This is a genomic window from Siminovitchia fortis, from assembly GCF_003605365.2.
Taxonomy (GTDB): Bacteria; Bacillota; Bacilli; order Bacillales; family Bacillaceae_C; genus Siminovitchia; species Siminovitchia fortis.
This window is the reverse complement of record NZ_QYTU02000003.1, coordinates 1-115,343: the sequence shown is the minus strand read 5'-3', so window position 1 is coordinate 115,343 and position 115,343 is coordinate 1. Positions and strand designations below refer to the sequence as shown.

The following is a 115,343-nucleotide window of genomic DNA, read 5'->3' as shown; positions in this document are numbered from 1 at the left end:
CACCGACGCGATGGGCTCGTAAACTCATGTATAACACCTCACATTACAGCCACTCAAAATGGGTTGCCCCGATTCGTTCCCATTCAGGGAACGAATCCAGGAATTCAATTGCCGCTTCCAGTTCACGTTCAGCTCTTTTCCTCGCTGATGCAACAGTGGCGATGGCGATGCCTGCACGCTGCCAAATGTCCTGATGCCCAACCTCGGCAATGGAGACATTATATTTTTGCTTTGTCCTTGTCAGGATCCGCTTTACTACTGAGCGTTTATCTTTTAGAGATCGGGCATTATATATCCGGAATTCACATTCAGCAAAACCGATCAAGCACGCTCAACCTCTTGCATCAAGAAGGCTTCGATGACGTCCCCTTCCTTTACGTCATTGAAATTTTTGATCGTGATGCCGCATTCGTATCCCTGGCTCACTTCTTTAACGTCATCCTTGAACCGTTTTAAATCGTCGATTTCACCCTCATAGATGACAATCCCATCTCTGATCAGGCGAACGCCACTGTCACGGGTAATTTTTCCATCCGTTACATAAGAACCGGCAATCGTTCCAATTCTGGATACCTTGAAGGTTTGCCGGACTTCAGCCTGGCCGATGACTTTTTCTTCGTATTCAGGATCCAGCATGCCTTTCATAGCCGCTTCGATCTCTTCGATCGCCTTGTAAATGATGCGGTGAAGCCGGATATCCACACCTTCCGAATCCGCAGCCCGTTTGGCGTTCACATCAGGACGGACATTAAAGCCGATGACAATCGCATTGGAAGCTGCCGCCAGCGTGATATCCGATTCATTGATGGCTCCGACGCCTGCGTGGATAATCTTGATGTTGACGCCATCCACATCGATTTTCCTCAATGATGCGGCAAGTGCCTCCGCAGAACCTTGGACATCCGCTTTAATGATTACATTGAGCTCTTTCATTTCACCCTGTTTCATCTGCTCAAAAAGCGTATCCAGGCTTACACGGGAGCTTTCGTTTCTTTGGGCTTGCAGCGCCTGTTGGGCACGTGATTCCCCGACTTGGCGGGCCGTCTTTTCATCTTGGAATACGACAAAACGGTCCCCTGCCTGAGGCACATCGCTCAGGCCTGTAATTTCAACCGGGGTTGAAGGCGCCGCTTCTTTGACACGCCGTCCGATATCATTCACCATGGCACGGACACGGCCGAATGTGTTGCCGGCAACGATCGGATCTCCCACATTCAAGGTGCCGTCCTGGACAAGCAATGTTGCGACCGGACCGCGTCCTTTATCAAGCTGGGCTTCAATGACCGTTCCCAATGCAGTCCTTTTCGGATTTGCTTTGAGTTCTTCCACTTCACTTACAAGAAGGACCATTTCGAGCAAGCTGTCTATGCCTTCCCCTTGAAGAGCGGAAATTGGCACAAAAATAGTGTCCCCGCCCCAGTCTTCCGGGACAAGTCCGTGTTCTGTCAATTCCTGCATCACACGATCAGGGTTCGCTGTCGGCTTATCGATCTTGTTGACAGCCACGATGATTGGCACTTCAGCTGCTTTTGCATGGTTGATCGCCTCTATTGTTTGCGGCATGACCCCGTCGTCGGCTGCTACGACCAAAATCGTAATATCCGTTACTTTGGCTCCCCTTGCCCGCATTGTTGTAAACGCGGCGTGTCCCGGAGTATCCAGGAATGTAATTTTTTTACCGTTTGCTTCAATCTGATAAGCCCCGATATGCTGCGTGATTCCGCCGGCTTCTCCCGCTGTGACCTTTGTGTTTCTCAATGAATCAAGGAGTGTCGTTTTACCATGGTCAACATGTCCCATAATTGTAACAACAGCTGGTCTTTCCACCAGATCCGCCCCATTGTTCCCCTCTTCGAAATACACTTCAAGGTCGGTCTTATCGATTTGAATCTCTTCTTCAACCTCTACACCATATTCAGCACAGATAAGCTCAATGGCATCCTTATCCAATTCCTGGTTGATCGTTGCAATAACACCAAGCATAAAGAGCTTTTTAATGATTTCGGAAGGTTCCCTGTGAATCTTCTTGGCAAGTTCAGCTACAGTCAAAGATTCGGTAAAAGTGATTTTTTTCGGCAATTCTTTTTGCTTTGGCGGTGCAGGCTGGTGCTGCTGCTGTTTCTGGCGCTGACGGTTTTGATTCTGCTTGCGGTTGCGGCCCGGCCCCTTATTTCCTCCCCGCTGATTTCCTTTCGAATTGGGCTTATGATGCCCGCCGTCGTTTTTTTTATGATTGCGGCCGTTCCTTTGGCCCTGATCTCCCTGTTGCCTGTTTTGCTGCTGTTCCGATCCGCTCTTGCGCCGGTCGCCCCGCTGTTCTCCACTCTGTCCCGCTCTGGATTGCGGACGTCCCTGCTGTTCTCCGCTTTGTCCCGCTCTGGACTGCGGACGTCCCTGCTGCCCTCCGCTCTGTCCCGCTCTGGGCTGTGGCCGTCCCTGCTGTCCGCTTTGTCTTTGCTGCACTCTTCTCTGGGAGCCTCCTTTTCCACCGCTGTTTCTGTTAAAAACAGAATCCAGTTTTCCGATTGCCTGGCCGTCAATAGCCGACATATGGTTAGTAACTTCTATATTCATGCTTTTCAGCTTTTCTATCACTTCCTTGCTGGAAGTATTATGTTTTTTTGCATATTCATATACTCTCATTTTACTCATATGTTCACCCCCGGGTTTAATCATAAAACAATGTTGCCAACTTTTTCGCAAATCCGGCCTCAACAACAGCAACCGCAACTCTTGCATCTTTGCCGATTGCCTGGCCGAGCATTTCCCTCGTCTCCGCAAAGACGACAGGAACATCATAATACCGGCATTTATCCTGAACTTTTTTGGATGTATTATTGGAGGCATCTTTGGCCAGTATCACCAGCTTTGCCCTGCCGCTTCTGATTTCTTTGATGACCAATTCCTCGCCGGAAACCGCCTTGCGCGCCCGGTTGGCCAAGCCAAGCAATGACATCCACTTTTCATTTTTCATTTATTGTCACCATCAACCAGGGATAGCAGCTCATCATATATTTCATCTTTTATTTCTGCCTGCAGATGGCTGGCAAGCACTTTTTTACTTTTGGCCGTCAAAATGACGTCTTTATCTTTGGAAAGATAAGCACCCCGTCCGGATTTTTTGCCGGTCAAATCTACGGAAACCTCCCCTTCCTTGGAGCGGACAATCCGGATCATCTCTTTTTTTGGCTTCATCTCTCCAGTAGCAACACATTTTCTCATAGGTATTTTTCTTTGCTTTGCCATCTTCCTCACCCCTATTCGATTTCTTCGTCCACCAAATCGAATGATTCGTCCAATTCTTCTTCCTCAAAATCAAGGACTTCTTCTCTTGGATAAATTCCGGATTCACGGGCGTCCGTTTCACTCTTGATGTCTATTTTCCATCCTGTCAATTTCGCGGCAAGGCGGGCGTTTTGTCCGCGTTTTCCGATAGCAAGCGAAAGCTGATAATCCGGAACAATCACTGTCGTCGCTTTGTCCTCATCGTCCACAATGACATCCAGCACCTTTGAGGGGCTTAATGCATTTGCCACAAATTCGACTGGATCCGAAGACCATTCAACAATGTCAATCTTTTCACCTTTCAATTCATCAACAATGGCCTGGACCCTCGATCCTTTAGGGCCGACACATGCGCCTACAGGATCAATATCATCATAGTCTGTCGCCACGGAGATCTTTGAACGGTCCCCCGCTTCCCTTGCAACCGACTTTATTTCAACAGTCCCATCGTATATTTCCGGCACTTCGATTTCAAACAGGCGCTTGAGCAGTCCCGGATGCGTCCTTGAAACAAAGATCTGCGGGCCTTTCGTTGTCTTTTCCACTTTTGTCAAATAGACTTTGATCCGGTCGTGAGGCTTATACGTTTCATTGGACATTTGCTCGCTTTGCGGAAGCAGCGCTTCGATTTTTCCAAGGCTTACATATATGAAACGGGGATCCTGGCGCTGAACAATACCTGTCATGATATCATCCTCGCGATCCACAAATTCGGAATAGATAATCCCCCGTTCCGCTTCCCGCACGCGCTGTGTGACAACCTGTTTGGCTGTCTGGGCTGCAATTCTGCCAAATTCCTTCGGTGTCACTTCAAGCTCCACCATATCGCCCGGCTCATAAGATGGATTAATGCTTCTGGCTTCATCCAGAGAGATTTCAAGCCTGGAATCAAATACTTCATCGACCACTTCTTTTCTGGCAAAAACCCTCATTGTACCTGTTTCCAAGTTCATGTCGACGCGTACATTCTGCGCCTGGTTAAAGTTTCTTTTATAAGCGGAAACCAAGGCAGCTTCGATGGCCTCAATCAGGACTTCCCGGGAAATTCCTTTTTCTTTTTCCAAAACAACTAGAGCATCCATTAGTTCTGAGCTCATGAACATGTTCTCCCCTTTTCACTTTTGTTCGGCTGTTTAAAAAACGACGGCTAAACGGGCTTTTGCCACTTTTTCAAATGGAATTTCGTATGTTTTCGTCCGGGTTTTTATGTTGACGTCGATCTTTAAAGCTTCGCCATTAAATTCAGTCAGTTTGCCTTCAAATTCTTTTTCTCCATCAATTGGTTCATATGTTTTAACATTCACCTGTTTTCCAACAGCTTTCATAAAATCTTCCGCCTTTTTCAAAGGCCTTTCTGCCCCTGGAGACGATACTTCCAGGAAGTAATTGTGAGGTATGGGATCCAATTCATCGAGCTTTTCGCCAAGCTTTTCGCTGACAAGGCCGCATTCCTCTATGTCCACACCGTTCTCCTTATCAATGAAGAGGCGGAGAAACCAATTTTTCCCTTCTTTGACATATTCGATATCAACCAGTTCAAGCTGCATTTCTTCCAGAATCGGAGCCGCCAGTTCCTCAACCATGTCTGTTACTTTACTCATAAAAACCTCCATAATATAGAGTTTCTATTTGTTTTTGCGTATATTTATCTGCAAATAAGAAAAGTGCAAGGCGCCTGTTCATCGGCGAAAAGCACAAGGCGAATTGCGAGGAGGCAGTTCCACAGCCACCACAGCAATTTGACTTGTGTCCTCGAGCCGATGGCGCCTGAAGCTAGACTAAACACTTACCAATTTAAGTGAAAACATAGTCTAATTTTAATTTCTTTTCTTACAATACGAAAGAGTGGGGGGCACCCACTCTTTTTGCGCAGAGTCTATTCATAGTATTTCCAATAAAAATATACCATAATCATGTATTGTTTGCAAATAATCGGCTGAAACCAGGCAGTCCTTGCAAAAAATCTTAAAAGAGGGACAGCTGATTTTGTTCAGGAAGTGATTCCAGACAACCTTGCTGGTCCAAGTATTCAATAATTGTCTTGGATACTTTTCCCCGTTTCTGAAGGTCTTCCTTCGAAAGGAATTCACCTTCTTCGCGCGCTTTTACGATATTGATTGCAGCATTTGTACCCAGTCCGGGAATTGCATTGAATGGCGGAATCAGCGTATCCCCGTCAATGATGAATTCCGAGGCGCTTGACCGATAAAGATCGACCCGCTGGAATTTGAATTTTCGTTCGCACATTTCGAGGGCAATTTCCAAAACCGTCAGCAGGCTCTTTTCTTTCGCTGTGGCCTCAAGCCCTTTGGCATTGATCTCTTCTATTTTGGACCTGATTGCCTGCGAACCGCGCACCATTGCTTCAAGGTCAAAATCTTCCGCTCTCACAGTAAAATATGCTGCATAATAAAGAAGCGGATGATGGACTTTGAAATAGGCGATTCTCACTGCCATCAACACATACGCTGTAGCATGGGCTTTCGGGAACATATATTTGATTTTTTTACATGAATCAATATACCATTCCGGCACATTGCATTTCCGCATTTCTTCTTCCCACTCAGGTGTCAGCCCTTTCCCTTTCCTGACCGACTCCATGATTTTAAAAGCAAGTGACGGCTCGAGGCCTTGGTAAATAAGGTATACCATAATATCATCCCGGCACCCGATCACTTCGGAAAGGGTACATGTACCGGATCGGATGAGCTCCTGTGCGTTTCCGAGCCATACGTCTGTGCCGTGTGAAAGTCCTGAAATCTGAACAAGCTCGGAAAAAGTGGTCGGCATCGTATCTTCAAGCATTTGCCTGACAAAGCGAGTGCCAAATTCCGGTATTCCCAGCGTTCCTGTTTTACACATGATCTGCTCTTCAGTCACGCCCAGAGACTCCGTGCCACTGAAAATCTTCATTACTTCCGGGTCATCTATCGGAATGGTCTTGGGGTCTATGCCGCTGAGCTCTTGGAGCAGACGGATCACCGTGGGATCATCGTGACCGAGAATATCCAATTTTAATAGATTGCTGTCAATGGAGTGGAAATCAAAATGTGTCGTTCTCCAATTGGACCCGGTATCATCAGCCGGGTACTGGATCGGGCAGAAATCGAATATTTCCATATCCGACGGTACAACGATGATTCCTCCCGGGTGCTGCCCCGTTGTTCTTTTTACACCGGTACACCCTTGGACGAGCCTTTCGACTTCCGCATTCCGCAGCATTAAGTTATTATCCTGCTCATAGCCCCTTACATAGCCGTAAGCTGTTTTTTCTGCCACTGTTCCGATTGTACCCGCACGATATACATAGTCTTCCCCGAACAGTTCCTTTGTATAATTATGGGCATGCGGCTGATAATCGCCGGAGAAGTTCAAATCGATATCCGGTACCTTGTCCCCTTTAAACCCAAGGAACGTTTCAAACGGTATGTCGTGTCCGTCTTTTTTATATTTTGCTCCGCATTTTTCGCAAGATTTATCCGGAAGGTCAAATCCGGAACCGACCGATCCGTCATCAAAGAATTCCGAGTGCTTACATTCCGGGCAGACGTAATGCGGCGGAAGCGGATTGACTTCCGTAATTTCTGTCATGGTGGCCACCAGGGATGAACCGACAGATCCCCTTGAGCCTACCAAATAACCGTCCACCAATGATTTTTTTACAAGTTTATGAGAAATGAGATAGATAACGGCAAATCCATGGCCGATGATGCTTGCCAGTTCCTTTTCAAGCCTTGCCTCCACAATTTCCGGAAGCTCTTCGCCATAAATCGACCTGGCCATTTCATAACTCATCGACCTGATTTCCTCATCCGCGCCGTCAATTTTCGGCGTATACAGGTCATCTTTGATCGGTTTGACATCTTCGATTTTGTCCGCAATCAAGTTCGAATTGGTTACGACGACTTCATACGCCTTTTCTTCGCCCAGAAAAGAAAATTCAGCAAGCATTTCATCCGTCGTCCGGAAATGCACCTCCGGCAGGTTATACCTGTTCATCGGATTTGCCCCGCCTTGGGACCTGACCAATATTTCCCTGTAGACCTTGTCCTCTTTGTTCAGATAGTGGACATTTCCGGTCGCGACAACAGGCAGGTTGAGCGCTTCTCCCATACTTACAATATTTTTGATTATATCTTCGAGATCTCTATCATCCCTTACAAGCTCCATTTCGATAAGCGGTGCGTAGACTGGTTTCGGATGGATTTCAAGGTAATCGTAAAAGCCTGCCGCCTTCTCCGCTTCTGCGCGTCCTTTTTGCATCATGGCTTCGAAAACTTCCCCTTTATCGCAGCCGGAGCCGACAAGGATGCCTTCCCTGTATTTTTCCAATAAGGAGCGCGGGATGCGCGGAACTCTATAAAAGTAGTTTAAATGGGAATATGAAACAAGCTTATAAAGATTTTTCAATCCGGCATCATTTTGTGCAAGCAACGTACAATGGGAAGGCCTTGACCGCTTATATGAATCTCCCTGTCCCATATTATCATTCAGCTGATCGTGGTAAAGAATATCTTTTTGCCTGGCGTCAGCCAGCAGCTTCAAAAATATCTTACCGGTTGCCTCTGCGTCATATATGGCCCTGTGATGCTGGACGAGCTCGATATCGAACCTTTTGGCCAATGTATTCAGGCGGTGATTTTTGAATTCAGGGTACAGGAACCTGGCAAGTTCCAATGTATCGATAACGGGATTTTCCACCTTCGGTAACCCTGCCCGCTGATTGCCGGCATTTAAAAAGCCTATATCGAATGAAGCATTGTGAGCAACGAGGATTCCATCCTCCGCCCATTTATGAAAATCATGGAGGACCTCCTCGATTTCCGGCGCATTTTCGACCATGTCATCCGTTATGCCTGTCAATTCAATCGTTGTGGCAGACAGAGGGTGATGCGGGTTTGCGAATCTTTCGAAACGGCCGACCTCTTCTCCCCCCCGTATTTTTACAGCAGCCAATTCTATGATTTTATCATAGATTGCCGAAAGGCCTGTCGTTTCTACGTCAAACACAATATATGTATCATCTTCCAAAAGCCGGTGTGCACTGTTATAGGCAATCGGAACACCGTCGTCAACCAGATTGGCCTCCAGGCCATACAGGATTTTTATATCATTCTTCTTTCCTGCACTGTATGCTTCGGGAAATGATTGCACAACTGCATGATCCGTAAGTGCAACGGCAGTATGCCCCCATTTTTTTGCTTGGGAAACAAAACGGCTTATGGAAGTGACAGCATCCATCTGGCTCATCGGAGAATGCAAATGAAGCTCAACCCGCTTTTTGCCTTCGGCAAGGTCTTTTCTTTCCTTTGCCTTCACTTCATTGATATCCTGGGCCATGATCACAAGTTCCCTGGCAAATGTATCATTTTGTACGCTGCCGCGCACTCTTGCCCACATGCCTTTTTTCAGCTTATTCATCAGGGCAGCGTCATCATGATCTTTTGAGAACATTTTAACGGAGATAGAATCGGTATAATCTGTCATTTTAAAAGTCAACAGTGTCCGGCCGCTGCGAAGTTCCCTTGTTTCGGCTGAAAAAATATATCCTTCGACTGTAATTCTGCGTTCTTCATCATGGATTTCTTCAAGCTTTTTGATCTCTTCATCGTTTTTTATCGCATATCCGATCATCAAGGGGCCGCTCACTTCACCCCCGCTGCTATTCTCTTTCTCCGCTTCCATCCGTTTCATTTCCGCCAGTGCCTGGCGTGCCCGCTCTTCGTCCTCTTTCCGCTTTTCTTCCATAAATTTCTCATACTCTTCATTGGATTGTCCCTCATCATCGATTTCAGCCAACAGCATCAAAGAAGGAAAGCCGAATTTCAAATATATATCGGAAACGGTCTTTCCGTATTTCTCCTGAAGCGTCCTTGCCTCCATGTCATTTCTGACTTTGACAATAATCTTATTCCCATGGACATCGGGAAGCTGTCCGTCCAAAAGGCCAAAAAGCATCGGGGACATCCCCTCGATCTCTTTCAGACAGTCGCGCCAATAATCGATGACCAGCTCTTTGCTGAAAGTATGATCATTGTAAGATACAGTAAAATCTACATGGGCAATCTGGCTAAAAGCTTGTTGAAGTTTTTGGGAAAATATTGTATAAACGCGGCACGGGAGCAGGCGCTCCAATGAAAAATAAAAATGCCACCTTTTATTTGTTTTATCTACAACGAGTTTTTCAATCCGTCCGGATTCGAAATACTGTATATATTGGTCATCCGTCAAACCGATCTGCTGGAGCAACAGCAGAAAACGCTCTTTATTTTCGGCGGGATTATGCGTCTTGGACGTCATTTGTTCCTCTCCCCCAATTCATTTGCGCTCATGATTAAGAAAAGCGCAAGGCGCCCGTCTATCGGCGCAAAGCTAGACTACGCTTGCGAAGGCGTAGTTTGCCTTCAGCAGCGATTGGCTTAATCCTTGCGCCGATGGCGCCTGAAGCTGGACATTACGTTAATCTTGTTTGAAGAGAAAATTCGGTAAAATGCTTTCTTTAGCTTTTAAAGGAAGGCACCTTTTTATAAAGGTACCCTTTGCTCTACATTACAATTCTTTGAAAATATCCGTAAGGACATCAAGCAGCTCCTCTGCTTTTACTTCCTGCATTTCGCCGGATTTCCGGATTTTGATTTCCACAATGCCTTCGGCCGCTTTTTTTCCGACTGTCACCCGGACAGGCATGCCAATTAAATCAGAGTCTTTGAATTTGACTCCCGGCCGCTCATTACGGTCATCGAACAATACACTGTATCGATGTTCCCTCAGCTCGGTATACAATTTTTCGGCAAGATCTGCCTGCTCCGCATCCTTCATGTTAACCGGAATCAAATGAATATCATACGGTGCAATACTGGCCGGCCAGATCAACCCGTTCTCGTCATTAAACTGTTCGGCAACAGCAGAAAGCGTTCGGGAGACGCCTATCCCGTAACATCCCATGATATAAGGATGGGGTTTTCCGTTTTCATCCAAATACGTTGCTGACATCGCTTCACTGTATGTAGTTCCCAGTTTGAAGATATGTCCGACTTCAATTCCCCGTGCAAACCGGATGATTCCTTTTCCGTCAGGTGATGGGTCACCTTCCTGAATGAATCTTAGATCCGCATACTTTTCAACTGTAAAATCCCTGCCCGGCACGACATTAATGTAGTGGAAATCTTCTTCATTGGCTCCGCATACAGCATTGACCATTGCTTCCACAGCTTTGTCCGCAACAATTTTCATTGTTCCAGGAAGGTTGACCGGCCCAATCGAGCCGAATGAACAGTTCAGCAGCTCCTTAGTCCGTTCTTCGTCTGCAAATTCGACGGATCCGGCATTCAGCGCGTTTTTCACTTTAATGTCATTGATTTCATGATCTCCCCTGACCAGGACCATTACCGGCTCCTCATCCACAATCAGAACAAGCGATTTAATGATATTGGATGATTGTACATTTAAAAATCCAGAAACTTCGGCAATTGTTTTTTGGCCGGGCGTTTCAACTTTTGACAGCTCTTTTTCCGGCTCATCCGGTCTTTCATACACTTGATGAACTTCCGCCATCTCGATGTTTGCTGCGTAAGTTGAGCCATCCGAGTAGGCGATCGTATCCTCGCCGATTTCGGATAAGACCATGAACTCCTGTGTATCCTTTCCGCCTATCGCCCCGGAATCAGCCAAAACAGCCCTAAAATCCAAACCGCATCGCGTAAAAATGTTTGTGTAGGCCTGATACATCTTTTGATAGGCTTCATCCAGGCTTTCCGCCGATGTATGGAATGAATATGCATCTTTCATGATGAATTCCCGCCCGCGTAACAGGCCAAAGCGTGGACGCTTCTCATCCCTGAATTTCGTCTGGATTTGGTACAGTATAATCGGAAGGCGTTTATATGACGGGATGCCGTCACTTACGATACTTGTAATCACTTCCTCATGTGTAGGGCCTAATGCAAAGCTGCGGTCATGGCGGTCTTGCATTCTCATCAATTCATCACCGTATGTATACCAGCGCCCCGAAGACTGCCATAATTCGGCGGGCTGGAGGGCCGGCAGGAGCAGTTCTGCCGCTCCCGCGTTTTCCATTTCTTCCCTTATAATCTGTTCAATATGATCAAGCGCTCTTTTGGCCAGCGGCAAGTATGAATATACACCGCTTGCGATTTGCTTAATAAAACCCGCCCGGAGCAACAGCTGATGGCTTTTGATTTCAGCATCAGACGGCAGCTCGCGGAGCGTTGGGATCAATGTCATGCTTTGCCTCATCACTTGCACCTCTATCTGCATTATTTAATGATAAAAAAACGTTGAATGTCATTCCACGTAACAACAATCATCAAGACCATCAAAAGGGCAAATCCGATAAAATGGACCATTCCTTCTTTTTGGCGGTCAATCGGTTTTCCACGCAATGCCTCCACACCAAAGAACAGGAGTCGTCCGCCGTCAAGCGCCGGTACCGGGAGCAAGTTCATGATTCCCAGGTTGATGCTTAGAAGTGCAGCCCATTTCATTAACAGTAGAACTCCGGATTTCGCCACAGTCTCCGTTGTTTTATAAATTCCGACAGGACCAGCAAGCATATCAATGGAGAACTGCCCTGTAACAAGCTTTCCAAGCAGCCGGAATATCTCAACTGTCCAATGGTACGTTTCGGTGAAACCGTTGACCGCTACGCTTGTAAATGATTTATCGACGGGCGCCTGTACTCCGATCAGGCCAAACTCCTTGCCCTCCGCCACTTCCCTTTTGGGCGTTACCGGAATATCAAGCGTCTTGTCCCCGCGTTCAACTGTAAAAACGAGCTCTTCCCCAGGATGGCTGCGAACAATCTCGGTTATATCTTCAAAGTTCGAAATTTCGGCTCCGTCGATACTTAAAACAACGTCACCTTCCTTAAAGCCCGCTTCGTTTGCCGATCCGTCCGGAAGCAATTTGCCGATAAGCGGATCGTTCACCTGTACACCCTGGATGAATCCCAATGCCGTGAAAATGACAATGGCAAGAACAAAGTTCATCATAGGGCCGGCAAAAATGGTCATCGCCCTCGCACTCAGTTTCTTCGAACCAAACTGGCGGTCCCATGGAGCGATTTGTGTTTCCGTTTGATCCTCGACAATTTTAGCTTTATGCGATAGACGGAATGTTTTTAATGTTTCATCTTCCCCATCTTCGTAACCTTTTATAATTAACTCATGCTCAAGGTCGGCCGATTCCACTTCCACAGCCCGCGCATTGGAAAAACGGTCCTTTCCCTGCAGTATAACTTTCTCAACCAAATCATCATCATTCAAAATGAGAGCTACCCGGTGTCCCGGCTTGATCTCCATCATTTCGGGGTCCTCGCCGGCCATTCTCACGTAGCCGCCAAGGGGAAGTAGACGAATGGTATATAACGTTTCTTTCGTTTTATGGGAAAACACTTTCGGTCCCATCCCGATCGCAAACTCTCTGACCAGTATTCCTGCACGCTTCGCAAAGACAAAGTGTCCGAGTTCATGGAAGAATACCAAAGCGCCAAAAATAATGATAAAAGCGATGACTGTATTCAAAAAAATAACCACCTTTTAAAGGAGTGTATGAACATACCGTCTTGTCTCCCCATCAACTTCCCGAATGGCGGAAAGATCAGGATTATCAATTACATGATGTCTTTCCAACGCTTTTTCAATCAGTTCCTCAATCCGGATAAATGGTATTTTCTGCTCAAGGAAAGCATTCACAGCTGCCTCGTTTGCTGCATTTAATACTGTAGGCATTGTACCTCCACGGCGCCCCGCTTCATATGCGAGATATAGGCACCGATAACGGTCCATGTCCATTTTTTCAAAGTGAAGCTCTCCGATTTCCACAAGGTTCAGCCTTTTTGCCGATTGAAGCGGGAGACGCTCCGGATAGGTAAGAGCGTATTGAATGGGAACTCTCATGTCAGGGGTGCCGAGCTGCGCAATTACACTGCTGTCATGAAATTCGACAAGCGAGTGGATGATGCTTTCCCGGTGCAAAATGACATCTATCTTATCATAAGGCAAGTCAAACAGCCAATGGGCTTCTATTACTTCCAGGCCTTTGTTCATCATTGTAGCAGAGTCAATCGTAATTTTGGAGCCCATTGACCAATTTGGATGATTCAAAGCCTGTTCCAGTGTCACAAACTCCAATTCTTCCCGGGTTAAGTCCCGGAAACTTCCGCCCGATGCGGTGATCAGCAGCCTGGATAAATCCTTCATTTCCTCGCCTTGCAGGCACTGGAATATGGCCGAGTGCTCGCTGTCAACCGGAAGGATATCCACATTTTTCTTCCTTGCCGCTGCCATGACGAGATGTCCGGCTGTCACCAATGTTTCTTTATTGGCAATAGCGATTTTTTTACCGGCTTCTATCGCCTGTAATGTCGGAAAGAGTCCGACACTTCCGATGACTGCGTTCAGAACGATATCTGCCTGGCCGAACACAGCCGCTTCCACCAAACCCTCTTCCCCGTATACAAATTTTATGCCGGACGAAAATTCCCCCCGGAGTGCCTCGCAGTCCTCTTTCGTCTGCACCGAAACGAGCTGCGGTTGAAACTCCGAAATGATTTTTCTGACAAGTTCTATGTTTTTGCCGGCCGTTAGGGCAGCCAGCTGAAATTGTTCAGGATGTTCCCTGATCAATTCAAGGGTTTGGGTGCCAATTGAACCTGTGGCCCCCAATAAACTAATATATTTCAAACTCTTCACTCCCGATAACTACTATTCATGCCTTATTAAATAATCTGCAGCACATGGACAAGCGGCAGTACAAACAGCCAACTGTCGCACCTGTCCAATACTCCCCCGTGCCCCGGCATAATATTGCCGGAATCCTTCACCCCATAATGACGTTTGAAGGCTGATTGGGCCAAGTCTCCTATTTGTCCAAAAACTGAAAGAATAACAGTAACAGTAAGCAGCTTAACCAGCGGTATGTCTATTGTGGTAAAAGCAAAAAAGGCCAGGGCAATGAGCAAAGCAATTAAAATACCCCCTACAGAACCTCCGATCGTTTTGTTCGGACTGATTTCCGGCCACAGCTTACGTTTACCCAGGGACCTTCCGACAAAATATGCACCGGAATCTGTTCCCCATACGACAAACAGAACATAGAACAAATAAACGATTCCTGCCTCACGCGTTTCCATCAGAAAATGGAAACCGATTCCGACATATAATACCGACAGTATGACAAAACCCGCATCATCAAAATCAAATTTATTTTTACTTATAACAGTATATGATAAAAAAAGGAGGACAGCCAAGATTGCGGCTTTTATTTTAATATCCGCCCCGTGCCCTGATTCAAACGCCTGTCCGGGTAAAAGGATAATCCAAAGGAGTGCCAAAGACAAGGCCCCCTGCACAGAAATAAGCGGCTGCTTCCGCATTTTCAATAATTCATACAACCCAATCGTTGCCATGGCATACACCAAAAGAAAGAATGGGATTCCGCCTATGTAAAGAAGCGGTAAAAATATGGCTATTGCCACTATCGCTGAAATGATTCTTACCTTCATTTATTGTATCTCCTCGCCAAGTAATCCGCCGTATCTTCTGGACCGCCTTTGAAATGATTCAATCGCTTCAAGCAAGTTTTCTTCAGAAAAGTCCGGCCAGAGGATATCCATAAAATACAGTTCGGTATATGCAAGCTGCCAGAGCATGAAATTGCTCAAGCGGACCTCTCCGCTTGTCCTGATGAGCAAATCAGGATCTTTCAGGCTCTCTGTCATCAAATAATTTGAAAAGCAGTCATCGTCAATATCCTCTTCATTTATGATGCCTTTTTTTACATCCGAAGAAAGATGTTTTATGGCATCGATTATTTCCGAGCGGCTTCCATAGTTTAGTGCAAAATTTAAAATCAGGCCGTCATTGTTCTTTGTTTTTTCTTTGGCTTGATCAACAGCCTTCCTTGTACTTGCCGGAAGGCGATCCATATCTCCCATTGTTGAGACTTTAACGTTTTCCTCTATCAATTCCGGCAAAAAACTGCCCAAAAACTGTTCTGGAAGCTTCATTAAATAATCGACCTCTGTTTTGGGGCGCTTCCAGTTTTCAGTTGAAAAAGCATATAATGTAAGGATCTTTATTCCAAGTTTACTGGCTGCCTTTGTTATCTTTTTTACAGTTTTCATACCCTCGTGGTGTCCGGCAATCCGGGGAAGTGCCCTTTTTTTCGCCCACCGTCCGTTTCCGTCCATAATGATGGCGACATGCTCCGGAATGGGATGGGCAAGTATTTGACTGATTCGGTCATCCTGCAAATCTTGCTCTTTTGAAGTTTTCCAAAACTTCGTTTTATTGAACATAATGAGTCCTCCGTCAGAAATGCATTGTTCTGTGCGTCAAACATATTTTAGCATATCCATATGAGGATGCGATATGATTCTCCGACGATTTATTTCATCCATTAAAGAAAAGCGCAAGGCGCCCGCCTATCGGCGACAAGCACAAGCCGATGGCGCCTGGAGCTGGACATTACATAACCTTGTTTGAAGAAAAAATTCGGTAAAATTTTATATTTTCTTTAGCTTTAAAAGGAAAAACCCTCCAAAAGGAGGGATCTATGAATAATAATTAAGGAAGTTTTCTAGTTTTCCCGCGCCGGGCAATTTCGCTTTTGTTTTAAACGGCCAATACTTCCTCTTCTTTCTCTTTTGTCAGTTCATCGATTTTCCTGATATGTTCATCGGTCAGCTTTTGAATGTCATCTGCAAAGCCGCGCAGGTCATCTTCGGAGATTTCCCCGTTTTTCTCAAGCTTTTTCAATTCTTCGTTTCCGTCCCGGCGGATATTTCTAATGACGACTTTGGCATCCTCTGCCTCTTTTCTAACTTGCCTTACAAGATCCTTGCGCCTTTCTTCCGTAAGCTGCGGGATGGATATCCGAATAAGGGATCCATCGTTTGTAGGCGTTAGACCTAGGTCTGATTTCAAAATGGCTTTTTCAATATCGCCCAAAACAGTTTTATCATACGGCTGGATCATAAGGAGACGGGCTTCAGGTACTGAAATGTTTGCCATTTGGTTAACTGGTGTCGGAACACCGTAATAATCAACAGTAATTTTGTCCAAAAGGGCGGCATTTGCACGTCCGGCACGAATGCCTGCCAATTCGCGGCTGTATACCTGAATAGCTTTTCCCATTTTGTCTTTCGCATTTGAAATTATTTTGTTCGGCATTATTCCTTTCCCCTCACTATCGTTCCAATTTGTTTGCCCATGACGGCACGCTTGATATTCCCTTTTTCGGTAAAAGAGAACACGATCAGCGGAATATCGTTATCCATGCAAAGCGATGAGGCGGTTGAGTCCATGACAGCAAGACCCTCTTTCAGAACGTCGAGGTAAGACAGCTGTTCATATTTGACTGCATCCTTATCAAGCTTCGGATCTGCGTTGTATACACCGTCCACATTGTTTTTGGCCATTAAAATGACATCTGCTTCTATTTCTGCCGCTCTTAATGCCGCGGTTGTGTCTGTTGAGAAGTATGGATTGCCGGTGCCTGCCGCAAAGATGACGACACGCTTCTTTTCCAAATGCCTGATGGCACGGCGTCTAATGTATGGTTCAGCAACTTGAAGCATATCGATAGACGTTTGGACACGGGTTTCAATCCCGAGCTGCTCAAGGCTGTCCTGCAAAGCAAGGGAGTTCATCACTGTTGCCAGCATTCCCATATAATCGGCCGTTGCACGGTCCATCCCCATTTCGCTGCCGACCTTTCCGCGCCAAATGTTTCCGCCGCCAACGACGACAGCAATCTCAACGTCAAGTACTGCCACTTCCCTGATTTGCTCTGCAATGGATTTGATCACGGCCGGGTTGATGCCGAATCCTTCATTTCCGGCCAGTGCCTCACCACTTAATTTAAGTACGACTCTTTTGTATTTTGGGGTATCCATCTAAACCTCCAATGATCCCTTAAATGATATGTATTGACGAATGTTGACTTTTTAAAATGGGGAACACGATGTGTTCCCCATTAATTTTGATGCTAAACGACGCTTTCGCTTTTCTTATTGTCCAGCTGCAGTGCCTATCGACTAGCAGACTTCGCGCCTTCTTCTACGATAAGTCAACATCGCTTCGCTGCGCGTGTTGTCCGGCTACGAGTGCCATCGGCTCGAGGTCATAAGCCAATCGCTGCTGAAGGCAAACTACGCCTTCTTCAGCGCTCGTCTTATGCTTGTCGCCGATAAGCAGGCACTCTCGCCTTTGCTTATCCTTTATCTCGTCGAAGGCACTCCAGTCTGTACGTCGATGAACAGGCACCTCCGCTTTTCTTAATTACTTTTTCGTTTGGCTCATTACTTCTTCAGCAAAGTTTTCCTGGCGTTTTTCCATACCCTCGCCCACTTCATAACGGACAAAGCCGACAACTTCAGCGCCTTTGGATTTTACAAATTTCCCAACCTTTTCGTCAGGGTTTTTGACAAATGGCTGGTCCAGAAGGCAGATTTGCTCAAAGAATTTACCAAGGCGGCCTTCTACCATTTTTTCAACGATTTTTTCAGGCTTGCCTTCGTTTAATGCCTGTTGGGTAAGCACTTGGCGTTCACGCTCGATTTCCTCTTCAGAAACCTGGTCGCGCGTGATATATTTAGGGTTGATGGCAGCAATATGCATGGCAACATCTTTTGCCATTTCTTCATCAGTTGTGCCTTCAAGAACTGTCAAAACTCCGATGCGTCCGCCCATGTGCAGATATTCGCCGAATACGCCGTTGTCGGATTTCGTTTTAACTTCAAAACGACGGAGTGTGATTTTCTCACCGATTTTGGCAATGGCGCTGTTAATATAGTCAGTAACAGTTTCGCCGCTGCTCATTTTTTGTTCCAAAGCTTCTTCAAGAGATGCCGGTTTGTTCGCAAGAAGATGCTCAGCCAACTCTTTAACAAGCTGTTGGAAATTTTCGTTTTTGGCAACGAAGTCGGTTTCAGCATTCACTTCCAAAATAACCGCTGTATTGCCTTCGCTTAAAATGTAAGTTGTACCTTCGGCTGCAATTCTGTCAGCTTTTTTGGCAGCGGAAGCCATTCCTTTCTTTCTGAGGAAATCGATCGCTTCCTCCATGTTGCCGTTTGTTTCTGTCAAAGCTTTTTTGCAGTCAAGCATGCCGGCACCTGTTTTGGCACGCAGTTCTTTAACCATTTGAGCAGTAATTGCCATTTTTTCGTTTCCTCCTTGTGTAGGTAAAAGGGTGTCAATAAGGACATGATCGTGTGAAAAAAGGTGACAAAGTGTCATCACTCTTATCACCTTTCAAACCGCCTGAATTCAGGCTGATATCATATGACGATTATGCATTGGCAGCCTCTGAAGATGCTTCCTCTTCTTCTACAGGTTCTTCGCTGTATTTAGCTTCCAATAAAGCATCAGCCATTTTTGAAGTAAGCAATTTTACTGCGCGGATTGCATCATCGTTTGCTGGAATGACATAATCTATTTCATCCGGATCACAGTTTGTATCAACGATACCGACGATTGGAATATTCAACTTGCGCGCTTCTGCAACAGCAATGCGTTCTTTTCTAGGATCGATGATGAACATTGCATCCGGAAGAGTTTTCATATCTTTAATACCGCCCAAGAACTTGACTAGACGGTCGCGCTCTCTGTTGAGCATAACTACTTCTTTCTTCGGAAGGACTTCGAAAGTGCCGTCTTCTTCCATCTTTTCAATCGCTTTTAAGCGCTCGATTCTCTTTTGGATCGTTTCGAAGTTAGTCAAAGTTCCGCCAAGCCAGCGATGGTTCACATAAAATTGGCCCGCACGTTCAGCTTCGTCTTTTACAGATTCCTGAGCTTGTTTTTTAGTTCCGACAAAAAGGACTTTACCATTGTTCTCGGCAAGCTCTCTCATAAAGTTGTAAGCTTCTTCAACCTTTTTGACCGTTTTTTGCAAGTCGATGATGTAGATGCCGTTTCTTTCCGTAAAGATGTATTTTTTCATCTTAGGATTCCAGCGGCGTGTTTGGTGCCCAAAGTGTACACCTGCTTCGAGCAATTGCTTCATAGAAATGATAGACATAAATTTTTCCTCCTTGGTTTTTTCCTCCGCTTCACTCATCTTCCGCAAAAGACTGTTTAATCGAAAAAACAGCACCCTATCGCGAAAATCATGAAACGTGTGTATTAATACCAACAAATAATATAGCATACCCAAAAGTGTTAATCAAGCATGAAATGCGGAAGCGATGTCACTTAAATTTCATAAGGAGTTCTATTTCAGTTTTTCCTTTATTCAGCTTCCTGGCAATGTCCGTCACTGTCAGTCCTTGTTCAGCCAGTAATTCCACCTGTTCCCTCAAAGGCATTGGATCATCGGCTTCGCCGGAAGCGCTGCTTTGAACTGAAGCAGGCTCTGCTGTCGGTTCCAAGGACCCTTCTGCCTCTTGAACAACCTGGTGCTCCTCTGCCGCCGGAACGGAGTCCTTTTTTTCCATTATAATATCTGCAGCCATAGCATCCGCCATTTTATCCTCTGTCTCCCTGCTCTCCTTAATCCTGGTTATAAGTCTTTCATTTTCCTCTTTGATCTCTTCAAGGAGGGCAGCCATCACCTGTTCAGCTTCCTCCAGCGCGAGCTTCTGCCTCTTTTCTATTTCGACCAGCTTGTTTTGGCGCATGTAAAGGATCAGCAAAGCAAAGGCAAGGAGGATGTTCATTAAAAATAAGATAAATATGAGCGTCCCTGTCACTTTTCATCCCCGCCTGTCATTTTGTCCGTTTTCAATAACTGCCGCCTTAATTTGAAGAGGGCTTTGGAATGGATTTGGGATATTCTCGATGTTGACAGCTGCATAATATGGCCGATTTCGGTCAATGTCAATTCCTCTTCATAAAAGAGGCTTAAGACAAGCTGTTCGTTTTCTGTAAGGGTTGTGATCACTTTCGCCATTTCTTCAAGCCATTCTTTTTTTATGACCTGCTCTTCCGGCGTCGGGGTGTGATCGTCTTTGATCGTATACGAATGATTTTCATCATCCTCTTCCCCCGCCATGTATTCATTTACTGAAAACACCTGGGCAAAAAAATACTCATTCATTGTTTTGACTACTTCAGTATCCGACACACCCATTTTTTCGGCAATTTCCTCCGGCGTTACATGGCGCATGAGCTCCTGTTCCAGGGAATTTTGTACACTCTCTATTTCTTTGGCCTTATCGCGGGTGGTTCTTGGCAGCCAATCTTCTTTTCTTAGGCCGTCTATGATGGCCCCTCTGATTCTAAAAGAAGCGTAGGTATCGAATTTGAGCTTCCTGGTAAGATCGAACTTGTTCAATGCATCAAGCAACCCCATGATTCCCAGGCTTTTTAATTCTTCCCTGCTCACATTTTGCGGCAAATTGACCGAAATTCTTTGGACATGGTAAGTGACAAGCGGCATGTATTTTTTCACTAAATGGTTGCCTGACTCCGTGTCCCGCTCCTTTCTCCAGCGTTCCCAATGTTTTTGTTCCTCAAGGGGCAGTGTTAGCGACATATGTATCCCCTCCTCACAAAATTAGAATGCTTCGGAAAACATTATCTGCTGTAAAACAACTGTTGCAGCCTTGTCATAAATGACTCCTTCATATGAACGGGCTTTTCCTGTGAACTTCCATTGATCAGGGACAGGGCCATTTTTTTCAGGCCCACCGAAACAGGAGCCCTTGGAAATTCCATATATACCGGCCGGTTAGCAAGAACCGCTTTTCTCATATGTTTATCTTCCGGCAGCACACCCAATAAATGGATTTCCTTTTGAAGGAAGGTTTCCATAGCCTTCTTGAGACGTTCGAACGTCTCCTTCCCCTGCTTGTCGCTGTCCGAACGATTGCATATAATAAGCAGGCTGGCATCAGCCCGAACCCGGTGAATCAGCTTCATCATGGAATAGGCATCCATGATGGATGTAGCTTCAGGCGTCGTAATGACAATGACTTCATCAGCCGCCAGCGACAGCCGGAGCATCCACGGCCCGGCGCCGGCTCCCATATCAAAAATAATAATATCGTAGATTTCCTGCATCCGTTTAAAGCCGTAAAAAAGCCGGTCAACCGTAGTCTCGTCAAGTTCAACCGCTTCCTGAAAACCGTTTCCTCCCGCAATGAATGAAACACCGCCGGGACCCAATTCCACAATTTCGGAAAGCGGTTCTTGATTATAAAGAAAGTCCCCCATCGTTTTCGTTGCCGATCCGCCCAACAGCAAATTTACATTCCCCATGCCGATGTCCAGATCGACTACAAGCACGTTAAAACCGTGCTCGGCAAGAATTATTGCCATATTGCTTGAAATATTGGATTTGCCCACTCCGCCTTTTCCGCTGACAACGGCAAGGGTTCTCGCTTTTTTTCGGGGCTGCCTGTTGATTTTCCTGCGTAAATTTTCTGCCTGATCCTTCCTCATTCACTTCCATCTCCAAAAATATAATCAGCAAACAATTCCGGCGAAGTTTGGATGATGTCGTCCGGGACGTCCTGGCCGGTCGTGACATATGCCGCTGCCATTTTGTACTTCAGCATGATATTCACCATCGGTCCATAGACTTTTGTTTCATCCGCTTTTGTAAAGATCAACCTGTCAATGGACATTTGCTGGAAGTTGTCCATGATCGGATCAATGTCTCTCTCCTTCATTCCCACAGTCAGGACAAGAAAAGTCTCAAGATCGTTTTCCCGGGACAATATGTTGTTCAATGCATGAACGAATTCTGCTTCCCGATAGTTTCTGCCTGCGGTATCGATGAATACTCGGTCATAATCTGCAAAGTTTTCTGCGGCTTTTGCAAAATCCTGGGGCTCATAGACTACTTCAACGGGAATGTTAAGCAAGCCGGCATATGTCTTTAGCTGTTCAATAGCTGCGATTCGGTACGTATCCAAGGTGATGAAAGCCACTTTTTTCTTCTCTTCCAAAGCAGAATGTGCAGCCAATTTTGCCAAAGTAGTCGTCTTGCCTACCCCCGTCGGTCCCACAAGTGCAACAAATTTTTTATTGCTTGATGCAGAGAAGTTGAATTGATCTATTTTTTCAGCAAGGATTTTTTTCGCCTCTTGCATAGTTTCATTTTCTGAAGGCTCCTTATTTGCCTGCCGCCAGTTTTCAAGCAATCGTTCAGAGATTTTCTTTACATGGCTTTCGTCCAGTTCCTGATCCAACAGCTTTCCAGCCACCGTTTGAATCGGATCAGGATAAACAGACAAATCGGGATGGACCGTTTTCCGGCCGGCTGCAACCATTTCTTTCAGCTCGGCCAGTTCGGACAGTAGGGATTTTTCATACTCGTTCGGCTTCATCCCGGTATTTTCCGAAATCGCCTTTAAGGTCGGAGCCGGAACGTTTTCCGGTATTTGATCGTCATTATCCATGACAGCAATGACTTCGAACTGTTTTTTCTTGAAAAAACCAAGAATTCCTCCTGTCCATACAACTCTGGAGCTTAAAATGACCGCTTCTTCCCCAACCTCTACTTTTACCCTTTGAAAGGCTTCCGGCATTGAAGGCGCCGTGATTTTTTTAATACCCATTAAACGCTCACCACCCCGATACTTTGGACTTCCACATCAGCTTCCAGTTCATTGTATGAAAGGATGGGCACCTGAGGAAAATACCTTTCAGTCAACTGGCGCAAATACATTCTTACAGCCGGGGAACATAAAAAGATCGGTGTTTGCTGGATTTGCGACAGCTCTTCGATTTGGGCAGCGGCTGCCTCCAGAATTTTTTGGGAATCCCCGGGATCCATGGCCAGATAATTTCCGTTTTCCGTCTGCTGGACACTGTCTGCAATCATTTTTTCAACCTTCCCGGAAATCGTGACTACCTTTAATACCGGCTCATCATCTGCATATTGTTTCGTAATCTGCCTTGCCAAAGCCTGTCTTACATATTCGGCAAGTATATCCGTATCAAGCGTGACTTTTCCATAGTCTGCAAGGGTTTCAAAGATCATTGGCAAATTCCTGATTGAAACATTCTCTTTCAACAACTTCGCCAGCACCTTCTGCACCTCTCCGACTGTCAGAGGATTGGGCGTAACTTCTTCGACAAGAATCGGATAGGACTCCTGCAGATGGTCGATGAGATCTTTCGTTTCCTGTCTCCCAATCAGCAAATGCGCATTTGACTTTAGAACTTCCGTTAAATGTGTCGATACGACAGACGGTGGATCGACGACAGTGTAGCCTTCGATTTCAGCCTGTTCCTTTACCTCTTCCGAAATCCATTTCGCCGGAAGCCCAAATGACGGCTCAATCGTATCAATGCCTTGAATTGTATCTTCCGCTCCCGGGCTCATCGCCAAATAATGATCTAAAAGGAGCGTCCCTCTTGCCACTTCGTCACCCTTAATTTTGATCAGGTATTCATTCGGCTCCAATTGGATGTTATCCCGGATCCTGACAACAGGAATGACAACGCCCAGTTCCAAAGCAAGCTGCCTGCGGATCATGACGACACGGTCCAATAGGTCCCCTCCCTGGTTTACATCCGCCAATGGGATAAGCCCGTAGCCAAATTCAAACTCAATCGGATCCATCTGCAATAGATCAAGTACACTTTCAGGTGATTTCATTTCATCCGCTTCGGCTTCTTCCGCTGTCAGAGCCAGAGGGTCTTCAGTACTTTCAGGGATACGGCCGAGTGAATATCCCCCCGCCGCCAATGCTCCGGCAATCGGAATTGTAATCATATTGCTTATGGGAGTTGTCAATCCAAGCAAGAAGATTGTTGCACTTGCAATATATAGAATCTTTGGATAGGCAAAAAGCTGGCCTGCAATGTCGGAACCAAGATTGCCTTCCGAAGCTGCGCGCGTTACGACTATACCTGTCGCAGTTGAAATCAAAAGAGCTGGAATCTGGCTGACAATGCCATCTCCGACAGTCAGCATTGAATATTTTGTTGCCGCTTCAGCAATGGGAAGGCCCTGCTGGACCATTCCGATCAATATTCCAAATAGCAGGTTGATAATGACAATGACGATACCTGCAATAGCATCTCCCTTTACGAATTTGCTGGCACCATCCATTGCCCCGTAAAAATCCGACTCACGGGAAACCTTTTCCCTGCGGTCCCTTGCTTCATGTTCCGAAATGATCCCCGCATTCAAATCCGCATCAATGCTCATCTGCTTTCCCGGCATCGCATCAAGTGTAAATCTTGCAGCCACTTCCGAAACACGCTCAGCACCTTTCGTAATCACGATGAACTGAATCACGATCAGGATAAAAAACACAACGAGACCGACAAGTATATTGCCTCCGACTACAAACGTTCCAAATGTTTCAACAACACCGCCGGCATCTCCCTTTGAAAGGATGGATCTTGTGGTAGACACGTTCAGCCCCAGCCTGAATAAAGTAAGAAGCAATAATAATGAAGGAAATATTGAAAACTGCAGCGGCTCATTCACATTCATCGTCGTTAAAAGCACCAAAAGCGCCAGTGATATATTCGTTATGATCAAAAAGCTAAGCAACCACGGCGGAAATGGAATGACCAGCATGGCAACTATTAAAATAACACTCAGCAGTACAGCAATATCCTTTGTCTTCATCATGCCTGGCCCCTCCTTCCATGTGCTGAATTTCATATTTTATGCTTGATCCGGTATACATAAGCCAGAATCTCGGCAACTGCCTTGAAAAACTCGTCCGGGATGGCATCCCCTATGTTTGTCTGTTTATAAAGCGCCTGTGCAAGCGGACGGTTTTCTACAAGCACAACCTGATGTTCTTTTGCCACCCGCTTTATTTTCTGTGCCATGAAGTCAATTCCTTTGGCCACAACAACCGGGGCATCCGCTTTTTCTTCGTCATACTTGAGGGCAATGGCATAATGGGTCGGGTTTGTTATGACAACATCGGCCTTTGGAACCTCCTCCATCATCCTGGCCATCGCCATTTCTCTTTGTTTCTGTTTGATTTTTGATTTAATCAGCGGATCGCCTTCCATATTTTTAAATTCATCTTTCACATCTTGTTTGGACATCCGGATATTTTTTTCGAAATCATACCGCTGATATAAGTAATCGAATAATGACAGGAATAATAATGCGATAGATGCGCTGATTCCCATTTGCAAAGTCAGGCTGCCGATCGTTTTTAAAGCCGATGGAACTGACTTATGCGACAAGATCAAAACCTCATCTATCCGGAGCCACAATACAAGGAATGTAATAAAGCCGACGAATCCGATTTTCAAGATCGATTTTAAAAGCTCAACAATCGCCCTGATGGAAAAGATCCGTTTGAATCCTTTGATTGGATCGATCTTTTCAAGCTTCGGTTTCATTGGTTCCGCAGTAAAAAGAAAACCCACTTGCAACAGGTTTGCGCCAAGGCCCGCCACCAGCGCCACCAGCATGATGGGGCCCAGCAGCACAGCAACCCCCAGGATCAGGTCCAAACCGATTTGGTGCAAGTTTTCCGCTGTCAGGTCCATGAGCATATATTGACCGAATGTCTTGTGGAAGATGTCTATTACCACTTGGCCGATATTGGAAGAAAAGAACATGAGAAAACCGAAGACAGACAATAAGCTGATAGCAGTGTTGACATCCTGGCTTTTCGCCGTCTGCCCTTTTTTTCTCGTATCCTGCCTTTTTTTAGGCGTTGCTTTTTCTGTTTTTTCACCGGCAAAAAACTGCAGATCCAGTTGTAGCAGCTTCATTTAATACCACCGAACATTTCCATTACATCCCTCATCGTATGGGCGACTGTTTGAAACAGGTTTTGCACGATGCCCAAAATTACACCAATGACAATAAAGATAACGATAAAACTGACTGCGATTTTGATCGGAAAACCGACAACAAATACATTCATCTGCGGAACAGTCCTTGCAATAATGCCAAGCGCCACATCCACCAGAAACAGTACAGCCACAACAGGGACAGCCATTTGAAAAGCGATGACAAACATCATGGCAAATGCTTTGATCACGTATTCCACCAGTCCAACGTTGCCAAAGCCTAAGCTTATCTTGTCAATCGGAATGAACTGATAGCTGTAAAATATTCCGTCCAGCAGCATATGGTGGCCGTCAACGGCAAGGAGCAGCAGCAGTGAAAATATATATAGATACTGCCCGATCAAAGGGGATTGGGCGCCTGTCTGCGGATCGATGACATTGGCGATTGCAAATCCCATCTGAAAGTCTATGAAACTTCCGGCTGCCTGGACTGCGGACAAGATCATATAGCCCATGAACCCGATGAACAGCCCGACAAGCACTTCTTTTATAATCAATAAAAAATATTCCAGATTGATCGTAAGCGGCGGGGCATCCACCGTATAGTACATGAGCAGCGAAATAAAGAAAGCAAACCCGATCCGGAACATGGCCGGAAGCGTCCGGTAGGAAAAAAGCGGCATCGTTACAAAAAAAGCCGACACCCGCATGAAAATCAGGAGAAACACTGAAAAGGCCGGTACAATGTCTATCATTCTTTCAACCTACAAACCGGGTCAAATTTTGAAAAATGTCTGTTGTATACGAAAGCATCCTGCTCAGCATCCACGGACCAAAAAAGACAATGCCCACAAGGACTGCAATGATTTTCGGTATGAAAGCCAATGTCTGTTCCTGGATTTGCGTTGTAGCCTGAAAGATGCTCACAATCAATCCAACCGCCAATGCAAGCAGCAGCAGCGGCCCGGCTACGATCAATATTGTAAATACTCCTTTTCCAGCCAGAGAAATGACTGATTCGGCGCTCATAACATCACCTTCCTTGAGATTGTATTCCAACGGGAATGTTCACTAAAAGCTTTGCAGCAATGATTTGACGACCAAATACCACCCATCAACCAATACGAACAGCAGTATCTTAAACGGCAGTGAAATCATCACCGGCGGCAGCATCATCATTCCCATTGACATCAATACGCTTGCTACCACCATATCAATCACAAGGAACGGGATGAAAATCATGAATCCGATTTGAAATGCCGTTTTCAATTCACTTAGGGCAAATGCAGGGACAAGTGCCGTGAGCGGTATATCTTCAATCGTACTGGGACGTTCCGCCCCCGAATAATTCAAAAATAATTCCAGGTCTTTCTGTCTTGTATATGAGCTCATAAATTCTTTGAACGGAACGGCAGCCCGTTCATACGATTCTTCCAGTGTAATTTCATCATTGAACAACGGTGCCAGTGCTTCTTTGTTCACTTCGTTCAAGGTGGGCGCCATCACGAAAAAAGTCAGGAACAGCGCCAATCCGACGATGACCTGATTAGGAGGCATCTGCTGGGTGGCAAGCGATGTCCGTACAAAAGAAAGAACAATCACAATCCTTGTAAATGAAGTCATGATAATCAGGATGCCGGGTGCGATGGACAGAACAGTCAGCAGCAGAAAGAGTTTCACTGATGTTGACACGGTTTCAGGTGAACTGTTGAAAAACTCCACTACTTCATTCACTTTTCATCTTGCCCCTTTCCCTGAAACTCTTTTAAAATACTTTGCCGCTGCTTCTTGATTGCATCCATTTCATGTTTAAAATGTTTCTGGAATGTATCATGATTGTTCTCCTCTTTGTTCAACATGCCTTTGATTGTTCCTGCAAGTTTAGTAACTGCATCTGCAGGCTGGATGCTTCCCTCAAGCTGTTCATTGTATTGATTTAAAATTTCCTGCAGTTCCTGTTCATCGGTAATTTCTTTCAGAAGGCGGACGTCTTCGCCGACACCCAATACGAGGAGGCGTTTTCCTGCTTTTACAATCTGAATCGACCGGTTTCCGCCAAGCGCGGTCCCGCCCAAGTTTTGAACTAGGCGGTTTTGCTGATACGATTGGCTTTTTTTATTAATGAATTTCAATAAGAAATACAACAGTGCAATGACAAACGCCAATGCGGCAATCATTTTGACAACGTCAAAAAAGCTGATGGAAAAGGACTCATTTCCGTTGTTTTCCATGCTTGGTTTATTTGGGTTTTCCGGTTTCTCGCACTTATCGGGATTTTTTATGCATTCCTCCACGGATCCTTTCGGGCTCGCATGGACAAGATACGGTTTGGCATTTGTGAGAACGATCAAAAGCAATAATAGAACCATCCATTTATTTTTCATCATGCATACCTGAATTCATCCTTAATTTATCTTTTTTTCTGCCCGCTTGTTGTACCCAAAGGGCGGCAATGCGGTTTTTTAACATGATCGTTCCCTCACAGTCCAATTCAAAAAACTTATTTCAAATGCTGCAGGCGATTTTTCCTGCTCAGAATATCCGTCACTCTTACCCCAAAACTTTCATCGATGACTACGACTTCCCCTTTGGCGATCAATCGGTTGTTGATCAGGATGTCCACAGGCTCACCGGCCAGTTTGTCCAGTTCGATAATCGATCCAGACCCCATTTCCAATATATCTTTCACCGATTTATGCGTTCTGCCCAGTTCAACCGTTACCTGGAGCGGAATGTCGAGCAGGACATCAAGGTTTTTGGTATCCGTTTGTTCTTCAATGCTATCATCGAACTGGGCAAAGCTTGCACGTTGGACGTTTACGTCCTTGTTTTCAGCACGGGATTCCTCGCCTAAAGGTGAGTGCCCCGGCGAAGGCGCCGTTTCTTCCATGTGTTTTGTCTGTTCCAAGGCGATATCAATGGCTGATGCGGTTTCTGCCTCCGTTTCCGCTGAATTCTCTGGAGTTGATTTGGGTTCGCTTTTTTCTTCTGCCTGTGACCACAATTCTTTTACCAGGCTTCTTGCAAAATTGACTGGTATGAACATCGTCAGTTTTGAATCTATGATGTCTCCCACTTTCAAGTCGAAAGACACTTGCGCAAAAGGGGATTGATCAGAAAGCTCCTGCAGCACTTCACCCAATGTTTCATTGGATACATGAAATGTCGGCGTGGATATATCCACCCTTTTTCCAAAAAAAGAGGACATCGAAGTGGCGGAAGAGCCGATCATCTGATTCATGGCCTCTTGCACGGCACTTTGCTGGATTTCATTCATTTCTTCGGATGGGTCGGTTCCATCACCGCCCATCAAAACATCCGCAATGACTGAGACATCCCTCTTTTTCAGAAATAACACATTGACCCCTGAAAATCCCGAAGTATAGGTAACCTGGACAGCCATACCCGGATCTTTTGATGCCGACAAAGTCTGCCAGTCAATGATCGATACGGTCGGCGTTGTGATTTCTACTTTTTGGTTCATCATGGTGGAAAGGGCTGTCGCGGCATTTCCGAAAGAAATATTCCCTACTTCTCCCAGGGCATCTTTTTCAATATCGCTTAGCTCATCCGTTTCATTCGTTGATTCATCTTCGGATTGGTCCATTTCCGCGAATAACATCTCAATCTCTTCTTGGGAGAGCTTCTCACCATTCATCGTCTTCATCTCCCTCATTTATCATATTTAAAATTTGAACAGCCAGATGGTTGTGTTTCATGCCGGGCTGCCCCGTAAATTTGGGAACTCCCGCAATTTTCACCGTAAGCGGCTCGTCAATCCGTTTACGGAGCTGGAACACATCCCCTTCGTTTAATGCAAGGAAGTCCCTTATCGTCAGGTAAGTCTTCCCCAGTTCGACATCCACCTCGACATCGGTTTCCTTGATGCTCTGCTTCAGCGCATCGAGTGCTTCCGGTTTTTTTTCCTTCGAGCCGGATTCCATCCAGTATTGGGCGGTCAGCTTTGAAATGATCGGTTCCAGGACGACATGCGGAATCATGATATTGATTGTTCCGTTTGTATCGCCGATCACCGCATGCATGGATACAACGACAACCGTTTCATTCGGAGAGACAACCTGCAAAAACTGCGGATTGACTTCGATTTCAGACAGCTCCGGTTCAATGTGGGAAATGCTGGCCCACGCCTCCCGTAACGGATCCATTGTCTTATTGAACAATTTCGTCAGCAGTTTCATTTCAATGTCAGTCAACAGGGAAATTTTATTCATGCCGGTCCCTTTCCCGCCCAAAATACGGTCCATCATTGCGTAGGCGATATCCGGCTGGACTTCCATGATCATTCTTCCTTTGAGCTGGGGTATTTCGATGACATTCAAAAATGTCATGCTGTCGATCGAACGGATGTATTCCCCGTATGGGACCTGCCCGGAAGAAACGACAGAAACGTGGGCATATGTCCTTAAGTGCGCAGAAAACAAAGTAGTCAGAAGGCGCGCAAAATTTTCATATATTCTTGTCAAGCTGCGAATCTGGTCTTTTGAAAAACGGAGTGCTCTTTTAAAGTCATAGACTTTGACGATTTTTTCAAGTTCATTTGGAACCGGATCCTTTTTCCGTTCATTCTGATCATCACCGGCTGCCAAAGAAGAAATAAGATCGTCAATTTCGGTTTGTGATAAAACCCCTTGGGATAAGACATCGTCTGGCATTGCCGTCACCTCCTAACGTTGCGCTTGCGTAACCTATGAAATGATGTAAGAGGTAATGTAAACTTTGACTACTTCGCCTTCTTGCATTATTTCATTGACTCTTTTCTTTACTGCCTCTTCAAATGCCTGCTTGCCTTCCTTCCCTTCCAATTCAGGGGCCTTCATGTCCGACAGTTCTGTGATGATAATATTCTGGACTTGGAACTTCCGCTTCTCCAACTCTTCCTTTGCATCCTTGCTGTCGGCTTCTATCATGAAAGAGATTTTTACATACCTGTTATCCAGCAGGTTTGTCGCGATCTCTCCCATGTCCACTGTAACCTTTAATACATCGTCTATCGACTGTTCCTCACCGGCCGCTTCCTTTTTCCCAAAGCCCAGTCTGTCATAGGCGAGCAGTGCGGCAGCCCCAATAAGTAAAATGACAGTAATAATAATGAGTACTTTATTTTTTTTCATCAGAATCCTCCTGCTGCCCGCGTCCCAACAATTGAATAGATTGATAGAACGTAAGAATCTTCTCATTGACCAGCTGCTCAGACTCAGCCACCACATATTTGCGGCCATTCATCAAAGTGATCGTCGTATCGGGAAAAGACTCGACTGTTTCAATGTATAATGCATTCAAATGAAAAGTCTTTCCATTCAATTTCGTGATATGTATCAATGAACCACCCAGGACCGGAAAAAAACCGGCCCTGTCCCTCCCTTACCTATCGTTTTAAATTGACAAGCTCCTGCAAAATCTCATCGGAAGTCGTAATGATCCTCGTATTCGCCTGAAACCCGCGCTGCGCGACAATCATTTCGGTGAACTCCTCGGAAAGATCGACATTGGACATTTCGAGCGTTCCTGATACGAGTTTTCCTGCACCGCTTGTACCTGGCGTCAACATTTCTGCTTCACCCGATGCTTCTGTTTCAATATAAAGGTTTTCACCTATTTTTTCCAATCCACCATTATTGTTAAAACGTGCTATCCCAATATATTTGGGCTCTCCCTCTATCATTTTCCCATCTTGACCTTTTGTTAGATAAGTTATTTTCCCACTTTCATCAATACTCAAATTTGTAATTGAATTTGGATCTCCTATATTTATTGGGGCTTTATTAATATCATAAACAAGATGTCCCGACGCGGTTATTAGATTACCTGCGTTGTCGAAGTATAAATTGCCGGCCCTTGTATAACTTGGAACACCATTACTTTCAACCATCAAGTATCCGTCCCCCTGGATTCCGATATCAAGAACGCGACCAGTTGTCTGCAGGCTTCCCTGCGTATCAACCGTATCAATAGATGCAAGCTGCGAACCGAGTCCCACCTGTTTTGGATTAACTCCACCGCGAGTTGCATCCCCGGCACTCGCACCCGAGATGGTTTGGCTTACCATATCTTTAAATGTCACCCGGCCCTTTTTGAATCCGTATGTATTGACGTTGGCGATGTTGTTGCCGATGACATCCAGTTTGGTCTGGAAGTTTTTCATTCCGCTTATTCCTGAGTACATTGAACGTAGCATGTTCCCATTTCCCCTTTCGTATTAGCCGCGTCTGTCAGTCGGCGGCTGTTAGCTTCCTTTTCAGGTCCAGCTATGTTATTTTTTAGTCGACTATGATTGTTCCATCGATATTGTTAAAGATCTGACCATTTGCTTCATTTCTGGGCATCATTGTGATGACCGTGTTGTTTTTGGCGCTCACGACCAAGGCGGCGTTTTTCAACAGAACGAGCGGTTCTTTGACCCCTTTGGCCTTCGCCTCGGTTATTTTCTCTTCAATCTGCTGCCATTTCGCCGGGCTGATCTCAATATTTCTTTGCTCCATCCTTGTCCTTGCGTGCTTGCTTATTTTCAAATGCCCTGACTTATCAATCGCCTGCTTCAGTTCATTCGAAAAAGAATTCCCTTCAACTTGTTTCTTGGAGAGCTGACTTCTTGCGGCATTCACATGAAACTGTGTATTAAGAGGATGGATATAATTTTTCAAGCATGACCATCTCCCTTATTCAATTTTCGTAAGCTTTTTGGATTCAACTACTGACCCATCATCCAGTATTACCGAAATAATGCCGCCCTTTGTTGTCACCGACTTGACCGTTCCTGACTTTTCCTGCTCGCCATCCATCCACAAAACCTTTTTCCCGATCAAATGGCTTGCTTTGACAAGCGGGCTTTCGCCATTGCCATGATGGATTTCCGATATGTTCGCAGGCGCCAGTTCCTTTCCGTCTTCAAGTGTGATTTTCACCGAATCGCCCAAAAACTGCACCGAACTGACGACACCTTTTCCTTCAATTATTTCAGGATCTTTCAGAGGGTCATCACTTTCGATCATTTCATGCCACGTCACTTCTTTTCCGACGAATTCACTGAAGGCGATCAGATTCGCCTGCGATGCACTTTCCACAAATTTCTCCAGTGTCTGGTTCATGTTCGTCAATTGCTCCAAGGATGAAAAAGTGGCCATCTGTCCGATAAACTCCTTGTCGTCCATCGGGCTGAGAGGATCCTGGTTTTGAAGCTGGGCAAACAGGATTTTTAAAAAAGCATCTTTCCCCAATGAATCGTTACTAGTCGTCTGCCTTTTCACCGTTTCAGTCGGCAGAAAATAATCACTGCCAATCGTGTTTGGCATACTTCATCACCTACACTTCCATCTCAAATAAAATATTTTGCAAAAAACTGGAGAACTCTTCCTCATCCTTTTCCCCGTTAAAAGCTTCTTTGTCCGAACGCTGATCCGGTCCGGCCTGCTCCTGGTCACCGTTTCTTTGATCTTGGCTGCTGTACTTATCGAGGCCTTCCTGATAGGAGATATCCACCTTGTCCACCTGGATATTCTGCTGTACGAAAGCCTGCCTTAGCTGATGGATCTGAGAGTCAAGCAAATCCTTGGCCATGCTTGTCGAAGCCAAAATCCTCGCAATCATGGCGCCGTTACGCTGCGTCAGCTCTATCCTGAGTGAACCGAGATGTTCGGGATACAGGCGGATCGTCATGCTTTTCGTCTGAAGCCCCTGGTTGAAATGGGATTTTTGCAGGACATTTGAAAATTGTCTGATCAGCTCCCTTGCTTTCCTCTCATTGGGGGCTGTTTCGGCAATCTTTACAATAACCTCTTCCGTTTCGTTTCTGTTCACGCTTGATGCCTGAATGGAATTTGCATCAGCCTTGGATTGGCTATTCCCTGTCCCGGCACCTCTTTTTTCAGTGGCCTCCGTCAATGATGCCGTTCCGGCAGAATCCTCTTTTGTATTTGCAGTCTCCAAACGGATAGAGATTTGCTTTGCCTCTTCTGTCTCTGTATTTTCATGGTAGCTGATAAATTTTCCTGCTTGGTTGCCACCGTTATCAGGCTTCAAGTCAGAACGGATCGGCATATTATGTTTTCCAGGCATTTGCCCGGCTGCAAGAAAAAGGAGTTCTCCACTCTTTTGAAAAGTGGATGAAATAGATTCATACTGTTCCAGCATTTCTGTTAACACCTTCAATGCTGCCTCAAGTTTTTCAGAATCCATTTCAGCATCGGAATTAAGCTGCAGCTGTTCAGCAGCCAAAACGAATTTTTCCAAAACCGGCTCCAAAACTGCTGCCATATTCGGAGGTCCAATATCCTCAATGCTTTCCAGCAAATCAACCGTCTCCTGAAAAAGTTCCTGTTCACCTTCATCCAATGCAAATCCCACTTTTTCCTGCAATTCTTCCATTACACCCAAAACATTTGCCAACAACTGCATCAGGCCTGTATTTTCTTTGCCCGTTTCAACTGTATCTGTTTCGGGTTCAGCCCGGAAGCTTTGCAGTTTCATATTCAGAATTTCCCCGAATAAGAGATTGCCTTCTCCAATCTTTTTTTCCGGCACGTTCGCCATTGCAAAATTAACAGGGGCTTCAAGTAGCGATAACTTCACTTAGTTCACCTCCCCTCAGTTGTTCTAACAGCCAGCATCTGGGTATATGCCGCGGCTTTTTCAGGCGGCATCTTTTCCATGATTCTCGCAAGCGGCTCGGGCCCCAGGTTGGATAAGATGTTGACAGCTTCTTCATCTTTCATTTCCACAATGATGGAAGCTGCCCGTTTGGGCATCATTGTTTCATAGACTGCAACGATTTCTTTCATTTCCCGCTTTCCATCGTTCTCCACTTGGTCCTTTTCCTCAAGGGTCGTTTCAAGCCTTTTCTTATCTTGTTTCAGCAGGTCAATTTCGGACTCTTTGTCTTCCACTTTTCTTTCCAAACGGCTGATTTTCGCATTCTTCTCCTCAATTTGCGCTTCCAGCTTGACGACCGCCTCGTTGTGCTCCTCAATGGTCACCGTTTCTTTGCCGCCAATGATCGAGGATATTACAGGAAGCTTTCCTCCGACTTCCTTCGCCTTCTCATACACGTTTACACCCGAAACCGTAGCAGCCAGCAAGGTGAGGAACAGTATGAGCAGAAGCGGAATGACAATCCATACAAGAAGCTTTTGAAAAAAGCCGGATTTCTTATTCTCTTTTTGTGTATCTGCGGTACTACCCACCTTGTCACCTAATTTCCTTTTCGATGTTGGAATTGGATGGCTGCTATTTCATCCATTTGATTGTTTTCATAGGTATTGATCAACTCTTGAAAATACTTGTAGCTTTTATCTTTCATTTTTTCGTATTTTTTCACTTCGATATTGCTTTCAAGAAGCTTCTCCTCCCAATGCTTCATCTCATTCCGTGTTGCCATGACCTGTTTTTGCCAATAATCGATTGTTTCTTCAAGATTATTGATGAACAGTTGATGGTGCCTGATTTTTTGGATGGAAAAGCCTGTTTCCAGCTTCTCTGATTGAAATTGTTCCAGGACTTCCTTTTTCTTTAGCAATTCATATAAATTTTTGGCAGCCCGTTCAAATTGACGGACCGATTCTTCGTAAAGCGAATAAGTCTCTTCCTTTTCTCTCTCTTTGAGCGTCAAAATATGCTGGAATTTATAATCAAATTTCAACGAAACTCACCCGTTTCTGCCAAATTGATCAACGACTGGATACTTTCTTCCTTCGTTGCCTGTTCATTAGTCCCTTGCTGTAAAAATTTGATGATTTCGGGCTGATAATCAATCGCTTCATCGATCTCTTTGGAAGCGCCTTTTTTATATGCGCCGATATTAATCAAATCTTCCGCATTCACATACGTACTTAAGAGATTCCGGATCGTATTGGCAGCTGCCTGATGTTCTGGTGCAGCAAGCTGGTTCATGAGTCTGCTGACACTTTTTAAAACATTGATCGCAGGATAATGGCCTTTGTTAGCCAAGGAACGGTCAAGAACGATATGCCCGTCCAAAATCCCCCTCACGGTATCCGCGATCGGCTCATTCATGTCATCGCCGTCCACAAGTACGGTATAGAAAGCAGTAATCGACCCGAGCGGGCTTGTCCCTGTCCTTTCAAGAAGGCGGGGCAACAGGGCGAAAACGGAAGGGGTATAACCCCTTGTGGCAGGCGGCTCGCCGACAGCGAGGCCCACTTCCCTCTGGCTCATGGCCACCCTTGTGACTGAATCCATCAAAAGATTTACATTGCAGCCTAAATCCCTGAAATATTCAGCGATCGCAGTCGCCGTAAAAGCGCCTTTGATTCTCATGAGGGCAGGCTGATCCGAAGTGGAAGCCACAATGATCGACTTTTTCAACCCATCGGGCCCAAGGTCGTTTTCAAGGAATTCCTTTACTTCCCTTCCCCGTTCCCCGATTAGCGCAATCACATTGATATCCGCCCTCGTATTCCGGGCAATCATCCCGAGCAGCGTACTCTTTCCGACACCGCTTCCCGCAAATATTCCCATCCGCTGGCCATTTCCGACTGGCAGCATGCTGTCGATAGCTCTCACACCCACTTCGAGCTGCTCGGCGATGGGAGGCCTTGTCAACGGGTTCGGCGGATCGCAATCTATTTGGACACCAGCCATTCCGCGGGGGATGGCCGATTCATCCATCGGATGTCCCAGTGAATCCACCACCTTGCCGATCAATTCGGGACCGACGTTTATTTCCAGAGGTTTCCCGGTTGTTTCAACAAGGCTTCCCGGAGATACATCCAGCAAATTGGTGTAAGGCATTAAAATCAGGTGCTTTCCTTTAAAACCGACAACCTCGGTCAAAACGGTCCGGTTGTTTTCTGAATTTCCGGTATGTATGAGGCAGACATCCCCGATGGAACTTTCGGGTCCGAATGACTCAATCATCAGGCCGACAACCTTGATCACTTTCCCATACCTTTTAAGCGGGTTGATCTTTTTTATATGAGGCAGGAGCTCCTGAGCCTTCATGGTTTTTGTTCAGCGGAGAGTAGCTCCGCGAGCCTTTCTTTCAACTCGGAAAGCTGGCTGTCAATGCCGGTATCGATTCTGATGGTTTCACATTCAACGACACAATCATTTTCATTTAATTCCTCATTTGGATAAATATAACATTGCACCTCTCGCGGAAAAATAGATTCCAGCACGTTTCTGGATGAAACAAGCAAATGGAACTTGGATGGGTGTACAAAGATCTCTATCTCTTTTTCATTTTTCAGTTCAGTCAGAGCCTTTTTTACAACATCGATAAATTTTTCTGGTTCCTCAGAAAGAGTGGACCCCAGGATCGCTTCTGTACTTGCCATTGCCAGGTCAAGGATGGTCTGCTCCGCCTGCACGATATATGCTTTGGAGTCCGCCTTGGCCGTGTCAATTGTACCGATGGCTGTTTCTATCAAGCTCTTAAACTCGTTTTCCCCTGCTGTCCTTCCTTCTTTCAGCCCCTTTTGATAGCCCCCGTTCCATGCTTCCTCCGACAATTGTCTTTTCTCCGCTTCCCAGAGGTTCTTTTCCTCTTGAATGGCGTTTTTCAGCTGCTCTGCCTCATGAGCGGCTTTTTCTAAAATGTCTTTAGCCTTTGCTTCCGCCGTTATTATGAGTTCATTGGCTTTGGCTTCAATTAAAGGATCCACAGTGCCCTGTCCGCAGTCCGGTCTTTCAACCATTCTCGGTTTGATGACCTTTGCGTCTGTCAATATCCGGTCTGAATGAAGCTTGATGATGTTAGACAATGATTTCATCCCCTCCGCGTGCAAGGATGATTTCACCCGCATCTTCCAATCGGCGGATAATGGCAACAATGTTTGACTGGGCTTCTTCGATTTCGCGCAATCGTACAGGGCCCATCAATTCGATTTCCTCCTGCAGGGTCACCGCCATCCGGGTGGACATATTTTTGAAGATCGTTTCCTTCACTTCGTCGCTGGCGACCCTGAGCGCGAGCATCAAGTCATCACTGTCACATTCCCTGATCACACGCTGAATCGAAAGATTGTCCAAAATGACAATGTCTTCAAAAACAAACATTCTTTCCCTGATATCCTCTGCAAGTCCGGGATCCTGGATTCCGAGCGTATCAAGAATGGTTTTTTCGGTTGCACGGTCGACCCCTTGGAGCACCTGTACAATCGATTCGATCCCGCCGCTTTGGGAATAGTCATCCGTAACAGTAGCAGACAGCTTTCTTTTAAGAATTTCTTCCACTTCACGGATCACATCAGGAGAAGTTCCATCCATCACTGCAATCCTCCTGGCAATGTCCGCCTGTGTGTCATTTGGAAGCTCCGATAAAATTTGCCCCGCTTTTTCCGGGTCCAAATATGACAGGACAAGGGCGATGGTCTGCGGATGCTCATTTTGGATGAAATGTAAAATTTGTCCCGCATCGGCCCTTTTGGCAAAGTCAAACGGCCGGACCTGCAAGGAAGCATTGAGCCTTTTCAGCATTTTTGCAGCCTCCTCATAACCAAACGCCTTTTCCAGTACGACTTTAGCATAATCCAAACCACCCTGGGTTATATATTTCTGTGCAAGAGCAATCTGGTGAAATTCATTGACCACCCTGTCTTTTTTTTCGGGTGTCACATTCCTGAGGCTCGAAATTTCCATCGTAAGCTTTTCAACTTCTTTTTCAGTCAATTGTTTATAGATTTTTGAAGCGGTATCGGGACCAAGAGAAATAAGAAGTACAGCGGCCTTTTGAAGGGCTGACATCTTTTGTTTTTTATCCACCTCTCTAAATCTCCTCCTCTTCCTCAGCAAGCCATGTCCGCAGCAGGTTGGCAAATTGTTCCGGGTTATCTTTGGCTAATTCTTCAAGCCGTTCCCGGTTCTCTGCAGCTTTCTGTGCTGCCAGTTCCTCAATCGTCGGCTTTGGGGGTTCCGCAGGCTTGTCTTCGGCGATTGCCGTCATTTCTTCCAGTTCTTCCGCTTTACGTGCTCTGCTTCTTGTCCATAGGAAAATAAGAAGAGCTATGATGGCAACCAGAATTCCTCCGATAACGTACCCCCACCATGGCAATACGCTTTTGGATGAATCTTCCCCGCGGTCCATGTTTCCGTTAAACGGCTGTACAGTTACAACAACCTTATCATCAATAGCAGCGTCGGAAATGTCCGTCCCGCTTTCCTTGTCAATGGACGTCCTGACGATCGTGGACAGCAGCTGGGTGATATCTTCCCTTCTTTCTTCCGGAAAAGAAGCGGGTTCTTCGGGGTCTGGCGGCTCAACCATGACCTGAATGCCCAGATCCCGGATTTTATATGGGCTTTCCACAATTTCCTTGCGCACTTTATTGACTTCATAATTCAGAGTTTCTTCGGACTTTTCATAATCCCCTGAATTCCCGCTGCCTTCCATGTATTGGCTTGCTCCACTGTCAGCAGGATCGCCTCCTTGCGGTATACCGCCCGCTTGGGCTTCATCGCCTGAGAATGTTTCTGTAATTCTTTGGGCACTGATGGCAATTCCGCGCATATTTTCTTCATCCACCGGTGTAACAAGGTTCTCCTCCCTGTTTTCCTGGGTGAAATCTATATCCGCTGTAACGGAAGTGATGACCTTTTCATGGCCCATCAAGGTTCCGAGCATTTGCTGCACCTGGCGCTGTATATCCCTTTCCAGGCGCTCCTTGATTTTCATTTGCTGATCAATGCCGCTGTCAGCATAAGAACCATCATTTAAGTCGAAATATTCCAGGTACTGGTTTCTGATGACAATATTGTCTGTCGGCAAATTGGGTACACTTTTGGATACAAGGTGGTACAGCGATTTAATTTGTTTCTCATTGAAATCGTGTCCCGGCTTTGTTTGCAGGATAATTGATGCTGATGCTTCTTCATTATCCTCTTTCACAAAGACGCTTTTTTCCGGCATGGTGATCATCACATTTGCATCTTCTATTCCATCAATGCCTTTAATCAGGGCTGCCAGCTCATTCTGGGTGGCATCAAGCTTTAATACGTTGAATTCATTATCTGTCATGCCGAAACCAGCGTTCTCGCTAAAGAAAGAGTAATCGATATTCCCCGATTTGGGGATACCTTCTGCTGCTAGTTCGACCATCAAGTTTTCTGCATTTCCCTCGGGAACCCTTATCGTTGTACCGTTTTCCGTTATTTCGGACTTCACTCCCCTGGCGTCGAGCTCTTCTTTGATGGCACCAGTCTCGGACGGCGACAAGTTTGTATAAAGAGGGACCATGGCAGTACGGGTTAATAAAACGGTTAGAATGATAATGAATAGAAGTAAAATAATTGCCGATGAAACAAATACGATCTTTTGTTTTTTTGTTCTTTGTATCCAATACTCTTTCAAATTTGAAAAACGCCTAAACAGTAAATCTTTCATCGATAATCCCCTTAAACATTCTGGTTACACTTGCATTCGCATGACTTCCTGGTATGCCTCAACAGCCTTGTTCCTGATTTCAAGCGCGGCCTGCATGGAAATAGATGCTTTTTGGCCGGCAATCATCACATCATGCAAATTGATTTTCTTTCCCTCTGCAAACATTGATGTGGCCTTGTCTGATTGTATTTGCAGCTTATTCACTTCCTGGATTGCATTTTGTAAGTAATCTCCAAAATTATTCGCTTTATTAAAACTTTCAGGCACTGGCTGTTTGGAGTTTACCGAAGATGCAGCGGGCAAATGAGAAATGATAGGATTGATTGGCATCTCTCATGCCTCCTTTCTAATTATTTTCCAATATCCAGCGACTTCATCAACATCGCCTTTGTTGCATTGAATACTGTGACATTGGCTTCGTATGATCTTGTGGCACTAATCATATCCACCATCTCGCGAAGCGGATCAACATTTGATTGATAGACATAGCCATTTTCATCCGCATCAGGATGTTCAGGATCATAAATCGATTTGAATGGTGTTTGGTCTTCGACGATCCTGGCTACCTTTACTCCCGCCGGATTTTTATTCCCGGTATAAGAGCCCATTGCATTATTAAGGGCCGAAGAAAATGAATTTTCATTTGGCTGCATGACGACCATTTTGCGTCTATAGGGCTGCCACTGACCATCAACAAGCTTTTCTCTCGTTGTATCTACGTTTGCCATATTGGAGGAGATGACATCCAATCTGAGCCGTTGGGTTGTCAATGCAGAGGAAGAAATTCCCATTGTGTAGAACATTGTCACTACTACTTTCCTCCCTTGATGACATTTTGTAATAAATTGAATTTCCCGCTTAATCTTTCTGATAAAGTACTGTAATAAATCTGATTTGCCGCAAGATCGGACATTTCTTTGTCAATATCGACATTATTTCCATTATGCCCGTATTGGGCCCGCCTGTCAGACAGCGCAATAGCAGGGTTTTTCATCCTATGGGCGCTAATATGGCGCGGATCGGTCATACGTAATTTTGCAGCAGAAACCGCCTCATCAAATACTTGGCCAAAGCTCACTTTCTTCCCTTTGTAATTAGGGGTATCGGCATTGGCGATATTTTGGGAAGTGACTTCGTGTTTTAATGCAGAATAGTCCATAGAACGTTCTATCGTCTGAAAACTACCGAATAGATTCACAATAAGCACCTGCCAATTTTCTTCTTCTTTTTCCTAAACTATCCACTATTGTAATCTTTTTGTCATATTACGTCTACACAAGCTGAGTAATTCTTGGTGAATTTTCGATAAAAAACTCGAAAATTGATTCTTTAGTCCCATTAAAAAAATAAAAAAAACGTCCGAATAGACTTCGAACGTTCTTTTTCCTGATTATCATTTATCAGTTTGATTTTAATTTCTCCAATTCAACAAGGAACTTGGAGTTCAACACTTTGATATAAGTGCCCTTCATCCCGAGTGAACGGGATTCGATGACACCGGCACTTTCTAATTTCCTGAGTGCGTTGACGATGACGGAGCGGGTAATTCCTACTCTGTCGGCAATTTTGGAAGCTACGAGCAGCCCCTCTGTTCCGTTGAGTTCTTCAAAAATATGCTCAATGGCTTCCAGTTCACTGTATGAGAGGGAGCTGATTGCCATTTGGACAACTGCTTTACTGCGGGCTTCCTCTTCAATTTCTTCAGCTTTTTCACGAAGAATTTCCATACCAACCACTGTTGCACCATATTCAGCAAGAATCAGGTCATCGTTATCAAATTCCTGCTCAAGCCTTGCCAAGAGCAATGTCCCGAGCCTTTCCCCTCCGCCGTTGATCGGCACGATTGTTGTCAGGCCGGATGAGAACAAATCTTTATTTTCCACCGGAAAAGCTGTATATTCACTGTTCACATCGATGTTTGAAGATGTTTCGGAAATATTGAAAAGCCTCTTTGTATAGTCTTCGGGGAACTGCCGCTCCTCAAGAATACTTTTCATTCTGTCATTTTCAATTTGCTGGCGGACAGAATAGCCCAAAACCTTTCCTCTTCTGCTTAGTACATATACATTGGCTTCTATGACATCAGACAACGTTTCAGCCATTTCCTTGAAGTTTACCGGTTTTCCTGCAGCTTTTTGCAGCATTGCATTGATCGTTCTGGTCCTTGTTAATAATTCCATTGTTTCTCCTCCTAAATTTTTCCAAACTTACAACGATTGTTGACATATTTTTTATAAAATAAACTGGCTTAAATCTTTGTCTTTTGAAATTGCTGAAAGTTTTTGGTCCACGTACTGAGCGGTAATTTCCACCTTTTCCATCGTGACATCTGGTGCTTCGAACGACAAATCTTCAAGCAGTTTCTCCATAATTGTATGCAGGCGCCTCGCTCCGATGTTGTCCGTATTCTGGTTCACATCAAAAGCGATTTCTGCAAGTCTGTTAATAGCATCGTCAGAAAATTCTATTTGTATACCTTCAGTTTCCAATAATGCTGAATATTGTTTGATCAGGGCATTATCGGGTTCAGTCAGTATTTTGTAGAAGTCTTCTACTGTCAGCTTTTCGAGTTCAACCCGAATCGGAAAACGGCCTTGAAGTTCCGGGATTAAATCCGAGGGCTTAGCCATATGGAATGCTCCCGCAGCAATAAACAAAATGTAATCTGTTTTGACCGGTCCGTATTTGGTGACTATAGTTGATCCTTCGACAATCGGCAGGATATCCCGCTGGACACCTTCTCTTGAGACATCTGCAGACGAAGACTGGCCTTTGCTCGCGATTTTATCAATTTCATCAATAAAGATGATCCCTGTTTGTTCGGCCCTGAAAATCGCCATCTGTGTCACTTCATCCATGTCGATCAGCTTTTGGGCTTCATCATTCGTTAGGACTTTCCGCGCCTCTTTGACGGGAAGCTTCCGCTTCTTAAGCTTTTTGGGCATCAGGCTGCTTAAGGCGTCCTGCATATTCATCCCCATCTGCTCCATGCCGGACCCTTGGAACAAATCAAACATGGAAGGCTGCTGTTCTTCAACCTCCACCTGCACAATCTCGTCTTCCAGTTCTCCATTTGCAAGCTTTTCCTCAATGATTCTTCTTTTTTCGCGGATGCTCAGCTCTTCCTGTTCATCTTGGGTTGATGAACTTTCAGCCTGCTGGCCTCCGCCAAAGATCATTTCAAATGGGTTTTTAAAGTTTTCCGACTTCTTTTTTCTTGGCACCAACAGCTCGACAAGGCGGCGGTTCGCCTGTTTCTCCGCACGGTCCCTTACTTCCTGCATTTTCTCTTCTTTGACAATCCTGATCGATGTCTCGGCAAGATCTCGGACCATTGATTCGACATCGCGTCCCACATAGCCCACTTCGGTAAATTTGGTCGCCTCCACTTTCACAAACGGAGCTCCGACCATTTTGGCCAAACGGCGGGCTATTTCCGTCTTACCTACACCGGTGGGGCCCATCATCAATATGTTTTTCGGGATGATCTCATCTCGAAGTTCTTCGCTTAACAGCCCCCTGCGGTAACGATTGCGGAGAGCCACCGCGACCGCCCGTTTCGCATCATTCTGGCCGATGATATATTGATTGAGCTTTTCAACAATTTGCCTAGGAGTCATGGCAGCTCCTTTATTAACGACTGTCAAAATAGTCCCTCCCTCTTACAGTAACGTATTGTAGCGTCGACATGTGTTACAATTCTTCGACAATTATTTGTCGATTTGTGTAGACGCATATATCCGCGGCAATTTCCAAGGCCGCTTTAGCCATTTCTTTTGCAGTCAGATGTTCAGCGGCATGATTTTTCAAAGCCCTGCCAGCGGCCAGCGCATAATTGCCGCCAGATCCAATTGCCAAAATACCATCATCCGGCTCAATGACTTCACCCGTACCGGAAATGAGCAGCAGATGCTTGTCATCCATAACGATCAGCATCGCTTCAAGCTTTCTTAAAACTTTATCGCTCCGCCATTCCTTCGCCAGTTCGACAGCCGCCCGCGGAAGATTTCCATTGTATTCCTCGAGCTTCCCTTCAAATTTCTCAAATAATGTAAAGGCATCAGCCACAGATCCTGCAAAACCGGCCAGCACTTTGCCATTGAATAGTTTACGTACCTTGCGTGCAGTATGTTTCATGACTACCGCATTTCCAAATGTCACTTGTCCATCACCGGCCATGGCACATTTTCCCTTATGATGAACGGCGAAAATTGTCGTTGCATGGAACTTATCCATCGTTTACCTCCTAGCATTCAAGCCCGCGGATGGCTGTTCATATATGTTTTCCTTAAATGTTCCTTTGTAACGTGCGTATAAACCTGCGTTGATGACAGGTGCGTGTGCCCCAATAATTCTTGGACTGTCCGCATATCCGCCCCGTTGTTCAGCATATGTGTCGCGAAACTGTGCCGGAACATATGCGGATGGATCTTTCCTGACAGGGATGCCTTTTTCATTACATCATTCAGGACATGACGGATTCCTCTTACAGTTAACGGGCCTCCCCTGGCATTCACAAAAAGACTCCGGTGGCCCGAGCGGTCAACCAGCAGGCTTCTGGCATTATTCATGTAGGATTCCAGAGCCTCTGCGGCAAAGATACCGAAAGGCACATATCGTTCCTTTTTGCCTTTTCCCTTTACCAGAATGGTTGAAAATTCAAAGTCTACATCATCCACCATAATATTTGCGCACTCGCTTACCCTGATGCCGGTGGCATACAGTAATTCTATAAGCGCGAGGTTGCGTTTCCCCAATGGGGTAGAATCATCGCAGGAATCAAATAGCTGCTGCATCTCCTCTTCATAAAGGAAGCTGGGTAGCCTCACTCCTTTTTTAGGCTGTATAACCAAAATAAAGGGATTTTCATGTACGATTTTTTCCCTTAACAAAAACTTGAAGAAGCTTCGCAAGCTTGATATTTTCCTGGCGGCACTTGTCCTTGCATATTGCTGTTCATACAATGAAGAAACATACAGGCGGGCATCGAAATATTCCACATCATCCAGTGTTGCAATGCTTTGCTCTTTCATGAACAGGATGAAATGCTCGATATCTTTTTTATAAAATTCGATTGTGTAAGATGAATAGTTTTTTTCAATCTGCAAGTATTCCAAAAAACTGTTCACATGGTCTTTCATCCTTCCACCCCCGACTATCAAGCCTTCTAAATATTATCACAATTCATTTTTCTATGCAAAGAAAATTAAATATTTTTCGCAAAGTTTTGAATTGCGTTAATTGCACGTTCTGCATATTGCTCATTCTTCAATTTCTTGTTTTTAATTCTTTGGGGCAATTCTGGCAGCAGTCCGAAATTGACATTCATCGGCTGGAAAGTTTTCGAGCCGGTTGATGTAATATAATGGGCAAGGCTTCCAATCATTGTTTCGTTTGGAAAAACTGCCGGTTCTTTTCCCAGTGCCACTAATGCAGCATTCACGCCCGCAGCCAAACCGCTGGCCGCCGATTCCACATAGCCTTCAACTCCGGTCATCTGCCCGGCGAAAAATAAATCGGGCTTTTCTTTAAATTGATATGTCCGGTTGAGGACCTTTGGCGAATTGATAAACGTATTGCGGTGCATGACACCATAACGGACAATTTCAACCTCTTCCAATCCCGGAATAAGCCTGATCACCTCTTTTTGCGGTCCCCATTTGAGATGTGTTTGGAACCCTACCATATTATAGAGTGTTCCCGCAGCATCATCCTGCCGGAGCTGGACAACGGCATAAGGGATTTTTCCGGTTTTAGGATCCTCAAGGCCGACTGGCTTCAAAGGGCCAAACAGCATTGTTTTTTTCCCTCTTTGGGCCATCACTTCAATCGGCATACAGCCTTCAAAGAAAATTTCTTTTTCAAATTCTTTAAGCGGGACCGTTTCAGCTTTGATTAAAGCATCATAAAAGCGATTGAACTCTTCCTCGTTCATCGGGCAGTTCAGATAGGCTGCTTCCCCTTTGTCATAGCGGGATTTCAAGTAAACTTTATCCATATTTATGCTGTCTTTTTCAATAATAGGAGCGGCAGCATCATAAAAATATAAATGGTCCTCCCCTGTCAGTTCCTTGAGCTTTTTAGACAAACTGTCGCTTGTCAGCGGCCCTGTGGCGATGATTGTAATACCGGAAGGAATATCAGTAATTTCCTCATTATGGACTGTAATGAGCGGATTTGCGCGGATTTTTTCCGTGACACGTCCTGCAAAATCGTGTCTGTCAACAGCAAGTGCTCCGCCTGCGGGAACGGATGACCGATCGGCAGCCTCGATAATGAGCGAATCCATCATTCTCATTTCTTCTTTCAGGACACCGACCGCATTAGTAAGGGAGTTTGCCCGTAATGAATTGGAGCAAACCAGTTCGGCAAACTTATCTGTATGATGGGCAGGCGTTTGCTTGACAGGCCTCATTTCATATAAGTCAACCCGGATTCCCCGCTTGGCAATCTGCCACGCCGCTTCACTCCCTGCCAAACCTGCACCTATAATATTTACCGATTGCATGTATGTAACCTCCAGTATATGATCAATCTTTCACAATTTTTCTCATCAATCCCTATAGCATTTTACCCTAAATGCGTGACAAATAAAAACAATGCGCTTTATACAAAAAGCGGAAGCGCTCGTCTAGTGACGTACAGACTGGACGATTCCTGACGAGATAAAGGAAACACGGCGATGCCGAAGGCGAGCCGAGGTTGACTTATCGTAGGAAGGAAGAGGAAGTCGGCTAGTCGCTGAGCGCTGAAGCTGGAAACAAGAAAAGCGAAAGCGCTCGTCCAGCGTCGTACAGACTGGACGATTCCTGACGAGATAAAGGAAACGGAAACGCCCGGTCAGCCTGGACAAGGAAAAGGTGAGTGCTCGGCGCACTCACCTTATTGCTGCGGCTCTTCCTTGTAGTCGCAATTGACACACTGGACCTGATTTCCTTTTTTGAGCTTCTTTTCAACAAGAAGTCCGTCGCATTTCGGGCAAGGACGGTTAATCGGCTTATCCCAGGAGAGGAAGTCGCATTCGGGATAGCGGTCACAGCCATAAAAAATGCGCTTTTTCTTGCTTTTTCGCTCTATGACATTTCCTTCTTTACATTTCGGGCATTTCACACCGATTTCCTTCACAATCGGCTTTGTGTTTCTGCAGTCAGGGAAATTGCTGCATGCCATAAATTTGCCGAATCGCCCCATTTTGATAACCATAGGACTTCCGCAGTTCTCGCAGTCTTCCCCGGCGTATTCATCCTTGATTTCCACTTCTCTCATTTCAGCTTCTGCTTTTTTCAAACTCTTTTCGAAGTTTTGGTAAAAGTCATCTATAATCTTAACCCACTGAGCATGGCCCTCTTCAATTTCATCCAGGTTATTTTCCATTCTGGCTGTAAACTCCACATCCAGTACCTCAGGGAAAAACTCCATCATCAGCTCTGTAACAATTTCGCCCAGCTCTGTGGGGATAAAACGCTTATTATCCAAAGCGACATAACCTCTTCGCTGAATCGTATCGAGCGTAGGAGCGTAGGTCGAAGGCCTGCCTATTCCCAATTCTTCCAGGGTTTTGACCAATCTTGCTTCTGTATATCTCGGAGGCGGCTGTGTAAAATGCTGTTTCGGGTTCAGCTTTTCCGAAACGACTTTCTCACCCTCTTCGAAAGAAGGCAGCACATTCTCTTTTTCTTCTGATTGATCATCGGTTCCTTCCACGTATACCTTCATAAAGCCGGGGAATTTTGTTTTGGAACCATTCGCACGAAATGTAACTTTACCATTCACCAGATCAACAGTCATCGTATCCATGACCGCCGGTGCCATTTGGCTTGCAACAAAACGTTCCCAAATCAGCCTGTACAATCTTAGCTGATCGCGGCTTAAATGGGCTTTGACAGCATTCGGTTCCCTCATTGTACTAGTTGGCCGGATCGCTTCATGCGCGTCCTGGGCGTTCGCCTGTTTCTTATCCTTCCGGCCTCCTGCAGCCAGATATTCCTTTCCAAATCGGGAGCTTATATATTCAGATGCTTCTTTTACGGCAATATCAGAAACTCTTGTGGAATCCGTCCTCATATAAGTAATTAAACCAACGGTTCCTTCTTTTCCGAGGTCAATCCCTTCATATAATTGCTGTGCAAGCATCATGGTTTTTTTCGCTCTGAAATTGAGCTTTCTGGCAGCTTCCTGCTGAAGTGATGATGTAGTAAACGGACGGGCAGGGTTTCTTTTTCTTTCTTTTTTCGTAACAGCCTGAACCACAAAGGAATCACCATCCAATTGCCCGAGTACCTCTTTTACATCTCCTTCAGACTGAAGCTTCTTTTTCTTTCCTTCTATTCCATAAAAAGCAGCCTGGAATTCGTCCTTCCCTTTTTTAAACAGTCCTTCGATAGACCAATATTCTTCGGGAACGAAATTTTTGATCTCATTTTCTCTGTCTATGATCAGACGCACTGCAACAGACTGAACCCTTCCGGCGCTTAAACCCTTTTTTACCTTTTTCCAAAAAAGCGGGCTGATGTTATACCCTACGAGTCTGTCTAATATTCTTCTTGCCTGTTGGGCATCAACAAGATCTTTGTTTATAGGACGAGGATGCTTAAAGGATTCTTTAATAGCATCTTTTGTAATTTCATTGAAGATGACACGGCAGTCTGAATTGATATCCACATCAAGACTATGGGCCAAATGCCATGCAATCGCTTCACCTTCCCTGTCGGGGTCAGCTGCAAGATATACTTTTTTCGCTTTCTTGGCTGCAGATCTCAGTTCTTTTAAAACAGGGCCTTTTCCCCTGATTGTTATATATTTCGGTTCATAATTGTTTTCAACATCCACACCCATTTGGCTTTTCGGCAAATCCCTGACGTGTCCCATGGATGCCCTTACTTTATATTTTTTTCCTAAATATCGTTCAATGGTCTTCGCCTTTGCAGGCGATTCCACAATCACCAAGTAATCCGACATGCAAAAATCCTCCCCAGAGGTAAATTCAATAAATCAGAATAAATCTTATACGTGTATCGTATGTTTGTCAACGAAAGAAATAGAACAGGCGTATAGAAAAGCGGAAGACGGCCGCTTAGGGGCGACAAGCGCTGGAGGACTAGCCAGTGAAGTCGTTCTTTGACTTCATTGGCTAGACCGAAGCGACCTCGAGCCCCTGCCGTCTGCAGCTAGACATTAAGAAAAGCGCAAGCGCTCGTTTAGCGACGTACAAACTGGAGCGCCTCCGACGAGATAAAGGAAACACGGCGAAGAATGCAGGCTCAAGCAGCGACGTCCTGTCGCTTCGCCTGCACTAGCACATCCTGTGCGTCGGAGCCGATGTGGACTTATCGTAGGAGGAGGCGCGAAGTTTGCTAGTCGCTGAGCGCTGGAGCTAGACAAGGAAATACTATCCAAAGTTGTGGAATTTTATGCTTTCTTTAACAACGAGAAGAGCTTAAGCACCTGTTCCAAGCTTCTGTTGATGAATCTATCCCACTTTCCGTAAAATTGCAAGTTTTTTTGATTTTATGTGATGAAATGACTCACTCGATATACAGTTCCTCCAATATATCATAGCCGGAAGTAACAAGCTTTGCCCCTTGCTGTATCAGGCGGTTTGCCCCTTCTGAAAGGGGGCTGCCGATCGGCCCCGGCACCGCAAAAACTTCCCTGCCTTCCTCCAAAGCAAAATCGGCAGTGATGAGTGATCCGCTCCTTGACCTTGCCTGTACGATGACAGTACCTTTGGCCAATCCGCTTATTATACGGTTTCTTTGGGGAAAATGCCATTTTTGCGGCCGCCAGATCGGGGGATACTCCGAAACAATCAAGTGGTCTTTTTTCATCTTTTCAGCCAGCTCCCTATTTTCCGGCGGATATAAATGGAAGAAACCGCCTCCCAACACGGCGATTGTTTTTCCGCCAAGCCGTATTGCTTGCTGGTGGGCAAAAGTGTCGGTGCCTTTGGCAAGTCCGCTGACAATGACAAATCCGCTTTCCAGAAGAGGCTCAAGCAGCAGGCCAATGGCTTTTTTCGCATACGCATCAGCAGCCCTTGCGCCCACTACAGCAATCGATGGCCTTTTAAGAAGCAGGTTGTCCCCCATGAAAAAAAGGACAAGCGGCGGGTCATAAATTTCTTTCAGCATTTCGGGGTATTCCCGGTCTCTGAAAGTAATAACCGATATTCCGCTGGCATGGTATTTTTCAAGAATTTTGTTGATATCGATCCTTTGGAAGTCATGGAAAAATTTCCGTGCAGAAGAGTGGCTCAATTGCAGAAGCTGTTGGAGTTTAGAGGATGAAAAAGAATAAAGATTTAAAAGTGAGGGGTCATGTTTGAGAAGGTTTCTAATTGCTGCGTTCCCCACTTGCGGGCAATGGATCAAATGGAGCAGCCTTTCTGTAAAAATTCGGATCACTTCCTTTTTATTTTTTTAAAAGGAAGCCTCTTTGTTCCTTTTAAAAAAAGTATAAAATTTGGACGAAACATCTATATGGAATGATGTTGTGATATGTCCAGCTCCAGGCGCCATCGGCGAAAGGATCAAGCCGAATTGCTGTGGTGGCTGAAAAGCTGCCTCCTCGCAATTCGTCTTGTGCTTGTCGCCTAAGGCTGCGCGCCTTGCGCTTTTCTTACAAGAGGCTTCCCTATTCAATTAATGTGTCTTGCATTTTTCATAGAGTCCCTTATCCTTCAAGACTCCGATCAATGTTTCACCAATTACTGCAGGAGTATCGGCAACTTTGATTCCGCATTCGTTCATGACACGGATTTTTTCGTCCGCAGTTCCTTTTCCGCCCGAAATGATGGCACCGGCATGGCCCATGCGTTTTCCCGGAGGTGCAGTGCGCCCGCCGATGAACCCTACAACAGGCTTGGCCATGTTCGCTTTTACCCACTGGGCAGCTTCCTCTTCTGCCGTCCCTCCGATTTCACCGATCATAATGACCGCTTCTGTTTCAGGATCTTCATTAAAAGCTTTCAAAACATCGATGAAATTTGTGCCGTTTACAGGGTCACCGCCAATTCCAACCGCCGTTGATTGTCCAATACCTGCTTCGGAAAGCTGATGTACAGCTTCATATGTCAATGTACCAGAACGGGAAACCACACCTACATGGCCTTTTTTGTGAATGTAACCCGGCATGATTCCGATCTTGCACTCCTCGGGAGTGATGACTCCAGGACAGTTCGGACCGACAAGTCTCGTTTTCTTGCCTTCCATGTAACGGACCACTTTGACCATATCCAAAACAGGAATGTGCTCAGTGATGCAGATGGCCAGATCCAGCTCCGCATCGACTGCTTCCATGATGGCATCAGCAGCAAACGGTGCCGGTACGTAAATAACCGAAGCGTTAGCGCCTGTTTCTTTTACAGCTTCCTCCACTGTATTGAAGACCGGAACTCCTGCCACCTCTTGGCCGCCTTTGCCGGGTGTTACGCCGCCGACAATTTTCGTCCCATATTCAAGCATCTGTTCTGTATGAAAAAGGGCTGTTGAGCCTGTAATTCCCTGTACAATTACTTTTGTGTCTTTATTGACAAAAACACTCATGATTTTCCCTGCCTTTCAAATGATCTTTGATAAACGCCTTTGATTCCAAAGCACCTGGGGGGCTCTTTACTTGACCAATTCAACGATTTTTTGCGCACCGTCTGCCATGGAATCCGCAGCCGTAATATTCAAACCGGATTTATTGAGAATCTCTTTGCCTTTATCCACATTTGTCCCTTCCAGCCTCACAACTAAAGGAACTTCAAGTCCAACCTGGTGGACGGCTTCGACTACGCCGGACGCAATGACATCACACTTCATGATACCGCCGAAAATATTGACAAAGATCCCCTTTACCGCATCATCGGAAAGGATGATTTTAAAAGCTTCCGTTACTTTTTCCGCGGTGGCTCCTCCCCCGACATCCAGGAAGTTTGCAGGTTCCCCGCCGTAATATTTAATGATATCCATCGTTGACATGGCCAGGCCTGCACCATTGACCATGCACCCGATGTTTCCGTCTAAAGCGATGTAGCTCAAATCGTATTTTGATGCTTCGATTTCTTTTGGATCTTCTTCATCCAAATCACGGTATTCAAGGATATCCTTATGCCTGAATAAAGCGTTGTCATCAAAATTTAGCTTTGCATCAAGTGCAAGCACATTTCCGTCTCCTGTCACAACAAGAGGGTTGATTTCCGCAATTGAACAATCGTTGTCCACAAAGGCATTGTAAAGGCTGATCATGAATTTGGCAGCTTTTCCGACCAATTCATTGGGAATATTGATGTTAAAAGCGATTCTGCGCGCTTGGAAACCGGTTAAACCGACAAGCGGATCAACGACTTCTTTGAAGATTTTTTCCGGTGTTTTCTCGGCAACTTCCTCGATTTCCGTACCGCCTTCTTCCGAAGCCATCAAGACAACTCTGTCGGTGCTTCTGTCGACAACAAGACCGACGTAGTATTCCTTCTTAATATCGCATCCTTCTTCAATCAGCAGGCGTTTTACCTCTTTGCCTTCAGGGCCTGTCTGATGCGTAACAAGTGTTTTTCCGAGAATTTCCTCAGCATATGTACGGACTTCATCCAAATTTTTCGCCACTTTTACCCCGCCTGCTTTTCCGCGGCCGCCGGCATGGATTTGTGCTTTTACGACAGTGACATCCGAACCGAGTCCTTTTGCGGCTTCCACTGCGTCATCCACGGTGAAAGCAACTTTTCCATCAGGTACAGATACTCCGTATTTTCTAAGGATTTCTTTACCCTGGTATTCATGGATATTCATTTTCCGTCCTCCTATCGTTACTATGAAAAAATAGATTGCGTGTTTATTGTATTAAAATGATGTCAGGAAGTCCACTTTTTACGGCTGTCCAGTTTTTTCTTCGCCCATTTTCCGATCCAGTCTGTAAATGAAAGCAAAAATTTCTGCAACAGCTTCAAACAGTTCCTCCGGAATCGTCTCGTTCAAGTCAAGCTGGCCCAGCAGTTCCACGAGCGCCGGATCCTGTTGCACCGGTATTCCGTTTTCTTTTGCTGCTTCAAGAATCTTTTCAGCTGTAACACCTTTGCCCTTTGCCATTACGATTGGCGCTTTTCCATCATTTATCCGGCCTCCCAGGGCCACAGCTTCCTTTAACCGGCTTTTGTTCATATTTGAATATCAACTCCTGAGTACAGGCGGGGGCCGCTCTTTTGCAGAGGTTTGTTTTTCTGGCGGAAAGGCTGTTTAAAGTGGACTGCGGACAGCTCATAATCATGCTCTTTCAGTTTTTCTTTCAATTCAGGAATCAGCATGGCTGCGAAGGCTTTGATTTTTGGAGACTCATTTATAACTGTAATATTCGTGATCCGTTTTTGGATTTTCACATCAACCACAGTCTGATCCAAGTTCTCCAAATCGAGATAAAAGACGACCCTGCAATAATCCGGGTCTATTTTGCCGTCTTCGCGCCGCTTCCCCTCCCATTGAAAGGAGAGTTCGGTGCGATGGCCGTATAACTCTAAAGGAATATCAAAAAATAGTTGCTGCATGGGCCCCGTATCAATGGATAGAAGAAGCTGTCCGTTCATTCTGTGAAGCAGCTGCTCTGCCGCCTGCCTTGCTGCGGGATTCATCTTTGCACCAGAACGCCCCAAATATTGGATCAGGAGGGATTTCAGAGATTCTGCCCCGCTTACTTCGCTATCGCGAATAATTGCATGTTCATGAAACAGTCCCATTTGTTGAACAGCATGCTTGATGTTATCCATTGCCGTTTTTCCTTCCAGCATATACGGCTGTCCGTCTGCCCCGTTTTGGGGAGGTTTTCCTAATTCATTAATCAAACCAGTAATCCTTTGCACAATTGAATCCGGCTCAGTTTCAGAGGCAAGGGCTGTACGCAAGGCAGATAGCATATCGGTCAATGGAAATTTGCTGCCTGCAGCAAGCAGTGAGTTGAATATGCTTTCCGAAAATGGCATATCTCGGGCGCTCATCAGCTTAATGACATCTAATGCCAGGTTTTTGTCAGATGCCTTCCCGACCCACTGTCCTGCCTGCTGAATCTGCTCCCTCGTCATGCTGAGGGATTCCTTTGTAAAAAATTCGGCGAGGGCATGGTATCCTTTTTCATTTGGCAGTGATAATTGCCTCATGAGTGAGAACTGATCCGCATTTTTTGTGCCGATTAATTTCAGCCGGGGTTCTCCCTCCACCGAATTGACCTGAAGAAAATAGCCTTTTCCGCTTTCCAGAGGGGCTTCAAGCCTGGCAATCAGCCTGTGTGTCCCAAGCTGAATCTCTGCATGCTGGTTTGGAAAAAGCCTATTGACATGAGCAAAAAATATTTGTCCATTCCTTAGTGTGAGCGCGCGGTTTTGTCCCGAGCTTAGAGTTTGAAACAAATCTTGGGTTAACGCATGAATATCCAGGTCGATCCCCCCTCACGATTGAAGCATGGCCGCTTGGACAGGAGCAAAAGATTGACGGTGGATCGGACATGGCCCAAGCTTTTTTAAAGCATCCAGATGGACTTTCGTTCCGTAGCCTTTATGTATTCCGAAACCATACCCCGGATATTGCCGGTCATATCCGGCCATGAGCCGATCGCGCGTGACTTTTGCAATGATCGACGCGGCCGCAATAGAAATGCTGTCTGCATCGCCTTTTATAATTGATTCCTGCGGATATGGGGCTTCTATTTTCATAGCGTCCAAAAGCAAAAAATCCGGTTGGACGGCAAGTTCGCTGACGGCAAGCTTCATCGCTTTTTTGACGGCCTGATAAATATTAAGGCGGTCAATCTCTTCGGAGGAAATAATGCCAATGCCTATCGCCTCTGCCTCTTCATGGATCCGGTCAAAAAGTTCTGTCCGTTTCGCTTCACTCAACTTTTTCGAGTCATCCAATCCGTAAATTCGGCTGTTTTCATTCAATATGACAGCAGCGGCAACAACCGGTCCTGCCAAAGGGCCGCGGCCGGCTTCATCGATTCCACTGATCAGCCTGAATCCCTGTGTCCTCAACCGATCTTCATGTACAGACATCCGTATGTACCGTTTATGCTCGTTACGTTCCTTTTCCTTTTCGGCCTTCCATTTATTTAAAAGGGTTTGCACGCCTTTGCGGGAATCCGATTGCAGTTCAATAATAAACTCGTCATCTTCATTTTGTATTTCTGCCAAAGCATCCTTTATCTGTGCAATCGTCTGATTTTTCATCCGGTCCTTTCACCTTTCATCCAAGAAAATTTTCATTGCGCTTTCTTCACGGCAATTCTATAAATACAAATGATGAATCCGCAAAATAACGTTCCTGCCAAGAACGTCAAAATGGAAACATAGGGAGAGACAGACGCTCCGAATGCCACTTCACTTTGGAGGTAATGCGCTTGCTCCCAAGAACCGGAGATATCAGGTTTATAAAACATAGTTCTTATGTATCCCGCTAATAGAGTATAGGTAAAATATAAAGTATGAATAATGACAGAGCCCGCCAAAGCATATGCCAAAGCCTTCAAGGTGTCCGCTCCTTTCCTAAAATAAAGATCCGTATTGGTCTATTCATTTATTTCATCCGGCATATCGAAAGTAATATTGCCCAGCTTCTGAGCCCGCACATCCATGATGACTGTCTCCGCCGTCTTTTCATAATCGACTTCTCCTCCGGATGTCAGGCATCCGCGAAGTTTTCCGATGTGATCAAATACATCTACTATATCTTCTGGTATCTCTTTGAGCTGGTACCTTTTTTTCATATTGCCAGGATAGTGGGATTCAAGGAAGCGAAGGGCAAAAACGGCGATATCCTGCATATTCAGAAGCGAATCTTTAATCGCGCCGGTCAAAGCAAGCTTATAACCTATTTTCTGATCTTCAAATTTCGGCCATAATATGCCCGGAGTATCAAGAAGCTCAAGGTCTTTTCCAACTTTGATCCATTGCTGCCCTCTTGTAACGCCAGGAGTGTTGCCGGTTTTGGCAATGTTTTTCTTTGCCAGCCGGTTAATTAGTGTGGATTTTCCAACATTGGGGATACCGATAATCATCGCCCTGATCGCTCTTGGCTTCAAGCCCTTAGCTTTCCGGCGGTCTCTTTTCTCTTTCAGCAGTTCCTCTGCAGCTCTTACAATCTCGTTCAACCCTCTTCCTGCCTGGGAATTGATTGCAAGCGCTTTAGTCCCTTCTTCCGAAAAACGGCTGATCCATTGCCTTGTCAACTCCGGATCTGCCGTATCTGATTTGTTAAGAAGAATCAGTCGCGGCTTTTGCTGTATGATCTCCTGGAGCATCGGGTTGGCGGATGAAACGGGAATCCGTGCATCCACCAGTTCAAACACGATATCAACCAGTTTTAATTTTTCCGTTACTTCCCGGCGTGCTTTTGCCATATGGCCGGGGAACCATTGGATAGTCATGAATTATGTTCCTCCATCATCACTTAACAATTCTTATATCTTTGATCGGCCAATAGACGATCCTTGCATCTCCTATGACCTTGTCCATGGAAATGGTCCCTATATGGCGGCTGTCTTTGCTTGAGCGCCTGTTGTCACCCATCACGAAAAGTTCACCTTCAGGCACGGTCTTTTGGCCCGTGATCTCTTCCAATGTAAAGTCTTCAGTCAGCGGCCCTTCAGGGGTCTGCTCTTTATAGGTTTCCAAATATGGCTCGTCATATGCCTTGCCGTTCACATACAAAGTGTCACTGACATATTCGACTGTGTCCCCCGGAAGACCAATCACCCGTTTGATATAATCCTTTTGCTCAGGCGCATGGAAAACGATGATATCAAACCGGTCGGGCTTGCTCAGTTTATTTACGATCATCCGATCCCCGTTATGTAAGGTCGGCATCATTGAGAAACCATCCACCACTATCGGGGTAAAAAATGCGTATCGAATAAGTGCAGCCAATCCTACAGCAATAAGCAAGGCCTTTGTCCATTCCCAAAGCTCGTTTTTCTCCTTTGCCATATTGTCACCGTCCAATCCTGAAACTATAGATGTCTTCAAAAATCCTGTATCTTTATTTATTGTACAGTATATTAACCCGTAAAAACACTTTAAACTTGCCGTTAAGAGAAATAGAAAAGGAGCTTGAACTCAAGCCCCTTTTTTCATAACGGATTTGCATATCTCAGCAAGGTTTGCTTCCGTCAAGAAACCAAGCGTAAATTAACGAATTTCTTTAATACGAGCTGCTTTACCGCGTAGTTTACGCAAGTAGTAAAGTTTCGCACGACGAACTTTACCGCGACGCACGACATCGATTTTAGCGATTCTTGGTGTATGAAGAGGGAAAGTACGCTCAACACCAACGCCGTAAGAAATTTTGCGGACAGTGAAAGTTTCGCTGATTCCGCCTCCGCGGCGCTTGATGACTACACCTTCAAACAACTGGATACGCTCGCGTGTACCCTCCACAACTTTCACGTGAACACGAACGGTGTCACCGGCGCGAAACGATGGAAGATCTGTACGCAATTGTTCTTTAGTCACTTCTTCAATTAATTTGTGCATCGTATTCATCTCCTTCCAACCGATGCTCTTGCAAATCATTTCGTTGCAGCGGAACACCGTAGTTACAGACGGACAATCCAGATTGCCACAGTCACAAAGGTAATAATACCATATTGCCTGTGTATTTACAATTAAATTTTGAAGCAGTTTTTTCTCATTCAGTACGATTTTTTTCCTTTTGGGCATTAATATAATTTTCATAGAGATCCGGCCGGCGGTCTTTGGTCCTTTTCAAAGATTCGTTCAGCCGCCACTCTTCTATTTTGCTGTGGTTGCCGGATAACAATATATCCGGAACCTTCATTCCGCGAAAATCTGCTGGTCTTGTGTAATGGGGATGTTCCAGCAGGCCTGTGGAAAAAGAATCTTCAAGCGCCGAATGTTCATTTCCCAATACTCCCGGGAGCAGCCGTACAACAGAATCAATGATGACCATTGCGGCCAATTCCCCGCCTGTCAAAACGAAATCTCCGATGGAAATTTCGTCCGTGACGATCTGTTCTCTTATCCGTTCATCATATCCTTCATAATGCCCGCATATAAAGATCAAATGATCCTCTTTCGCGAGTTCCTCCGCTTTCCTTTGGTTGAAACGCTCACCTTGGGGGCACAGCAAAATGACGCGTGATTCCACGCTTTCCTTTCGCACATGGGACACCGCGTCAAAGATCGGCTGGGGCTTGAGCACCATGCCTGCTCCCCCTCCGTATGGATAGTCATCGACGGTTTTATGCTTATTTGCGGAAAAATCACGGAAATTTGTAAGGTGATAGGAAACCGATTCTTTTTCAGCAGCTTTTTTTAAAATGGAAGACCCGAATACTCCCGTAAACATTTCAGGAAAAAGGGTCAATACGTCGATCCTCATGACAGTAAACCCTCCATAGGATCTATGATGATCTTTTTCTCTTCAATGGATACCTCTTTTACAACATCGGGAATGTAAGGAATCAATATATCTTTGCCATTGCTGCCGCCGACAACCCATACATCATTTGCCCCGGGGGTTAAAATTTCTTTTACAGTCCCTATTTCGTCTCCCTGCCCGGTTACAACCCGACAGCCGATGATTTCATAGAAATAATATTCTCCTTCGGGAAGCTCAGTCAGTTGATCTTCTTTTATTTTTAATGTAGCATTTTTCCATTTCTCCACATCATTGATATTTTCATACCCTTCAAAAGTAAGAAGATCAAAGTTTTTATGCTTTCGGTGTGTTTTCACTGTTAATGGGGCCGGTTCCTGATGGTTTCCGGGGAATAGATAAAGGGTGCTGCCGGGGGCGTATCTTTCATCTGGAAAATCGGTTGAGGAAATGACCCGTACTTCACCGCGGATGCCATGTGTATTAACGATTTTCCCAACATTAAACCAATTGTCCATACTTTACCTCTCCCTGATCTCAGCTATGATTCCGTCTTTGACGATGATTGTTTTTCCATTGATGATATCTTCCCATTGATCTCCGACCCGAATATCCACCAAAGCCTGGATGTCCTGATCTTTAAGCTCGCTTCCGTATGGAAGCATCCCAAGCTGTTCAATCTGAAAGTCAATCAGCTTGATCTTTTCTTTCCGCAGCTCGATTTCTTTATCAAATTGTGCTTTAAGTCCGGCAGCAGAAAACTTTCTTGTTCTTTCAAGCTTTTTCATTTCGAACAGCAATTGGTCACACTCTTTTTGAAGCTGCTGTTTCGATGTCGTATATTTGACAGAAAGTTCTTCTTTGCTTTTTTCAGTTAAAACCTGTTTGACGGTGACTGTTTGGATAATTTTCACAATCTCATCCTCCGCCTTTGCAAAGTTTAAAAAAAGAGGGGTGTTTCGGCCCCCCTATTCGTCGATCTCTAAAAAAATCCTCTTATGTTGTTTTGACCCTGCTGCAGCGTAAACGACCGTTCTGATGGCTTTCGCCACTCTTCCATGTCTTCCTATCACTTTTCCAATATCATCTTCATGAACAGACAAGTGGTAGGTAATACGCTTTTCGCTTTCATCCATCCGTACTTGGACATCTTCAGGATGATCAACAATCGGTTTTACAATCGACATAATCAATTCCTGCATATTTATCACTGTTATTTGCTATTTTTAGCGTTATGATATTTCTCCATGATACCTTGCTTGGAGAACAAGTTTCTGACTGTATCGGATGGCTTAGCACCATCTTGAAGCCATTTTAAGGCACTTTCTTCATTGATGTCAACAATCGCAGGCTGGGCGACTGGATTGTATGTGCCAACCTCTTCAATGATTCTTCCGTCGCGTGGTGAACGGGAATCTGCAACAACGATGCGATAGAAAGGAGATTTCTTTGCTCCTAAACGTTTTAAACGAATTTTAACTGCCATTTTAATAGCACCTCCGAATTGTTTTACACAAATCAGTATAATATCAATCTGTGTTTTGTTTGTAAAGTATTTTTTCTTAACACGTTAAAAATTAGCATTTAAACCTTGTCTATATGGTGATGAACAGAGACTTTTTGTTTAATGTCCAGCTACAGCGCTTATGCTTTTCTCATCACATAAATGGGAACTTGAATCCCTTCTTTTTCCCTTTTTGCTGCATGCCGCTCATCTGTTTCAGCATTTTTTTCATTTCTTCAAACTGCTTCAACAGCCGGTTGACCTCCTGGATCGTCCTTCCGCTTCCTTTCGCGATGCGTCGGCGCCTGCTGGCGTTGATAATGTCAGGACGTTCCTTTTCCTCTTTTGTCATTGACCTGATGATTGCTTCGACATGCCCGATCTGCTTTTCATCGACCTGTATATTGTCCAGGCCTTTCATTTTATTGGCACCCGGCATCATTTTGATCAATTCATCCAAGGGTCCCATGCTTCTTACCTGTCCAAGCTGGTCAAGAAAATCATCAAAAGTGAAGGATGCCGTACGGAATTTATGTTCCATTTCCTTGGCCTTTTCTTCATCGACATTGGCCTGGGCTTTCTCAATCAGCGTCAGAACATCACCCATACCAAGTATTCTGGAAGCCATCCTCTCGGGATGAAACGGCTCGAGGGCGTCCATTTTCTCCCCCATACCGACAAATTTGATCGGCTTTTGGGCAACGGAACGGATGGACAGGGCGGCACCGCCCCGGGTATCCCCATCAAGCTTGGTTAAAATGACCCCTGTGATATCAAGCTGGTCGTTGAAGTTCTCGGCTACGTTTACGGCATCCTGCCCGGTCATGGCATCGACCACCAGGAATATTTCATCAGGGTCAGCCAATTCCTTAATATCCCTTAACTCCTGCATCAACTCTTCATCGATATGAAGACGGCCCGCTGTATCAATGAGAACATAGTCATAATGCTCTTCTTTCGCCTTTTCAATACCCTGCCGGACAATTTCTGCCGGGCTTACCTTGTCCCCAAGTGAAAAGACCGGCATATTCAGCTGTTTTCCGATTGTTTCAAGCTGCTTGATCGCTGCTGGACGATAAATATCTGCCGCAATAAGAAACGGTTTCCGATTGTAGCTTTTCCGGAGCAGGTTGGCAAGCTTTCCGGTCGTCGTCGTTTTACCTGCCCCCTGGAGGCCTGACATCATGATGACGGTCGGCGGACGCTTCGCCACTGCGATTTTGCTCTGTTCCCCGCCCATGAGCTCTGTCAGCTCTTCCTTGACGACTTTGATGACTTGCTGGCCAGGCGTGAGGCTTTTCATCACTTCCTGGCCCACCGCTCGTTCACTTACTTTCTTTACAAACTGTTTGACTACTTTAAAGTTGACATCCGCTTCCAGGAGCGCAAGACGCACCTCGCGCATCATCTCTTTGACGTCCGCTTCGGTCACCTTGCCTTTGCCGCGGATCTTTTGGATGGTCGTTTGCAAGCGGTCGGCCAATCCTTCAAATGCCATCGATCTCCGCCCCCTAATCCAATTCCTCTAATTCATCCAAATAACGGTTCAGCTTGTCATTGTCATCCGGATGTTCATTCATGCTTTGCCTAATCAATGCGATCAGTTTCCTTCGTTCTTCGAATTTCCTGAACAAAGAAAGCTTCTGTTCATACTCTTCCAGCAAAATTTCTGTTCTTTTAAGATTGTCGTATACTGCTTGACGGCTGACTCCGTAGTTTTCGGCAATCTCACCAAGCGAATAATCGTCACGGTAGTAAAGGGCCATATAGCTGCGCTGCTTCGGAGTCAACAACGATTGATAAAAATCATATAAATAATTCATTCGCGTTGTTTTCTCAAGCATACTTTAATCTCCACCTTGTTAAGCTAAAAACCTTTACACTTATTAAATGATAAACTCTTTCGCCTGGGGCGTCAAGGTTAATTCCTTTAAGAGGTTGTTCAAAAAGTCGCCAAATGATAAGCTGCGAATCTCTTCGTTGGCTCGTTTCTGTGCTGCTCATGTATTTAAAAGCATACATTCCGCTGCGCAAAACTAGCCGCCTCGACCTTCTTGCTTCTGATTTGTCAACTTTTTGAACACGCACTTTAATTTAAAACAGGATCATTCCTCAGTCTTTTCAATGGCGTCGGAAAACAGTCCGTAAACATATTTTTCCGGATCAAAGACCTGAAGGTCATCCATTTTCTCGCCAAGCCCGACAAATTTCACCGGAATGTTCATTTCATTGCGGATTGCCAACACAATTCCGCCCTTCGCTGTTCCGTCCAGCTTGGACAAAACGATTCCGCTGACATCTGTTGCTTCCTTGAATGTTTTTGCCTGAATAAGGGCATTTTGCCCTGTCGTGGCATCCAATACAAGAAGGACTTCGTGGGGCGCTCCCGGAATCTCCCGTTCGATCACCCTTTTGATTTTTTCCAGTTCATTCATGAGATTGACTTTATTTTGAAGACGACCTGCTGTATCGCACAGCAGTATATCCGCTTTGCGGGACCTGGCAGCCTGCACAGCATCATACATGACAGCAGCGGGGTCAGACCCCTCTGCATGTTTGATGACATCGACTCCGACACGCTCACCCCATACTTCAAGCTGATCAATGGCACCAGCCCGGAAGGTATCTCCTGCGGCAAGCAGGACATTTTTCCCTTCGGATTTAAACTTATGGGCCAGCTTGCCGATTGTCGTCGTTTTTCCGACACCGTTCACCCCGACAAATAAAATGACGGTAAGTCCGTCTTCCTGAATATTAAGGGTACTCAGGTTCTCATCACCGGATTCGTATATTTCGATCAGTTTCTCAGATATAACGGATTGGACATCTGCCGGATCTTTTATATTCCTTTTTTTCACTTCCATTTTCAATTCTTCCACAAGCTCCATGACCGTTTCAAAGCCTACATCTGCCTGGATCAATATTTCCTCCAGTTCTTCAAAGAAATCTTCATCGACCGTACGGTAGCGGGAAACCAGATCATTGATTTTATTGGAAAAGTTATCGCGGGTTTTTACAAGCCCCTCCTTAAATTTTTCCGAGATCGAGTCGCCGGAAGCCGTGAATTTATTTTTCAGCCTTTTAAATAAGCTCATTTTGCATCACCCCAATGATTAAATTTGCGCCATCATCCGTTCTTCTTCCAACTTGACGGATACAAGCTTGGAAACACCCGATTCCTGCATCGTGATCCCATATAGGACATCTGCACCCGCCATTGTTCCCTGTCTGTGGGTAATCACGATGAACTGGGTGTTTTCACTGAATTTTTTCAAATATTCACTGAAACGATTGACATTTGCCTCATCAAGGGCAGCCTCGACTTCATCCAATACGCAAAAAGGAACTGGACGCACTTTTAAAATTGAAAAGAGCAGAGCGATTGCGGTCAAGGACCTTTCCCCACCTGAGAGCAAGCTTAAATTTTGAAGTTTTTTACCAGGCGGCTGTGCAATGATATCAACACCTGTATTCAGCAGGTCATCGGGCTGTGTCAATCTCAATTCTGCTTTTCCCCCACCAAACAACGAGGAGAATACGCCTTGAAATGCTTGTTGGATGGATTGAAAAGTGCTGCCGAACCTTTTTGTCATTTCATCGTCCATTTCATCCATAATTTGGTACAGAGTTTCTTTCGCCTGTGAAAGATCTGCCTGCTGTTCCAATAAAAACTGGCTGCGGCTGTACACCCTTTTATATTCTTCAATCGCCCCGATGTTCACAGTCCCTATTTCCGATAGTTCAATTTTTAGTTCGTCCCGCCTTTGCTTCGCTTCAGATGCTTCAATAGATAAAGAAAATTCCTTTTGGGCACGCTCAAAGGAGATGGTGAATTCATCCCTCAAAATTTTTATGAGATTCTCCATCTCAAGTTCAAGGCGGCCTGCCTTCAATTCTTCGCCTTTCAGCTTATCTGTCAGTCTTTTTTGCTGTCTTGCAAGTTCTTTCAACTCAATCTCCTTGCTGGAGACAGCTTCCTGAAGCCGGGCTCTTTCATTTCGGCTAGTTGAAATATTTTGCAGCGTCGCCTCTCTCTTTGCCTGGGTTTCTTTCGCTTCTTTCTCGAGTTCGGCCACTTTACCCAATATATCTTCATTTTCGGCATGTAGGGCATTCAATTCTTTACCGGCTGCTTCTGACTGCAAGATAGTTTGTTCAATCGAAGCCTCTATTCGCTCAAGATTCGATTGTGCTGCAACCAGCTGTTCCTCCAGTTGGGCACTTTGTATGTTTAATTGGTTGATTGCAGCCAACAGATGGTCTTTTGAACTTTGCTGCGAGCTTTTCTTTTCAGTTAGGCCCTGTATTTTTTCTTCCAATAAACGAATGGACTGCTCCTTGCTTCTTATGGCTTCCGCAATTTGTTCTTTTTGGCGTTTTAGCGATTCTCCTTCTGCAGCAAGCTCCTTCATTTCCATCCCGCTGAGAGAAAGATATTCTTCGGTGTTTTTCAATGTGATTTCCAGCCGCGCCACATCCGATTGACGTTCATAAAGCAGGCTTTCCAATTCTTTCGTTTTTGACTTCCCTTGGGACATACGTTTTTCATAATCAGCCAGCTTTGCTTTTGCGTCATTTACGGCCATTTCAGTGGAAGTCGTCTCGCGTTCCAGAGCAGCAAGCTCTTTTCTGATCTGTTCCAGTTGATTTTTTCTCCCGATCAGGGAGCTCTTTTTCTGCCTGGAAGCTCCCCCAGTCATAGATCCTCCCGGGTTAATGATTTCCCCCGCCGGAGTAACGACGCGAAGCCGATAGCCAGCCAGCTTTGCCAATTCCCCGGCACCTTTTAAATCTTTTGCCACAACAACATTTCCCAACAAATATCTGATGACAGGTTCATATTTCTTGTCGCAGCCAACCAGGTCTGCGGCTACACCAAGGAATGAACTGTGGCGCTGGAGAGCTTCCTTCTGGTTTGGGCTGAGATATTTTCCCTTTATTACGCTCAAAGGGAGAAATGTAGCCCTGCCGAGCCGATTCTTCTTCAAATAGCTGATTGCCTCTCGCCCGTCCGCTTCAGTTTGGACAACCACGTGCTGGACCGCACCACCAAGGGCCGTTTCTATCCCCGTTTCAAGCTCTTTCGGAACATGGATAAGATCGGCAGCGCTGCCTTCGATACCCTGCAAAATCGTTCCCTTGGCTTTTAGCACCTCACGGACACCTTGCATGTAGCCTGCGTAATCCTCTTCCATTGTTTCAAGGCTCTCTTTTTTGGCTTTTTGCTGCTGATGGTCACGGTACAACTGAAAAAGCCTTGACTGCTGTTCCTCTCTATATTTTTTGAGAGATTCCAATTCCTTTAGCATTTGCTGTTCTTCTTTTTCAAACGCGCCGATCTGGTCTTTGAGTTCACGCATTTCCTCACGCATGCTTCCAAGCTTGTTTTCAATGGATGCCTTTTCTTCCTCGTATTTCCTTTTGTCTGCTGCAAGCTTTTTCAGCCTGACTTCCTGCTGGCCCAGCTGTTTTTCAATATACTGAAGTTCGTTTTTGTCTGAAACATGCTCATTCATCAAATCGACGTAGTCACTTTTTAATGTTTCAATTGTATGATCGAGCGTATCATCCAAGTGATCCAATTCCAGCTTTTTGTCAGACAACCTTTTTTTCAGTGCCGCCGCTTCAGTCTCCTTTTCGGATATGAGCTGTTCAATTTTCTTTTTTTCACCCTGAAGACTGTTGGTTTTTAACTTTGAGTCTTTTATATTTCCCTTCAGTATTTCAATATTCCGGATCGCATTTCTGCTTTTTTCATGGAGCACTTGGCGCCTGCCTTCCAGCTTTTCCAAATGTTCGGAAACCGAGAGAAGCTCCTCCTGCAGGCGGTTTATTTTCACGTCCAATTCATTTTGGCCTTGTCTGTCTTCATCCGCCGCCATTTCAAGCTGCTGCATTTCATTGGACAGCTTGATTTCAGAGTCCGTATATGTTTCAAGCTCCTTTTTGGCTTTCTCCCACTTAATATACAGGCTCTCCACTTCCCGGACGATGAGGGCACCTTCAATTTTCTTCAGTTCATCCTGCTTTTCCAGAAATTTTTCCGCAGTTTCCGCCTGATCTTTCAATACAACAAGCTGGCTGTCCAATTCATGGAGAATATCTTGGACACGGTTGAGATTTTCTTCTGTTTCTGCAAGCTTTTCTTCGGTTTTTTTCTTGCGCTGCTTATATTTGAGCACACCGGCCGCTTCTTCGAAAATTGTCCTGCGTTCCTCGGGCTTGCTGTTTAAAATTTGGTCCACTTTTCCCTGGCTGATAATGGAAAAAGCTTCCCGTCCCAAGCCCGAGTCCGTAAACAGACCTACGATGTCCCTTAGCCGGCAAGGATTGTCGTTGATGAAAAATTCACTTTCACCCGTCCGGAAAACCCGCCTCTTTACACTGACCTCATTATAATCAATGGGAAGCTTTCCTCCCTGGTTATCAAGGATAATGGAAACTTCAGCATAATTCAGCGGTTTTCTTGCATCACTGCCGGCAAAAATGATGTCTTCCATCGTCCCGCCGCGCAGCGACTTGGCGGATTGCTCTCCAAGAACCCAGCGGAGCGCATCGGTGACATTGCTTTTTCCGCTGCCGTTCGGCCCGACAACTGCAGTCACACCGGGGACAAACTCCAGTTCTGTTTTTTCCGCAAATGATTTGAAACCATATATGTTCAACTGCTTGAGGAACAAAATTTTTTCCTCCTTTTCATCTACCGTGTATCACTGTTCATCCAATTTACCAAGGGCCATTTGTGCAGCATGCTGTTCAGCCTCTTTCTTGGACCGGCCTTTTCCTTTACCAATCACTTCTCCATTCAGAACTACCTGTGATTCAAACAACCTGTTGTGGGCCGGGCCGTGTTCCTTTAAAATTTGATATTCAAGCGTGCCGGATCCGTCCCTTTGGACAACTTCCTGCAGCTGGCTTTTAAAATCCATCACATGAGAAAAAGCACCTATTTCAACTTTCGGAAAAACTATCTCATCCAGAAAAGCCTTGGTTTTTTCCAGCCCCTGATCAAGATATAAAGCGCCAATGAATGCTTCAAAGGCGTCCGCAAGCAAAGCCGGCCTTTTTCTTCCTCCTGTCAACTCTTCCCCTTTTCCGAGCAGGACTGCCTCTCCAAATTCCAGTTCGTTGGCAAAGGTGACAAGAGATGGCTCACACACAATGGCCGCCCTTAATTTCGTCAATTCCCCTTCGCTCATCATGGGATATTTTTCATATAAAAATTGGGAGACTGTCAATTCCAAAACAGCATCACCCAGAAATTCAAGGCGTTCATTGTCTTCATACGGCCTTTTGCGATGCTCATTCACATAGGATGAATGTGTAAAAGCTTTCTTTAAAAGTTTTTCATTTGAAAAATGAATGCCCGTCCGCTCCTGCAGCTTTTTAAACAGGGAGGCCTCCCTTTCAGCTGCTTTTGCATCTTTTCTTGATTTTCGCATTGTCTATCCACCTTATAAGGTAAAGTTAAAGCAGAAAAAGCCCCGCTGGCAAATCAACGGGACATTTAGTTTCCAACGACTAGCTATTGCTTTTTATGTAATTGACTGCGTCGCCGACTGTTGAAATTTTTTCTGCGTCTTCATCGGAAATTTCCATATCAAACTCATCTTCCAATTCCATAACAAGTTCTACAACGTCAAGCGAGTCAGCCCCGAGATCATCTTTGAAAGAAGAATCCAATTCAACCTTTGACTCTTCAACTCCAAGACGGTCAACAATAATTTTAGTCACTCTTTCCTGTATATCTGCCATCCGGTTCACCTCCCCTCAAGCCATTATAATCGAAACATCATAAAAATAAAATAATCATCATCCATTACATGGCCATGCCGCCGTCAACATGAATCGTCTGGCCGGTAATGTAATTGGCATCATCCGAGGCAAGGAATAAAACCGCATTCGCAATATCCGAAGCCTGCCCGAACTTTGAAAGGGGAATTTGTTCCAGCATTGCTTCTTTTTGCTCATCCGCCAGCTGGTCCGTCATATCTGTCGCAATAAATCCAGGCGCAACGGCATTGACAGTGATTCCCCGGGATGCGAGTTCTCTTGCAGCCGACTTCGTCAAGCCGATTACCCCTGCTTTTGCTGCCACATAATTGGCTTGTCCCGGGTTTCCGATGACACCTACAATGGAAGCCACATTGATGATTCTGCCGCTTCTCTGTTTCATCATCTGCCTGGTGAAAGCTTTCGTGCAAAGGAAGACTCCTTTCAAGTTTGTGTCAATCACATCATCCCATTCATTTTCTTTCATTCTCATGAGAAGATTATCCCTGGTAATGCCGGCATTGTTTACTAGAATATCGAGCCTTCCGAACTTTGCTATAACATCTTTGGCCATTGACTGTACCGCATCACTGTCTGACACATTGCACTGATAGGTAATGGCTTCCCTTCCAAGCGCTTTTATCTGTTCCGCCACTTCATTGGCTTTATCTGTACTGCCGGCATAGTTCACGACGACATCGGCTCCTGCTTCCGCAAGCTTAATGGCAGTCGCTCTGCCGATCCCTCTGGAGGCACCCGTTACGAGTGCCACCTTTCCTTCCAGTTTCATGTTATTCCCCCCTCAATAATTGTATCACCTGTTGGCAGCTTTCCGGATCCTGGACTGAAATTGTGCTTACATTTCTGTCCACTTTTCGCACTAAACCGGACAATACCTTCCCAGGCCCAATTTCAACAAACTTATCTACGCCAAGATCAATCAGCTTTTGTACCGTATCTTCCCACAGCACCGGGGAATACAGCTGCTCAATCAGCTTTTCCTGAAATGCTTCCTTTGTTGTTTCGGGTGCAGCCGTCACATTGACGACTACAGGGACAGAAGCATCCCGGATAGAAATTTCATTTAAAATGTTACTGAATTTTTCCGCCGCCGGCTTCATGAGGCTTGAATGGAAAGGACCGCTCACCTGCAAAGGAAGAACACGCTTTGCCCCCTGCTCTTTCGCTTTTTCCCCCGCCTTTTGGACTCCTGCCACCGTTCCTGAAATGACGATTTGCCCAGGGCAGTTTATATTGGCCAACTGAACTGCGTCCCCTTCTTCGGTAACACTTTCGCAAACACTCTGAAGGTTGTCCCTATCAAGACCCAGAACAGCTGCCATTGTCCCTTTTCCGTCCGGAACGGCTTCCTCCATATATACGCCGCGTTTATGCACGGCATAGACGGCATCTTCGAAATCGATTGCTCCGCTCGCAACAAGCGCTGTATATTCACCAAGGCTGTGGCCCGCAGTATAGTCCGGGGTGATACCCGCTTCCGACATGCTTTGCAAAAGGGCAATACTTGTCGTCAAAAGGGCCGGCTGTGCGTTGGCCGTCAATGTCAGCTTTTCCTGAGGACCTTCGAAAATGATGGAAGAAAGCGAATAACCAAGTCGTAAGTCTGCCTGATCAAAAATCTTTTTGGCCTTTTCATTCGTTTCGGCCGCTCCTTTTCCCATGCCCACTGTCTGTGAACCCTGGCCCGGGAAGATAAATGCTATTTTTCCCAATGTCCTGCCCCCTTTATTCTTTTTGTTCCGCGACAGCGGCTTTTATTGTTCCGGCCACATCATTCATCACGATATCCCTTGTTTGGCGAATGGCATGGTACACCGCGTTCGAATTGGATGAGCCGTGAGCTTTGATAACCGGGGACTTCAGTCCGAACAGTGCGGCTCCCCCGTACTCCGAATAATCCATTTTGTTTTTCAGCTCAACCAGGTCCGATTTAATCAACCCGGCGGCAAGCTTATTCTTAAGGCTGCTTGTAAATGTTGATTTTAACATCGAAAAAAGGGAAGCAGCGGTCCCTTCGATGGCTTTAAGGACGACATTTCCGGTAAAACCGTCCGTAACAACAACATCTGCGTGCCCTTCGAGCAATTCCCTTGCTTCGATATTTCCGACAAAATTAACATCGGAGCCCTCAAGGAGATCAAATGTCTTTTTGGTCAGTTCGTTCCCTTTATTGGATTCAGATCCGATGTTTAATAGAGCGACCCTTGGCTTTTCAATTTTCCTTACTTTCTCAGCGTAAATCTGTCCCATGAAAGCATATTGGAGCAGATGCTCCGGCTTTGCATCCGCGTTTGCCCCAAGATCAAGCATCAAAAAGCCTTTTCCGTCCAGTGTTGGAAGGGTAGGCGCCAATGCGGGCCGCTCGATTCCTTTGATTCTGCCGACAATAAATAAACCGGCAGTCATCAAAGCACCCGTATTTCCAGCGGATATGCAGGCATCGGCTTCCCCATCCGCTACCGCCTGGGCCATCTTCACCATGGAAGCTTCCTTTTTGCGGCGCACTGCCCTGACCGGCTCATCCGTCGGGCTGATCACTTCATCCGTATGGACAATCGTTACCCGTTCACTCGGCTGAAGATGCTTCCGTATCTGTTCTTGATCCCCATATAAAACAAATCCAGTATCAGAAAAATCCCGGGCAGCCTTGTTTACGCCGAGAATGATCTCCTTCGGCGCATGATCGCCGCCCATGGCATCAATTGCTATTTTCATAAACTATCTCCCTTTTAATAAAACTAAGCCAGCATTAAACACGAAGGGAAAGTGGCAGTCTTTCTCATTTTGCTCTGTCTGTACGTCGATGGACAGGCGCTTCCGCTTTTCTTAGTCACTGGCGATACATTTCAAATTCGCCCCTGAATGCCAGTTCCCCGCCGACAAAGCTCTCAACATCCACGATGGTCCGTTTGTCGCCTTTTTTATATGGGCGCACCTTTGCCTTTGCCACTACCCTCTCTCCCACTTTTACAGAGCGGGTGAAATGGATTTTTGCCTTGACGGTCAAAGCCAGTTCATCATTGATGACCGCAACTGCAAGTGAGTTGGCCTGGGCGAACAAATGGTGCCCCCGGGCGATGGAGTTGCGGGTGAAAACATGTTCCTCCCGGACATCGAATATGGAAATGGCGTTCTGATCTAAATTAAGGTCAACCACCTCGCCGATTACTTCACTCATCGGAAGTGATTTCACTTCATTTTCCACATGTTTTTCTGCCACAGTTTTTATTCTTTCCCTCAATTCGGGTATTGCCATCTCCATACGATCCAGCCTGATCGTCTGCACACTCACCATGAATTTTTCTGCGAGCTCCTCATCCGTTACAAAAGGATTGGCATCTATCGTCTCCGCGAGCAATTTCTGTCGTTCCTTTTTCGAAGGCTTCATTTGATTCACATCATTTCCCGATATTAAGACTTGGTATTAATAGTAGTATATAAAATGCTTCGCAAGCTTGCAACTAAAAAAATGCAGCCAGGCCAGCCTAGTCCAGTTTTTCTTCGGACAGGGCGCCCGACTCTTCCAAATGATTTCTTAACGAAGAAAACCGCTCATCTTTCCAAAAAGACTCGGATTCTATCAGCTGCATTGCATCGTTCCTTGCAATCTCAAGGACACGGTAATCGTGAACCATGTCAGCCACTTTAAATTCAGGAAGGCCGCTTTGTTTTTTTCCAAAAAAATCACCCGGCCCCCTCAATTCAAGATCACGCTCGCTCAAAACAAATCCGTCATTTGTTTCGGTCATGATCTGCATCCTTTCTTTTCCGATTTCCGTTTTCGGGTCCGCAAGCAAAATACAATAGGACTGGCTGCTTCCCCTTCCAACCCGGCCGCGCAGCTGGTGAAGCTGGGCCAGACCGAACCTTTCCGCATCATATATCAGCATGAATGTCGCGTTTGGAACATTTACTCCGACTTCCACGACAGTTGTCGATACAAGCAGCTGTATTTCATTTTTACTGAATGCTTTCATGACATCATCTTTTTCCGCTGCAGGCAGACGGCCATGCATTAGCCCCGTCTTAAAACGGCCATGGAAATGATTGGACAGCATATCGTAAACATCGATGGCATTTTGGACATCCAATTTGTCGCTCTCTTCAATTAATGGACAGATGACATATGCCTGCCTCCCGTCACGAAGTTCTTTCTCCATGAAATCCAAAACCCGATCCAGCATGTCATGCTTCGCCCAATACGTTTCAATCGGCTTCCTTCCCTTTGGCAATTCGTCAATGATGGAGACATCCATTTCCCCGAACACCGTAATGGCCAATGTGCGGGGGATAGGCGTGGCTGTCATAAACAAAACATCCGGGCTTTCGCCCTTTTCTTTCAGAACCCGGCGCTGCTCCACACCGAAGCGGTGCTGCTCATCTGTAATGACAAGGCCCAGGTGATGGAAGTCCACATCTTCCTGTATAAGGGAATGGGTGCCGATCATGATATCTATATCACCGGTCCTGAGGCGATTTAATATATCCTGCCGCTTTTTGCCTTTCACCGAGCTTGTCAGCAATTCGATGGATAGATCGGTATGTGAAAAAAGGCTTTGAAGCGATTCCGCGTGCTGCTCTGCCAAAATTTCGGTCGGTACCATGAGCGCCCCCTGATATCCGGCAGTTACACTGGCGAACATCGCAATGGCAGCGACGACTGTTTTTCCTGAACCGACATCCCCCTGTAGAAGCCTGTTCATTTTATACGGGGATTTCAGATCAAAGCAAATTTCGTTCACAGCTTTTTTCTGGGCATTTGTAAGAGAAAAAGGAAGGGAAGAAATGAAGGCTTTTAGTTTATGAAGGTCATAGTTTTGGCCGACACCTCGGGTGCCTTCCCTTCTCGTCCTGCGAAGGGCCTGCATTTTAAGTTGGAATAGAAGGAATTCCTCATATACAAAGCGTCTCCGCCCTTGCTTCATTTCCTTTCCCGATTCCGGAAAATGCATGAATTTCAATGCATCTGCAATACCGGCCAGCTTGTACTTTTCCAGGAGGGATTCCGGAAGGGTTTCTTCAATATACCCGCTGAAAGTCTCGAACGCCTCTTTAATAAAGCGGCGCAATGCTTTTACAGTCAACTGGCCCTTTACAGCATATACCGGCTGAAAGTCCCCGATCTCTTCATGGGGGCCGAGCACGACCTCGTTGCAAGTGAGAGTCTGCCGGTGTTTGTCCCATTTTCCGGTAACAGTGATTGTCCTTTGCGGCTGCAGTTTTCCTTTCAGGTAGCCCCGGTTAAACATGACTGCTTTTACCAAATACCTTCCAACCAGCAGGCGGACAGTCAGACGGTTTCGTTTCCTTCCATAATACACAAGGGAAGGTTCACTATGAACCTTCCCTTCAATCGTAATGCGCTCATCATGTTCTACCTCGGTTAAATCACGCAGCCTTGAGTCATCGTATCGGTAAGGAAGATAGTACAGTAAATCGCGGATTGTATGAATGCCCATGCCTGCCAGCTGGGCGCGAGTCTCATCGCCTATGCCCTTTAAAACTGTCACTTCTTGATCCAATGGACTATTCATGATCTGCAAAACCGACCCCCTCAATCAGTAGATTTATTCAACAGAAAAGATGTACGTATATACTGGCTGTCCTCCATCATGGACTTCCATTTCAATGTCTTCAAAATTCTGATTTGCATAATCAGTGAGTTGATCCAGTTCTTGCTTGTCCGCATCCTCACCATAAAGGACAGTCAAAATTTCCGAGTCTTCATCAATCATTTCATTTAACAGATTTTTGGCAGTTTCCAAAAGGTTAGGTCCCGACGTTACAATTTTACCATCGGCTATTCCCATATAGTCACCTTTAGAGATCTTCACTCCATCAATGACCGTATCCCTGACTGCATAGGTGACCTGTCCTGTTTTTACTTCCTTCATTGCCTCGGCCATCCCCTGGCAGTTTGTTTCGAGAGAGGCAGTCGGATTAAAAGCAAGAATGGCGGCCATCCCTTGGGGCAGCGTCTTTGACGGAACAACAGCGACATTTCCTTCTGCAATGTCTGCAGCCTGTTCGGCAGCCATAATGATATTTTTATTATTCGGCAAAATGATGACATTTTTTGCATTTGCAGATTTTACTGCTTTTACGATATCCTCGGTGCTTGGATTCATCGTTTGCCCACCTTCAATGATGGCGGAAGCCCCGATGCTTTTGAGCAGCTTCCCGACGCCTTTCCCCATCGAAACTGTAATGATGGCATACTCTTGTTTTTCCTTTAATGGGGCCCGGGCGGCCGGTTTTTTCTTCTTAAGGGCACTGTGCTGCTCCCTCATATTTTCAATTTTCATATGGATCAGAGGGCCGTACTGCTGTCCGTACGATAACACCTCGCCGGGCCGCTCTGAATGAATATGGACCTTCGCCACATCTTCGTCCGAAATGACAAGAAGCGAATCACCGTATTGGCTGAGATCGGAGCGGAATTCCTCTTCATTATAAGGGCGTTTGCCGTTTTCCAGCCGAACCATAAATTCGGTGCAATACCCAAATTCAATATCCTCCGTATCCATAAAGCCATGGACATTTTGATGATGTTGTGCACTGACCAGTTCTTCCATCGAAGGAGCAGCAGGCCCCGCACTCGGAATCTCCTTCCCGGAAAGGGAAGACAAGAAACCTTCATAGACGAATACAAGTCCCTGGCCGCCGCTGTCTACGACTCCGACCTCTTTCAGTACCGGCAGCAGGTCCTGTGTTCTTTCTAAAGATCTTTTCGCCTCTTCCAAAGTTTTTTCCATGATTTCTATGAGATCATCCGTTTTGCCGGCAGCCTTTACCGCTTCATTCGCAGCATCCTTGGCCACTGTTAAAATGGTTCCCTCGACAGGTTTCATGACTGCTTTATAGGCTGTTTCCATTCCGGCTTTCAGCGCATGGGCGAATTCTGCTCCTGTGATCGTTGATTTATGCTCAATATCTTTAGAAAATCCTCTGAACAGCTGGGACAAAATGACACCCGAATTCCCCCTGGCCCCCATTAAAAGGCCTTTGGCAAAGGCGGCACCCACCTTTCCAATATGATCCTGCTTATTCGCCTGGGCTTCCTTTGAACCGGATGTTATGGATAGCTTCATATTTGTTCCCGTATCACCGTCCGGTACGGGGAAAACATTTAATGCATCAACGATTTCAGCATTTGCTGACAAATGATTCGCACCGCTAAGAATCATTTCGGCAAAGCGGTTACCATCCAAAGATGTAATCGACACGAACTTTTCCTCCTCATTACGGATTCGTCACACGAACCCCCTGAACATAAATATTGACAGTATCGGCAGACATGCCGATCGTTTTTTTCAGTGTATATTTGACTTTAGACTGCACATTAAATGCCACTTCAGAAATTTTTGTCCCGTAACTGACGATAATGTACATATCGATATGGAGTTCATCGTTTTCCTGGCGAATGACGACTCCTCTGGAGAAGTTTTCTTTTCTTAGAATCTCGGTCAATCCGTCACGAATCTGGTTTTTGGAAGCCATACCGACGATGCCGTAACAGTCGATGGCAGCGCCGCCGGCAATCGTGGCAACCACTTCATTGGAAATATCAATTTGGCCAAATTTCGTTTTCATTTCGATGGACACAAATTATCCCCCCTATTATAATAAGCCGCGTACCTTTTGTTCCCCTTAGTGAGCTATGATTATATTACTATAACGGGTTCCATTTTAAAAGCGGAAACAGCAAGTTCATGCTGTCAAGGATTCAAGCATGACAGAAGTTGAATGATTTGTTGCATTGCGGGCCTTTCTGTGATAAATTATTAAAGTATCTTTTCATAAAAAGGATGAAATAATCATTCGATTATTTATGGTAATGCCAGTGACAGGAGGGGAATCATCAATGTCTAAAAAATGTGTTATTACAGGACGGAAAACAAGTACAGGCAACAAACGTTCACACGCAATGAATGCCAATAGACGCACTTGGGGTGCAAACCTTCAAAAAGTACGCATTTTGGTCGATGGAAAACCAAAGCGTGTCTGGGTTTCCGCTCGCGCCCTTAAATCAGGCAAAGTGGAAAGAGTGTAACACAAATGCGTACAGCGCCCGTAATCGGCGCTTTGCAGCTGAACTGATATTCGATTTGAAACACAAAAGAGGCGCCTTGAACAGGTGCCTCTTTTTGCGTTTCCCAAACTTATTTGCGAGAAAAATATAGAATACAGCCCCAACTTACGTCCAGCTACAGCGCCTATAATTTAATCTTTCTTGAACGTTCCAAGCATCGCTCTCACAATGCCCCCTAAAAACCTTGGAAGCTTGATTGTATAAAACTTCATACAGGTCCCCTCCTCATCACTATAAAAAAACTGACATTTTCTCATTCATATCATATTCATGATCTATACATAAGTACGCATAACCAGTTCATTCATGCCAATATTAATCCTTGCTCCTTATCATCATTAATATGCCTTTTTCGAATGAAAAATGACCAGTTTCCTGAATAAGTTCATTGCTGATGCATAAGGAAGAACCTTTAGCGACGTGATGATGTTTGAGGGGATACTTGAATCCTTGCAATGTCAATCCATATACATCTGAAAAAATCGGGATAAAGGAGATGAACTTTTTCTCCCCATCACGTTTTATTTCATGGCTTCCCGGCAAATGGACCGAAAGATTGTTTTGAACATCAATCAATTCAAAATTGATACCGGAATGGTCCCGTTTGAATTTACCCAACATAAGCGCATTTGCCATGAAATGATCAAGCCGGCCCCCCGTCCCGCCGAATATCTTGACAGCAGACGGATTCATTTCCAATGCCCACATGATGGCCAGCTCCATGTCCGTTTCATCTTTTTCCGGCTTAAACCGGCGCAGTGACGGAACTTGACGTTCAATCCTCTCCAATTCTTCTTCCTTGATCGAATCGAAATCACCTACAGCCAAACCCGGTTGGAGCCCTGCATGGAAAATTGTTTGAACTCCTTTGTCAACGCCGATCCATACGATGTTTTCTTCCTGATATTCAGATAACTCCGGAATTAACTCTCCGGGCCCTCCGGCTACGATATGAATTGTTTTTTTCAATGGAATTCACCGCTTGTCATGCTTGCTTTAATTGATTTCGAATATCATCAATCGCTTTTTTCCGGTCAGGCTGATTAAAAATGAAGGACCCGGCGACGAAAACATTCGCACCTGCTTCCTTGCACAGCCGGGCTGTATCAGCATTAATGCCGCCGTCCACTTCGATTTCCAGATCCAGGCCTCTTTCACCCGCCATGTTTTTAACTTCCGTTATCTTTGGAAGGACGGGCTCAATGAACGACTGTCCCCCAAAACCGGGGTTGACCGTCATTAATAAAACCATATCGATATCTTCCAAAACATGCTTGATTGACTCGGCAGGGGTGGCAGGATTTAATACGACGCCTGCTTTTACACCGTGTTTCTTTATCTCTTGAAGCGTCCGGTGCAGATGCGGGTCGGCTTCGACATGGATCGTTATATAATCAGACCCGGCCTTGGCAAAGTCTCCTATATATAAATGAGGATTCTCTATCATCAAATGTACATCAAGCGGAAGGTCCGTCACCGTTTTGATTGCGGCCACAGTTCCGGGGCCCATCGTAATGTTCGGGACAAAATGTCCGTCCATGACATCGATATGAATGTAATCTGCTCCTGCAGCTTCCACTTCTTTTATTTCATCCCCAAGTTTCAAAAAATCGGCTGCAAGAATTGATGGTGCAATCTTCATCTTAATACCTCGGCTTTCTATTCTTTATTTCTTGGTAAAAATCCTGATAATGATCATAGCGGTATTGGCGGATTTCGCCGGATTCGACTGCCTGCTTTACGGCACAGCCAGGTTCATTTATATGAAGACAGCCCCGGAATTTGCAGTTTTCTCCGTATTGCTCAATTTCCGGAAATGTAAATGGCAGATCTTCCGCCTCCATTTCCGGGAACTCCAATGAACTGAATCCCGGTGTATCAGCAACGAGGCCTCCCCCGATTTGAAGAAGCTCCACATGGCGGGTGGTGTGCTTTCCTCTTCCAAGGTGGTCAGAAATATCCGCAGTTTTTATATCCAACTGAGGATGCAATGAGTTGAGCAGGGACGATTTCCCGACTCCGGATTGTCCGGCCAAGACGCTGATTTTTCCATCGATGAATGGAAATAGTTGTTTTAGCCCATCTCCGGTCTTTGTTGACAATTGAAAAACTTCATAGCCGATCGACTGGTATCCATCAATGTACCAGCCGATCTTTTTCTTTTCCTCCTCAGATAACAAATCCATCTTTGTGATGCAAATGACAGGAGTAATGTCATTCGCTTCAATCACTGAGAGAAAACGGTCAAGAAGCAGTGGACTGAAGTCCGGCCTGGCCGCCGAAAAGACCAAAATCGCCTGGTCGATATTGGCTATCGGGGGCCGGATGAGCTCATTTTTTCTCGGTTTGATTTCCATGATATAGCCTTCCGTTTCGTTTTCAGACTGGAAGACGACATAATCCCCAACAAGAGGGGTAACATTCTTTTTCCGAAAAACCCCGCGTCCGCGGCACCGAATGATATTTTCCCCTTCGAGTACATAATAAAATCCGCTCAATGCTTTAATGATTTTTCCTTCCGACATGGCATCCATCCTTTTTTTCAAAAATTATTTTCCTGAAACTTCCTCGTCCAAGATGACCGTATTATCCCTTACAACTTTATAGCCTGCTTTTTTTCCTTTTTCTATTGTAAATTCCAATTGTCTTTTCTCTGTGGAATCAATCGTGAATGTTTCTGCCGGCACTGTCATGCTGTGATTCATATCTTCGATAAAAATCCTGATTTCCTGCGGCTTTCCTTCTTCACTTGGCTCATATGGAATGGTAATTTCTTTGGTCACCTTTTCAGGCGGGATTTCTTTCTGCCCTTTTGATATGGTTACTTTTACGGTAGAGCCTTTCATCAGCTCGGTACCCGGGGCTGGATCCTGCTTTATGACAAGACCCTCCGGCACATCATCCGAATATTCTTCATTGGAAGAATCGATTATTAACCCGGTTGATTTCTCATAGCTTTCAAGACCTTTTTGGTTATTGCCCGACAAATCCTCCAAAGTGACCTTTTCTTCACCCAAACTCACTTTAAAAATCAATGTGGTCTCAGAAGGAACCACTTCAGAACCCGGTGCGGGATCCTGCTCAATGATTGTCCCCGGTGCAGCGGTATCATAGACATCTTCCTTATCAATATGATCAAAGCCTTCTTTGTCGAGCAGTTCAACAATTTCATCATAGTCCCTGCCCTTGTAATCGGAGAGCTCAAATTTTTCCTTGCCTGTGCTCACATAGACATTGATCAAACTGCCTTTTTTCACTTCACGGCCGGCCTTCGGGCTTGTCTTGATCACTTCGCCTTCCGTCACAACTTCATCGGTTGTTTCAATTTTTTCACCGACTTCAAATCCGGCATCCACCAGACTCTTCACCGCATCGTCATACATCTCTCCGCTCACGTCCGGCACTTGTACCACTTTGGCGCTCATCAGTGCGGGCATCATTATGAGGAAAACTGCGGCAATAATCAGGACAGCCAGAATGGAGCCGACAACCCATGGCCATTTTTTCCTTGTTTTTTTATTTTTGTCCTTGTTTTTCTTGTCCGGTTTTTCTACGTCTTTCGTATCTATTTGATGGATCATTGTGTCATCGTCGAGTGATTCAACATGATCTTCTGTTATGACCGGGATGGCTTTTGTTGCTTCATGATCTTCCGGAATGATGAACTTCGGTTCTTTCATCCGCTCCGGATCAAGTGCTGTCTCCAGATCTTTTTCCATTTCTTCGATACTGTTATAACGGAGGAAGGGATCTTTGGCTGTTGCCTTCAAAACGATATTTTCCACGCTTTGCGGAATATCGGGGTTCCACCTTGTCGGCGGCGGAGTTTCCGATTGCAGATGCTTTAAAGCGATAGAGACAGCCGACTCGCCGGAAAAAGGAAGCCTCCCTGTCAAAAGTTCAAACATGACGATCCCCAGTGAATAAATATCCGATTTTTTTGTCGCCATTCCCCCCCTGGCCTGTTCAGGGGACAGATAATGTACAGAACCGAGCACAGCATTTGTGTGCGTGATGGACGTGGCACTTAATGCCATGGCAATACCGAAGTCTGTTATTTTCACATTGCCGTCGTGGTCTATCAGAATATTTTGAGGTTTGATGTCACGATGGATAATATGGTTATAATGGGCGTGTTCAAGAGCAGAAGTCAGCTGCTTGACAATATCAATCACTTTTTCAACCGAAATGGGATAATAGTTTTGTATGTATTGCTTCAAGGTCAACCCGTCCACATATTCCATGACGATGTAGTAAATATTATCTTCTTCACCTACATCGAAAATGTTTACTATGTTCGGGTGGTTCAGGCTTGTCGCCGACTGGGCCTCCCTCTGAAACCGGCGGATGAATTCTTCTTCGTCCGCGAAATCCAGCCTCAAAATTTTCACCGCCACATCACGGTCCAATATCATGTCACGGGCCAGATAGACGTTGGCCATTCCGCCGCCGCCAATCATTTTAATGATTTTATAGCGCCCGCTAATTCTTTTTCCGATCAGCATTCGTTGCACCTGCTTTCACCGCGGGCCGCATATTCTACTATGGCAAGTGATATATTATCTTCTCCGCCATATTGATTGGCCAGTTCAATCAAACGGTCAGCCTTCTCTTCTTTTGTCAGGGATGCTTTCAATGTTTGTTCCATTTCAATTTTGCTCACTTTATCGGACAAGCCGTCCGAACAGAGCAATATTTTGTCCCCTTCTTCAAAAGTGATGGTTTTTGTATCTATGTCTATTTCCTCTTGGGTCCCGGCCGCTTTTAATACGATATTTTTCCTGGGATGATGCGCAGCATCTTCAGGTGATATTTGTCCGGTTTTAACAAGCTCGTTCACAAAGGAGTGATCTTCCGTCAACTGGGCGTAGCCTTGCTCATTCATTACATAACAGCGGCTGTCACCGACATTTGCCACTGTTGCAAACCTGCTGGTGCAGATTGCGGCAACGATTGTCGTTCCCATGCCTTCACAATGTGAGTTTTCTTTCGCATGTTCAAAGATTTTTTTGTTGACGGCAGCCACGTGTTCCTGAAGCCATTGTTCCGCTTCCGCAGGAGTAAGGGCTGTTCGGACCTCTTGCCATTGTTGTTTTAATTCATTAACAGCAATGCCGCTTGCCACTTCACCCGCTTTGTGCCCCCCCATTCCGTCAGCCACAATTGCCAGCATTTCCCCCTGCACATTCATGAAGACCCCGCCATTGTCTTCATTATGCTGCCGGACCTTTCCCGTATCTGTTTTAAAAATTGCCAGCATTTCCTATCACCTCACCCTTCAATACAAAATCTGCTATTGTCATTATTTCCATACTATGACCCTTTTTTTCTGAAAGAGGATATAAAAAACCCGTCTCCGCCGAAATCCTGCGGGAAAATTTGCAACGAATATTCATTATCCTTCATTGGCAGTGCTTCCGGCATTCGAAGACGATTCGGTTCAAACTCAGGGTGATGTTCCAGAAAGTGTGCGGCCGTTTCCTCATTTTCTTCTTTGTCGACTGTACATGTACTGAACACAAGTAATCCGCCTTTTTTAACCAGCTTGGACGTTTCATTCAAAATATCCATCTGTACGCTCTTTAGTGCATAAATATCTTCTTCGGCCTTAGAATACTTGATATCAGGCTTTCTCCTCAACACTCCAAGTCCCGAACAGGGGGCATCCACAAGGACCCTGTCAAATGATTCCATTTCAAAGACATCCTCCGTTTTGCGGCTGTCCATGGCCTTTGCTTCCACATTTTTCAAATGAAGCCTTTTAACCTGATCCATAATCAGTTTTACTTTATGGGGGTGCAGATCAAGTGCAATCACTTTTCCTGTATTATCAAGCATTTCTGCAATGTGGGTTGTTTTTCCTCCCGGGGCTGCACATGCATCCAGCACTCGCTGGCCGGGTTCAAGCTCCAGGGCATAAGCCACTAACATAGAGCTTTCATCCTGAATCGTAAAAAGCCCTTCTTTATATGCTTTTGAACGGGCAAGGTTTCCTTCCACCGCTTGGATTCCGAATGGAAGCAAAGGACTCGGGACAGCCGATATCCCCTCTTCCTTCAGTTGTTCGATGACATGCTCCCGGTTTGTGAGGGTCTCATTCACTCTGGCAGTCTGTACAGGGGCAAGAAGGTTCTCTTCACACATATTCTTTGCTTGATCAAAACCATACTGATCAATCCAGCGCTTAACGAGCCATTCGGGATGGCTTGTTTCGATGGAAAGCCGCACGGTTGGATCTTTAATTTCATCAAGGGAGGGTATCCCCTTTCTTTGAACGGATCTCAATACTCCATTTACCAGTCCTGCTATCCCTTTATGGCCGCGTCTTTTAGCAATTTCAACAGCTTCGTGGATGACTGCGCGGTCCGGAATCTTGTCAAGGTATACCATCTGGTAGACGGAAAGCCGCAATAAAAGCCTGACCCAATGTTCCACTTTCTTTTTTACAAAAGGGGTCAAATAATAATCAAGCGTCATTTTCCTTTGGATTGTCCCATAGCTGATTTCCGTCAAAAGGGCAGCATCCGCACCTGTGAATTGATGCTTTTTAATTGTTTCGTTGAGAAGGAGATTGCTGTATGAACGGTTCCTCTCCACCGCTTCGATAATATCCAGTGCAGCTTCCCTGACGTTTTTTTTATGTTTATTCATCAGGTCCGCCCAATTTCAACCCCGGTTCCAGAAATGAGCCGGCTCCCATTAAAAACTGGGAAGCGGGCATCCTTTTCTTTCCCGCAGGCTGAAGTTCAGTTATTTTTATCGCTGTGTCATCCCCGCTGGAAACGATAAACCCGTCTTTTTCGACTTTTATAATCGTTCCTGGTTCGCCAACTTGGCCGGCCTGCTTTTGCGCTCCCCAGATTTTTAGCACTTCATTGTTGAGCTTTGTATAGGCCACAGGCCAAGGCCGCAGGCCCCGGATTTGATCATAGATTTCCCCCCCGGTTTTTTTCCAGTCAATCTTTTCCTGTTCACGGGTAATATTGGCGGCAAATGTAGCCAAATCCTCGTTTTGGGGAATTCTATCAGCTTCACCGGAAATGATTTTCGGCAGCGTATCAGAAAGAAGTTCAGCGCCTGCTGAGCTTAATTTATCATGAAGGGAACCGACATCATCATCTTCTTCTATCGGCACTTCCACCTGGCTGATCATATCTCCCGCATCTAATTTCTCAACCATATGCATGATGGTAACACCGGTTTTATCTTTCCCTTGTAAAATGGCATAGTGAATGGGGGCCCCGCCGCGAAGTTCAGGAAGGAGGGAAGCATGCACATTGATGCAGCCAAGCTTTGGGAATTCCAATATTTCCTTTGGCAAAATTTGTCCGAAAGCTGCCGTAATGATCAAGTCAGGGCCAATTGCCAATATTTTTTCCGTTTCCTCTGCAACACGGATTTTTTCCGGCTGGAAAACAGGTATGCCGAGATTCACCGCTTCCACCTTCACAGGCGGAGGGGTCATCACTTTTTTTCTTCCTACAGGGCGGTCAGGCTGTGTGACAACAGCCGCAACATCATAACCTTCTTCGACGAGTCTTTTCAAAATGGGCACGGAAAAGTCAGGCGTGCCCATGAATATCACCTTTGTAATTGTTCTTCACTCCAATCTCCCAGTTCCGATTCATCGACATATTCAACCACTTTCGATGTAAACAGAACCCCATTTAAATGATCGATTTCATGCTGGATGGCGCGCGCCAGATAGCCTTCCGCCTCCAAAGTAAATTCATCCCCGTAACGGTCGTTTGCTTTGATTATGACCAATTGCGCCCGCGGAACTTTTCCATAAATGCCTGGGAAGCTTAAACATCCTTCAATGTCGATCTGTGTACCTTTTTGCCCGATGATTTCCGGGTTGATCAATTCAAACCGCTCTGATTCTTCCCCTTCCCCAATATCTACTATTGCAATTTGGCTGATTATGCCGATTTGCGGAGCCGCAAGCCCGACACCATCTTCGGCGACCATCGTGTCATACATATTATCCAATAGACGATGGAGATTCTTGTCAAAGCTTTTCACCTGTTCACACACAGTTTCAAGAATTTCATTTGGGTGGTGAACGATTTGAAGTATAGACAAAGCTGACCCTTCTTTCTGTTCGCTACATCATATTATATGGGTTTATATCAATCGTGATGGATAAACCATCACGGGAAGCTTGTGGATTATAATGCTCCAGTACTTTTCTCATTGCTGAAAAAAGGTTTGGTTCACGCTTGTATTTTATCAGACATTGATAGCGATATCTATCATTGATCTTTGGTATCGGCGAAGCGACAGGGCCCAATAAAATCGCTTCTTCAGAGATGTTTGATTTTAAGAAATTTGATATTTTCTCGGTAGCGGCCACCGCCTGCATCAGATCCTCGTGGGTGACGGTCACAAGCGCCAGGTAATAAAAGGGCGGGTATAGACCGATTTTTCTCATGGCCATCTCTTGATTATAAAAACGTTGGTAATCCTGCAGGGCGGCCAATTGGATGCTGTAATGTTCGGGAGTATACGTTTGAACAACCACTTCTCCGGACAATTCATGCCTTCCCGCCCTTCCGCTGACCTGGGTCAGCAGCTGGAACGTTTTTTCTGCAGCCCGAAAATCCGGCAAATGCAGCATCGTATCGGCACTGAGCACCCCTACAAGGGTGATATTGGGAAAATCCAGGCCCTTGGCAATCATTTGAGTCCCCAGTAAAATATCTGCTTTACCGGCTTGGAAATGCTCGAGGATCCTTTCATGCGCCCCTTTTCTCGTCGTTGTATCTACATCCATTCTTATGATCCTTGCTTCAGGGAGGAGTTTTACCAGTTCTTCCTCAACCTTTTGTGTACCCATCCCAAAATATCTGATATGGCTGCTGCCGCATTCCGGGCATTCCGCAGGAACACCCGTCTGGAAACCGCAGTAATGGCACTTCATTTCATTGGATGAACGGTGATAGGTCATGGAAATATCGCAATGGGGACATTGCATGACATAACCGCAGTCCCTGCACATGATAAAAGTGGAATGGCCCCGCCTGTTCAGGAACAGGACGGTCTGCTCCCCTTTATGAAGGCGGTCTTTTATTTTTTCAAACAGATCGGATGAAAACATCGACCGGTTCCCGCTTCGCATTTCCTCTCTCATATCAACAACCGTTACTGGAGGCAATCCCCTGTCATTCATTCTTTTTGAAAGGGTGAGCAGGTGGTAGACGCCTTTTTGGGCCCTGGCAAAAGACTCAAGCGAAGGTGTCGCGCTCCCGAGAATGACAGGACACCGATGGTACTCCCCTCTTTTGATGGCTACATCGCGCGCATGATACCGTGGAATCTCTTCCTGTTTATAGCTTGACTCATGCTCTTCATCGATGATGATGATGCCGAGATTCTCAAAAGGGGCAAATATCGCAGACCGTGCGCCGACTACCACTTTCACTTCTTTCCTTTGAATCTTTCTCCACTCATCGTATTGTTCCCCAATGGAAAGCCGGCTGTGCAAGACAGCCACGTCGCTTCCGAATCTTCCTTTAAACCGCTCAACCATCTGGGGGGTCAAAGCAATTTCAGGAACAAGGACGATCGCTTCTTTCCCCTGTTTGATGACTTCCTGGATCGCCTGCAGGTACACTTCCGTTTTCCCGCTTCCGGTTACGCCATATAAAAGAAACGTCTCATGTGATCGTTCCTCGATGGAACGCAAAACCGGATCCATTGCTGCCTGCTGGTCCTTTGTAAGAGGAAGCGGGCTTGTTCTTTCAAAGTCCTTATGCTCATAAGGATCACGGTATTCTTCCACCATATGTTCCGATAAAACGCCTTTTTTGATCAGTGCCTTAATTGCTGCTGCCGGGACCCCGGCTTCCTTGGCCAAAACAGCCGCTTCAATCATACCCGGCTCTGAATCCAATAGATGCCGGATCAGCTTTGCTTGGTTGACGGCGTTGGATGGGAGTGAAAAGAGAATGTCTTCCAGCTCATCTTTTCCAGCGGCCAATTCAACGGTCCTTTTCAACTTTTTCCTTGCCCTGTCTTTTACAAAATAAATCACTTCGGCGTTGCCTTTTTCAATCTCTTTATGCAATGCCGGGAGAAGGCTGCGCTTTTCAGCTTCTTTCCATGAAACCTCCTGTTTTCCCTCAAACAGCTTATCAAGGAGCAGGCTCGCATTGTCCGTCCTTCTGATGATCTTTTCATACTTGGCTTTCATGGCAACGGGCAGCATCGCATGAAAAACAGATACTTTATAAGATATGGTCTCCTTCGCCATCCAGTCTCCCAATTGAAGCAGTTCTTCATTCAACACCGGCGCCAAATCAAGCGGCTGAATGATATTTTTTATTTTTTCTATATCCGTATGTTCGTTCAACTTGACAACAAAGCCCTGTATGGACCTTGGGCCGAAGGGAACAGCTACCCGCATGCCCGGCCGGATCATGCCTTCCCATTTTTTAGGAACAGCGTAATCGAATACCTTGTCTGTCCCCAAGGAAGGGACATCAACAATGACTTGTGCGATTGTCATAAGTGGCAATCATCCCCCAGCTTTTCCGATATCTCCAATAAAATCCTTCTAGCCGTTTCCTGTTTGCTCAATAACGGGAGCGAAACGCTCGAAAGGTCTTTGTGAAAAATTGTGACAATATTCGTATCCCCTGCAAAACCGGCCCCATCTGCAGCTACATTGTTCGCCACGATCATATCTGCATTTTTCTTGATCAGCTTATTTTTGGCATACTCTTCCATATTGTCGGTTTCTGCAGCAAATCCGACAAGAAACTGGTGCTTTTTCTTTTGTCCCAGCTCAAATAGGATGTCTTTCGTCCTTTCCAGTTCTATGGCCATGTCGCCAGCCTGCTTCTTCATTTTCGAATCATGTACCAACTTCGGCCTGTAATCTGCAACTGCGGCACTCTTGATGATCACGTCGGCTTCATCCGCATAAGCCATTACTTCATCGTACATGTCCGCAGCGCTCTCAACATGTATGACTTTTACTCCTTTGGGCTCCGGCAGTGCATTTGTCCCTGTAACCAAAATGACTTTTGCTCCCATCAATGCCGCCTGCTCTGCAAGAGCATAGCCCATTTTGCCGCTGGATCGATTGGTAAAATACCGGACGGGGTCGATTTTCTCCTTTGTAGGACCTGCTGTTATTAAAAATGTCTTGCTTGCAAATAACTTTTCCGATTCAAATTGAGCTTTCACAAGTTCCAAAATTTTAGCCGGTTCTTCCAGTCTGCCTTTTCCGACATAGCCGCAAGCCAAATAACCTTCCCCCGGTTCGAGAAAATTACAGCCCATCTGCATAAGGGTTTCCATATTCTTTTTGACGGCAGGATGCCCGTACATATGGACATTCATTGCAGGCGCAATCCAGACCGGGGCTGCCGACGCCAACAGAGTGGTGGTCACCATGTCATCCGCTATCCCGTTTGCCAGCTTGCCGATCGTATTGGCCGTTGCAGGTGCTACTAAAATCAAATCCGCCCAATCAGCAAGGTCTATGTGTGCAATCACTCCAGGGTTATTTTCAATAAAAGTGTCCACAAAGACTTCGTTTCGCGATAAAGCCTGGAACGTCAGCGGAGTGACAAACTTCTTCGCAGAATCACTCATGATGACTTTCACATTGAAGCCTGACTGCACAAGCTTGCTTGTCAGATCTGCAGCTTTGTAAACGGCAATGCCCCCTGTGACACATAACAAAACATTCTTTTTTTTCACAGCAAATATCCCCTTTTTTCATCCTCTATTCTTTCTATTATGAATGATTTACGGCCTTTATAAAAGAAAAAAACCTGCCTTGTCGACAGGTTGAATATGACGGATTATTATGCCGGATCTTGTTTGGCTTCATCTTCTGACTCATCGCCATCCGGCTCTTTCATCGTTAAAACTCCGTTATAGATCTCTTCAAGGGCTTTTCCTACAAACTTATGTGATCTGTATTTTTCCAGCTGGGGATTATGATCTTCCTGAAGCTTACGCGCCCTTTTTGCCGCAACCGTTACGAGTGAATATTTGGAGTCGATCACATTCATTAATTTATCTATTGAAGGATATAACATGTTACTTCACCTCCAGCATTTCGATATATTTATCAATGACGCGCTCACTGCGGCAGTGCTCCGCCTGGACAATCGCATTGATTTTGTCAACTGCCCGCTCGACATCATCATTTACAACAATATAATCATACATACTTGTCAGTTCAATTTCTTTCCTTGCTGCTTCCATTCGGTTGCGGATCAAATCCACCGACTCTGTTCCCCTGCCGACAATTCTGTTTTTCAGTTCGGCAAGGCTTGGGGGCATGAGAAAAATGAAGATGCCATCGGGGATTTTTTCCCGGACTTGCTTGGCACCCTGAACTTCAATCTCCAGGAAAACATCTTTTCCGGCTTCCAATGTTTCCTTTACATAATCAACAGGAGTGCCGTAATAATTGCCCACGTATTGGGCGTATTCAAGCAATTTTCCCTCTTCAATCAGCTTTTCAAACTCCTCCTTGGACTTAAAGAAGTAGTCGACTCCGTCAACTTCCCCTTCGCGGGGTTTTCTCGTCGTCATGGAGATAGAATATTCAAATTTGGCATCCGGCCGTGAGAAGACCGCCTTTCTGACAGTCCCTTTCCCAACTCCTGACGGTCCGGAAAGCACAATCAAAATCCCTTTATCACTCATTCAGTAATCCTACCCTTCTTCCTGGCCATTCGAAATTAAACGTTGGGCAACCGTTTCAGGCTGTACTGCCGAAAGAATGACGTGCTCACTATCCATGATGATCACCGCACGCGTCCTTCTTCCATATGTAGCATCTATTAAGGTTGCCCTCTCACGGGCATCCTGAATCATCCTTTTGATCGGTGCTGATTCAGGACTGACAATGGATATGATCCGGTTGGCAGAAACAATATTTCCAAAACCTATGTTTAAGAGCTGTATCGGCATGCTGCTCCTCCAGTCAACTTCGGCTGCTCAGCCTTATTTCTATCATTCATTCGATATTCTGCACCTGTTCACGCAACTTTTCAATCAACACTTTCATTTCAACCGCCATGATGGATATGTTTGAATCGTTGGCTTTGGAACCGATCGTATTCACTTCCCGATTCATTTCCTGTATGATGAAGTCCATTTTTCTTCCAATCGGCCCAGTCGCAAAAAGTGCTTCCCTAAATTGGGATATGTGGCTTATAAGCCTTGCCGTTTCTTCACTTATGTCGGCTTTGTCGGCAAAAATGGCAGCTTCGGAAACAATCCTTGTTTCATCTATGTTTTCCTTCACCATTTCATATAATTTGCTTCGGAGCCTGTCAGTATATGTTTTTTGAACCAATGGGGAAAGTTCTTTTGTTTTTTGGACAAGTTCTTCCAGGGAGTTTATGTAAGAATCCAATTCAATTGATAATGAGTTTCCTTCTGTTTCCCGCATTTTCAGTACCTGGGCGGCTGCATCATCGGCAGCACTCAATAACAATGAAAGTACATCGCCGTCAATATCGCCTGTTTCGCCAACAATAACGGCTTCTTCCAGCCTGAACAGATCGGATAAAACAGTTTCTTCGGCCAATCGATATCTTTTCTTTGCTTCCTTTATAAAATGATAATAACTGTCCATCAAATCCCAGTCAATATGCAATTCTTTTCCCGGTGAAATATTTCCTGACACTTTGATATTCAATTCAATCCGGCCTCTGTTGAATTGCTTGCTGAGCTGGTTCCGAAGCGGGATTTCAGCCTGGGAAAGCTGTGGAGGCATTTTTATGTGGAATTCGCGGTAGCGATGGTTAACCGTTTTGATTTCAACTTGCACCATGCAATCGGATGTCTGTTTGACACTCCGTCCAAAACCGGTCATGCTCATCACCATATGAGTCACTCCGTTCAACAAAGCGCAAGCGCCTTGATTAGTTTCCATTCTTTTTATTTTTTTAACTTGAAGAAAAAAAGGCAATAGATATCTCTATTACCTTGTTGATTATAACATACACTATTTTCTTTTTCTTGAAAAAAACGTTCCTGCCAGCAAAAAGGTGGGGACTGCACTCAGGCCAAGGATCAACAGCCAGTCTCTCGGTTCAACTGCCACCGTGTGGAAAATCGGCTGGAAAACAGGGACATAAATGACGATAAACATCAGCAATGCCGAGGAAATGACCGCCCAGACCAAATATTTATTTTCAAAGGGATTTCGGGAAAAAATCGATATTTCGCTCCGGCAGTCAAATACATGTATGAGCTGGGCCATGACGAGAGTGGCAAAAGCAACTGTCTGGGCATACGGTAAATCATTTGGATTGCGATGATAGACGATGACAAAAGCAGCCAAAGTGACAACTCCGATCAAAAATCCGCGGGAAAGGATTTTCCAGCCGAGTCCGCGGGCAAAAACGCCTTCTTTGGGATGCCGCGGATTTCTTTGCATCACGTTTTCCTCCGGCTGATCCAGCCCGAGAGCCATAGCCGGCAATCCATCAGTGACCAGATTGACCCATAAGATTTGGATGGGAACTAGGGGGAGCGGCAGGGACATTAGCATGGCAAACAGCATGACAAGTATTTCCCCCACATTTGATGCCAGCAAATACCGGATGAATTTCCGGATATTTTCATAAATATTCCTTCCCTCTTTGATTGCCGCTTTGATCGTTGCAAAGTTATCATCCAGAAGGATAAGGGAAGATGCTTCCTTGGCCACGTCTGTCCCGGTGATTCCCATCGCGATTCCAATATCGGCTGCTTTGATGGCAGGGGCATCGTTTACACCATCGCCTGTCATCGCTACAATGTGGCCTTTGTTCTGCAGTGCATTGACTATTTTCAATTTATGCTCCGGAGATACTCTCGCAAAAACAGATATGTCTTCCACTACGGTTTCAAGATCCTTCACAGAAAGCTCATTGAGCCTGCGTCCATCCATTACCTTTGTTTCCTTGGCACCGTTTGACAAGATACCAAGCTGGCTGGCAATGGCACACGCGGTTTCAACATGGTCGCCTGTGATCATTACCGTCTTGATCCCTGCCCTCTTACACTCAGCGACAGCTGCTTTCACTTCAGGACGCGGGGGATCGATCATTCCCTGTAAACCGATCAATGTCAAATTTTTCTCAACATCTTCGGCTCTTTCCGGAATTGGGCCTCTCAAAGGCTTATAGGCTATGGCAATTGTCCTGAGCGCCATGGATGCCAACTGTTTCACAGCTCCTTGGACCTCCTGCATCAGCTGGCCGCTTAAGGCTTTTTGTTTTCCCTCCCACAGGATGGCATCACTTTTTAACGACAGGACATCTGGTGCGCCTTTTGTAATGACAAAACGCTCTCCGGAAGGACCTTTTACAATAACGCTCATCATCTTGCGGGCGGAATCGAATGGATATTCCTTTTCGATGAGGAACTGTCCGAGAAGGGATTTTTTATCGATCCCGGCCTTTGCCCCTGCGATTAACAACGCACCTTCCGTCGGATCCCCGTCCACGTTCAGTTCCTTGCCTGACATTTTGATTTCGGCATTATTGCACAGTGTCCCAAAAGTGAGAAGCTGGTATAGTGTTTTCTCCCTTTCAACCTCAATTTTTTTGTCCTGGGCGAAAAATTCCCCGGAACCGGCCACTGTCCATGTTTTTCCGCCGCCCCATAAATGGGTGACGGTCATTTTATTTTGGGTCATTGTTCCCGTCTTGTCTGAGCAAATGACCGAGGCACATCCGAGCGTCTCAACAGCCGGAAGCTTTCGGACGATCGCATTTTTACGGATCATCCTTTGGACGCCCAGTGACAGGGCAATCGTGACAATGGCGGGCAGGCCTTCCGGAATGGCCGCGACAGCAAGGGAGACACCTGCCAGGAACATCGTATAAATATCATGACCATGGAAAATACCTGCCAATACGACCGCTACTGTCAGAAGCAGCGCGACTGTGATTAAAATTTTTCCAAGCTGATCGAGTCTTCTTTGCAGCGGAGTCATGATCGTTTCGGCGGTTTGGATCATCCCGGCAATTTTTCCCATCGCCGTGTTCATTCCGGTTGCCGTGACGATGCCTATCCCATTTCCCCGGGTCACCATCGTTCCCATAAAAGCCATATTGTTTAAATCTCCGAGAGAAGGATTTTCCTCCAGAATGAGATCTGAATGTTTCTGTGCAGGTATCGATTCCCCGGTCAGAGCCGACTCCTCTATTTCCAAATTGTTTGAAACGATGATCCGCATATCGGCTCCTACCCGGTCACCGCTTGAAAGTTTGAGAATATCACCCGGCACCGCATCTTTTGAATCTATTTTCATCCACCGCCCGTCCCGGAGGACGTTGACCTTTGGCGCGGATAAATTTTTTAATGCCTGCAGGGATTTTTCTGCTTTGCTTTCCTGGATAAAACCAAGTAAGCCATTGATTAAAACAATGACCATGATCGCGACCGCATCGACATATTCACCGAGCAGCCCGGATATTAGCGTGGCCGCCAATAATACAAGCACCATAAAATCCTTGAATTGGCTGAAGAAAAGAAGGATGGCAGATTGTTTTTCCCCTTCTGACAGTTCATTCCGGCCAACCTTTTTTCTTCTCTCATCAGCCATCTTAGTAGACAATCCTGTCTTTGTATTTGTATGAAGCGACTTCGCCGCCTCATTTGCATCCATTTGGTGGTATATCATCGCACAACCGCCTTCCCCTATGACAAGCAATAGTTGTCCTTATCATTGCAAGCTTATTCAGGAACAGGGCCATTCATGATATAATTTTTCTTATAGGTAAAAAAACACGGAATCATAATTATATTAAGTAAAGGATGTTTTTAATGGCTTTTGACGGACTGTTTACCAGGGCTATGACAAAGGAACTTTCTGAAACATTGATTGGCGGTAGGATCAATAAAATTCAGCAGCCGTATAAAAATGAAATGGTCATTACTGTCAGGGCGAAAGGAAAGAACCATAAACTTCTGCTTTCCGCCCATCCCAGCTATTCCCGGGTACAGTTGACAGAGGAATCATATTCGAGTCCTGATGAGCCTCCCATGTTCTGCATGATGATGAGAAAACATCTGGACCGCGCCATTGTCCAAAATATATACCAGTCCGGACTTGACAGAATTGTCATTTTTGAATTGAAAGGCAGAGATGAGCTCGGTGATGAATCAATCAAGCTTTTAATCATGGAGATTATGGGAAGGCACAGCAATATCATTCTTGTGGATCAGGCAAATGATAAAATAATAGACAGCATCAAGCATATTCCCGCTTCAGTGAACAGCTACAGGACTGTATTGCCCGGCGGCACGTATATATTTCCGCCCGCACAGAACAAGTTGAATCCATTGGAAGCAGGCACCGAGGATGTGATGCGGAACATCGACTTTAACAGCGGAAAAATCGACCGGCAAATAGTGCAGCAGTTCGCGGGAATTTCTCCGCTTTTTGCCAAAGAGATCACCTTCCGCTGTGGCATGATCAACAGGAGCACCCTTCCACCGGTTTTCTTGGAAATTATGGAACAAGTAAATTCACATCAATACCATTATACCATCACAAGTTCCGGGGGCAAAAGCGCTTTTTATCTGCAGCCGCTTACGCATATGAAGGGAGAATCCAAGCCTTTTTCTACATTAAGCAGTATGCTGGACAGCTTCTATTTCGGCAAGGCCGAAAGGGACCGGGTCAAACAGCAGGCGATGGACCTGGAAAGATTGATGAAGAATGAGAAGGAAAAAAATGAAAAGAAAATCATCAAGCTTGAGGCGACATTGGATAAAGCTGAACAAGCCGACAAGCTTCAGCTTCTTGGAGAGCTTTTAACTGCTAATATGCATCTTGTCAAAAGGGGCATGAAAGAAGTTTCCGTTGTGAATTATTATGACACTGAGGGCGGAACAGTCAGCATCCCGCTGGATCCCCGAAAGGGGCCATCGGAAAATGCGCAAAGCTTTTTCACCAAATATCAAAAGGCCAAGAAATCCATTAGCGTAGTCAAACAACAGATTCAACAGGCAAAGGAAGAAATCACTTATTTTGATGGGCTGCTCCAGCAATTATCCTCTGCATCAGTCGAAGATATTGATGAAATTCGCGATGAGTTGATCGAAGAAGGCTATATAAGGCGCCGGCAAAACAGGTCAAGGAAAAAGCCGGCGGGAAAGCCTGCTGTTGAGAGGTATGAAGCAAGCGACAAAACCGAAATCCTTGTGGGAAAAAATAATAAGCAAAATGATTATTTAACAAACAAATTGGCCCGCAGGGACGAAATCTGGCTCCATACGAAAGATATTCCGGGTTCCCATGTCGTTATCCGCAGTACCGATCCAACGGATGAGACCATCCTGGAAGCTGCAATGCTTGCCGCCTATTTCAGCAAAGCGAGAGATTCTTCTTCCGTACCCGTCGACTACACGAAAATCCGCCATGTTAAAAAGCCGAACGGCGCAAAGCCGGGATTTGTCATCTATGACCAGCAGCAGACCGTCTACGTGACACCGGATGAGGAACGGGTGAGATCGATGAAAGTGAAACGGTAATAAGCAATATAGCCATACGAAAGCCGGAATGCTTTAGCGACGTTATGTTAGTTTGATACCGGCTTTCGGAAAGGCTTGCGGCATTTGCCATTGGAATGTCTGCTTCTTTAAGACGGCAGCGTTTTTTAGCTTTTGCCCAATCAGACTTCTTCTTGCTTTCCCCATCAATGTCCACACCTTTCAACTTTCTTCACAGTCCTATTGATTACTTCAATTAAACACTGTAATACCGCATGCCTTTTTCGAGATTCCTTTATTTTTATTTAAGCAAGGGGGTATTCTGATAGCCGATTTTTTGAGAGGATTTTCCAGAATAGGTTGTTTTAATATTTATTTGTATACATCGCCTCGTGGACCTATTTTTAAGACTAAAATAGTGAGTTCATGATCGATTACTTGATAGATTATTCTAAACTGGCCAAACCGGACACGGAATGTTTTTTCTTCAAATCCCTGTAGCGGTTTTACATTGGCCACTTCGTAAGGATTCATTCTAAGTTGTTCAATGATTTCTTTTATCTGTAGCTGGCGAATTGCGTCCTGCCTCTGTAAGAATTTAATAGCTGTCTTCTTTAATTTCACTCTATAAACCGAGCTCACGCTTTACTTCCTCCCAGTCTACAGATTCTTCTTTAATGACATCAGTCAGCTCTTTCAATTCCTCCTCATCCAATGGCGTGTTGTCTGCTTCAGCAAGCTCGTATAATCCCTTCCCTTTTTTGGATAATAAAAGTTTAAGCATTTCATACGCTTGTTCAGTCTCATCTTCGTCCATTTGATCAACAAGCTTATAAACGTCCTCTTTGCGAATACTCATCCTTATCACCTCGTTGAGTTATTACTATTATTGTAATGCATTTCAAATAAACAAGGAAGGCTGGATGCTCCAAGCACAAAAGCGAAGGCTGCCCTTCCGGACAGCCCTATCTTCTTTTATTCTGTTTTTCCCCATTCTTCCGGGTTTTCGCGCCAGTTGCGGAGTGTTTCAAGATCTTCTTCTTTGATCAGTTCTTTATTGAATGCTGTTTCAATCAGGTTTGAATAACCCGTTAAAGAAAAAGCCTTGATGCCTTCTTCACCAAAAGATTTTTTCGCTTTATCCAGCTCATAGGAAAAAATACTGACAACACCCAAAACATCGCAGCCTGCCTCTTGAAGCGCTTTGACAGCAGTGATGGAGCTTCCTCCGGTAGAGATCAGGTCTTCAACAACAACGACTTTCTGCCCCTTCGAAGCTTTTCCTTCTATTTGATTTCCCTTTCCATGGGACTTGGCTTTTGATCTGACATAGCACATGGGCAGGCCCAGTATGTCGCTGATCCATGCCGCATGCGGAATGCCTGCCGTAGCTGTTCCTGCGATAAGTTCCACTTCAGGGAATTGTTTTCTGATCAGTTCCGCCAGCCCTTCAGCAATTGCTTTTCTGACTTTCGGATAAGACATCGTTAATCGATTATCGCAATAGATAGGCGCCTTCATCCCGGACGACCATGTGAACGGATCGTTCGGCTGCAAAAAGACGGCTTTTATATCAAGTAAATGTTCGGCAATTGATTCGCTCATCACTTTACCTCTCCCATTCTGTCAACACTTTTTTATAGGATAAAACCGGGTTGTCCGCTTGCGTAACCGGGCGTCCGATTACAATCATCGATGATCCCATTTCTCGGGCTTTCGTCGGGGTCACGACCCGCTTTTGATCATCGCTTTTGCTGCCGGTCATCCGGATTCCCGGAGTCACCCTCAAAAAGCCGGATCCAGCTTTCTTTGCAATGGAAGCAGCTTCAAAAGCGGAACATACAACCCCATCGAGGCCTGATTCCCTGGCAAGCAATGCATAATGGAGGACAGATTCGTCGATTGTCCGGTTGATCAATTGCTCACGCTGCATTTGTTCTTCACTCGTGCTTGTCAGCTGCGTGACAGCAATCAAAGCAGGACGGGTCTGACCCGCTTTTGTCCCTTCTTCCAATCCGGAAAGGGCCGCTTTCATCATTTCTGTTCCGCCTGCTGCATGGACATTGACCATATCAACCGAAAGTCCAGCGAGAACTTTCATTGCCCGATGAACCGTATTGGGAATGTCATGCAGCTTTAAATCTAGAAAAATCCAATGTCCTTTTTCTTTCAGGAAGTGGAGGAGCTCCGGTCCCTCCCGGTAATAGAGCTCCATTCCAACTTTTACATACAGCTTTTCTCCGTCGAATCGGCTCAAGAAATCCCAAGCTGTTTCTATATCCGGAAAATCAAGTGCTATGATCGGCAAATTTTTCCCGCCCATTATTGAACCGCCTTTTTACCGGACGGCATTGCTTCAGCGGAAAGAACCATCGATTCAAGGACGTCGAGAATTGCTTTGGCTGTATCCAGCGATGTCAAACATGGGATGCCATTTTCAACGGATTCTCTTCTGATACGGAAACCGTCTCTGCGTGGCTGCTTTCCTCTTGTCAATGTATTGATGACAAGCTGAGCATCCCCCTGTCTGATCGTATCGAGCAAGTTATGGCCGGAGGCTCCAATTTTATCGACGGTTTGGACCTTAATGCCCGAATCCGAAATGGCTTTCGCCGTTCCACTGGTAGCAATGATCTGGTAACCGATGGCCGAGAACCTTTCAGCGAGTTTCACTGCTTCATCCTTGTCCTTGTCAGCTACCGTAATCAATACGGTACCGTGCGTCTTAATTTCTATTCCGGAAGCGACAAGCCCTTTATATAACGCTTTTTCCATCGTCCTGTCTCTGCCCATAACTTCCCCGGTGGACTTCATTTCAGGTCCCAGGTTGATATCCACCCTCCGAAGCTTGGCGAACGAGAAAACTGGAACTTTTACATAGACACCGCTCATCTCCTGGCTAAGGCCTGTTTCATAGCCCAGCTCAGGCAGCTTCTTGCCCAGAATCACTTTCGTAGCGAGATTTGCCATCGGAATGCCGGTGATTTTGCTTAAAAATGGCACTGTTCTGCTTGAACGCGGGTTTACTTCAATGACATACAATTCATTGTTCGAAATGACATATTGAATGTTCAAAAGTCCGATAATCTCAAGTCCCCTGGCAAGGCGGATCGTTGCATCTTCAATCTTCTTGATCATGTCCGCACTGATATTTTGCGGCGGATATACTGCAATCGAGTCTCCTGAGTGGACCCCTGCCCGTTCAATATGCTCCATGATACCGGGAATCAACACATTTTCCCCGTCGGAAATCGCGTCGACTTCAATCTCTTTTCCTGTCAAATAACGGTCTACAAGAACCGGATGTTCTGGATTGATTTTTACGGCATTTTCCATGTAATGGAGCAGTTCTTTTTCCTCATAGACAATTTCCATCGCTCTTCCACCAAGGACATAGGAAGGGCGCACCAGCACAGGGTAGCCAATATCAGAGGCGATTTTCACAGCCTCATCGACTGAAAAAGCGGTCTTCCCTTTTGGCTGAGGTATGTTCAGCTCAGAAAGAGCATGCTCAAATTGTTCCCTGTCTTCTGCCCTGTCAAGACTTTCAAGTGAAGTGCCCAGAATCTTTACTCCGCGTTCGGAAAGCTCTGCTGCCAGATTGATTGCTGTTTGGCCGCCGAACTGGACGACTACACCAATCGGCTGCTCCAAATCGATGATATGCATGACATCTTCAATCGTAAGCGGCTCAAAATAAAGCTTGTCAGAAATGCTGAAGTCCGTCGACACAGTCTCAGGGTTATTGTTGATGATGATCGCTTCGTAACCTGCCTGCTGGATGGCCCATACACTGTGTACAGTCGCATAGTCAAACTCGATGCCCTGGCCGATGCGGATCGGTCCTGATCCTAGTACGATAACACTTTTTTTGCCGGTGCGCTCTGATTCATTTTCCTCTTCATAAGTACCGTAGAAGTACGGAGTTTCGGATTCGAATTCAGCTGCACATGTATCTACCTTTTTATATACCGGCACGAGCTCATTGTTTTTGCGCCAGTCATAAATTTCCTTTTCATTGCTTTCCCACAGTTTTGCAAGAGTGATGTCTGCAAAACCCATTTTCTTCGCTTGAACTGCCAGTTCAGCACTAAATGGTTCTTTTTTCAGCTTATTTTCAAGTTCGATGATTTTGTTTAGTTTGTGCAGGAAAAATAGGTCGATCTTGCTCCAATCATGGATGGTTTGTATCGTGATTCCTCTTCTCAACGCTTCTGCCACAACGAAAAGCCGTTCGTCTGTAGCATTTTCGATTCCAGCCTGAAGCTCTGACTGTTCCATCGCTCTGGCTTCCTCGTTTTCCAAGTGATACAAGTTGATCTCTAGGGAGCGCACCGCTTTTAGCAATGATTCTTCAAAGCTGCGGCCGATTGCCATTACTTCGCCTGTCGCTTTCATTTGAGTTCCAAGGCTTCTGTTTGCAGATTCGAATTTATCAAAAGGCCATCTCGGAATTTTAGTTACAATGTAATCGATGACCGGTTCAAAGCAGGCATACGTTTTCCCTGTCACAGGGTTCATGAGTTCATCCAAAGTATATCCGGCAGCAATTTTTGCTGCGAGTTTCGCAATCGGAAATCCTGTTGCCTTGGAAGCAAGCGCAGATGAACGGCTGACACGCGGATTCACTTCAATGATATAGTATTGGAAACTCTCAGGATCAAGGGCAAGCTGGACATTGCATCCCCCTTCGATTCCAAGTGCACGGATCAATTTCAAAGAAGTGTTTCTCATCAATTGGATTTCCCTGTCGCTCAATGTTTGGCAAGGGGCGACGACGATGGAGTCGCCGGTATGGACTCCGACAGGATCCACATTTTCCATATTGCAGACGACAATCGCATTGTCATTGGCATCTCTCATCACTTCAAATTCTATTTCCTTATATCCGGCAATGCTTTTTTCAATCAGGCATTGGTTGACAGGGCTGTTTTTCAAACCGCTTGATACGATGGAATCAAGCTCCTCGCTGTTTTTGCAAATACCTCCGCCTGTTCCGCCAAGTGTATACGCAGGCCGGACAATAACAGGAAACCCAATTTCTTCAACAAAATTTACTGCTTCTTCCAGCGTATGGACGATGGCACTTTCAGGCACCGGCTCATTCAATTCGTTCATCAAGCTTCTGAATTGATCCCTGTCCTCCGCCTGTTCAATAGCTGACAGTTTCGTACCAAGTATTTCAACATTGCATTCTTCAAGAACACCTGCTTTGGCCAGCTGCATGGCGATATTCAAGCCGGTCTGTCCGCCGAGTGTAGGCAGGATGGCATCCGGCCTTTCTTTTCTGATAATGCGGCTGACAAATTCAAGAGTCAGCGGTTCGATATAAACAGCATCCGCAATCTCGGAATCTGTCATGATGGTCGCGGGGTTTGAATTGATAAGGATGACCCTGTACCCTTCTTCTTTCAGAGCAAGGCAAGCCTGAGTGCCGGCATAGTCGAATTCAGCCGCCTGTCCAATTACGATGGGGCCTGACCCCACTACTAAAATACTTTTGATGTCAGTTCTTTTCGGCATGGTCATCCGCCTTTCTTTTATTTTCATCCATTAACTTCAAAAATTGATCAAATATATACTTGGCATCTTCCGATCCCGGTGCGCCTTCCGGTTCAAATTGTACAGAGAAGGCCAGTTGATTTTGATGGGATAGCCCCTCGATGGAGCCTTCGTTCAACTCAACGTGAGTGATAGTCAGCTTGCTTCCATCCACCGATTGTTTATCCACTTCATATCCATGGTTTTGGGAGGTGAAAACCACTTTGCCCGTTGCCAGATCTTTCACGGGATAACTTCCCCCCCGATGGCCGACAAACATCTTCTTTGTTTTGCAGCCATTTGCAAGGGCAAACAATTGATGGCCAAGGCCTATGCCAAAAAGAGGTACTTTTCCTTGAATTTCACGTATCGTCTCAATCGCTTCAGGAACGTTTTCCGGGTTTCCCGGCCCGTTGGACAAAATCACACCGTCCGGCTGCAAGGAAAGGATCTCATCTGCAGTGGTTTGATAAGGAACGACTGTAACATCGCACCCCCGCTTGGTAAGCTCGCGTAAAAGCCCGTGCTTCAAACCGAAGTCCATGACGATGACACTGCTGCCGCGTCCCGGTGCCGGGAACGGTTTGACCGTCGACACCTGCTTTACCTGATCCGGCAGGCTTTCAACTGCATGAAGGCGGGAAAGATGCGTTTCAATGCTCTCTCCAAATCCGCACATGACCCCTTTCATCGTTCCTTTTGATCTGATGATCCTGATCAATTTTCTTGTATCGATACCGCTAATACCCGGGATTTCCTTCGCTTTTAAAAACTCGCCAAAGGACATGTTGCTGCGCCAGTTTGACGGGTAGTCGGCCGCTTCTTTTACTACGACACCTTTGATGACTGGCTGGATGCTTTCAAAATCATCACGGTTGATTCCATAGTTTCCGATTTGCGGAAATCCGAACACGATAATCTGTCCGTAATTGGACGGATCGGAAATGATCTCCTGATAACCGGTCATGCTAGTGTTAAAAATAATTTCACCTGTCGTCTCTTTTTCACTTCCGATTGCTTCGCCGATAAAAACTGTTCCATCTTCGAGAATGAGCTGGCGTTTCATCAATTGTCACGTCCTTCCGACCATTTGATTTCTCCGTTGACAAAGGTGGCTGCAGGCCATCCTTTGCATGTCCACCCGCTGAACGGTGTGTTTTTTCCTTTAGATAAAAACTTGCCTGAATCAATTTTTTGTTCTTTTTCCAAATCAATCAGGGTAATATCAGCAGGTTTTCCTATATCCAAAGTTCCGCAGCCCAGCTTGAATGTGTTGGAAGGCGCTGCTGTCATCCAGTCAACCAATTGTTTCAATGTGCAATAGCCTTTTTCCACAAAGTGCGTATAAAGCAGCGGAAAGGCCGTTTCAAGGCCGACGATTCCGAAAGGAGCCTCGGTCACTTTCTTTGCTTTATCCTCTGCTGTATGAGGGGCGTGGTCTGTTGCAATGAAATCGATTGTCCCATCCAGCAGCCCTTCAATCAGGGCCTCGCGGTCTTCTTTTCCGCGGAGAGGCGGGTTCATTTTGAAATTCGTATCATTGGCATCCGTAATATCTTCATCACACAGGAGCAGATGATGCGGGCTGACTTCCGCTGTCACTTTAATCCCTGCCCTTTTCGCATCCCTCACTGTCCGAACAGACTCTTTTGTGCTGATATGGCATACATGGTAATGGCAGTCTGCCGCTTCAGCGAGCAGCACATCCCGCGCAATATGGACAGATTCGCATATGGATGGGATTCCCGGAACTCCCGATTTTCTGGAAAACTCCCCTTCATGAAGGGCACCGCCATAGATCAGCGAATTGTCTTCACAATGGGCGACGATTGCCATATCCAGTTCTGCAGCCTTTTGCATAGCTTCATACATTTTGGCAGCTGTCTGGATACCGACTCCATCATCTGTAAAAGCGAAGGCTCCCGCTTCCTTCAATCCCTTGAAATCAACAAGTTCCTCTCCCTGCAGGCCGTGAGTAATCGCAGCATAAGGGAGAACATTGACATGGGCAGTTTCTTTGATGCGGCCAACAAGCCACTCCATTTTATCAGGGTTATCCGGAACAGGATTCGTGTTTGGCATGGAGGCCACAGTTGTAAAACCGCCTTTTGCCGCTGCCTTGGTTCCCGTTTCAATGGTTTCTTTTTGTTCTCCGCCCGGTTCCCTTAGATGGATGTGGAGATCCACTAATCCTGGTGTGATCAGCAGCCCCGCTGCATCATACTCTTTCTCCCCCTTGTTTTCCAGATTCCCAACTTCGGCGATAAGGCCATCTTTGACTCTTATATCCATTTCTTTCAGTTCACCATTATCTTGCAGTACTTTTCCATTTTTGATCAGCCAATTCATGCGGGCTTCCTCCTTTATTTTTCAAGAATGTGTTTTATAACTGCCATTCTTGCATATACGCCATTTTCCATTTGCTTAAAAATCCTGGATTTGCAGCTTTCCACAAGACTGCCGGCTATTTCGACACCTCTGTTCACTGGCCCGGGATGCATGATGATGCTTTCAGGCTTCATCCTCTTTTCCCTCTCCGGCGTCAAACCGTATCTTTCATGATATTGCTCTACTGTCAGGTCCATCATTGTATTGTGTCTTTCATGCTGAATCCTCAAAAGCATAAGTACATCCGAAAACCCGATCGCTTCATCAATGTCCACGTAGTTTTGGGCATTTTCCGGGTCACCTTCAAACCATTCAGGCGGCCCTGAGTAAAAAACTTCGGATCCCAGTGCGGTTAATGCTTCCGTGTTGGACCTTGCAACCCGGCTGTGGCTCAAGTCGCCGACAATTGTCACCTTTAAACCTTCAAACTTTCCAAATTCCTGTTTGATTGTCAGCAGATCCAATAATGACTGTGTCGGATGCTGGCCGCAGCCATCTCCCCCATTGACAATTTTCATTTGAAATTTTCCTGCCAGGGATTCATAGTAAGCATCCTGCTTATGGCGGATGACCGCAAGGTCCACCCCCATTGATTCAAGTGTTTTCAGTGTATCCTCCAGCGTTTCCCCTTTTAAAATGCTTGATGTGCCTGTTTCAAAAGGAATCACTTCCATGCCCAATTTGCGTTCAGCCATTTCAAAGCTTGTTTTTGTCCTTGTGCTCGGTTCAAAAAACAAGTTGACTGCGAAGGTTTGTTTTGCGGGAGTCCAAATTTCTCCCTTGGCAAATGATTCCGCTGTATGCAAAATCTCATGTATTTCCTTTGTGGATAAATCCCTCATGGAAAAAAGATTACTCATGGCCGCTCACCGTTCTTTCTAAGATTGTCATAAAAAAACCCTCTATGCCTTTATTCCGGCAAAGAGGGTTTGCAAAATGAAGCCGGCACAATTTTCCGGCTTCCCTTTAAAAACCTCCCTTTGCCAGTCTCACGGGACTGAATTAAAAGGGTATTATTCACTTTCATAAATTCCTACCTGATCATGCCCGTCTGTTTCCATAAGTTCAACAACAATTCTCTCAAGACTTGAAGTAGGAATGTTTTTACCGATAAAATCTGCACGGATCGGCAGTTCACGATGTCCTCTGTCAACCAGAACAGCGAGCTGGATTTGAGATGGACGGCCGATGTCGACCAAAGCATCCATGGCAGCCCTCACTGTCCTGCCTGTATATAAAACATCATCCACCAAAATCACTTTCTTATTCTTGATATCGACCGGAAGGTTTGATCCTAAGACCTCCGGTTCGGTACTTTCCGTTTTAATGGTCAAATCATCCCTGTAAAGCGTGATATCCAATTCACCGACAGGTATGTCTTCGCCTTCGATGCGTTTAATCCGATCGGCCAATCTCTGTGCGAGATCAATTCCCCGTGTTTTGATTCCGACCAATACACAGTCTTCAATCCCTTTGTTCCGTTCAATAATCTCATGCGCAATTCTGGTCAATGCCCGATGTATTGCTTTTTCATCAAGAACAATTGCTTTCGGCTTCACGTTTTCCACACCCCTTTACAATGAAAAAAGCCCTCCCGCGGCTCAGCAGGAGGGTACAAATGATGACAACAGAATATCAGCATATCAATCAATGCAAATTAATCCGTACCTTCCCGGCCTCACGGGACCGATTTAAAGGTTCATATTCAACTATAATCAATATAGCCTTCACCGGGATGATTGTCAATGATTTTGTCGAAGTTTATTTAGCAATTGAATAAAATAATCCGGCAGCGGGGCACTGAACTCTTTGTACTCCCCTATGCGGGGGTGCAAAAACCCAAGAACCCCTGCATGCAAAACCTGCCCGTCAGTGGACAGTGTATTTCGCGGCCCATATTTTGGATCCCCAACGAGCGGATGCCCGATATATTTCATATGGACTCTGATTTGATGAGTCCTGCCGGTTTCCAGGGTACATTCCAGAAACGTATAAGGTTCGAGCCGCTCCAGTACAGTAAAATGGGTAACCGCCAATTTTCCTTTTTCGTTGACGGCCATGCTCTGGCGTTCGATCGGATCCCTTCCAATCGGGGCATCTATCGTTCCGTGATCATGCGGAATCACCCCATGGACAAGAGCAAAATATTTTCTCGTTACTGTTTTATCCACTAACTGCTGAACAAGCTTTTCATGGGCTTGGTCATTTTTTGCCACCATTAAAAGACCGGATGTATCCTTATCGATTCTATGGACGATTCCCGGTCTCAAAACGCCATTGATTCCCGACAAATCTTTGCAATGGGCCATCAGCCCGTTCACTAACGTTCCGGATGGATGGCCCGGTGCAGGGTGGACAACCATCCCTTTCGGCTTATTGACGACAAGCACATCCCCGTCTTCGTAATAAATGTCAAGATCCATTTCCTCCGGTTCAACATCAAGAGGCTCCGGATCCGGCACCTGTATAACAATAAGATCATTTGAGCTGCATTTATAATTTGCTTTGACCGATTCCCCATTAACGGAAATATGTCCGTCCTTTATCCATTGCTGCACTTGGGAGCGCGACCAATTTTCACCGATAGCGGCAACCAGTTTGTCAATCCGCTCCCCGCTTTCTTCTTCCTTTACCCGGTAGTCAACTTTTTCCATGTTCACTCACCTTTTCTTTTCGTTCTTCCTTAAACATTTGGATAAAAAGAAGGATGACGCCAATGGTCAAGGCCGAGTCGGCAATATTGAAAATGGGGAAATCATATCCAAATATATATGTATCCAAAAAATCGACAACTTCTTTTCTAAACAGGCGGTCAATGAAATTGCCGACCGCTCCCCCCAAAATAAAAGCGAGGCTGACCTGGAACAAAGGCTTGCCTTTGGCCTGCGTCTGCATATAATAGATGATCCCGGAAACGACGATGAGCGTTATAATATAGAACAGCCACATTTGGCCTTCCAGCATACCCCACGCCGCCCCTTTATTGCGATGGGAAGTGAGATAAAAAAAATGATCTATGATTTTAATGCTTTCTCCGATTTCCATATTACGGACGACCGTCCATTTAGTGAACTGGTCCAAAATAATGACAAATAATGCGATTAAATAATAACCCACGAGCAAACCCCCGAATCGAAAAAGTTGTTCTTTTGAATTTTAGCATAAAAGGCGGAAATTAAATAGTTATTATAAGCTCAAAGAAAACGGTATTCCAATAACGGAAGAAGCCCTCCAAGGACGGAGGGCTGATTTTTACTTGAGTTGTTCAACAACTGATGCACAACGCGGGCAAATGGTGGGATATTCTTCCACTTTTCCCACTTCAGGTGTTACGACCCAGCATCGTTCACATGTTTCGCCGTCGGCTTTTTCAACAACAACCGCTGCCTTATCAAGCTTCAAAGCCTGTTCCGGCGCTTCATCATATGATCCGGCCACTTCGAACCCGGAGACGATGAACAATTGTTTCAAACTCTCGGAGATGCTGTCAAGCAAGTTTTTGACATCTTCATTAACATATAAGCTTACTTTGGCAGTTAATGATTTTCCGATTACTTTTTCATTCCTTGCTTCTTCCAATGCTTTTAACACGTCGTTCCTGACAAGAAGGAATTCTTTCCATTTCTTCTCGAGCTCTTCGGCATTGGCAAACTCCTCCACTTCCGGCATATCAGTCAACTGGACGCTTTCCTCCTGTACTCCGGGGATATGTGTCCACACCTCATCTGCCGTATGCGGCAAAATCGGCGATAACAGTTTTGCCAAAGAAACTGCACACTTATACATGACAGTCTGCATCGCTCTTCTTTCAAAGTTGTCTTCCGCCTCGATATAAAGAACATCTTTTGCAAAATCCATATAAAACGAACTCAGATCAACTGTACAGAAGTTATTGACCGCATGGTAAATATCGGCAAACTCGAATTCGTCATATGCTTTAAGCGATTCTCTGACCAAATTGTTCAGCCTGATCAACAAAAATTGATCCACTTCCCGCAGTTCATCAAATGCCACAGTATTTTCTTCCGGTTTAAAGTCAGCAAGGTTGCCAAGCAGGAAGCGGAATGTGTTCCGGATTTTCCGGTACACCTCACTGACCTGCTTCAAAATGGCGTCAGAAATTCTTACATCCGACTGATAATCAACGGATGCCACCCATAGACGGAGGATTTCTGCCCCAAATTGGTTGGTCACTTTTGCCGGAACAATGACATTTCCAAGGGATTTACTCATTTTATGGCCTTCTCCGTCAAGGACAAACCCATGGCTCAAAACACCTTTATAAGGGGCGTTTCCTGTAACGGCCACGGCAGTCGTCAAAGAAGAGTTGAACCACCCGCGATATTGGTCCGAGCCTTCCAAATAAAGGTCGGCCGGGCGTCTTAAGTCATCTCTTTCCACTAAAACTCCCTGATGTGAAGAACCGGAATCAAACCAGACGTCCATAATATCCGTTTCTTTTGTAAAGATCCCGTTAGGGCTTCCCGGATGGGTAAAGCCTTCAGGCAGCAATTCAGATGCCTCTTTCTCAAACCAGATATTGGACCCGTGTTCACGGAAAAGCTCTGATACACGGGAAATCGTTTCATCCGTAATAATGGCTTCACCATTTTCGGCATAAAATACCGGAATTGGCACTCCCCATACCCTTTGACGGGAGATACACCAGTCTCCGCGGTCCCTGACCATATTATAAAGCCTTGTTTCTCCCCACTTAGGCACCCACTTGACCTCTTTGACAGCTTCAAGGATGTCTTCCCTGAAATCTTTGATCGAAGCGAACCATTGGGATGTCGCCCGGAAGATGACCGGCTTTTTGGTCCGCCAGTCATGCGGATACGAGTGAGTAATGAATTCCAGCTTTAACAACGCACCGGCTTCTTGAAGCTTTTCTGTAATCGGTTTATTGGCCGCATCATAAAACAAGCCTTCAAACCCAGGAGCCTCTTCTGTCATATGCCCTTTGTCGTCAACAGGGCAAAGGGCTTCAAGCCCATATTTTTGGCCAATATTGAAGTCGTCTTCCCCGTGTCCCGGAGCAGTGTGGACGCAGCCGGTACCGGAATCCATCGTCACGTGTTCACCTAAAATGACAATCGAATCTCTGTCATAAAACGGATGCTTGGCAACTACGAACTCAAGGTCCTTTCCTTTCATTGTTGCCGCAACATTGGCATCCTGCCAATCAAGTACTTCTTTTAAATTTGACACAAGGTCTTCTGCGGCAATGTACTTTTTCCCTTCATGTTCAATCACAGCGTAGGTGAAGTCAGGATGGACCGCAATAGCGAGGTTTGCAGGAATTGTCCATGGGGTTGTTGTCCAGATAATAATATTGCTTCCATTTTCGACAACCCCTTTTCCATCCGTCACTTTAAAAGAAACATAAATAGACGGCGAGCGCTTATCTTTATATTCAATTTCTGCCTCTGCAAGGGCCGATTCACTGGAAGGCGACCAGTAGACAGGCTTCTTCCCTTTGTAAATATATCCCTTTTTGGCCATCTCCCCGAACACTTTGATTTGTTCGGCTTCATACGCGGGCTTCAGTGTAATGTATGGATTTTCCCAATCTCCTCTGATTCCCAGGCGTTTGAATTCCGTTCTCTGATTGTCAATTTGCTCGTATGCGTATTGCGCGCATTTCTCCCTGAATTCGGCTACAGACATTTCCTTGCGGTTGACCCCTTTATTGGTAAGTGCCTGCTCGATTGGGAGTCCATGTGTATCCCAGCCGGGAACATATGGAGCGCAGAAGCCGGCCATTGATTTGTACCGTACGATGAAATCCTTTAATGTTTTATTAAGGGCGTGGCCCATATGAAGGTCACCGTTGGCATACGGCGGCCCATCATGCAAAATATAAAGCGGCCTGCCTTTCGTACGCTCCTGGACTTTTTGATAAATGTTTTCCTCTTCCCACTTCGCCTGCATTTCCGGCTCTCTTTTCGGCAGATTTCCACGCATGGGGAAGTCCGTTTTCGGCATGAGCAGCGTATCTTTGTAATCCAATGCATTTTCCTCCTTGTTTAGTTTAGTCTTAAACAAAAAAACTTCCCGCCCCAAAAGGGACGAGAAGACTGTTTTCCCGCGGTACCACCCAAATAGACAATTACATTATCATTGCCCGCTCATAAATCCGTATCGTGGATGAATCGCTCTTTTCTACTTGCCAAGCTTTCGAATCGAGTACTCGAGGGTGATTTTCCAAGTCTCTTCCATTTCCGGGCTTCCACCATCCCCAGTTCGCTTTCAACGGAAAATGAGACTGTACTCTCCCTTTCATCGTTTAAAACATATAAATAATTTATTCCATTATATGAGAATCGTAAATCGGGAGTCAAGTTTTAATCCAATTCTTCGACTTCTTCCAAGGAGTTCAGTTCGGTTGCATCCAGTTCAAATTCCATGAGCTGATCCCAATCATCATTATTGATCAAATCGAGCTGGGCTTCAATCAGCATTCTGAACCGTGTGCGGAATACTTTTGACTGCTTCTTTAATTCCTCAATTTCAAGTGCGATTTTACGCGCTTTGGATAACGACTCATTGACAATCCGGTCAGCGTTTTTCTCCGCTTCCCTTATGATGAGTTTCGCTTCCTTCATCGCGTTGCCTTTCACTTCTTCTGCAGCTTCCTGGGCTACAACAATTGATTTGTTGAGTGTTTCTTCAATTGTGCTGAAATGCCCAAGCCTCTCATTCATTGAGGCGATCTTTTCTTCGAGTTCTTTTTTTTCCCGGATGACCAATTCATAGTCTTTTATGACCTGATCCAGAAACTCATTGACTTCATCCTCATCATATCCCCGAAATCCTTTGCTGAACTCCTTGTTATGTATATCGACTGGTGTTAACGGCATCTTGCCACCTCCATTGCTAACGTCTATTATTCTTATCTTATTATACTCGAATTTCGTCTAAAATTGGCGGGTTTCTTTTTTATTTTAATATTATTTTAATAATCCAATTTTCAGCCTTGCCTTGTTTTTCTTCGTAGTGCCCAACAGTCCGATGATTTTACATCTTCCAAGCCTCCGTGCGGAAATGAGGTCACCCTCCATGCATTCCGCAGCGGGGTTTTCAACTGTTTTCCAATTCAGTTTAACAAGCTTCTGTTCAATCAACACTTGCGATTTTTGTCTTGATAAATTGAATGCCGCGGAAATGATTCCATCCAGCCTTAATGATGCGGCTGATATTTCCTTCTCTTTCCACTGCTCCGGCACCTGGACGGCCTCTTCCAACGGAAGTTTCCGCAGCTGTACGGATGCCCGCCCGATTTCCTGTAATTCCGTCATTAAAAATGATTCGATCTCTTCATTTGAAAAAAACTGAATACGGTCACCATCGGCCAGAATGTCGCCAAACTTATCCCTCTTTACCCCTAATGACATTAAAGAACCCAAAACCATGGGGTGTTCAATCTTAATAAATTTACGCGGATACTCTATTTCATATAAGCCAATATGAAAATCCTTTTCTTCAGGCTTAAAATATTCCGGATATAAAAGGGCCCTTTTTCGCTCGCTCCGCTCCCTTCCTCCGAAAAATCCATATTGGACATCCGCCCCATCCCCTATGACAGACTGTAGAATAAATTGCTGCCGCGGATCCAGAAAATCGGTCAACTTGGGTGCATATGTATTTTCAACATACTCTTTCCAATCCAGTACCGTATCGATAAATGGCTTTTCTTCCGGCCTGAAGTGCTGATAGATTGATGACATTCTCACAACTCCTAAACAATAGAAAAAAGGAGAGCCCATCAGCTTTCCTCTTTTTTAGCTTACCCATCTGGCGATTTCCCACAGGCCCGCTGTAGCCAGCCTGAGAACCAAAAACGCAACAATCGGGGATATATCAATCATTCCAAGCGGTGGGACAATTCTTCGAAAAGGTTCCAAATAAGGTTCACAAATTCTTCCAAGAAGCTGGCCTATCGATGACTCCCTTGCATTTGGAAACCAGGACATCAATATGTATATAATCAATGCCCATGAATATAGGCTAATCAGCTGCACTATAATCGCTATGACAAAATTCATGCCGTTTAGGACCACCTCGGATCTTCGTAATTCTCATCATCAAACATTTCAGTAATGTTTCCAGATACTTCCACATTATCCGGGGTGCAAAGGAAAATATCCCTGCCAACCCTTTGGATATCACCGCCAATCGCATAAACCGTTCCGCTTAGAAAATCTACTATCCTGATAGCTTGATCATGCTGGATCCGCTGCAAATTGACTAAAACCGCACGGCGATTGACAAGATGGTCGGCAACTTCCTGCGCTTCTGCATACACTCTTGGTTCAATCAGTATGACCTTTGAAGATTGCTGCACGCTTTGAAGGCTGACAACATTTTGTTTTCGGCTGGATGCTGTCTTCGCGGGCTGCTTTTCTGCTTGAGGTTCAACTTCATTTTTCTCTTCTTCGTATTCGTATTCATCTTCTAATAGGAAAAAATTTTTGAACTTTGATTTAATGCCCATTTCCGGCCTCCTTAGCATCATTCTCCGACAAGGGCAGAACCTATCCGTACGAATGTCGCCCCTTCTTCAATGGCTATTTTATAATCATTTGACATGCCCATCGATAACTCGTGACACGGTGCATGCCTTAATCCAAGCCCTTCAACTTCCTCCTTAAGGTTCCTGAGCCGGCGGAAGCATGTACGCAGAACCTCTTCATCATCTGTATATGGAGCCATTGTCATTAACCCGATGACCTCAATATTTTTATAAGGCTCAAGCTTTTGTATAAATTCTACTGTATTTTCTGGCTGAAGGCCATGTTTGGATTCCTCCCCGGAAACATTGACCTGAATAAAGCATTTTATCCTCTTGTCTGCGCGTTTATTAATTTCTTTTGCCAATGACATTCGGTCGAGCGAATGGATATACTCCACCTTATCGATAATGTTTCTGACTTTCCTGGATTGAAGGGTTCCAATAAAATGCCAAAGCGGCTTGTCCTTCAATACTTCCCACTTGGCGAGTAATCCATCGTCGCGGTTTTCTCCAAGATTCTGTATGCCGGCCTCCAAAGCTTCGGCTGCCCTTTCAGCCGAAACATACTTCGTAACCGCCACGATATGAATATGTTCAGGATTACGGCCAGACCGTTCGCATGCTTCCGCTATCTGACCTTGAATAAAAGCTAGATTCTCTTTTACATCTCTCACGTTGATTACCCCTATTGCGTCTTCTTGTTTTTTCCTTAAAAATAGACATTTTCTTAAGTGTACCATAAAAGCATGCAAACGGCATCCGATTTATTTAGTCTTTTGGCGTTCCAAGCTGCTGCTGTGTATATTGGGATCCGTTGTACCTGACAAGAATGACATCCTCCCCGATTTTGATGATCTGATTCCAAGGGATGACAACTTCATCATCCTTTCCAAAAAAGCCGAGCAGTTTTCCTGCAAAACTTATAATGATCGATTCTATCCTGCCGCTATCCAAATTAATCTCAATGTCGCTTATATTACCCAGTTTTCTCCCATCTGATATGTTGACAACATCCTTTACTTGAAACTCCGAAATTCTCACCATATTAATTCCCCGCTTCCGCTTCTTTTATAATCTATATATATGCAGTAAAAAAAGGGTCAGACCCCCTTTACTGCAGTAAAGGGGGTCTGACCCCATCTCATTGAACATTAATATTCTTATTCATTTGTTTAATGGCGGCCTTTTCCAGCCGGGACACCTGCGCTTGGGAAATCCCGATTTCCTCTGCCACTTCCATTTGTGTTTTGCCTTGGAAAAAGCGCTTTCGAATGATCATTTTTTCCCTGTCATTGAGCCGCTGCAGTCCGTCATGCAGTGCAATCTCCTCGATCCATTGACTGTCACGGCTTCTCTCGTCACTCAACTGATCCATTACGAATATCGGATCGCCGCCGTCATTATAAATCGGCTCAAATAATGATACAGGGTCCTGTATAGCGTCCAGCGCAAAAACAACTTCTTCATGGGGTATTTCCAATTCCCTGGCAATCTCGGCCGCTGTAGGCTCTTTGGAGGTTTTTGCCATGAGGCGTTCTCTTACATGGAGTGCTTTATAAGCGATATCGCGCAATGACCGTGAAACACGGATGGGATTATTATCCCGCAAGTAACGGCGAATTTCTCCTATGATCATCGGGACGGCATAGGTGGAAAACCGGACATTCTGGCTTAAGTCAAAGTTGTCGATCGATTTCATCAAACCGATGCAGCCGACCTGGAATAGGTCATCCACATACTCTCCCCTGTTGTTAAACCGCTGGATGACGCTTAACACCAGACGAAGATTCCCATTGATCAATTTTTCTCTTGCTGTTAAATCACCCTGCTGCATTTGCTTTAGAAGTTCCCGCATTTCCTCGTTTTTCAGGACAGGGAGCTTTGAAGTATCCACACCGCATATTTCTACTTTATTTCGCTTCACTTATTTCCCTCCTAGCAGGAGTTGCTAGAAATAAGTATCTCCGGAGGAGGAAAATATATGCATGGCTAAACTTGTGGAAGCATAAAAAATATAGAAAGGAATTCATTAAAAACAGGTGTGATGATGGATCTATTTCGCTTGTTGAGCATACTATAAAATTCCATACCTTGAATAACTTATTTTTTACTAAATGCTGCGTCTGGCTCCAGCGCCTATCGACTAGCAGACTTCGCGCTTAATGTGCTCCTGCGGCGTAGCTTATTCGAGGATGTTTGGCTCACCTCGTCGCAAAGCTGCACGACGCCAACTCGAGGAAGCATCACACGAGGCCATCTCAAGTAGTAGCTTTCCTACGATAAGTCAACATCGGCTCCGACGTACAGGATGTGCTAGTGCAGGCGATGCGACAGGACGTCGCTGCTTGAGCCTGCCTTCCTCGCCGTGTTTCCTGTATCTCGTCGGAGGCACTCCAGTCCGTACGTCGATGAGCAAGGCGCTTCCGCTTTTCTTATTAAATCATTTTGTTAAATTCTTTGCGAAGCCGCTTGATGATTCTTTTTTCAAGACGGGAAATATAGGACTGGGAAATACCTAAAATTTCGGCCACATCTTTTTGCGTCTTCTCTTCCTCTCCAGCCAAGCCAAATCGCAATTCCATAATTTGCTTTTCGCGTTGAGTCAGTTTTTGCAGAGCAGTCAGCAAAAGCTTCTTGTCAACGTGAGCTTCTATATCCCTTGTAATGATATCATTATCTGTCCCCAAAACGTCGGATAAAAGCAGTTCGTTTCCGTCCCAGTCAATATTTAACGGTTCATCAAAGGACACTTCGGACCTGATTTTATTGTTCCGTCTCAAATACATTAATATCTCATTCTCAATGCATCGTGATGCGTATGTAGCAAGCTTTATTTTCTTTTCCGGATTGAATGTGTTCACCGCTTTGATCAGGCCGATTGTTCCGATGCTTATTAAATCTTCAATATTGATGCCCGTATTTTCAAATTTTCTTGCAATATATACAACTAGTCTCAAATTCCTTTCAATTAACATGGACCTCGCCGTCTTGTCTCCATTTGGGAGCTTTTTGAGCAATATGGCTTCCTCTTCCCTGGAAAGAGGCGGGGGCAAAGCTTCACTCCCTCCTATATAATAAATTTCATCGGATTTCCAACCCAGCTTCTTGAGGACCTTATACCAGTAATAGGTGAGATGCAAGCGAATTTTTTTCACGCAGTCTCCTCCTCCCATATTATTCGAACATGTGCCTAAGATGCGGTTTGCACGACAGCCTGTTCCACTATTGCAGGATGGACAATGCATTGGAAGCGGCCGTCGCTGGATAATTCTTGGTCTGTAAAAATGATCAGGGCTTTCTGGACAGCCTTCCGCTCGTCCTCCATCTGAAGATATATGGCTTCAGGCTTGAATGCACAATGCAGCCGGTTATTGGCTCCAAGTGTCTTTGCAGGTATCAGCCTCATCTTCTCGCTCCATATCTCCGGAAGTTTATCTGCCAGTTCAATAGGATTGTTATTCTTGTCTGACAATTGCAGAATCTCCTCCGGCAGCTGATCCTTAAATGTGGATACGGCTGCAATCATAACAGGCGTTTTGGATATGGGGTCATACAATTGATTTCCGCTGTCAATCAATCCTTTCAATTGAAGATCGAGTCCATTGATTTGAATGGTGACATCAATTAGAACATCATACTCAATGGAAGAGATAGTCAAATCCTCAACTCTTTTCCTCGAAAAATGCCAGGCGATCGGAAACGCTGCTGCTACAAACAGCCAGCTGACCGGGTCTCCGAATCCACGGAGACCTTCCAACGATACAGCAGTCCTCAGCTTCAGATCATAAGTCAGAAAATAATGGGTTCCCATTAAAATTCCGCCCATCAGAAAGGTCGAGAAATAGAATGTCAGCAAACAGGAAAGGAAGGACTTGAATCTCTTAAATCCAAATACTGTCAAAACCATGCAAATGGAAATGCCCATTTTCATAACTGGGTGGCTGGCAACAGAAGCCAATGGGGTTAAAGCGAACAAAATCAGGCATGAACCCATCAACCCGCCCGCCAGAACTTTCCATATTTTCACCTGTCTCTTTAAAAAGATGGCGGTAATCCACAGCAGCAAGCTGTCCGCCAGGAAATTCAACAACCAGATGACATCCATGTAAATGACCATGATTATTATAAGGCCCCCCTCCAAAGAGGCTAAAAAATTAAGAATACCTGGCTTTTTCTATTAATGATTAGTATAGCGGACGACAAAAATGGAATGTGTCACTTCCTGTACGAGAAACTAGAGAAATTTTCACAATTTACATCGAAGAATGACTAATGAGGGAGAGAACTTATAATAGGGAGTTCACGTCAAATTCGGGGATGTAAAAGAGTAAGAAAAACCGGGCAAAAACCGCC

Annotated in this window: 119 protein-coding genes, 1 pseudogene and 1 other annotated feature (1 of these 121 running past the window's edge); of the genes and pseudogenes, 3 read left to right on the top strand and 117 right to left on the bottom strand. The window is 45.4% G+C overall.

The window, feature by feature from the left end; genetic code table 11:
- From rbfA to D4N35_RS02655, 80 genes and pseudogenes are all read right to left on the bottom strand, one after another.
- Positions 1 to 28 carry the 5' end (the start) of a 30S ribosome-binding factor RbfA gene (gene rbfA / locus D4N35_RS03045; protein ID WP_120069775.1) on the bottom strand. 314 nt of this gene lie to the left of the window's left edge, so only the first 28 of its 342 coding nucleotides appear in the window; the start codon lies at positions 26 to 28; the stop codon falls past the left edge of the window.
- Positions 29 to 43: 15 nt separating this feature from the next.
- The gene (locus D4N35_RS03040; RefSeq protein WP_120069772.1) at positions 44 to 325 is read right to left on the bottom strand and encodes a DUF503 domain-containing protein; all 282 of its coding nucleotides are present in this window, start codon (positions 323 to 325) and stop codon (positions 44 to 46) included.
- Positions 322 to 2,652, bottom strand: coding sequence for a translation initiation factor IF-2 (infB, locus tag D4N35_RS03035; protein ID WP_120069769.1), 2,331 nt, complete (start codon positions 2,650 to 2,652; stop codon positions 322 to 324). Before infB ends, D4N35_RS03040 begins: the two co-directional genes overlap by 4 nt.
- 16 nt (positions 2,653 to 2,668) lie before the next feature.
- Entirely contained in the window at positions 2,669 to 2,974 is a 306-nt protein-coding gene (locus D4N35_RS03030) for a YlxQ family RNA-binding protein (RefSeq protein WP_120069765.1), read from the bottom strand.
- Positions 2,971 to 3,246 carry an RNase P modulator RnpM gene (gene rnpM / locus D4N35_RS03025; RefSeq protein WP_120069763.1) on the bottom strand — a complete coding sequence of 92 codons (276 nt, stop codon included), beginning with the start codon at positions 3,244 to 3,246 and terminating at the stop codon, positions 2,971 to 2,973. Before rnpM ends, D4N35_RS03030 begins: the two co-directional genes overlap by 4 nt.
- 11 nt (positions 3,247 to 3,257) lie before the next feature.
- On the bottom strand, positions 3,258 to 4,382 hold the full coding sequence (gene nusA, locus D4N35_RS03020; RefSeq protein WP_120069760.1) for a transcription termination factor NusA: 1,125 nt from the start codon (positions 4,380 to 4,382) through the stop codon (positions 3,258 to 3,260).
- Between the two features lie 36 nt (positions 4,383 to 4,418).
- Positions 4,419 to 4,886, bottom strand: coding sequence for a ribosome maturation factor RimP (gene rimP / locus D4N35_RS03015; RefSeq protein WP_120069757.1), 468 nt, complete (start codon positions 4,884 to 4,886; stop codon positions 4,419 to 4,421).
- A 364-nt stretch (positions 4,887 to 5,250) separates the two neighbouring features.
- Entirely contained in the window at positions 5,251 to 9,585 is a 4,335-nt protein-coding gene (locus D4N35_RS03010; RefSeq protein ID WP_120069754.1) for a PolC-type DNA polymerase III, read from the bottom strand.
- 249 nt (positions 9,586 to 9,834) lie between these two features.
- On the bottom strand, positions 9,835 to 11,541 hold the full coding sequence (locus tag D4N35_RS03005; protein WP_120069751.1) for a proline--tRNA ligase: 1,707 nt from the start codon (positions 11,539 to 11,541) through the stop codon (positions 9,835 to 9,837).
- Positions 11,542 to 11,561: 20 nt separating this feature from the next.
- Positions 11,562 to 12,827 (bottom strand): RIP metalloprotease RseP, encoded by a 1,266-nt coding sequence (rseP, locus tag D4N35_RS03000; RefSeq protein ID WP_120069749.1) that lies wholly within the window; start codon positions 12,825 to 12,827, stop codon positions 11,562 to 11,564.
- Positions 12,828 to 12,842: 15 nt separating this feature from the next.
- Positions 12,843 to 13,988, bottom strand: coding sequence for a 1-deoxy-D-xylulose-5-phosphate reductoisomerase (locus D4N35_RS02995; RefSeq protein WP_120069746.1), 1,146 nt, complete (start codon positions 13,986 to 13,988; stop codon positions 12,843 to 12,845).
- Between the two features lie 35 nt (positions 13,989 to 14,023).
- The gene (locus D4N35_RS02990) at positions 14,024 to 14,809 is read right to left on the bottom strand and encodes a phosphatidate cytidylyltransferase (protein ID WP_120069742.1); all 786 of its coding nucleotides are present in this window, start codon (positions 14,807 to 14,809) and stop codon (positions 14,024 to 14,026) included.
- Positions 14,810 to 15,604, bottom strand: coding sequence for an undecaprenyl pyrophosphate synthase (gene uppS / locus D4N35_RS02985; protein WP_120069739.1), 795 nt, complete (start codon positions 15,602 to 15,604; stop codon positions 14,810 to 14,812).
- 316 nt (positions 15,605 to 15,920) lie between these two features.
- The gene (frr, locus tag D4N35_RS02980) at positions 15,921 to 16,478 is read right to left on the bottom strand and encodes a ribosome recycling factor (protein ID WP_120069736.1); all 558 of its coding nucleotides are present in this window, start codon (positions 16,476 to 16,478) and stop codon (positions 15,921 to 15,923) included.
- Positions 16,478 to 17,203: a UMP kinase gene (gene pyrH, locus D4N35_RS02975; protein ID WP_120069733.1), complete on the bottom strand. Its 726-nt coding sequence runs from the start codon at positions 17,201 to 17,203 to the stop codon at positions 16,478 to 16,480. Before pyrH ends, frr begins: the two co-directional genes overlap by 1 nt.
- Before the next feature lie 163 nt (positions 17,204 to 17,366).
- A complete protein-coding gene (locus D4N35_RS02970; protein ID WP_120069731.1) occupies positions 17,367 to 17,573 on the bottom strand; it encodes a hypothetical protein in 207 nt (68 codons plus the stop codon).
- Positions 17,574 to 17,588: 15 nt separating this feature from the next.
- On the bottom strand, positions 17,589 to 18,470 hold the full coding sequence (gene tsf / locus D4N35_RS02965) for a translation elongation factor Ts (protein ID WP_120069728.1): 882 nt from the start codon (positions 18,468 to 18,470) through the stop codon (positions 17,589 to 17,591).
- A gap of 130 nt (positions 18,471 to 18,600) precedes the next feature.
- Positions 18,601 to 19,332, bottom strand: coding sequence for a 30S ribosomal protein S2 (gene rpsB, locus D4N35_RS02960; RefSeq protein ID WP_120069889.1), 732 nt, complete (start codon positions 19,330 to 19,332; stop codon positions 18,601 to 18,603).
- A gap of 169 nt (positions 19,333 to 19,501) precedes the next feature.
- Entirely contained in the window at positions 19,502 to 20,002 is a 501-nt protein-coding gene (locus D4N35_RS02955) for a hypothetical protein (protein ID WP_120069725.1), read from the bottom strand.
- Positions 19,999 to 20,787: a FliA/WhiG family RNA polymerase sigma factor gene (locus tag D4N35_RS02950; RefSeq protein ID WP_120069721.1), complete on the bottom strand. Its 789-nt coding sequence runs from the start codon at positions 20,785 to 20,787 to the stop codon at positions 19,999 to 20,001. Before D4N35_RS02950 ends, D4N35_RS02955 begins: the two co-directional genes overlap by 4 nt.
- Positions 20,788 to 20,828: 41 nt before the next feature.
- Positions 20,829 to 21,695, bottom strand: a complete 867-nt coding sequence (locus D4N35_RS02945; protein ID WP_120069717.1) for a MinD/ParA family protein — start codon at positions 21,693 to 21,695, stop codon at positions 20,829 to 20,831.
- Positions 21,692 to 22,816: a flagellar biosynthesis GTPase FlhF gene (flhF, locus tag D4N35_RS02940; protein ID WP_120069714.1), complete on the bottom strand. Its 1,125-nt coding sequence runs from the start codon at positions 22,814 to 22,816 to the stop codon at positions 21,692 to 21,694. The genes D4N35_RS02945 and flhF overlap by 4 nt, the downstream gene beginning before the upstream one ends.
- Positions 22,816 to 24,846, bottom strand: coding sequence for a flagellar biosynthesis protein FlhA (gene flhA / locus D4N35_RS02935; protein ID WP_120069886.1), 2,031 nt, complete (start codon positions 24,844 to 24,846; stop codon positions 22,816 to 22,818). Before flhA ends, flhF begins: the two co-directional genes overlap by 1 nt.
- 32 nt (positions 24,847 to 24,878) lie before the next feature.
- Positions 24,879 to 25,961: a flagellar biosynthesis protein FlhB gene (gene flhB / locus D4N35_RS02930; RefSeq protein ID WP_120069711.1), complete on the bottom strand. Its 1,083-nt coding sequence runs from the start codon at positions 25,959 to 25,961 to the stop codon at positions 24,879 to 24,881.
- A complete protein-coding gene (fliR, locus tag D4N35_RS02925) occupies positions 25,958 to 26,737 on the bottom strand; it encodes a flagellar biosynthetic protein FliR (protein ID WP_120069708.1) in 780 nt (259 codons plus the stop codon). The genes flhB and fliR overlap by 4 nt, the downstream gene beginning before the upstream one ends.
- A gap of 4 nt (positions 26,738 to 26,741) precedes the next feature.
- Entirely contained in the window at positions 26,742 to 27,011 is a 270-nt protein-coding gene (fliQ, locus tag D4N35_RS02920; RefSeq protein WP_018705125.1) for a flagellar biosynthesis protein FliQ, read from the bottom strand.
- 42 nt (positions 27,012 to 27,053) lie between these two features.
- Positions 27,054 to 27,716 (bottom strand): flagellar type III secretion system pore protein FliP, encoded by a 663-nt coding sequence (fliP, locus tag D4N35_RS02915; RefSeq protein ID WP_120069706.1) that lies wholly within the window; start codon positions 27,714 to 27,716, stop codon positions 27,054 to 27,056.
- Entirely contained in the window at positions 27,713 to 28,369 is a 657-nt protein-coding gene (locus tag D4N35_RS02910; protein ID WP_120069703.1) for a flagellar biosynthetic protein FliO, read from the bottom strand. Before D4N35_RS02910 ends, fliP begins: the two co-directional genes overlap by 4 nt.
- Positions 28,370 to 28,482: 113 nt before the next feature.
- Positions 28,483 to 29,640 carry a flagellar motor switch phosphatase FliY gene (fliY, locus tag D4N35_RS02905; RefSeq protein WP_120069699.1) on the bottom strand — a complete coding sequence of 386 codons (1,158 nt, stop codon included), beginning with the start codon at positions 29,638 to 29,640 and terminating at the stop codon, positions 28,483 to 28,485.
- Positions 29,630 to 30,655 (bottom strand): flagellar motor switch protein FliM, encoded by a 1,026-nt coding sequence (gene fliM / locus D4N35_RS02900; protein ID WP_120069697.1) that lies wholly within the window; start codon positions 30,653 to 30,655, stop codon positions 29,630 to 29,632. The genes fliY and fliM overlap by 11 nt, the downstream gene beginning before the upstream one ends.
- 33 nt (positions 30,656 to 30,688) lie before the next feature.
- The gene (gene fliL / locus D4N35_RS02895) at positions 30,689 to 31,114 is read right to left on the bottom strand and encodes a flagellar basal body-associated protein FliL (RefSeq protein WP_120069694.1); all 426 of its coding nucleotides are present in this window, start codon (positions 31,112 to 31,114) and stop codon (positions 30,689 to 30,691) included.
- Positions 31,101 to 31,322, bottom strand: a complete 222-nt coding sequence (locus D4N35_RS02890) for a flagellar FlbD family protein (protein WP_120069690.1) — start codon at positions 31,320 to 31,322, stop codon at positions 31,101 to 31,103. The genes fliL and D4N35_RS02890 overlap by 14 nt, the downstream gene beginning before the upstream one ends.
- Before the next feature lie 46 nt (positions 31,323 to 31,368).
- Positions 31,369 to 32,178, bottom strand: a complete 810-nt coding sequence (gene flgG, locus D4N35_RS02885; protein WP_120069688.1) for a flagellar basal body rod protein FlgG — start codon at positions 32,176 to 32,178, stop codon at positions 31,369 to 31,371.
- Between the two features lie 82 nt (positions 32,179 to 32,260).
- Positions 32,261 to 32,644: a TIGR02530 family flagellar biosynthesis protein gene (locus D4N35_RS02880; protein WP_120069685.1), complete on the bottom strand. Its 384-nt coding sequence runs from the start codon at positions 32,642 to 32,644 to the stop codon at positions 32,261 to 32,263.
- A gap of 15 nt (positions 32,645 to 32,659) precedes the next feature.
- On the bottom strand, positions 32,660 to 33,292 hold the full coding sequence (gene flgD, locus D4N35_RS02875; protein WP_120069682.1) for a flagellar hook assembly protein FlgD: 633 nt from the start codon (positions 33,290 to 33,292) through the stop codon (positions 32,660 to 32,662).
- A 10-nt stretch (positions 33,293 to 33,302) separates the two neighbouring features.
- Positions 33,303 to 34,568 carry a flagellar hook-length control protein FliK gene (locus D4N35_RS02870; protein WP_120069678.1) on the bottom strand — a complete coding sequence of 422 codons (1,266 nt, stop codon included), beginning with the start codon at positions 34,566 to 34,568 and terminating at the stop codon, positions 33,303 to 33,305.
- 5 nt (positions 34,569 to 34,573) lie between these two features.
- Positions 34,574 to 35,179, bottom strand: a complete 606-nt coding sequence (locus D4N35_RS02865; RefSeq protein WP_120069675.1) for a MotE family protein — start codon at positions 35,177 to 35,179, stop codon at positions 34,574 to 34,576.
- Between the two features lie 8 nt (positions 35,180 to 35,187).
- A complete protein-coding gene (gene fliJ / locus D4N35_RS02860) occupies positions 35,188 to 35,634 on the bottom strand; it encodes a flagellar export protein FliJ (protein WP_120069673.1) in 447 nt (148 codons plus the stop codon).
- Positions 35,631 to 36,956 (bottom strand): flagellar protein export ATPase FliI, encoded by a 1,326-nt coding sequence (fliI, locus tag D4N35_RS02855; protein WP_120069670.1) that lies wholly within the window; start codon positions 36,954 to 36,956, stop codon positions 35,631 to 35,633. The genes fliJ and fliI overlap by 4 nt, the downstream gene beginning before the upstream one ends.
- The gene (gene fliH / locus D4N35_RS02850; RefSeq protein ID WP_164876270.1) at positions 36,953 to 37,717 is read right to left on the bottom strand and encodes a flagellar assembly protein FliH; all 765 of its coding nucleotides are present in this window, start codon (positions 37,715 to 37,717) and stop codon (positions 36,953 to 36,955) included. The genes fliI and fliH overlap by 4 nt, the downstream gene beginning before the upstream one ends.
- Positions 37,710 to 38,699 carry a flagellar motor switch protein FliG gene (gene fliG / locus D4N35_RS02845; RefSeq protein WP_208646262.1) on the bottom strand — a complete coding sequence of 330 codons (990 nt, stop codon included), beginning with the start codon at positions 38,697 to 38,699 and terminating at the stop codon, positions 37,710 to 37,712. Before fliG ends, fliH begins: the two co-directional genes overlap by 8 nt.
- Before the next feature lie 22 nt (positions 38,700 to 38,721).
- The gene (gene fliF, locus D4N35_RS02840) at positions 38,722 to 40,335 is read right to left on the bottom strand and encodes a flagellar basal-body MS-ring/collar protein FliF (RefSeq protein ID WP_120069662.1); all 1,614 of its coding nucleotides are present in this window, start codon (positions 40,333 to 40,335) and stop codon (positions 38,722 to 38,724) included.
- Positions 40,336 to 40,359: 24 nt separating this feature from the next.
- Entirely contained in the window at positions 40,360 to 40,665 is a 306-nt protein-coding gene (gene fliE / locus D4N35_RS02835) for a flagellar hook-basal body complex protein FliE (protein WP_120069659.1), read from the bottom strand.
- 20 nt (positions 40,666 to 40,685) lie between these two features.
- Positions 40,686 to 41,138 (bottom strand): flagellar basal body rod protein FlgC, encoded by a 453-nt coding sequence (gene flgC, locus D4N35_RS02830; protein WP_120069882.1) that lies wholly within the window; start codon positions 41,136 to 41,138, stop codon positions 40,686 to 40,688.
- An 8-nt stretch (positions 41,139 to 41,146) separates the two neighbouring features.
- Positions 41,147 to 41,533: a flagellar basal body rod protein FlgB gene (flgB, locus tag D4N35_RS02825; protein WP_120069879.1), complete on the bottom strand. Its 387-nt coding sequence runs from the start codon at positions 41,531 to 41,533 to the stop codon at positions 41,147 to 41,149.
- A 202-nt stretch (positions 41,534 to 41,735) separates the two neighbouring features.
- Positions 41,736 to 42,515, bottom strand: coding sequence for a GTP-sensing pleiotropic transcriptional regulator CodY (codY, locus tag D4N35_RS02820; RefSeq protein WP_120069656.1), 780 nt, complete (start codon positions 42,513 to 42,515; stop codon positions 41,736 to 41,738).
- A gap of 51 nt (positions 42,516 to 42,566) precedes the next feature.
- The gene (gene hslU / locus D4N35_RS02815) at positions 42,567 to 43,955 is read right to left on the bottom strand and encodes an ATP-dependent protease ATPase subunit HslU (RefSeq protein ID WP_120069877.1); all 1,389 of its coding nucleotides are present in this window, start codon (positions 43,953 to 43,955) and stop codon (positions 42,567 to 42,569) included.
- A 73-nt stretch (positions 43,956 to 44,028) separates the two neighbouring features.
- Positions 44,029 to 44,571, bottom strand: a complete 543-nt coding sequence (gene hslV / locus D4N35_RS02810) for an ATP-dependent protease subunit HslV (RefSeq protein WP_120069653.1) — start codon at positions 44,569 to 44,571, stop codon at positions 44,029 to 44,031.
- Positions 44,572 to 44,588: 17 nt separating this feature from the next.
- Positions 44,589 to 45,476 (bottom strand): tyrosine recombinase XerC, encoded by an 888-nt coding sequence (gene xerC, locus D4N35_RS02805; RefSeq protein ID WP_120069650.1) that lies wholly within the window; start codon positions 45,474 to 45,476, stop codon positions 44,589 to 44,591.
- Positions 45,477 to 45,541: 65 nt separating this feature from the next.
- The gene (trmFO, locus tag D4N35_RS02800; RefSeq protein ID WP_120069647.1) at positions 45,542 to 46,843 is read right to left on the bottom strand and encodes an FADH(2)-oxidizing methylenetetrahydrofolate--tRNA-(uracil(54)-C(5))-methyltransferase TrmFO; all 1,302 of its coding nucleotides are present in this window, start codon (positions 46,841 to 46,843) and stop codon (positions 45,542 to 45,544) included.
- Between the two features lie 374 nt (positions 46,844 to 47,217).
- Positions 47,218 to 49,293 (bottom strand): type I DNA topoisomerase, encoded by a 2,076-nt coding sequence (topA, locus tag D4N35_RS02795; protein WP_120069644.1) that lies wholly within the window; start codon positions 49,291 to 49,293, stop codon positions 47,218 to 47,220.
- A gap of 566 nt (positions 49,294 to 49,859) precedes the next feature.
- Positions 49,860 to 50,735, bottom strand: coding sequence for a DNA-processing protein DprA (gene dprA, locus D4N35_RS02790; RefSeq protein ID WP_120069874.1), 876 nt, complete (start codon positions 50,733 to 50,735; stop codon positions 49,860 to 49,862).
- A 240-nt stretch (positions 50,736 to 50,975) separates the two neighbouring features.
- Positions 50,976 to 51,878, bottom strand: a complete 903-nt coding sequence (gene sucD / locus D4N35_RS02785; protein ID WP_120069641.1) for a succinate--CoA ligase subunit alpha — start codon at positions 51,876 to 51,878, stop codon at positions 50,976 to 50,978.
- Between the two features lie 66 nt (positions 51,879 to 51,944).
- Complete coding sequence (sucC, locus tag D4N35_RS02780; RefSeq protein ID WP_120069638.1) at positions 51,945 to 53,105, bottom strand: ADP-forming succinate--CoA ligase subunit beta; 1,161 nt, start codon at positions 53,103 to 53,105, stop codon at positions 51,945 to 51,947.
- Between the two features lie 78 nt (positions 53,106 to 53,183).
- Entirely contained in the window at positions 53,184 to 53,474 is a 291-nt protein-coding gene (locus tag D4N35_RS02775) for an EscU/YscU/HrcU family type III secretion system export apparatus switch protein (protein WP_120069635.1), read from the bottom strand.
- Positions 53,471 to 54,460 carry a hypothetical protein gene (locus tag D4N35_RS02770; RefSeq protein WP_128205392.1) on the bottom strand — a complete coding sequence of 330 codons (990 nt, stop codon included), beginning with the start codon at positions 54,458 to 54,460 and terminating at the stop codon, positions 53,471 to 53,473. Before D4N35_RS02770 ends, D4N35_RS02775 begins: the two co-directional genes overlap by 4 nt.
- A gap of 48 nt (positions 54,461 to 54,508) precedes the next feature.
- Positions 54,509 to 54,709 (bottom strand): annotated as a pseudogene (locus tag D4N35_RS18725) (TP0910 N-terminal domain-containing protein); the annotation flags it as partial.
- 39 nt (positions 54,710 to 54,748) lie between these two features.
- Positions 54,749 to 55,525, bottom strand: a complete 777-nt coding sequence (gene rnhB, locus D4N35_RS02765; protein WP_120069629.1) for a ribonuclease HII — start codon at positions 55,523 to 55,525, stop codon at positions 54,749 to 54,751.
- 32 nt (positions 55,526 to 55,557) lie between these two features.
- Positions 55,558 to 55,824 carry a hypothetical protein gene (locus D4N35_RS02760; protein WP_120069625.1) on the bottom strand — a complete coding sequence of 89 codons (267 nt, stop codon included), beginning with the start codon at positions 55,822 to 55,824 and terminating at the stop codon, positions 55,558 to 55,560.
- A gap of 39 nt (positions 55,825 to 55,863) precedes the next feature.
- Positions 55,864 to 56,721 carry a ribosome biogenesis GTPase YlqF gene (ylqF, locus tag D4N35_RS02755; protein WP_120069622.1) on the bottom strand — a complete coding sequence of 286 codons (858 nt, stop codon included), beginning with the start codon at positions 56,719 to 56,721 and terminating at the stop codon, positions 55,864 to 55,866.
- Positions 56,722 to 56,740: 19 nt separating this feature from the next.
- Positions 56,741 to 57,280 carry a signal peptidase I gene (gene lepB, locus D4N35_RS02750; protein WP_120069871.1) on the bottom strand — a complete coding sequence of 180 codons (540 nt, stop codon included), beginning with the start codon at positions 57,278 to 57,280 and terminating at the stop codon, positions 56,741 to 56,743.
- Between the two features lie 201 nt (positions 57,281 to 57,481).
- A complete protein-coding gene (rplS, locus tag D4N35_RS02745; protein ID WP_120069619.1) occupies positions 57,482 to 57,826 on the bottom strand; it encodes a 50S ribosomal protein L19 in 345 nt (114 codons plus the stop codon).
- Positions 57,827 to 57,980: 154 nt separating this feature from the next.
- The gene (trmD, locus tag D4N35_RS02740; protein ID WP_120069614.1) at positions 57,981 to 58,694 is read right to left on the bottom strand and encodes a tRNA (guanosine(37)-N1)-methyltransferase TrmD; all 714 of its coding nucleotides are present in this window, start codon (positions 58,692 to 58,694) and stop codon (positions 57,981 to 57,983) included.
- Positions 58,691 to 59,209, bottom strand: coding sequence for a ribosome maturation factor RimM (gene rimM / locus D4N35_RS02735; protein WP_120069609.1), 519 nt, complete (start codon positions 59,207 to 59,209; stop codon positions 58,691 to 58,693). Before rimM ends, trmD begins: the two co-directional genes overlap by 4 nt.
- A 3-nt stretch (positions 59,210 to 59,212) precedes the next feature.
- Entirely contained in the window at positions 59,213 to 59,605 is a 393-nt protein-coding gene (locus D4N35_RS02730; protein ID WP_120069606.1) for a YlqD family protein, read from the bottom strand.
- 54 nt (positions 59,606 to 59,659) lie between these two features.
- Positions 59,660 to 59,893 (bottom strand): KH domain-containing protein, encoded by a 234-nt coding sequence (locus tag D4N35_RS02725; protein WP_120069869.1) that lies wholly within the window; start codon positions 59,891 to 59,893, stop codon positions 59,660 to 59,662.
- An 11-nt stretch (positions 59,894 to 59,904) separates the two neighbouring features.
- Positions 59,905 to 60,177, bottom strand: a complete 273-nt coding sequence (gene rpsP, locus D4N35_RS02720; protein ID WP_018705165.1) for a 30S ribosomal protein S16 — start codon at positions 60,175 to 60,177, stop codon at positions 59,905 to 59,907.
- A 172-nt stretch (positions 60,178 to 60,349) separates the two neighbouring features.
- Entirely contained in the window at positions 60,350 to 61,693 is a 1,344-nt protein-coding gene (gene ffh / locus D4N35_RS02715; RefSeq protein ID WP_120069603.1) for a signal recognition particle protein, read from the bottom strand.
- 13 nt (positions 61,694 to 61,706) lie between these two features.
- Positions 61,707 to 62,039: a putative DNA-binding protein gene (locus tag D4N35_RS02710; RefSeq protein WP_120069600.1), complete on the bottom strand. Its 333-nt coding sequence runs from the start codon at positions 62,037 to 62,039 to the stop codon at positions 61,707 to 61,709.
- A gap of 261 nt (positions 62,040 to 62,300) precedes the next feature.
- Positions 62,301 to 63,290, bottom strand: coding sequence for a signal recognition particle-docking protein FtsY (gene ftsY / locus D4N35_RS02705; RefSeq protein ID WP_120069597.1), 990 nt, complete (start codon positions 63,288 to 63,290; stop codon positions 62,301 to 62,303).
- Between the two features lie 18 nt (positions 63,291 to 63,308).
- A complete protein-coding gene (smc, locus tag D4N35_RS02700) occupies positions 63,309 to 66,875 on the bottom strand; it encodes a chromosome segregation protein SMC (protein ID WP_120069594.1) in 3,567 nt (1,188 codons plus the stop codon).
- Positions 66,876 to 66,905: 30 nt separating this feature from the next.
- Positions 66,906 to 67,637 carry a ribonuclease III gene (gene rnc, locus D4N35_RS02695; RefSeq protein ID WP_120069591.1) on the bottom strand — a complete coding sequence of 244 codons (732 nt, stop codon included), beginning with the start codon at positions 67,635 to 67,637 and terminating at the stop codon, positions 66,906 to 66,908.
- Between the two features lie 79 nt (positions 67,638 to 67,716).
- Positions 67,717 to 67,950: an acyl carrier protein gene (gene acpP, locus D4N35_RS02690; protein WP_120069588.1), complete on the bottom strand. Its 234-nt coding sequence runs from the start codon at positions 67,948 to 67,950 to the stop codon at positions 67,717 to 67,719.
- A 64-nt stretch (positions 67,951 to 68,014) separates the two neighbouring features.
- On the bottom strand, positions 68,015 to 68,758 hold the full coding sequence (gene fabG, locus D4N35_RS02685; protein WP_120069585.1) for a 3-oxoacyl-[acyl-carrier-protein] reductase: 744 nt from the start codon (positions 68,756 to 68,758) through the stop codon (positions 68,015 to 68,017).
- 1 nt (position 68,759) lies between these two features.
- The gene (fabD, locus tag D4N35_RS02680; RefSeq protein WP_120069582.1) at positions 68,760 to 69,701 is read right to left on the bottom strand and encodes an ACP S-malonyltransferase; all 942 of its coding nucleotides are present in this window, start codon (positions 69,699 to 69,701) and stop codon (positions 68,760 to 68,762) included.
- A 13-nt stretch (positions 69,702 to 69,714) separates the two neighbouring features.
- Positions 69,715 to 70,704, bottom strand: a complete 990-nt coding sequence (gene plsX / locus D4N35_RS02675; RefSeq protein ID WP_120069578.1) for a phosphate acyltransferase PlsX — start codon at positions 70,702 to 70,704, stop codon at positions 69,715 to 69,717.
- A gap of 115 nt (positions 70,705 to 70,819) precedes the next feature.
- Positions 70,820 to 71,377, bottom strand: a complete 558-nt coding sequence (fapR, locus tag D4N35_RS02670; protein ID WP_120069575.1) for a transcription factor FapR — start codon at positions 71,375 to 71,377, stop codon at positions 70,820 to 70,822.
- Positions 71,378 to 71,474: 97 nt separating this feature from the next.
- On the bottom strand, positions 71,475 to 73,523 hold the full coding sequence (gene recG, locus D4N35_RS02665; protein ID WP_120069866.1) for an ATP-dependent DNA helicase RecG: 2,049 nt from the start codon (positions 73,521 to 73,523) through the stop codon (positions 71,475 to 71,477).
- Positions 73,524 to 73,556: 33 nt separating this feature from the next.
- Entirely contained in the window at positions 73,557 to 75,215 is a 1,659-nt protein-coding gene (locus D4N35_RS02660; protein ID WP_120069572.1) for a DAK2 domain-containing protein, read from the bottom strand.
- A gap of 16 nt (positions 75,216 to 75,231) precedes the next feature.
- Positions 75,232 to 75,594: an Asp23/Gls24 family envelope stress response protein gene (locus D4N35_RS02655; RefSeq protein WP_120069567.1), complete on the bottom strand. Its 363-nt coding sequence runs from the start codon at positions 75,592 to 75,594 to the stop codon at positions 75,232 to 75,234.
- A gap of 259 nt (positions 75,595 to 75,853) precedes the next feature.
- Here D4N35_RS02655 and rpmB point away from each other — a divergent pair, with 259 nt between their 5' ends.
- On the top strand, positions 75,854 to 76,042 hold the full coding sequence (gene rpmB / locus D4N35_RS02650) for a 50S ribosomal protein L28 (protein ID WP_018705180.1): 189 nt from the start codon (positions 75,854 to 75,856) through the stop codon (positions 76,040 to 76,042).
- A gap of 170 nt (positions 76,043 to 76,212) precedes the next feature.
- On the opposite strand, the gene spoVM is transcribed toward rpmB, so the two are convergent.
- The 16 genes from spoVM to D4N35_RS02570 all read right to left on the bottom strand — a co-directional run bounded on the left by spoVM (position 76,213) and on the right by D4N35_RS02570 (position 92,732).
- Complete coding sequence (gene spoVM / locus D4N35_RS02645) at positions 76,213 to 76,293, bottom strand: stage V sporulation protein SpoVM (protein WP_018705181.1); 81 nt, start codon at positions 76,291 to 76,293, stop codon at positions 76,213 to 76,215.
- A gap of 103 nt (positions 76,294 to 76,396) precedes the next feature.
- Positions 76,397 to 77,050, bottom strand: coding sequence for a thiamine diphosphokinase (locus D4N35_RS02640; protein WP_120069564.1), 654 nt, complete (start codon positions 77,048 to 77,050; stop codon positions 76,397 to 76,399).
- A 16-nt stretch (positions 77,051 to 77,066) separates the two neighbouring features.
- A complete protein-coding gene (gene rpe, locus D4N35_RS02635) occupies positions 77,067 to 77,723 on the bottom strand; it encodes a ribulose-phosphate 3-epimerase (RefSeq protein WP_120069561.1) in 657 nt (218 codons plus the stop codon).
- 1 nt (position 77,724) lies between these two features.
- Positions 77,725 to 78,606 carry a ribosome small subunit-dependent GTPase A gene (gene rsgA, locus D4N35_RS02630; protein ID WP_120069863.1) on the bottom strand — a complete coding sequence of 294 codons (882 nt, stop codon included), beginning with the start codon at positions 78,604 to 78,606 and terminating at the stop codon, positions 77,725 to 77,727.
- A gap of 24 nt (positions 78,607 to 78,630) precedes the next feature.
- Positions 78,631 to 80,586: a Stk1 family PASTA domain-containing Ser/Thr kinase gene (gene pknB / locus D4N35_RS02625; protein WP_120069558.1), complete on the bottom strand. Its 1,956-nt coding sequence runs from the start codon at positions 80,584 to 80,586 to the stop codon at positions 78,631 to 78,633.
- Positions 80,580 to 81,341 (bottom strand): Stp1/IreP family PP2C-type Ser/Thr phosphatase, encoded by a 762-nt coding sequence (locus D4N35_RS02620; RefSeq protein WP_120069556.1) that lies wholly within the window; start codon positions 81,339 to 81,341, stop codon positions 80,580 to 80,582. Before D4N35_RS02620 ends, pknB begins: the two co-directional genes overlap by 7 nt.
- A gap of 53 nt (positions 81,342 to 81,394) precedes the next feature.
- Entirely contained in the window at positions 81,395 to 82,732 is a 1,338-nt protein-coding gene (rsmB, locus tag D4N35_RS02615) for a 16S rRNA (cytosine(967)-C(5))-methyltransferase RsmB (RefSeq protein WP_120069553.1), read from the bottom strand.
- Positions 82,725 to 83,675: a methionyl-tRNA formyltransferase gene (gene fmt, locus D4N35_RS02610; RefSeq protein WP_164876272.1), complete on the bottom strand. Its 951-nt coding sequence runs from the start codon at positions 83,673 to 83,675 to the stop codon at positions 82,725 to 82,727. Before fmt ends, rsmB begins: the two co-directional genes overlap by 8 nt.
- Positions 83,663 to 84,166 carry a peptide deformylase gene (def, locus tag D4N35_RS02605; protein WP_120069548.1) on the bottom strand — a complete coding sequence of 168 codons (504 nt, stop codon included), beginning with the start codon at positions 84,164 to 84,166 and terminating at the stop codon, positions 83,663 to 83,665. The genes fmt and def overlap by 13 nt, the downstream gene beginning before the upstream one ends.
- Positions 84,167 to 84,188: 22 nt before the next feature.
- Positions 84,189 to 86,591, bottom strand: coding sequence for a primosomal protein N' (priA, locus tag D4N35_RS02600; RefSeq protein WP_120069545.1), 2,403 nt, complete (start codon positions 86,589 to 86,591; stop codon positions 84,189 to 84,191).
- The gene (gene coaBC, locus D4N35_RS02595) at positions 86,588 to 87,793 is read right to left on the bottom strand and encodes a bifunctional phosphopantothenoylcysteine decarboxylase/phosphopantothenate--cysteine ligase CoaBC (protein WP_120069542.1); all 1,206 of its coding nucleotides are present in this window, start codon (positions 87,791 to 87,793) and stop codon (positions 86,588 to 86,590) included. The genes priA and coaBC overlap by 4 nt, the downstream gene beginning before the upstream one ends.
- Positions 87,794 to 87,900: 107 nt before the next feature.
- Positions 87,901 to 88,137, bottom strand: a complete 237-nt coding sequence (rpoZ, locus tag D4N35_RS02590) for a DNA-directed RNA polymerase subunit omega (RefSeq protein WP_120069539.1) — start codon at positions 88,135 to 88,137, stop codon at positions 87,901 to 87,903.
- 1 nt (position 88,138) lies between these two features.
- The gene (gene gmk, locus D4N35_RS02585; RefSeq protein ID WP_120069536.1) at positions 88,139 to 88,753 is read right to left on the bottom strand and encodes a guanylate kinase; all 615 of its coding nucleotides are present in this window, start codon (positions 88,751 to 88,753) and stop codon (positions 88,139 to 88,141) included.
- A 9-nt stretch (positions 88,754 to 88,762) separates the two neighbouring features.
- On the bottom strand, positions 88,763 to 89,020 hold the full coding sequence (gene remA, locus D4N35_RS02580) for an extracellular matrix/biofilm regulator RemA (RefSeq protein WP_018705194.1): 258 nt from the start codon (positions 89,018 to 89,020) through the stop codon (positions 88,763 to 88,765).
- A 46-nt stretch (positions 89,021 to 89,066) separates the two neighbouring features.
- The gene (locus tag D4N35_RS02575; RefSeq protein ID WP_144461421.1) at positions 89,067 to 89,942 is read right to left on the bottom strand and encodes a YicC/YloC family endoribonuclease; all 876 of its coding nucleotides are present in this window, start codon (positions 89,940 to 89,942) and stop codon (positions 89,067 to 89,069) included.
- A 120-nt stretch (positions 89,943 to 90,062) separates the two neighbouring features.
- Positions 90,063 to 92,732: a calcium-translocating P-type ATPase, SERCA-type gene (locus D4N35_RS02570; RefSeq protein ID WP_120069530.1), complete on the bottom strand. Its 2,670-nt coding sequence runs from the start codon at positions 92,730 to 92,732 to the stop codon at positions 90,063 to 90,065.
- Between the two features lie 143 nt (positions 92,733 to 92,875).
- On the opposite strand from D4N35_RS02570, the gene D4N35_RS02565 reads away from it, so the two are divergent.
- Positions 92,876 to 94,588: an Rqc2 family fibronectin-binding protein gene (locus tag D4N35_RS02565; RefSeq protein WP_120069527.1), complete on the top strand. Its 1,713-nt coding sequence runs from the start codon at positions 92,876 to 92,878 to the stop codon at positions 94,586 to 94,588.
- 330 nt (positions 94,589 to 94,918) lie between these two features.
- Here D4N35_RS02565 and D4N35_RS02560 read toward each other — a convergent pair whose 3' ends face one another.
- The 9 genes from D4N35_RS02560 to pyrR all read right to left on the bottom strand — a co-directional run bounded on the left by D4N35_RS02560 (position 94,919) and on the right by pyrR (position 104,034).
- Positions 94,919 to 95,188, bottom strand: coding sequence for a type II toxin-antitoxin system RelE family toxin (locus tag D4N35_RS02560; protein ID WP_120069523.1), 270 nt, complete (start codon positions 95,186 to 95,188; stop codon positions 94,919 to 94,921).
- The gene (locus tag D4N35_RS02555; protein WP_120069520.1) at positions 95,172 to 95,405 is read right to left on the bottom strand and encodes a hypothetical protein; all 234 of its coding nucleotides are present in this window, start codon (positions 95,403 to 95,405) and stop codon (positions 95,172 to 95,174) included. The genes D4N35_RS02560 and D4N35_RS02555 overlap by 17 nt, the downstream gene beginning before the upstream one ends.
- 116 nt (positions 95,406 to 95,521) lie before the next feature.
- Positions 95,522 to 96,151: an orotate phosphoribosyltransferase gene (gene pyrE / locus D4N35_RS02550; protein ID WP_120069859.1), complete on the bottom strand. Its 630-nt coding sequence runs from the start codon at positions 96,149 to 96,151 to the stop codon at positions 95,522 to 95,524.
- Positions 96,152 to 96,155: 4 nt separating this feature from the next.
- Complete coding sequence (pyrF, locus tag D4N35_RS02545; RefSeq protein WP_120069516.1) at positions 96,156 to 96,869, bottom strand: orotidine-5'-phosphate decarboxylase; 714 nt, start codon at positions 96,867 to 96,869, stop codon at positions 96,156 to 96,158.
- Positions 96,869 to 100,069, bottom strand: coding sequence for a carbamoyl-phosphate synthase large subunit (gene carB, locus D4N35_RS02540; RefSeq protein ID WP_120069513.1), 3,201 nt, complete (start codon positions 100,067 to 100,069; stop codon positions 96,869 to 96,871). Before carB ends, pyrF begins: the two co-directional genes overlap by 1 nt.
- Positions 100,053 to 101,153: a carbamoyl phosphate synthase small subunit gene (locus D4N35_RS02535; RefSeq protein WP_120069856.1), complete on the bottom strand. Its 1,101-nt coding sequence runs from the start codon at positions 101,151 to 101,153 to the stop codon at positions 100,053 to 100,055. The genes carB and D4N35_RS02535 overlap by 17 nt, the downstream gene beginning before the upstream one ends.
- Complete coding sequence (pyrC, locus tag D4N35_RS02530; protein ID WP_120069510.1) at positions 101,153 to 102,436, bottom strand: dihydroorotase; 1,284 nt, start codon at positions 102,434 to 102,436, stop codon at positions 101,153 to 101,155. The genes D4N35_RS02535 and pyrC overlap by 1 nt, the downstream gene beginning before the upstream one ends.
- Positions 102,437 to 102,450: 14 nt before the next feature.
- A complete protein-coding gene (locus tag D4N35_RS02525; RefSeq protein WP_120069507.1) occupies positions 102,451 to 103,335 on the bottom strand; it encodes an aspartate carbamoyltransferase catalytic subunit in 885 nt (294 codons plus the stop codon).
- A 153-nt stretch (positions 103,336 to 103,488) separates the two neighbouring features.
- Entirely contained in the window at positions 103,489 to 104,034 is a 546-nt protein-coding gene (gene pyrR / locus D4N35_RS02520; protein WP_120069504.1) for a bifunctional pyr operon transcriptional regulator/uracil phosphoribosyltransferase PyrR, read from the bottom strand.
- Positions 104,035 to 104,093: 59 nt separating this feature from the next.
- Here pyrR and D4N35_RS18030 point away from each other — a divergent pair, with 59 nt between their 5' ends.
- Positions 104,094 to 104,255 carry a hypothetical protein gene (locus tag D4N35_RS18030; protein ID WP_164876269.1) on the top strand — a complete coding sequence of 54 codons (162 nt, stop codon included), beginning with the start codon at positions 104,094 to 104,096 and terminating at the stop codon, positions 104,253 to 104,255.
- On the opposite strand, the gene D4N35_RS02515 is transcribed toward D4N35_RS18030, so the two are convergent.
- The 12 genes from D4N35_RS02515 to spoIIGA form a co-directional block, all read right to left on the bottom strand.
- Complete coding sequence (locus D4N35_RS02515) at positions 104,218 to 105,129, bottom strand: RluA family pseudouridine synthase (protein WP_120069501.1); 912 nt, start codon at positions 105,127 to 105,129, stop codon at positions 104,218 to 104,220. The two genes, D4N35_RS18030 and D4N35_RS02515, sit on opposite strands and share 38 nt — an antisense overlap.
- Entirely contained in the window at positions 105,116 to 105,592 is a 477-nt protein-coding gene (gene lspA, locus D4N35_RS02510; RefSeq protein ID WP_120069498.1) for a signal peptidase II, read from the bottom strand. Before lspA ends, D4N35_RS02515 begins: the two co-directional genes overlap by 14 nt.
- 135 nt (positions 105,593 to 105,727) lie before the next feature.
- On the bottom strand, positions 105,728 to 108,487 hold the full coding sequence (gene ileS, locus D4N35_RS02505; RefSeq protein WP_120069496.1) for an isoleucine--tRNA ligase: 2,760 nt from the start codon (positions 108,485 to 108,487) through the stop codon (positions 105,728 to 105,730).
- A 52-nt stretch (positions 108,488 to 108,539) separates the two neighbouring features.
- Positions 108,540 to 108,770: a binding site (T-box leader), on the bottom strand.
- 52 nt (positions 108,771 to 108,822) lie between these two features.
- Positions 108,823 to 109,338, bottom strand: coding sequence for a DivIVA domain-containing protein (locus D4N35_RS02500; RefSeq protein ID WP_120069493.1), 516 nt, complete (start codon positions 109,336 to 109,338; stop codon positions 108,823 to 108,825).
- Positions 109,339 to 109,428: 90 nt separating this feature from the next.
- Positions 109,429 to 110,205 (bottom strand): YlmH family RNA-binding protein, encoded by a 777-nt coding sequence (locus D4N35_RS02495; RefSeq protein WP_120069490.1) that lies wholly within the window; start codon positions 110,203 to 110,205, stop codon positions 109,429 to 109,431.
- A 54-nt stretch (positions 110,206 to 110,259) separates the two neighbouring features.
- Positions 110,260 to 110,523, bottom strand: coding sequence for a YggT family protein (locus tag D4N35_RS02490; RefSeq protein WP_120069487.1), 264 nt, complete (start codon positions 110,521 to 110,523; stop codon positions 110,260 to 110,262).
- A gap of 5 nt (positions 110,524 to 110,528) precedes the next feature.
- Positions 110,529 to 110,972 (bottom strand): cell division protein SepF, encoded by a 444-nt coding sequence (locus D4N35_RS02485; protein WP_120069484.1) that lies wholly within the window; start codon positions 110,970 to 110,972, stop codon positions 110,529 to 110,531.
- Positions 110,973 to 110,989: 17 nt separating this feature from the next.
- Positions 110,990 to 111,664: a YggS family pyridoxal phosphate-dependent enzyme gene (locus D4N35_RS02480; protein ID WP_120069481.1), complete on the bottom strand. Its 675-nt coding sequence runs from the start codon at positions 111,662 to 111,664 to the stop codon at positions 110,990 to 110,992.
- 94 nt (positions 111,665 to 111,758) lie between these two features.
- Positions 111,759 to 112,034: a YlmC/YmxH family sporulation protein gene (locus tag D4N35_RS02475; RefSeq protein WP_120069479.1), complete on the bottom strand. Its 276-nt coding sequence runs from the start codon at positions 112,032 to 112,034 to the stop codon at positions 111,759 to 111,761.
- A 97-nt stretch (positions 112,035 to 112,131) separates the two neighbouring features.
- A complete protein-coding gene (sigG, locus tag D4N35_RS02470) occupies positions 112,132 to 112,914 on the bottom strand; it encodes an RNA polymerase sporulation sigma factor SigG (RefSeq protein WP_120069475.1) in 783 nt (260 codons plus the stop codon).
- A 511-nt stretch (positions 112,915 to 113,425) separates the two neighbouring features.
- A complete protein-coding gene (gene sigE / locus D4N35_RS02465) occupies positions 113,426 to 114,145 on the bottom strand; it encodes an RNA polymerase sporulation sigma factor SigE (protein WP_120069472.1) in 720 nt (239 codons plus the stop codon).
- 35 nt (positions 114,146 to 114,180) lie between these two features.
- Complete coding sequence (gene spoIIGA / locus D4N35_RS02460) at positions 114,181 to 115,107, bottom strand: sigma-E processing peptidase SpoIIGA (RefSeq protein ID WP_120069468.1); 927 nt, start codon at positions 115,105 to 115,107, stop codon at positions 114,181 to 114,183.
- Positions 115,108 to 115,343 lie beyond the last annotated feature (236 nt).

Excerpts from the sequence above, each read along its gene's own strand:
- infB (WP_120069769.1), bottom strand. The coding sequence starts at position 2,652 with ATGAGTAAAATGAGAGTATATGAATATGCAAAAAAACATAATACTTCC.
- D4N35_RS03030 (WP_120069765.1), bottom strand. The coding sequence starts at position 2,974 with ATGAAAAATGAAAAGTGGATGTCATTGCTTGGCTTGGCCAACCGGGCG.
- rnpM (WP_120069763.1), bottom strand. The coding sequence starts at position 3,246 with ATGGCAAAGCAAAGAAAAATACCTATGAGAAAATGTGTTGCTACTGGA.
- nusA (WP_120069760.1), bottom strand. The coding sequence starts at position 4,382 with ATGAGCTCAGAACTAATGGATGCTCTAGTTGTTTTGGAAAAAGAAAAA.
- rimP (WP_120069757.1), bottom strand. The coding sequence starts at position 4,886 with ATGAGTAAAGTAACAGACATGGTTGAGGAACTGGCGGCTCCGATTCTG.
- D4N35_RS03010 (WP_120069754.1), bottom strand. The coding sequence starts at position 9,585 with ATGACGTCCAAGACGCATAATCCCGCCGAAAATAAAGAGCGTTTTCTG.
- D4N35_RS03005 (WP_120069751.1), bottom strand. The coding sequence starts at position 11,541 with ATGAGGCAAAGCATGACATTGATCCCAACGCTCCGCGAGCTGCCGTCT.
- D4N35_RS02990 (WP_120069742.1), bottom strand. The coding sequence starts at position 14,809 with ATGAAGGTAAGAATCATTTCAGCGATAGTGGCAATAGCCATATTTTTA.
- uppS (WP_120069739.1), bottom strand. The coding sequence starts at position 15,604 with ATGTTCAATAAAACGAAGTTTTGGAAAACTTCAAAAGAGCAAGATTTG.
- frr (WP_120069736.1), bottom strand. The coding sequence starts at position 16,478 with ATGCCGAACAAAATAATTTCAAATGCGAAAGACAAAATGGGAAAAGCT.
- pyrH (WP_120069733.1), bottom strand. The coding sequence starts at position 17,203 with ATGGATACCCCAAAATACAAAAGAGTCGTACTTAAATTAAGTGGTGAG.
- tsf (WP_120069728.1), bottom strand. The coding sequence starts at position 18,470 with ATGGCAATTACTGCTCAAATGGTTAAAGAACTGCGTGCCAAAACAGGT.
- rpsB (WP_120069889.1), bottom strand. The coding sequence starts at position 19,332 with ATGTCTATCATTTCTATGAAGCAATTGCTCGAAGCAGGTGTACACTTT.
- D4N35_RS02950 (WP_120069721.1), bottom strand. The coding sequence starts at position 20,787 with ATGTCGCTAACACTGCCCCTTGAGGAACAAAAACATTGGGAACGCTGG.
- D4N35_RS02945 (WP_120069717.1), bottom strand. The coding sequence starts at position 21,695 with ATGAGGAAGGATCAGGCAGAAAATTTACGCAGGAAAATCAACAGGCAG.
- flhF (WP_120069714.1), bottom strand. The coding sequence starts at position 22,816 with ATGGGTATTAAAAAAATCACGGCGCCTTCAATGCCGGAAGCCTTTCAA.
- flhA (WP_120069886.1), bottom strand. The coding sequence starts at position 24,846 with ATGAAGACAAAGGATATTGCTGTACTGCTGAGTGTTATTTTAATAGTT.
- flhB (WP_120069711.1), bottom strand. The coding sequence starts at position 25,961 with ATGAAGCTGCTACAACTGGATCTGCAGTTTTTTGCCGGTGAAAAAACA.
- fliR (WP_120069708.1), bottom strand. The coding sequence starts at position 26,737 with ATGATAGACATTGTACCGGCCTTTTCAGTGTTTCTCCTGATTTTCATG.
- fliQ (WP_018705125.1), bottom strand. The coding sequence starts at position 27,011 with ATGAGCGCCGAATCAGTCATTTCTCTGGCTGGAAAAGGAGTATTTACA.
- D4N35_RS02910 (WP_120069703.1), bottom strand. The coding sequence starts at position 28,369 with ATGATGAAAAATAAATGGATGGTTCTATTATTGCTTTTGATCGTTCTC.
- fliY (WP_120069699.1), bottom strand. The coding sequence starts at position 29,640 with ATGAATGGTGAGAAGCTCTCCCAAGAAGAGATTGAGATGTTATTCGCG.
- fliM (WP_120069697.1), bottom strand. The coding sequence starts at position 30,655 with ATGCCAGACGATGTCTTATCCCAAGGGGTTTTATCACAAACCGAAATT.
- fliL (WP_120069694.1), bottom strand. The coding sequence starts at position 31,114 with ATGAAAAAAAATAAAGTACTCATTATTATTACTGTCATTTTACTTATT.
- flgG (WP_120069688.1), bottom strand. The coding sequence starts at position 32,178 with ATGCTACGTTCAATGTACTCAGGAATAAGCGGAATGAAAAACTTCCAG.
- flgD (WP_120069682.1), bottom strand. The coding sequence starts at position 33,292 with ATGCCAAACACGATTGGCAGTGATTATTTTCTGCCGACTGAAACGGTG.
- fliI (WP_120069670.1), bottom strand. The coding sequence starts at position 36,956 with ATGAAGGCTCAGGAGCTCCTGCCTCATATAAAAAAGATCAACCCGCTT.
- fliG (WP_208646262.1), bottom strand. The coding sequence starts at position 38,699 with ATGTCAGCCCTTCAAAAGGCCGCTGTACTTCTTATTTCTCTTGGTCCC.
- fliF (WP_120069662.1), bottom strand. The coding sequence starts at position 40,335 with ATGAAAGATTTACTGTTTAGGCGTTTTTCAAATTTGAAAGAGTATTGG.
- fliE (WP_120069659.1), bottom strand. The coding sequence starts at position 40,665 with ATGCCAATCAATCCTATCATTTCTCATTTGCCCGCTGCATCTTCGGTA.
- flgC (WP_120069882.1), bottom strand. The coding sequence starts at position 41,138 with ATGTTCTACACAATGGGAATTTCTTCCTCTGCATTGACAACCCAACGG.
- codY (WP_120069656.1), bottom strand. The coding sequence starts at position 42,515 with ATGGAATTATTAACAAGGACCAGAACGATCAATGCAATGCTGCAAAAA.
- hslU (WP_120069877.1), bottom strand. The coding sequence starts at position 43,955 with ATGACTCCTAGGCAAATTGTTGAAAAGCTCAATCAATATATCATCGGC.
- hslV (WP_120069653.1), bottom strand. The coding sequence starts at position 44,571 with ATGGATAAGTTCCATGCAACGACAATTTTCGCCGTTCATCATAAGGGA.
- xerC (WP_120069650.1), bottom strand. The coding sequence starts at position 45,476 with ATGAAAGACCATGTGAACAGTTTTTTGGAATACTTGCAGATTGAAAAA.
- trmFO (WP_120069647.1), bottom strand. The coding sequence starts at position 46,843 with ATGCAATCGGTAAATATTATAGGTGCAGGTTTGGCAGGGAGTGAAGCG.
- topA (WP_120069644.1), bottom strand. The coding sequence starts at position 49,293 with ATGTCGGATTACTTGGTGATTGTGGAATCGCCTGCAAAGGCGAAGACC.
- sucD (WP_120069641.1), bottom strand. The coding sequence starts at position 51,878 with ATGAGTGTTTTTGTCAATAAAGACACAAAAGTAATTGTACAGGGAATT.
- sucC (WP_120069638.1), bottom strand. The coding sequence starts at position 53,105 with ATGAATATCCATGAATACCAGGGTAAAGAAATCCTTAGAAAATACGGA.
- D4N35_RS02775 (WP_120069635.1), bottom strand. The coding sequence starts at position 53,474 with ATGAACAAAAGCCGGTTAAAGGAAGCTGTGGCCCTGGGAGGCCGGATA.
- D4N35_RS02770 (WP_128205392.1), bottom strand. The coding sequence starts at position 54,460 with ATGAGGCAATTATCACTGCCAAATGAAAAAGGATACCATGCCCTCGCC.
- rnhB (WP_120069629.1), bottom strand. The coding sequence starts at position 55,525 with ATGAAAAATCAGACGATTGCACAGATAAAGGATGCTTTGGCAGAAATA.
- ylqF (WP_120069622.1), bottom strand. The coding sequence starts at position 56,721 with ATGACTATCCAATGGTTCCCCGGCCATATGGCAAAAGCACGCCGGGAA.
- lepB (WP_120069871.1), bottom strand. The coding sequence starts at position 57,280 with ATGGCAAAGGAGAAAAACGAGCTTTGGGAATGGACAAAGGCCTTGCTT.
- rplS (WP_120069619.1), bottom strand. The coding sequence starts at position 57,826 with ATGCACAAATTAATTGAAGAAGTGACTAAAGAACAATTGCGTACAGAT.
- trmD (WP_120069614.1), bottom strand. The coding sequence starts at position 58,694 with ATGAGGATCGACGTATTGACCCTTTTTCCTGAAATGTTTACGGGAGTA.
- rimM (WP_120069609.1), bottom strand. The coding sequence starts at position 59,209 with ATGGACAATTGGTTTAATGTTGGGAAAATCGTTAATACACATGGCATC.
- D4N35_RS02725 (WP_120069869.1), bottom strand. The coding sequence starts at position 59,893 with ATGCAGGAATTGATTATGTCGATTGTAAAACCGATTGTTGATCATCCT.
- rpsP (WP_018705165.1), bottom strand. The coding sequence starts at position 60,177 with ATGGCAGTTAAAATTCGTTTAAAACGTTTAGGAGCAAAGAAATCTCCT.
- ffh (WP_120069603.1), bottom strand. The coding sequence starts at position 61,693 with ATGGCATTTGAAGGATTGGCCGACCGCTTGCAAACGACCATCCAAAAG.
- D4N35_RS02710 (WP_120069600.1), bottom strand. The coding sequence starts at position 62,039 with ATGCTTGAGAAAACAACGCGAATGAATTATTTATATGATTTTTATCAA.
- ftsY (WP_120069597.1), bottom strand. The coding sequence starts at position 63,290 with ATGAGCTTATTTAAAAGGCTGAAAAATAAATTCACGGCTTCCGGCGAC.
- rnc (WP_120069591.1), bottom strand. The coding sequence starts at position 67,637 with ATGCGAAAATCAAGAAAAGATGCAAAAGCAGCTGAAAGGGAGGCCTCC.
- acpP (WP_120069588.1), bottom strand. The coding sequence starts at position 67,950 with ATGGCAGATATACAGGAAAGAGTGACTAAAATTATTGTTGACCGTCTT.
- fabG (WP_120069585.1), bottom strand. The coding sequence starts at position 68,758 with ATGAAACTGGAAGGAAAGGTGGCACTCGTAACGGGTGCCTCCAGAGGG.
- plsX (WP_120069578.1), bottom strand. The coding sequence starts at position 70,704 with ATGAAAATAGCAATTGATGCCATGGGCGGCGATCATGCGCCGAAGGAG.
- fapR (WP_120069575.1), bottom strand. The coding sequence starts at position 71,377 with ATGAAGCCTTCGAAAAAGGAACGACAGAAATTGCTCGCGGAGACGATA.
- recG (WP_120069866.1), bottom strand. The coding sequence starts at position 73,523 with ATGAATAGTCCATTGGATCAAGAAGTGACAGTTTTAAAGGGCATAGGC.
- rpmB (WP_018705180.1), top strand. The coding sequence starts at position 75,854 with ATGTCTAAAAAATGTGTTATTACAGGACGGAAAACAAGTACAGGCAAC.
- spoVM (WP_018705181.1), bottom strand. The coding sequence starts at position 76,293 with ATGAAGTTTTATACAATCAAGCTTCCAAGGTTTTTAGGGGGCATTGTG.
- rpe (WP_120069561.1), bottom strand. The coding sequence starts at position 77,723 with ATGAAGATTGCACCATCAATTCTTGCAGCCGATTTTTTGAAACTTGGG.
- rsgA (WP_120069863.1), bottom strand. The coding sequence starts at position 78,606 with ATGTCGGAAGGAAAAATCATTAAAGCATTGAGCGGATTTTATTATGTA.
- pknB (WP_120069558.1), bottom strand. The coding sequence starts at position 80,586 with ATGCTGATCGGAAAAAGAATTAGCGGGCGCTATAAAATCATTAAAATG.
- D4N35_RS02620 (WP_120069556.1), bottom strand. The coding sequence starts at position 81,341 with ATGCTGGCAATTTTTAAAACAGATACGGGAAAGGTCCGGCAGCATAAT.
- rsmB (WP_120069553.1), bottom strand. The coding sequence starts at position 82,732 with ATGAATAAACATAAAAAAAACGTCAGGGAAGCTGCACTGGATATTATC.
- priA (WP_120069545.1), bottom strand. The coding sequence starts at position 86,591 with ATGACAATCGCACAAGTCATTGTTGATGTCCCTTCCTTGGGGACAGAC.
- rpoZ (WP_120069539.1), bottom strand. The coding sequence starts at position 88,137 with ATGTTATATCCTTCAATAGATAAATTAATGAATGTGATCGACTCCAAA.
- gmk (WP_120069536.1), bottom strand. The coding sequence starts at position 88,753 with ATGAGTGATAAAGGGATTTTGATTGTGCTTTCCGGACCGTCAGGAGTT.
- remA (WP_018705194.1), bottom strand. The coding sequence starts at position 89,020 with ATGCCGATACAGCTCTTAAACATAGGTTTTGGAAATATTGTTTCTGCC.
- D4N35_RS02575 (WP_144461421.1), bottom strand. The coding sequence starts at position 89,942 with ATGGTGATGAGCATGACCGGTTTTGGACGGAGTGTCAAACAGACATCC.
- D4N35_RS02570 (WP_120069530.1), bottom strand. The coding sequence starts at position 92,732 with ATGATATACCACCAAATGGATGCAAATGAGGCGGCGAAGTCGCTTCAT.
- D4N35_RS02565 (WP_120069527.1), top strand. The coding sequence starts at position 92,876 with ATGGCTTTTGACGGACTGTTTACCAGGGCTATGACAAAGGAACTTTCT.
- D4N35_RS02555 (WP_120069520.1), bottom strand. The coding sequence starts at position 95,405 with ATGAGTATTCGCAAAGAGGACGTTTATAAGCTTGTTGATCAAATGGAC.
- pyrE (WP_120069859.1), bottom strand. The coding sequence starts at position 96,151 with ATGAGCGAATCAATTGCCGAACATTTACTTGATATAAAAGCCGTCTTT.
- pyrF (WP_120069516.1), bottom strand. The coding sequence starts at position 96,869 with ATGGGCGGGAAAAATTTGCCGATCATAGCACTTGATTTTCCGGATATA.
- carB (WP_120069513.1), bottom strand. The coding sequence starts at position 100,069 with ATGCCGAAAAGAACTGACATCAAAAGTATTTTAGTAGTGGGGTCAGGC.
- D4N35_RS02535 (WP_120069856.1), bottom strand. The coding sequence starts at position 101,153 with ATGAAACGCCAGCTCATTCTCGAAGATGGAACAGTTTTTATCGGCGAA.
- pyrC (WP_120069510.1), bottom strand. The coding sequence starts at position 102,436 with ATGAATTGGCTGATCAAAAATGGAAAAGTACTGCAAGATAATGGTGAA.
- D4N35_RS02525 (WP_120069507.1), bottom strand. The coding sequence starts at position 103,335 with ATGAGTAATCTTTTTTCCATGAGGGATTTATCCACAAAGGAAATACAT.
- D4N35_RS18030 (WP_164876269.1), top strand. The coding sequence starts at position 104,094 with ATGATGACAACAGAATATCAGCATATCAATCAATGCAAATTAATCCGT.
- D4N35_RS02515 (WP_120069501.1), bottom strand. The coding sequence starts at position 105,129 with ATGGAAAAAGTTGACTACCGGGTAAAGGAAGAAGAAAGCGGGGAGCGG.
- D4N35_RS02500 (WP_120069493.1), bottom strand. The coding sequence starts at position 109,338 with ATGCCGTTAACACCAGTCGATATACATAACAAGGAGTTCAGCAAAGGA.
- D4N35_RS02495 (WP_120069490.1), bottom strand. The coding sequence starts at position 110,205 with ATGTCATCAATCTATCAGCACTTCAGGCCGGAAGAAAAGCCATTTATC.
- D4N35_RS02490 (WP_120069487.1), bottom strand. The coding sequence starts at position 110,523 with ATGAATTTTGTCATAGCGATTATAGTGCAGCTGATTAGCCTATATTCA.
- D4N35_RS02485 (WP_120069484.1), bottom strand. The coding sequence starts at position 110,972 with ATGGGCATTAAATCAAAGTTCAAAAATTTTTTCCTATTAGAAGATGAA.
- D4N35_RS02475 (WP_120069479.1), bottom strand. The coding sequence starts at position 112,034 with ATGGTGAGAATTTCGGAGTTTCAAGTAAAGGATGTTGTCAACATATCA.
- spoIIGA (WP_120069468.1), bottom strand. The coding sequence starts at position 115,107 with ATGGTCATTTACATGGATGTCATCTGGTTGTTGAATTTCCTGGCGGAC.